The sequence below is a fragment of the Enterobacter sp. V87_3 genome, from assembly GCF_029967835.1.
GTDB classification, from domain to species: domain Bacteria; phylum Pseudomonadota; class Gammaproteobacteria; order Enterobacterales; family Enterobacteriaceae; genus Enterobacter; species Enterobacter cancerogenus.
Genome location: NZ_JASCAM010000022.1, coordinates 1 through 111,771, shown reverse-complemented (window position 1 = coordinate 111,771; position 111,771 = coordinate 1). Strand labels below are relative to the sequence as shown.

Genomic DNA, 111,771 nt, shown 5'->3' with positions numbered 1-111,771 from the left:
CACACCCGGCACGTTGGTATTGAAAACCGCCTCACCGTTCCAGGTGATGCTGGCTTTCGCGCCCGTGTTTTTGATACCGGCAACGATGGCGTATTGCGGGGTACCATCATAATTACAGTCCTGATAGGCCACACCTTCGTTGGACATCAGCCAGTCGCTGATGGGTTGCCCCACCGTCGCATCCCGCTGGACAATCACCGTGCCGGGGCTGATTGAAAAACTTCCTGTAGCCGTACAAAACGCCCACGATGTCTGGCAGGAAGCGATACCCACCAGCAGAATAATTACACGCCATACCCTCATTTTACTGTCTCCTGGCATTCCTGAGTCACCGTGATCACCGGTGGCTGATTTTCCTGTTCCGGCAGTCGGTAATGCACCGCGCACTGCTGTACCCCGTTCCAGTTCACCGCAATTTCGCCTTCCTGCGGTACACCGGTGAGGTACACCTGGCCGTCATCACCGACGATCCCGCTGCCGCCCTCTTTCAGCTTCGCCTGCGCGCCAAACGGCACCGGCAGCCCGCGGTAATACAGCGTCATCAGCACGCGTCGTCCGAGGCGGGTGTTGAAGTCAGCCATCACCACCGCGCCCTGTGTTGGCGTCACGGTCTGCACGGCGGTGTCGATATCCACCTCGTCGCAGAGCGTGCTGGTATCCAGCGCGATACGGTTTTTCTTGTACGGGTTGACGTACGGCACCACCGCATAGCCACGCCAGTCGGTATAGACCCCGGTGTTGTTCTGCACCTTCGCATCATCCGCGCCGGGCGCGTTGACAATCGCCAGCGACTGGCCGAGCGGCTGGGACAGCGTGATGCCGTGCGGATGGGCGACAATGCCGCCTCTCAGGCCGTAGTTGACCTGCTGCGTGTCGTCGTCGTAGTTGTAGCCGCCGGTGATTTCGCCCTGTCCGCCTTTGTAGTCGGCGCTGATATTGCCGGAGCCGCCCACGCCGTGGTTGGTGTAGCTCTGCTGGAGGCTGTAGCTCAGGTTGTTGTCGGCAAGCGCCGTGCCGTTCAGCCCCACCTGCTGGCGGGTGTCGCCATGTTTCGCGGTGTTGACGCTGTAGCTCGCCCAGGCATTCGGCATAAAGCGGCTGAGCGGCAACTGGACGTTGAACGCCAGCTGCTGGTCGGCGGGCTGGGTGCTCTCCGGGTAGTCGCTGTAGCTGTACGTCACGCTGTAGCTGATGCCGTCGATGTTGCCGTTCCAGCCGGTGCTCAGGGTGCGTTCATAGCCGTCCTCCTGCCAGTAATCCTGCTGATAGCCGGAAACAAAAAACGAGCCGTAGCTACCGATACTCTGGCTGAGGTCAAGCTGAAGGCGCTGACGTTTGTTGTACGTCATCCGCCAGCCGTCATCGCTGTCTGCCCGCAGGTCGTTCGCCTCCTGGAAGGTGTAAAACCCGGCGATGGAGTAGCGGTACGCCGCCAGCGTAAAGCTGGTGTCGGTGGTCTGAAAATCCTTCGAGTACTGCACCCGGTACGACTGGCCGTTGTGGCTGTCGTTGTTATTCAGCGTGGTATGCGCGGCGGTGATATCGGCGGAAAGCGAGCCGAGTTCACCAAGGCCAAAACCGAGCCCCGCCGCCCCGGACTGGTAATCCTCCGCATACAGCGTGCCGCCATAAAGGGTGATGGCGTACGGCAGGCCGTAAATCGCCGTGACCTGGCCGAACTCCGGTTCATCGCTGTCGTCGTTGCCGCTGCGGTATTTCCCGGCGGTGAGGGCGTATTTCAGGCGGCCTTCGCGCTGCATAATCGGCACCGCCGAGAACGGCTGGACGAAGGTGCGCTCGCTGCCGTCAGCCTCTTTGATGGTCACTTCCAGGTCACCGCTGCCCGAGGTCGGATACAGATCGGTGATGGTAAATGCACCCGGCGCAACGTAGCTCTGGTAGATGATGTAGCCGTTCTGTTTGATGGTCACCTGGGCATTGGACTGGGCAATGCCGCGGATGACCGGGGCGAACCCGCGCAGGCTGTCCGGCAGCATATTCTCATCCGACGCCAGCTGCGCGCCACGAAACTGGACACTGTCGAAGATATCCGACGGCGTGTAGCTGTCGCCGAGCGTCAGCTGTCCCTTCAGGCGCTGAATATCCCGCTGAAGGTACGTGTTCACTGAATCCCAGTGGCTGCCGCTGTCCTCGTCGTAATTCCAGGTCGAATAGTTACGCAGCCGCCACGCGCCGAGGTTGATACCGCTTTGCAGGTTGGCGTAGTAGTTATCGTCCGAACCGTTTTCCCCGTCGCGCCAGGTGTTGCTGCCGCTGAGGTTGTAGTTCAGCAACGCGGCGGGCACGCCTTCGTCCCACTCGGACGGGTCAACCCAGCCACGCGCGCTGGCGTTCATCGCTGCCTGCGGAATGCTGACGTTAAGCTGGAGTTTGCTGAAACGCAGGTCGGTGGCGGCCATCGGAATGTAGCGGCCAATGTCGTCGAGCGGCTTATCTGGCGGAAGTGCCGCCAGCGCCGGGAAGACGTCCGTTTTCACGCCCCAGGCTTTCAGCATGGCGGGCGTTATCTGCGCGGTGAGTTTTTTATCCGGCCCGGCGACAAAGGCAATGTCCTGCGCTTCTCCCTGTTTTTCGCTGTTCACATACACCGTCACCCGGTAGGTGCCGGGAAGCTGACCGTCGGATTCGGCAAAGGCCGACAAATCCGCGACCGGCTGGCCGGGGTTATCAATTTCCAGTGCGTGGGTGTTGAAGACCTCGCGGGCCTCGGCACTGCGCAAACAGTGTGCCTGAAGCAGCGTCAGCAGGATAATCATCAGACGTGGCGTCGTGTTGTTCATCACGTCCTCCTTCACAGCGTACGACTTTCGGTCTGGCTGATGCCGCCGTAGTCGCTGATGGCCTGCCAGGTCACATTGGATGCGCGCGCAGACGGTAGCGTGAAGCTGGCACTGCCTTTGGGCGGCACCATATCGGCCTCTTTGATCTCCTGCCCGTCGACTTTGAGGGTGAACAGCGTGACGTAATACGGCGTGGGGTTAGTGACGGTAAGACGGTTGCCGCTGCGGGCGACGCTCAACTGGTGATACGCGCTCTCGGGTTGCCCTTCCAGCCCGGCCGGGCGGTAAAACAGCTTCATGCGCGACTTGACCACCACCTGCAGCACGTTGGTGCGCGGCGTGCTGTCGTCGGTGGCGGGGATCGATTTCACGTTCAGCCAGAACACCGATTCCCGGTCCTGCGGCAGGTTGCCCCCGGTGCGCACAATGCGCAGCATGTTCTCTTCATCGGGATTGATGCGAAACAGCGGTGGGGTGACGATGAACGGCGTGTTGCCGCCCTCTTCGCCGCTGTCCACCCAGCTTTGCACCAGATAGACGCCCGATTTCTCCGGGTTACGCACCGAAGCGGCCGACTCTTTTTTATCCCCGTTATAAATCACGCGCGTCCCGCCAATTACAATCCCGGCCTGCGCCTGCACGCTCAGGAGAGCGAGCACCAGCGCCAGCATCACGTCTGCATACCTGTTCATCTTCTTATTCTCCGGACAAAAAATACGCATCCCTGCGAAACGTTCCCTGTTATGCGGCGGCGCATGGGTAGGAGTGGATGCGCCCCGCGACGTCACAGCCTTATTTGTAATTAATGGTGAACTGCGAGGTACCGTTGGCTGTCCCGGTGGTCACCGCGGTGCCGGTGGAAACATAGCGGGCGACGAAGTCCAGGGAATTGGTGCCCTCTGCGAGGGTGTAGTCCGCTGATGCCGAGTGCAGGGGAATGGCGGTCCCGTTTTTATCAGCGATTTCAATCCCGACGCCGGTCGCGATCCCGGTACCGCTGTCCAGCGCCAGCAGGTTCTGATTAACGCCATCTGACGTCCCGTCAAACTTCACGTTCGCCCCGGTAACGGTGTCCGGGCAGTCGCTCAGGCTGAGGGTAAAGCGCGTCGGGGAGGCTTTCATGCCGGCCGCACCGTTCAGTGCGGTTTGCGCCACATTGCCCAAATCGACGTTCATATTTTGCGAACTGCTGTCCACGGTACAGGTCTGGTCAGTGATGCTGCCGGTAAAGTGGATGGTGCCATCGGCAGCGACCGCACCTGCGGCCACCAGTAATAAACACGCGCTTAACATCGTTTTTTTCATATATTTCTCCTTGGTGAACGATCACGCAGGTCTCGATCCTGCTTCACTCCGGCGGCGAAAAAATCACCATAAGACTTTCCCGTTAGTGCCAGAGTGGTGAGTTCAGGAGAAAATGTGGGGAAGGATGAAAAGGGGAAATAAAATATCAGCAGGCGGGCGTTCTGACTTTTGTCACGGCATAAAACCGTAAGGCGGTGAGCATGTGAAAACTGGCAACGTGAATAACGCAAGCACGTTGCCAGCGGTAACCAGAGGAAGCAACATAGGCTTTACATTTAATGTTGGTTTAAAATCAGCAAGATAGTCCGTTATCGAAAGGGGCCTCAGAAAAATTTTGACACTGCGCTAAATTTTTCTGATACTACTTTACATTCTGGCACTAATTGTGGGGTTTTCTCTCAGCGTCCCCCAGACATTCATAAATCTTTGTGTATTCGTCGCCGTATAAATCACCGTATGCCGGATGTTCCGGTGCCCCAGATAATCCTGTATCAATCGGGTATCCCGCCCCAAATCTGCCAGCGCATAGCCACAACCGTGTCTTAGCATATGCGGATAGGCGGCAATACTGACACCCGCCAGTTCGCCATAACGTTTAAGTAACAATCTCACCTGATGACGTGACAACGCGCCGCCCTTTTGCGACAGGAACAGCCAGTCTGAATCCGCATCCCGCCAGCGGTTACGGACCGCCAGCCAGCGCATAAGCGCAGGCAGTTCGGCATCAAACAGCGGGTGCTGCGTCGAGAGGCTGTTTTTCAGTCGCCGGACATAGACCGAACGCCCAACCAGATCGAGATCGGACAGGCGCATTCCGCACAGCTCGCTGACCCGCAGGCCGTGTAAGTAGCACATCTGTATAAGGCAATAATCACGCTCAAAATGGATCCCTCTGTCTGCTGCAAGCAGTATCTGTCCCACTTCATGGCGAGTGAGATGCTTTCGTTTTTCAGGCATTCGCCTTTGCTCCTTATTAAAATAATAATGAAAAAACACAGGCCAGAACTGCCTTCACAGTCCAGGCCTGAGCCAGAGAATACCATCACAATCGCTAATCGGGTGATGACGCAGAACTCAACATTTTTTACGAGCAGCTGACTGTTTATGCAGTGAGCGTAATGACAAAACGCGGTATCCGGCAGACGAAATCTCTGTCGCCGAACGGGGTGAAACAGGCGTGGTCGGGGATATCCGCAGCGCCGGAGAAGGCGCCGGGTTTGGTACGTCGGATGCTGAAAAGAACAACGGGCCGTTAAGCCCGTTGCCGTCAAAGTTACCGCAGTTCTTTTATCCTCGCCCGCTCGGCCTGCATTCGATAGAGTTCGTATCGCTCCCGGAACCATGCTTGTTGCTCATCACTCATATTGCCGGTCACGGCAGCAACATCAATCTGCTGGCCCAGGGCGTGCATACGGGCAAAACTGCGCGCCAGAAAATCAAAATTCTTCAGTGCGTGTATTTCTTGTCGGTTCATCGCATATCCCTCCAGTCATTGAATTTGCTGTTCAAGGTCATATGCTTTTCTGATTTCAGTATCCGCCTGGAAAAGATCGTTTTTTGAGCAATACGTGCGCCTTTGCTTGTCCGCCCTCTCATTTCCAGAATGTTTTACAAAGGCTATCGACACGCATGCTGTTCGGAATAATACGTCTCTCTCATTTTTCTCCCTTTCTCCTGCTACGCTTTTCCTATAACAAAAAAACGCAGGAAGGATGTCGATGAAGAAGATCGCGATTATAGGCGCGGGGCCTACCGGTATTTACACCTTTTATTCACTTCTCAAGAGTCAAACCCCTCTCGCTGTCACCGTGTTTGAAAAAGCAGACCAGGCCGGTGTGGGCATGCCCTACAGCGACGAGGACAATTCGCGGCTGATGCTGGCTAATATCGCCAGTATTGAGATCCCGCCGCTCTTTATAACCTACCTGGACTGGCTCAGGACGCAAAGCCAGACGCACCTCGCACGCTACGGCGTGGACAAATCGACGCTGCACGAACGGCAGTTCTTGCCGCGCATTCTGCTGGGCGAGTATTTTCGCGACCGCTTTTTAGCCATTGTGCAAGAAGCGCAGCGCCGCGGATTCGCCGTTCAGGTGCATGAATCCGCCCCGGTTACCGACCTTGATGCCCGGGAAGACGGCGTGACCCTCTGCGTCAATGACGCCCCCTTTGAGGAAAAATTTGATCTCGCGGTTATCGCCACCGGCCACGTCTGGCCCGAAGACGATGAAGCATCAAAAACATTCTTCCCGAGCCCGTGGTCGGGCCTGATGGACGCCAAAATTCCGCCCTGCCGTGTCGGGATTATGGGCACCTCGCTCAGCGGGCTGGACGCGGCCATGGCGGTGGTGATCCAGCATGGACGCTTCGTTGACGACAGGTTTGAGCTGGACGACAAAAGCCAGGATCTGAAAATTGTGCTGATGTCGCGCACGGGCATTCTGCCAGAGGCCGATTTTTACTGCCCTATCCCCTATGAACCGCTGTCGATCCTGACCGACGCGGCTGCCGAAGCCGAAATCGCAAAAGGCCCGGAGGGATTACTCGACCGAATTTTTGCGCTGATGGTCAGGGAACTTGAACAGGCCGACCCGCAGTGGAGCGAGGCGATTGCCCTCAATACGCTGGATCCCGATACTGTTTTTGATGCCTGGTTCGCCGATCGCAAACGTCACGATCCCTTCTCGTGGGCGGAGGATAACTTACGCGAGGTGGAGCGAAACAAACGCGATAAACGCACCGTTGCCTGGCGCTACACCGTCCTGCGGCTGCATGAGGTGGTTCAGGAAGTTGTGCATCATCTGGACGACCGGGACGCAGAACGATTCAAGCAGGGGCTGGCGAGGGTGTTTATTGATAATTATGCGGCCATCCCCTCTCAGTCGATTCGCAGGCTGCTGGCCCTTCGGGAAGCGGGGATCATCAGCGTACTGGCGCTTGGCGAGGATTACGACCTGGATATCGGGAGCGATCAAACCGCCATCAGAACCGGCGAGACCGCCTACCGCTTCGACGTGTTCATTGATGCTCGCGGGCAAAAGCCACTCAAAACGAAGGATCTGCCCTTCCCTTCGCTGCGCAAACAGCTGCTGGCAACGGGAGATGAGATACCGGACGTCGGAGAGGACTATACCCTGCGCGCGCCCGAGGCACTTCGCGGGCGGATTGCGTTTGGAGCGATACCCTGGCTCATGCACGACCATCCCTTTGTTCAGGGGCTGGCAGAAAGCGCAGAGATGGGTGAAGCGATGGCAAAAGCGGTGTCGCAACCGGCAGTGCGATCGCGCAAGAAACTGCAGTTTGTAGAGAACTAACAGGGCTTCCGTGCCCTTTGATGGCTGATTACTCGAAGAACACGCTCGGGTTTTCAGACAATGACACGAAGGTTTTGGTGTCTTTATCAAGGGCACGAATGTCGCCGCTCTCGATATCATACACCCAGCCGTGCAGGCGAATGGCGTTGTTGCGCAGACCGACCGCCACCGACGGGTGGGTTTTGATGTTGCTCAGCTGGGCAAAGACGTTTTCCTGCACCATCGCGTTCACTTTATCGATCGGATGCTCCCAGCTTTTCTTCTCGACGACCGCTTTGGCGGCATCGGAATAGCGCAGCCAGTGCGAAACGGCAGGCATTGGCTCCAGATTGGCGTTATCGGCAATCGCCTTCATTGCACCACAGTTGGAATGACCGCAGATCACGATGTCGGTTACGCCCAGCGCCACAACCGCATACTCAATCGTAGCAGACACGCCGCCAGGCTCTGGCCCGAACGGCGGCACGATGTTGCCAGCATTACGAATGACAAAAAGCTGTCCCGGCTCTTGCTGCGTAACCAGTTCCGGGACCAGACGGCTGTCGGAGCAAGAGATGAACAGCGCTTTGGGATTCTGACTGGACGCTAAACTGCGGAAGAGCTCTTTACGTTGCGGGAAAATCTCTTTTTGAAAGCTGAGAAAACCTTCAATGATATGTTGCATAGCCATTTCTCTTTTATCTGTTTTAATTTAGGTATGATCGCGATCACACTCGTAAAGTTAACCACCGCGCTTTAGTTCAGACAAGCAATATATTTCTGGCCCGACCGCTGCACAATCTCATCCGCTTTCGCCAGTACGTTCTGCCCTTCAAACGCGCCATAAAGACGCTGATAACGTTTGTCCTTCAGCCGGTCCGTCACCTGCGCTACGGTTGCGGCAGGCAGTGGAAGCATGTTGGGGTAGCTCCACATAAACGAGACGGCGGTTTGACCCGGGGTGACCTGAAGAATATCCCCGGCCAGTAAAACCCCGTCGCCGTCCTGCCAGTGCAGTACCGTGCCCCCGGCAAAGTGACCGCCAAGGCGCAGAAGCGTGACCGACGGCGCGATCTCCAGCGCGTCGCCTTCCCAGAAGTGGAGCGCCGGGCTGTCGCGCATTACCCATTCGCGGTCGCTGGCATGGAGATAAACCGGGGCATCAAAGGCCTCGGCCCAGTCCTGCATCGTCGTGTAGTAATGAGGATGCGAGATCGCGATGGCGCTGATGCCACCGAGTGCCGCGACCAGCGACCGGGTAGCCGGATCAAGGTTCGCGATGCAATCCCAGAGAATATTGCCGTGGGCGGTCCGCAACAGGAATGCCCGCTGGCTGATGGCAAATGCCGGAACGGTTTTCAGGGCCAGCAGTTGCGGCTCCAACTGCTGCCATTTGTTAGTGTGCGTTGCGGTTACGCTGTCAAAATCCATCCACGCCTGCCCGGTAGCCGGAACGTACTGGCGTTCATCTTCGCAAATCGGGCATCTGTCAGGCTGGCGATCGTAAGAGGTGCCGCAGGTTTTACAGAGCGTAATCATCAGGTTTCCTCAGCGATAAACCACTGAGTATGGCAGGGATTATCCTTATGTGCTGCACGGTACATTGCTGGCGCATTTTGCCCTATACTCTGCCAGTATCAAAAACTGAACCAGGCAGGTGTCCTATGGAAATTGATCTCGATAACTTAGTGTTTAACGGGCTGGATGAAGCAGAAGAGCGTAACGCGGAACGTCTTGATGACGCGGACAAAAAGGCCCAGGCGATTGTCGCCGACGATGACTGCGGCGACGCCTGCAAGATCTGATGAGAAAGCACCGGTTACCCGGTGCTTTTTTTATTATCGTTTCATCCCTTAATTTTCAGGGACATGTTTGAATCCGCTCAGCATTAACATGATGCTCTCGTCCGACGAGGCCGGCTGGAACTGATAGTGATTCCCCTGCCGATCGCCCCCGATATACCATGAAATTTCCGTTTTGCCTTCGGCCAGCGCCTTGCGTACGGCTTTGTCCACATCGACCATGCGATACTCGCGCGAATGGTTTAGATAGAGCACGGCGTCAGACCGGTAGTTACACGCCGGGCGCGAGGTCCAGCGCACGGTGGCCGGATCCCAGTCGTTGCTGGCCGGGTAGAAGAAGATCTGATCGGCACCGTTGGTCTCAACCTTCCCGCCGAAGATCCGCACGCGGTACTTGAACTGCGAGGCGTCCTGGCCCGCTGGCAGCGGTGGGATTTTAAATTTCACCAGCGACAAGGTCTCGGCGTTGCGGGTGCGCCCGCCGTTCTGCCAGTTATCCTGAACCAGAAGCACCTGCGGCGCAGGCTGGGACGCGTCAGGCTCCTGACTGCTAAGCCAGACGTTCGCTTTCGGTATGGAATAGCCGTAAGGCACGGTGGTACCGCAGTCCATTCCCCGGTTCATACACCGGTCAGTCATAAAACGCGCCCCCTCTTCGGTCCAGCCGTTCATAAAGTCGGCATGGGCCGTGTACAGGCTGCCCCAGCGCTCCTCACGCTCGTTACCATGCATGATCGGGTCCATAGACAGTTGCACTTTTGTGGTGTCCAGGGAGGTGATGGTCGGGAGCACCCAGGCCACGTTCATATTTACGGTGGGGATCCTCACCGGAAACCCGCTCGGGCAGGCGCCTTTGATGTCGTAGGTGGCATTCGCAAGACCGTGAACCGGCTTCAGGTTGACGCCATCCCAGCAGTTCGGGAACTGAATGCCAATATTAAACTGTACCGCATCCTTCGCTTTACGCAGGCCGCACGTTTCCCCCACCTTGTTGCTATAGCCTTTGCCGTTCGCGCAAAGGAACGTGATGTGTGGATTGGGCGCCGCGCCGTGGTGGTCTCCCGCCAGCAGCGACAGCCCCGCCGGGAAAGGTGATAGCGGCCAGGTATCGACGTGTGAGGCCTGATAGTAGGTTTTCTGGTAGGCCGGTTTCACCACCGTGCCGTCCGGCAGGCGCAGCGACGGCACCCAGTAGGCCGAGCTGTCGGCTTTGTTATCGCAGGTTGTCTCTTCGTGCTCGCGCAGCGTTTCACGGCTAGAGGCCGCGTCGGTTTGCCTGTTGCCAAAGAAGTCGTGCAGCATGGCCTGGTTGGGCATGCCGTACATCATGATCGCATCGTCGCCGAGCGTGTGGGAATAACTGCACACCACGTGCGCCTGGGGGGCAGCATGAGCGGCGTGCATGGCAAACAGTAAAGCGGGGGCAGAAAGGGCTGTAGTGAGCGTGGTCCGTTTCATCATTTTCTCCATGAAATGAAAGGACCTATTGGTAACAAAAGCCGCCTGATTCACCGAGCGATTCACCGCCCGTTTTTCCGCGCCAAAATGCTTTACACGGGCGTTTTAGCCCAGTTCAGGGCCAGGTTGCGCGCGGCGCTGTTCAGCGTGCGGGAACCACGCCGGGACAAACCTCAGCCGGCCAGGGCTTTCACCACTGTTTCCATCGCCTGGGTGGTCAGTTCGCTGCGTTTCACGCGCTGGTTTGCGAGTGCGGTACGCAGCACGCCGGCAATCACAATATGCTTCGGCTCCTGGCCCAGATCGCGCATCTCAAGAACGACCTTCCCCACCACCCGGCACATCTCCTGATACAGCGCTTCGTCTTTGGTCACATTGCCCATCGTCATCACTCCGTAGCCCTAAACGGCCAGCTTAAATGATTCATCGGCTGGATACAAAAAAAGCCCGGCGAGACGTTCACCGGGCTTCATCTGTTTAATCAACGCATCAGTTATTAACGGGGATCACCGCGCCTTTATATTTGGTGCGGATCCAGTCCTGAATCTCTTTGGAGTGCAGCACGTCCACCAGCGCAACGATATCTTTTTTCTTCTCGTCACCGCGATGCACGGTGATGATATTGGCGTACGGGTTGTTCTCACCGCTCTCGACTGCAATCGGGTCGTGAACCGGATCAAGGCCAGCGTCGATGGCGTAGTTGGCGTTAATCACCACCGCCGCACCTTCGTCGTTGTTGTACATCTGCGGCAGCAGAGAAGCTTCTACGTTAGGCGTAAACTGCAGCTTTTTCGGGTTCTCCACAATATCGCTGATGCGCGCCGTGACTTTGTCGATGCCCGGCTTGAGCTTAATCACGCCCTCTTTTTCAAAGATAGAGAGAATACGCCCCTCTTCGGACACCGCATCACGCATGATGATTTTGCCGCCTTCCGGCAGATCCTTCAGCGATTTGTATTTTTTCGAGTAGATGCCGATCGGCTCAATGTGGATTGCGCCCGCGCTGACAAAATCGTAATCCTTGTCGCCCGCGTGATCTTTCAGCACGCTGTTAAGATAGGGAATGTGCTGGAAGTAGTTGGCATCGATGTCGCGCCCCGCCAGCGCGGTGTTAGGCAGAATGTAGTCCTGGAACGGCTTGATCTCCAGATCGATACCCTGCTTCGCCAGGATCGGCTTCGCCTGCTCCAGAATTTCAGCGTGCGGCGTGTTGGATGCGCCCACGGTCAGCGTATCTGCCCATGAGGCGAAGCTCAGGGCGCTCAGGGTGGCGGCGGCGATCAGCGTCAGCGTTTTTTTCATGATGATGGTTCCTGTGTGTTATTAGAGATTATCTTTTGTCTAACAGTGAAGTAATGACATCGCCGCAGAACTGGATAATGAAAACGATGATCAGAATGGTCACCGTTGCCACCAGCGTGACGTCACCGTGGTTGCGCTGGAATCCTTCCAGATAGGCCAGATTTCCCAGCCCGCCGGCACCAATCACCCCTGCCATCGCGCTGTAGCTCACCAGCGCGATGAGCGTCACCGTGATACCTGAAACCAGTGCGGGTGATGATTCCGGGAGTAGAACCCGAAACACTAACGTGCTCAGCCGGGCGCCCATGGAACGAGTGGCTTCGATTACCCCTTTGTCCACTTCACGCAGGGCAATCTCAACCAGACGCGCATAGAAAGGTGCCGCGCCAACAATCAGAGCAGGCAGCGCCGCGTTGGCCCCGAGAATGGTGCCGACAATCGTTTTCGTGAACGGGATCAGCAGTACGATCAGAATGATGAACGGGATAGAGCGGAACACGTTCACCACAATCGAGATCACGCTGTAGACCGTACGGTTCTGAAACAGCCCGCCGCGCGCGGTTAAAAACAGCGCCAGGCCGAGCACGATGCCCAGCACAAACGTCGCCACCCCGGACAGCGCCGTCATGTACAGGGTCTCCTGGGTTGCAGACCAGAGCTGGTCCCACTTCAGATGCGGAAAGAGATTCTCAGCCATGCTTTACGACCTCGCCTTCAATATCGCTGTGCTGCAAATCGGCGAGGATATTGTTCAGTTGTTCATCGGATGCCACCACGTGCACCCACAGTTGTCCAAACACCCCGTGGGCGGTTTGGGTCATTTTTCCGTGCAGAATATTAAACGGCAGGCCGTAGCGCAGGGTCAGTTCGCCCACAACCGGACGGTGCGTGCTGTGCCCGGTGAAGGTCAGCCTGATCACCGTGCCCTCCAGCGCGTTCGCCAGTTCGGCATTAAAGCTTTCATCCTCGGCGTACTGGCTCACCTGACGGACAAACTGTTGAGTAATCGGCTGCTGCGGATGCGTAAAGACGCTCAGGACCTCTCCCTCCTCCACCACTTTGCCGTTTTCCATCACCGCCACGCGGTCGCAAATTTTGCGCACCACGTGCATTTCGTGGGTGATCAGCACGATGGTCAGCTTAAAGCGACGGTTAATGTCCGAAAGCAGATCGAGGATCTGATCGGTGGTCTGCGGATCAAGCGCAGACGTGGCCTCATCGCACAAGAGCACGTCAGGGTTATTCGCCAGCGCACGGGCGATGCCGACACGCTGTTTTTGACCGCCGCTCAGCTGAGACGGATAGGCATTTTCGCGCCCCTTCAACCCCACCAGCTCCACCAGTTCGGCCACGCGAGCCTTGATCCGGGCTTTAGGGACGCCCGCAATTTGCATCGAAAAGGCGATATTCTCATTCACCGTGCGCGACCACAGCAGGTTGAAGTGCTGGAAAACCATGCTGATTTTCAGGCGTGCCTGGCGCAGCGCTTCGCCTTTTGCGGCGGAAATATCCTGCCCGTTGATGGTCACGCTACCAACGCTTGGCTTTTCAAGTCCATTGAGCAGGCGGATCAGGGTACTTTTCCCCGCGCCGCTGTAGCCGATAATGCCGTAAATTTGGCCCTGCTCCACCGTCAGATTGACGTTATCAACCGCCGTGAGCGCCACCTTTCCGTTGTCAAAAATTTTCGAAATGTTCCTGAGTACTATCATTCTTATTCTGATCCGTTCCGCGATTAGCGGTTTAGCAGTATGGATGTCCAAAAGAGAGTAAACAGCCGTTATCAACTTTGAAATGACCAAAATGGAATGTCTTATAACCTTGTGAAATAAGAGGTACTACTACGGGCTGCGAGCCTGTTAGATGAATTTCAGAAATTGATTTCTGGCGAATGCATACCCCGCCGCGCTCAGCCGGCAAAATCGGCTATTTTTAGCGCAATACAGGGCCATTTAGCCGTCCTCACTTCCAGAGCACTTTACGTCTTGCTGTCTTTCCCTCCCGAAACGGTATGAATATTCCTTTCTGTTATAAACGGCAGTGAAAGGTTCTTTATTGAGAAAATTTCAGGGTCCTATCATCCGGTCATGAAATCCTGAAAGGACATGACCATGACGATTTACCATTCCGTTACCGACCTGATTGGCCAGACGCCCGTCATCCAGCTGCACAAACTCGATACCGGCCCCTGCTCGCTGTTTCTCAAGCTGGAAAACCAGAACCCCGGCGGCTCGATTAAAGATCGCGTGGCGCTGTCGATGATCGCGGAAGCCGAGCGCAGCGGCCTGTTGCAGCCCGGCGGCACGATTATTGAGGCCACTGCCGGGAATACGGGGCTGGGCCTGGCGCTGATTGCGGCGCAAAAAGGCTATGCGCTGATTCTGGTTGTGCCGGACAAAATGAGTCGTGAAAAGATATTCCACCTGCGTGCGCTGGGCGCACAGGTGGTGCTCACCCGTTCAGACGTGAATAAAGGCCACCCGGCCTACTATCAGGATTACGCCCAACGTCTGGCGGACGAATTGCCCGGTGCGTTTTATATCGACCAGTTTAATAATCCAGCCAACCCGCTGGCGCACCGCACCACGACCGCACCGGAGCTGTTTGAGCAGCTTAATGGCAACATCGACGCCATTGTCGTTGGCGTTGGCTCCGGCGGAACGCTGGGTGGCCTGCAGGCATGGTTTGCCGAACACTCTCCTCACACTGAGTTCGTGCTGGCGGATCCCGCCGGGTCGGTTCTGGCCGATCAGGTTGAGACCGGGCGCTATCAGGATGCCGGCGCCTGGCTGGTCGAGGGGATTGGCGAAGACTTTATTCCCCCGCTGGCCCACATTGAGGGGGTGAACCGCGCCTGGCGCATCAGCGATCGCGAGGCTTTTGCCACCGCGCGCGAGCTACTGAAAACAGAGGGCATTCTGGCCGGCTCCTCCAGCGGCACGCTGCTCGCCGCCGCGCTGAAATATTGTCAGGCACAGTCCTCGCCCAAACGCGTGGTGACCTTCGCCTGCGACAGCGGCAATAAATATCTCTCAAAAATGTTTAACGACGACTGGCTGCGCCAGCAGGGGTTAATCTCTCGCCCTGCGGCTGGCGACCTGTCCGACTACATTGCCCTGCGGCACGACGAGGGTGCAACGGTGACTGCCGCACCGGATGACACGCTCTCCACCGTGCTGGCGCGAATGCGTCTGTATGACATTTCCCAGCTTCCGGTTATGGAGAACGGCCGGGTCGTTGGCATCATTGATGAGTGGGATCTGCTGCGCCATATCGGAGGGGATGGCGATCGTTTCGCGCTACCCGTCACCCGGGCCATGACGCGACAGGTTGAGTTTCTCGATAAACACGCCCCTGACAGCGCCCTGTTCAACATCTTCGACCGCGGTCTGGTCGCTGTCGTTACCGACAACGACCGTTTTTTAGGGCTGATCACGCGCAGCGACGTTCTGACCACCTGGCGCAACCGCCTGTCACAATAAAGGAATAAACGATGAAAAATCTGGCCACCCTCAGCGTTCACAGCGGCGAGTTCCGCGACGAGCACGGCGCGGTCATGCCGCCGATTTACGCCACGTCCACGTTTGCGCAACCGTCGCCGGGCGAGCACACCGGCTATGAATATTCCCGCAGCGGTAACCCGACCCGCCACGCGCTGGAAACCGCGATTGCCGGGCTTGAAGGCGGTTCGCGGGGCTACGCGTTTGCGTCCGGCCTCGCGGCGATTTCGACCGTGCTTGAGCTTCTGGATAAAGACAGCCATATCGTCGCCATTGATGACGTTTACGGCGGCACCTGGCGTCTGATAGAAAACGTGCGCAAGCGCAGCGCCGGGCTGCAGGTGAGCTGGGTAAAACCCGGCGACCTGGCGGCTATCGAAGCCGCGATCCGGCCCCAGACGCGCATGGTCTGGGTAGAAACACCGACCAATCCGCTGTTAAAGCTGGCCGATCTGGCAGCGATAGCGGACATTGCGCGTCGTCATGACGTTATCAGCGTGGCGGATAACACCTTTGCCTCACCGGTGATCCATCGTCCGCTGGCGTCCGGATTTGATATCGTGGTGCACTCCGCCACCAAATATCTTAACGGCCATTCGGACGTGGTGGCCGGGCTGGCGGTGGTGGGCGATAACCCGGCGCTGGCCGAACAGCTGGGCTACCTGCAAAATGCCGTTGGCGGCGTTCTGGATCCGTTCAGCAGTTTCCTGACCCTGCGCGGCATCCGCACCCTTTCGCTGCGCGTCGAGCGCCACTCAACCAACGCGTTGGCCGTGGCCCAATGGCTTGAGCAGCACTCGCAGGTTGAGAGCGTATTTTACCCGGGGCTGGCGTCACACCCGCAGTATGAACTTGCCCGTCGCCAGATGGCGCTGCCCGGCGGCATGATTTCGCTGGTGGTTAAAGGCGATGCGCAACGCGCGACAGAGGTCATCCGCAAACTGAAACTGTTTACGCTTGCCGAAAGTTTGGGCGGCGTGGAGAGTCTGGTCAGCCAGCCCTACAGCATGACGCACGCCTCTATCCCTCTTGAGCAGCGTCTGGCTAACGGTATCGTGCCGCAGCTTATCCGCCTGTCGGTGGGGATAGAGGACGCGCAGGATTTAATCGCCGACCTCGACCAGGCGCTGACTCTTTAAGCAATACGCGGCAGGTGTTGCACCTGCCGCCATAAGATGTCATTTCACCTTAACGCATTGATAACAATCTTATGTGAAACTGCACAGATTGTTTTTGAAACGCTGTTTCCATTTTCCTTTTACCTCCCTTTCAGCGTATAATGCGCGCCAAATCCCTGGTGAATGGTTTCAGCGCTTGGAAGACAAAAAACCACGTACAACTTTTCCTCTCTCCCGTTGGGCTGTCACACAGGCACACTTTCTTCTGCACGCTCATTTGATGTCTCCTATCCTTAGTGCGTGTCATATACTCTTTTGCAACACAGGTTTGACTCTGCGGCGGTGCGCCCCCGGAGCGAGATTTCCATATCCTTCCCAACTTAAAGACTAAGACTGTCATGAAAAAGACGAAAATTGTTTGCACCATCGGCCCAAAAACCGAATCTGAAGAGATGCTGAGCAAAATGCTGGACGCCGGCATGAACGTTATGCGTCTGAACTTCTCTCACGGTGACTATGCTGAGCACGGTCAGCGTATCCAGAACTTGCGCAACGTGATGAGCAAGACTGGCAAAAAAGCCGCGATCCTGCTGGACACCAAAGGTCCTGAAATCCGTACTATCAAGCTGGAGGGCGGTAACGACGTTTCCCTGAAAGCGGGTCAGACCTTCACCTTTACCACCGACAAGTCTGTTGTCGGCAACAGCGAAACCGTTGCGGTGACCTATGAAGGCTTCACCAGCGATCTGTCCGTTGGCAACACCGTCCTGGTGGATGACGGCCTGATCGGCATGGAAGTGACCGCTATCGAAGGCAACAAAGTTATCTGTAAAGTGCTGAACAATGGCGACCTGGGCGAAAACAAAGGCGTTAACCTGCCGGGCGTTTCCATCGCGCTGCCAGCACTGGCTGAAAAAGACAAGCAAGACCTGATCTTCGGCTGCGAGCAAGGCGTTGACTTTGTGGCAGCGTCCTTTATCCGTAAGCGTTCCGACGTGGTGGAAATCCGTGAGCACCTGAAAGCGCACGGCGGCGAGAAGATCCAAATCATCTCCAAAATTGAAAACCAGGAAGGCCTGAACAACTTCGACGAAATCCTCGAAGCGTCTGACGGCATCATGGTTGCACGTGGTGACCTGGGCGTTGAAATCCCGGTTGAAGAAGTTATCTTCGCGCAGAAGATGATGATCGAGAAATGCGTTCGCGCGCGTAAAGTGGTTATCACCGCGACGCAGATGCTGGACTCCATGATCAAAAACCCACGCCCTACCCGCGCAGAAGCAGGCGACGTGGCGAACGCCATCCTCGACGGTACCGACGCAGTCATGCTGTCCGGTGAGTCTGCAAAAGGGAAATACCCGCTGGAAGCCGTTAGCATCATGGCGACCATCTGCGAGCGTACTGACCGCGTGATGACCAGCCGTCTGGACTTCAACAACGACAGCCGTAAACTGCGCATCACCGAAGCAGTGTGCCGCGGTGCGGTAGAAACCGCCGAAAAACTGGACGCGCCGCTGATCGTTGTGGCAACCCAGGGCGGTAAATCCGCTCGTGCAGTGCGTAAATACTTCCCGGACGCCACCATCCTGGCGCTGACCACTAACGAAACGACTGCGCGTCAGCTGGTGCTGAGCAAAGGCGTTGTGGCGCATCTGGTAGAAGAAATTGCATCAACTGACGATTTCTACATCCAGGGTAAAGAACTGGCGCTGGAAAGCGGTCTGGCACAGAAAGGCGACGTTGTGGTAATGGTTTCTGGTGCGCTGGTTCCAGCTGGCACCACTAACACCGCATCTGTTCACGTGCTGTAATAATTCCCGAACGAATTAATTTTGATTAAAGCGCCCCACGGGGCGCTTTTTTTATTCCTGTCTTTAGCCCTGTCCAATCAAAAAGCAAATCGGGTTTTTCTATTTAATCGCCAATTATCTAAGATGAATCCGATGAAAAATGCCTTTTTTAACATAGCTTTTTCGACAAAAATGCCAAATACGATGCTTCTTTGAGCGAACGATCAAAAATAGGCGCATTCCCAACAAAAAAATATTCTCAACCTAAAAAAGTTTGTGTAATACTTGTAACGCTACATGGAGATTAACTCAATCTAGAGGGTATTAATAATGAATCGTACTAAACTGGTACTGGGCGCGGTAATCCTGGGTTCTACTCTGCTGGCAGGTTGCTCCAGCAACGCTAAAATCGATCAGCTGTCTTCTGACGTTCAGACTCTGAACGCTAAAGTTGACCAGCTGAGCAACGACGTGAACGCAATGCGTTCTGACGTTCAGGCTGCTAAAGACGACGCAGCTCGCGCTAACCAGCGTCTGGACAACCAGGCTACTAAATACCGTAAGTAATAGTACCTGTTAATAAAATGGCGCACATTCATTGTGCGCCATTTTTTTTGCCTGTTCCAGACTACTGCGTCACCTTCTCTCCCTCGCTCTCTGCAACCGCATCTGCCCCCCGGCTATTTTGCACCGATAACACGTTTGTGCTCGCGGACGTGCCGCTCGCCGTTGACACGGCAACCGGTATCCCGGCCCGGCGCGACAACGCTTTATCAATAAGCGCTTTATCATTGCCCGCCTGCGCCACAAAGGTCGCAAAATCCGCTGAGTGGCTTATCGCCACGGTTTGCGGGTTCTCCCCTTCCTGCTGCGCCAGCGGACGGTGAACCTCTATGTAGCGCCTGCCGTCTGGCTCCACGGCGAATTTGACCGGCTCGTTGATAATCTGGACCCGCGTACCGACGCGCACCTGTTCGAACAGCGCTTTAATATCCGGGGCATTCATGCGCATACAGCCGGAACTGACGCGCAGACCGACGCTATTTGGCGCGCTGGTACCGTGGATGAGATATTCACCGTTACCGATGCCTAAACGCAGTGCAAAGCGTCCTAGCGGGTTATTCGGCCCTGCGGGTACGACAGGCGGCAGTTTAATGCCCTGCGCCAGTGAGCGTGCTCTGATGCCCGCCGTTGGCGTCCAGGTAGGATTGGGGATTTTCTGGCTCACGCGCGTGGTACTGACCGGCGTTTCCAGTCCCAGCTGGCCGATGCCAAGCGGATAGACCTCAACCCTGTTTTCACCCGGCGGGAAGTAATAGAGTCGCAGCTCTGCCAGGTTCACCACAATCCCCTCGCGCGGGGTGTCCGGTAGCAGCATTTGAGACGGGATAGTGATGACCGTGCCCGGTGCGGGGTTCACCGGTGCAATGGTGTTATTGGTCTCGAGGATCAGCTGTGCGGCGGTGTTAAACCGTCGCGCAATGTCCTGCAGTTTATTATCGCCCTCCTGAATGGTGTACGTCTGATTTTGGCCAATAAGCCTGCTGCCGACGGGCGGCAAAGGGTAATCCACCGCACGGGCCGTATTAAGGGCACCGAGCGAACCTAAAAGTATAAGAGTAATGAAAGACGCGCGCTTCATGCTGAGATTCCTTATTCACTGACAGAACGCCAGAAAGCTGAAAAACCAGCGAGGCGGGAACCACCTCGCGAAACAGAATGAATGCTGTCCTGTAAGTCTAGCTAATGATTGCGGCTTTAGCGCGGATGGCGCGGATCATCGCTTCCAGACCCTGGGAGCGTGACGGGGTGAGATGCTGCGTGAGCGCCATTTTTTCAAACCACGGGCGCACGTCAAAGGCGACGATATCCTGAGGAGACATCTGGTGATAGAGAATAAACACGACGGCGATAAGCCCTTTTACAATGGCGGCATCGCTGTCACCCTGTAGCTCAATAACGCCGTCGCTATTCTGGTGCATCACAATCCACACCTGGCTCTGACAGCCCTGAATAATATTATCCGGGTTATGGGCCTCTTCACCGAGCGGCGGCAAACGCTGTCCCAGCTCAATAATATAGAGATACTTCTCTTCCCAGTTTGCGCAACGCCCGAAGTTACGCAGCAGTTTTTCTTTGTCCGGCAGTTCTGCCATGTTTCGCCTCTTTGTTAACCCAGCAGCTGATGAATGCGCTTCAGCCCAGCCACCAGTCTGTCGACCTCTTCCATGGTGTTATACATTACCAGCGATGCCCGGCACATTGCCGGCACCTGGTACCACTCCATCAGCGGCATGGCGCAGTGATGTCCGGTACGTACCGCCACGCCGTAATTATCAAGGAAGCTCCCCACATCATAGGCGTGGTGTTTCCCCAGATTAAAGGCGATAACGCCCTGGCGGTTGGCTGGGCCGTATAACGTCAGGTCCGGCACGCTGGCAAGCTCCTGTAACGCATAATGCATCAGCAGCTGTTCATATTCATGAATTGCCTCAAGGCCGATGGCCGAGACGTAAGATAACGCCGCCCCCAGGCCGATAATCCCGCCGGTGTTGGGCGTCCCCGCCTCAAAGCGCCACGGCGCACGGGCGTAGGTGGTGCCCTGCGTCAGGCTGACGGTGGCGATCATCGACCCGCCCCCTTCCCACGGCGGCATAGCTTGCAAAATATCTTCTTTAACGTACAGCACGCCAATACCGGTAGGCCCGTAAAGCTTATGGGCGGAGAAGACGTAGAAATCGCAATCCAGCGCCTGCACATCCACCGCGTGGTGCATCACCGCCTGGGCACCATCTATCAGCACCTTCGCGCCCACCTGATGCGCCTTCGCAACGATCTCCGCTACCGGGTTCTCGGTGCCCAGCACGTTAGAGACCTGCGTCACCGCCACCAGCCGCGTGCGCTCGTCCAGCAGCGCGTCGAGCTGCGCCAGCTGGAGCGTGCCATCGTCATGCAGCGGGACCACGCGCAGCTCTGCACCGACGCGCTCGCAGAGCATCTGCCACGGCACGATATTGGCATGGTGCTCCATCCGGGTGATGATGATGTTATCACCCGCGTGCACCTGCGCGCTGCCCCAGCTATTAGCCACCAGGTTGATCCCTTCGGTGGTGCCGCGCACAAATACCAGCTCTTCCGGCGAGCGGGCGTTGAGGAACGCAGCGGCCTGAGTACGCACGTTTTCCATGCTTTGAGTGGCTTCGGCGCTGAGCGTGTGAATGCCACGATGCACGGCGGCATAGCCGTGGCGGTAGAACCCGGCTTCAGCGTCAATGACCTGATTGGGCTTCTGGGCGCTGGCCGCGCTGTCGAGATAGGCCAGCGGCAGACCGTTGACTTCACGGGTCAGGACCGGGAAATCAGCCCGGATTTTTTCTACGGGAAAACTCATGCCTCGCCTCCAGGCAGACGCTGGCCAATACGAGTCAGGACCTGCTGTTTGAGTATGCCGTCGCGCAGGGCTTCCGTCAGCTCCGCGGCAAAGGCATAGATAATCATCTTCTGCGCGGCCTGCTGGTCAATGCCGCGCGAGCGCAGATAGAACATCTGCTCGTCGTCAATCCGCCCGACCGTTGCGCCGTGGCTGCATTTGACGTCATCGGCGTAGATCTCCAGTTGCGGCTTGGTATCCACCTCCGCCAGACGGCCCATCAGCAGGTTGTTGTTGGTCATCTGCCCGTCGGTCTTGATCGCGTGTTGTGCCACGTTGATCAGGCCGTTAAACACCGCACGCCCTTTATCGCTGACGATGGTTTTATGCAGCTGGCAGCTGTTACAGTAGCCTTTGTTGTGCTCAAGCCAGGTGCGCGTGTCGCACACTTCTGATTTCACCGGCATCGCCAGGCTGTTGATGCGCAGGGTGGTGTTTTCACCGTTAAGCTGCGTGCTGGTGTTGTGTCTTAGCACCGCGCCGCCGAGCAGGAAGCTGTGGCTGTCGGCCGCGCCGTCTGGCCCCAGCGCAATGTCGTTATGAGCAAAGTGATGGCTCACCGGGTTTTCAAACGCCAGCTTGATGTGGTGAAGCTGGGCGTTCGCGGCCACGTTCATGGTCAGGCGCGCCCCGGTGAAATGGCGGGTATCGTTCAGGCTGACATAATGCTCGATGACCGTCGCCTCCGCCCCTTCCGCCAGCTCAACGTGGTGACGATAGTGCGCCGTGTTGATCTCATCGCCGTCCAGCCCCTGGGTGATGTGCATCAGCAGTAGCGGTTTGTCAGGGCGCTGGTTACGCCTGACGGAAATATGCGTCACGCTCTGCGCCAGGCTTTCGGTCAGGTGCAGGAAAACCTCAGGCTGCACGGGCGCATGCAGGTTCTGCCTATCGTTATTGATCGCCACCTCAAATCCGCTCTCCTGGGTGCTGTCGCTCAGTTCTGGCCGGAACTGCCCGTCAACAAAAACCAGACGCACTGCATCCAGGGTGAGCGCCAGCGCGTCGCGCTGCGCCGGGTTAACGTCCGCCAGGCGCGTGACAAATTCGCCCTTCAGCAGGCCATCGAGCGGGGTGTATTTCCAGTTCTCCTGCTTACGCGTCGGCAGGCCGAGGCGCAGCAGCTGCTGCAAATGGTGCTCAGCCTGTTCAGACCGGGTGTTGCCCTGCGCTTCAAACAGGCGGTGCCACTGCTGGAGAACATTACTGCTGTTCGGTAAGCCAGCCATAACCTTGCTCCTCCAGTTGTTTGACCAGCGTAAAATCGCCGGATTTCACAATACGTCCCTGATAGAGCACGTGCACAAAATCCGGTTTGATGTAGTCAAGAATGCGCTGGTAGTGGGTCACGATGATGAACGAGCGGTTGCCATCGCGCAGGGAGTTAACCCCGTCCGCCACAATTTTCAGGGCATCGATATCCAGGCCGGAGTCGGTCTCATCCAGAATGCAAAGTTCCGGTTCGAGCACCGCCATCTGCAGGATATCGTTACGCTTTTTCTCACCGCCGGAGAAACCAACGTTGACCGAACGGGTCAGCAGGTCTTCCGGCATCTTTAGCAGCTTGATCTTCTCTTCCATCAGATCCTGGAAGTCAAAGCGGTCCAGCGCGTCGAGGCCGCGATACTTGCGTACCGCGTTGAGCGCGGTTTGCAGGAAGAACTGGTTGCTGACGCCGGGGATTTCCACCGGATACTGGAAGGCCATAAAAATGCCCTCGCCCGCCCGCTCTTCCGGCGACATCTCCAGAAGATCTTTGCCGTTAAACTCAACCGCGCCGTGGGTGACTTCGTAATCCTCTCGTCCTGCCAGCGTCGCAGAAAGCGTACTTTTCCCGGAGCCGTTTGGCCCCATGATGGCGTGGACTTCGCCCGGTTTGACGTTAAAGTTGAGACCGCGAAGGATCTCTTTATCTTCCACACTGACCTGTAAATCTTTAATGCTTAACATGTGCTTTCCTTAACCGACGCTGTGTTCAAGACTAATGGCGAGGAGTTTCTGGGCTTCAACGGCAAATTCCAGCGGCAGTTCAGAGAACACATCCTTGCAGAAGCCGTTCACAATCATCGAAATGGCATCTTCTTCGCTTATCCCGCGCTGCAGGCAGTAGAAGAGCTGATCTTCCCCGATGCGCGAGGTTGTCGCCTCGTGCTCAAGCTGCGCGCTGTTGTTCCGGCACTCGACGTACGGGAAGGTGTGCGCCCCGCAGTCAGCACCGATCAGCATGGAGTCACACTGGGTAAAATTACGGGCGTTGGTCGCCGTCGGCATGATTTTCACCAGCCCGCGATAGCTGTTCTGGCTGTGCCCGGCAGAGATGCCTTTCGAGATGATCGTCGATTTGGTATTTTTGCCGATATGGATCATCTTGGTGCCAGTATCCGCCTGCTGATGACCGCTGGTGAGCGCCACCGAGTAGAACTCGCCGATGGAGTTGTCCCCGCGCAAAATGCAGCTTGGGTATTTCCAGGTGATGGCCGAGCCGGTTTCCGACTGGGTCCAGGACATTTTGCTGTTCTCACCTTCGCACAGCGCACGCTTGGTGACGAAGTTCAGAATGCCGCCGGTATTGCCGTCCCCCGGGAACCAGTTTTGCACCGTGGAGTATTTCACTTCCGCGTCTTTGTGGATGATCACTTCCACGACGGCGGCATGTAGCTGATAGCTGTCACGCACTGGCGCTGAGCACCCTTCGATATAGCTGACGTAACTGCCTTCATCGGCGACCAGGATAGTTCGTTCGAACTGACCGGTTTTCTCCGCGTTGATACGGAAATAGGTCGACAGCTCCATCGGGCAGCGCACCCCTTTCGGCACGTAAATAAAGGTGCCGTCGGAAGCTACTGCGGCGTTCAGGGCCGCAAAGAAGTTGTCGTTACTCGGCACCACGGTACCGATGTACTTTTTCACCAGCTCGGGGTGATCGTGGATCGCCTCGCCAAACGAGCAGAAGATAATCCCCTGTTCGCCCAGTTTTTCACGGTAGGTCGTCGCGACGGAGACGGAGTCAAAGATGGCGTCCACCGCTACCTCTTTGCCTTCGCGTACCGGTACGCCGAGCTGGTTAAAGGCGTCTTCTACCTCTTTACTGAGGAAGCCATTGTCAGCGCCGGTTTGCTGGACCGCGCCGGGCTGAGAAGCACAGGTGTCATCACAGCTGCCGCAGGATGGCGCAGAGTAGTAGCTGTAATCCTGATAGTTCAGCTTATCGTAGTGCGCTTTCAGCCAGTGCGGCTCCTCCATCTCCAGCCAGGCGCGAAACGCGCTCAGGCGGAATTCGAGCATCCACTCCGGCTCATTACGCTTGGCCGAAATGGCACGCACAACCTCTTCGTTGATGCCTTTCGCCAGCTCATCGGTCTGCAACTGCGTGAAGAACCCCTCTTTATAGTTGAGGTGCCCGCCACTCCAGGTGTTAACATCACTCGTTGCTTCAGTATTACGAGACATAGTACCGCCTATACCCCAAAGCTTTCGCCGCAGCCACATTCGTTCTGGGCTTTCGGGTTATGAAATTTAAACAGCTGATTTAAACCTTCACGAACGTAGTCAACCTCGGTGCCGTCGATAAAGGGCATCGCCTGCAGCGCGACGTACAGCTTCGCGCCGTCAGTTTCAAACACCAGATCATCTTTCGCAGGTTCTGTGACGGTATCCAGCACATAGCCGAAGCCAGCGCAGCCGGTCTGTTTTACGCCTAAGCGCACGCCGAGAATCTCGGGCTTTTTCGCCACCAGCTCATGGATATGCGCTGCAGCGGCGGGCGTAAGCGTTAGCCCACGCCAGGCAAAATCGGCAGGATTGAAGGTTTCTGAATGCAGTTCCATAGGTCCACCTCATCTAATAAGCCACCAAGACATAACACCATGTTAGTGATAACGATTATCACTTCAACCCCTTGCGAGCAGGGGCTTTCGGCTTAATCGCCCTTTTTGGCGACTTTCCTTAAGCATAGACCCTGTAGCAGGTTGCAGGAGGGAGGGTTTGAATTGTTCAATGCATTGATAAATGGCGCATTTTTCAATAAGAGAGAATTAAAATCGGCAAAAGTAAAATATGCATCGGAAATGCCTATTATTAAGATAGATTTTCTGGATTCTGCGGTTTTCAGCAATTTAAGCTAAATCAACGGGTTGCCGCTAAAGGGTTTCTGCAGGAACCTGCCGCTGGGTTATGCCCTGATTGCCTGACGGAGTTTGAACGGCAAGGTTTGTGAAGCATCACCCCTATTTCTCAACGCCTGGGTCTGGAAGGCTTTTATCCCCTTAAAGAACAAGCTTAATCGCGAAAGGTATTGAGTGAGGTTATTTACCCTTGTTTAAGTATGGATGCGATCTATTTTGGTTAATATCGCTTCGTCATTATTTACATCTTGCTCAATATATTCGGCGTAATGTTTCCCCTGTTAATTGTTCATACAAAGGGAAAATTTATGTCATGGAATAAATCAGAAGCCGTTTCTTATGCCCGCACCCACGCTCAGGCTCATACCGGCCATTATTGCGCGCGTGCCGTCGCTGCCGCCATTCGCGCGGGCGGAGTCAAAATCGAAGGCGCTAATGCTAAAGACTTCTGGCGGTCGCTCGAAAACGCGGGCTTTGTTAAAGTGTACGGAACCCCCGTTGCTGGAGATGTTGCAGTCATTGATGCACTGCCGGGCCCAGGTGAATATGGTCATGCATGCATATACGACGGCGCAGGAACGTGGTATTCCGATTTCAGACAAAACAGCTTATATCCAGGACCACGGTACAGAAAGTTACAGCCTGCCGTGACGCTTTACAGGCATTATTAATATGAAAAAAGTAGCCGTTCTTCTCATCCTCAGCGCCACCGCATCAGCAGCGGATGATATGCAAATTCCCATGCAGCGAGCGCTTGAATTTAATCGCTGGTACGTGAACCAGATTAATGCCGACCATTTTCCCATTAGTGATAGCGGACGAATTGATACCTACGTCACCGCAAGCACTATGCAGAAATTGCGTCATGCGCAGGATCCGCGCTACGCCGATGAAGAATATTATGACGCAGATTTTTTCACCAAATCGCAATATATCGGTGACGACTGGGCGCAAAATGTGTCGATAGCTTCTTATGATACCGATCCGGTTTGCGTTAACGTGAGCATCACTTACGGCAAAAAAAATCCCCACACTGTTATCGACTGTATGGTTAAGGAGAATGGTGTATGGAAAATTCAATCCGTCGCTGCACGAGATAATAACTGAACCACGTTACAACGGATCATGAATGGAATTCATCCGTGAAAACATCGTCTCACCAGAAACCATAAACCCCGCATCGGCGGGGTTCTCATCGTCAATCACATTATCAGCGCGTGGCCGCGTTATACCAACTATTCTGCCCCGTGGAATGACACGGCAAAACCCTGTTCCCGCCAGTGATCCAGCTGTTCCTGCTGACGTGCGGTAGGTGTTTTTCCCGTCCAGACGAAGATTTTTTGTCCCGGGAAAAGCTCAGGGCGCGGGGAATCAATTGGTTCAGACAGGACGTCAATATGCCATCCCTTCCACGCCAGGCGTGCAGCTTCGAGCCAGAGATGGGTTCGGTCATCACACTCCCAGCCAATCAGCAGCGCGTCTTTGCCGACTTTCTTGCGCGATTCAACCAGGCTTGTGATGGCAAGTTCAATCAGTACGCCGTCGAGCAGGCTCGCCATGTGACGCACCGTATTCTGGTCCTGATTCATTTTTTGACGTACGGGAGTGATAATCATGTCGATCAGCACATCCATCGCGTAGTCGCGACGAAACTCGCCGATCTTGGCGCGCAGCTTTGTTGGGTTCGCATAGCGCAGAACGGTTAACATCTCTTCCTGAAGCACCACCCAACTGCTTTGGGTCAATACTTCTTTATTTTCAAGTAATGCTTTAACTTTACCGACCGACACGCCGCTTTTCATCAGGCGCTTGATCTCTTCGATACGCAGGATATCTTCATCGTCAAACTGCCGATGACCCCCTTCGCTGCGCTGTGGCTTTAACAATCCATAACGGCGCTGCCAGGCACGCAGCGTAACGGGGTTAATACCGCATCGTTCGGCGACTTCGCCGATACTGTAATAGGCCATAAACTCCCTCACGCTCAATACTTCCATACCTAACTCGTCTTACCTTATCAGATTGTACAACGCATTTGTATAACTAACTCCTCATCCTGGAACAAGTGGATGGTGTACAAACCATCCACTCGTTAATGTATTGTTGTATAAATTTGACCGTTCGTACAGTTATGCGTGAGTCATAGTGTACAACCTGATTAAATTTCGAACTTTTTTTCAGGCCAGGCGATGGCCGGAACGCCGCCCAACCGTGGGCTGGCAAAAAGATGCCCCTGGAACTGAGAAATGCCAGCCGATTCCAGCCACATCCACTCTTCAGCCAGCTCCACGCCGACGGCACAAAACTGGATTTCGAGTGAGGCGCAGCACTTAATGATCGCCTGGATAATCGCCTGACGCGGCCCGCTTTTGTGAACGTTCGCCACCAGATCGCGGTTTATCTTGATTCTGTCCGGCTGAAACTGAGCCAGAAGCTGCAGCCCGGCAAATCCGGCACCAAAGTGATCGATTGTCACGCTGATACCGGCGCTTTTAAGCTGTCTCACGGCGTGATTAAATTCCTCAAAGCGTGAAATGGCTTCGCTTTCAGTGAATTCCACCACGATTTGCTCCGGTACAAAGCCGTTCGCTTCGATTGCCGTGAGCAAAAAGTCCACCGCATTCGGCGCATTAACCAGCGTCATTGGCAGCAGATTGAGGGACAGCGTCTGGCTCTGAAGCCCCAGCGCGCAGGCCATGGAAAGCGCGACCTGCTTACTTTTCAGGTCGGCTTCATAGATGGCATTGCCCGTGAGTGATGAAAAATAGTCCGCTGGCGATCCGCCATCCACCGTACGGACAAGCGCTTCCCAGGAGACCACCTGCTGCATAAACGGGTCAACGATAGGCTGAAACGCGAAGCTACAGTCTGCGCCCTTCGGCACCACAGCAGGCTGTGCGGATAACGCGGTTTCTTCCTGAACAAAATCCCAGGCATCCGCAGAGGGAAGTTCAAAGTAGTTGGCTTTTTCCGTAGCCTCAACGAACGTGCGGAAGAACTGCAGCGCGCGGTCGTTGTATGTCATCTGGTACTTGGTGGTGCCTTTGTCCAGCACCTGCTGAAGAACCTCGTCCCTGTCATATTTACGCAGGTCGAAAAGCTCCATCCCGACGTTACCAAACCGGCGTGAAGGCCCATGGTCGCAAAGCAGCTCCACCAGATTGTGATGTCGCGGATCGCGACAAATATTCTGATAGATTGCCAAAACGCTCGCTTCGGGTCCCTCGAGTAACTGGAAAAAATGCGTTCCATTGAACAGCAAAATTCCGGTTACGTCCGCGTGTTGGTTCTTCCTGTTTGCAACCCCTACCATGTCTTCCAGTGCTTTCACTGGAACGTCCTCGCAGATGTGACTGCGGTAAATGATGGTTGTTAGCATGCTTGTTCCGGGGTTAATAGGGTCGGCCACAAATCATTGTGGGTAGGGTTCTGTTATAGCACATTAATTCGCTAACAAATAATCTACATCTCAATAAGTTACATGCGATCGCACACCCCGCAAGCATCCTGTACAACACAGCATTCTGAACGCGCATTGTACAATATATCCTGACACAGTCGCATAAAATTAATTTCAAACAACCTGTTGTAAAATAAAGATATTTGTTATAAACGCTACAAAATATTTAAAAATCTGTACATTTTTCATGTACAGATTTAAAAAATGTGTATACCTTATTTGTAACGTTACTGATTACGGATTTTTACAGGAGCGAAACATGCAACAGAACGGTTACGTCGCTGACTCAGCAGCCGCGATTGCGCAGTACTTCGAAAAAGCCGCGCTTCCCACTCAGCAAGAGACGCTGGGCCAGGTGGTTGTTGAGATCCTGAGCGACGGGCGGAATTTGAATCGCAAATCGCTCTGCACCAAATTATTAAGTCGCCTTGAAAGGGCCTCCGGCCCGGAAGAGGAACAGCACTATCACATGCTGCTTGGACTGCTCTTTGAACGATAATGAACAGTAGTGATGTAGACAAACTGATCGACCAGCTTATCGGTGAAGCCGTTCTTTCTCTTCTGAAAGAGCGGGGGCCAGTTACAACCGAAGCGCTGCTTCAGCGTCTGCAAAGTATGAAAGCACATGAAAAGAATCCCCAGCGGCGGGAGACACTCGCGAAGGTGATTGCCGAAATGGGTGAAACCACAATCCCGTTTATGCGTCGCAGAGCCGCTCAAGGACGATCCAACAGAGAGGGATCTCTGAAATATAACAGAGACAATGTAGTGCCTTTATTTGGTAATGGAAAACCGTCCGATCCAAAGAAAATACATTGACTACAACTTAACAGCTACGGTGAGAACAAATGAGACAAAATATTCAGCTTCAACCCGAATACCATTCCGCCTTTTTAGATAGCGCATTATCGGAGTATTTCCGTCACGCAGGCGAGCGTTTTGCTGAAGAGTCCGCTGTTTTTTCTACTGCAGTCCGTTGTGTTTTGGCCTCGGAAGGCCATCTGACCAATAAAGCCATTATTCTGTGGCTCATCCAGACGCTGGAAACCACGCACGATGTGGTTCAGGCAGACGTAATCCGCAAAACGCTGGAAATTGTGGTGGGCTACACCATGGACGATCTTTAACATCTTTCCCTCATTTATGCCGGCGTGTCATTTTATCCAGAATGACACGCCCTTTTCCTCTTCTGCTTTTTACGATTAATGACTCAGTTCGTCGCGAAATACGGCAGGCCAGTTATTTTTTTCTGCCAGCCGGTTCATCCACAGCACTAACTCATAATCGCTGCGCAAATTGAATTTCTGCATCGCCATATATTTGTGCGTAAACACGGTTTTGCCGCTAATACGTAATTTATTGGCTATCTGCAGCACCGTCATACCTTTATGCAAGCCAATCATAATGCGGATTTGCTGGGGTGAGAGGTATTTCTGCTGGCAATCAAAACATGATACGGCCTGCTGATGATATTCCGGGCGCTGGAGGTTATGCCACAGACGGCAGAGTTCCTGGCGCATTCTGGCAAGCGATGCGCGTCGGGAGATAAAAATAATATCCTCAAAACAGGAGGGCAATGCGCAGGCGCGCCGGTCATCATCGACAAAGCCAATGATTATCCCCTTCTGTCGCGCATGCAGTTCCGGTAAACAGGTAAAGCACTCCCCTGGGCATAACGACAGCACGATAATATCGGCGTTTTTTACGCTTTCAGGTGTAAAGGTAAAATTAAAGCCGATAGTTTGCCCGCGTTCGCGCCAAAAGAAATCGCTAAAAAACGCGGTGAGTCCACAGCGGAATAAGGCATTAGATTCTTTTATTACGATATTGATCATTTTTCTCTCTTTACGCTCATACCGTTCAGTTGTACTGCATGGTGAGGACCACCACCGCGCTCAGCGATCCGGGCGTTGCCCTGCCGTCGACCGATGTAACCATGGCCTGCATTGGCAGCGTGACCGTTCTGTCTGCGCCGATAGCCCGCGTAAGGGTTGACCCGTTCCCCTTTAACGTCCCGCTGCTCGCCTCGGACATGGCAATAGCCACATGCGTCGCCGTGCCGCTGTTCTTGTAATACTCCGGCCCAGCGTCGGGATCTGGCGTGCCGGTGAAGAGCACCGTTACGCTCCGCGTGCCCGCCGGGCACTGGGTAAAGGCCAGGTTAAACGAAACCGGATCGGTAGACGCGCCCGGGGTAGCCATGTTTGTGGCCTGATGATCGCCAAGGTTGATATCAAGGTTGTCATTGCCTGCGTTAAACACGCAGGGTGATGCGACAATATTTCCCGTGACGCTCAGGTTCACACCGTCCGCGGCCCCTGCACTGGTGCTCAGCAGGCTCGCCAACAGCAGCATTTTGATATTCATCTTCACAGGCCCCCGCTACTGGTAGGTGAGATTAAGCGTGGCGGATGCGTTCGCGGAGCCCGCTTCCACAACCGGCAGCGTCTGGTAATAGCGCGCGGTTAACGGAAACGTCTCCTGCCCACCCGCTGCGGACTTCATCACCAGACGGTTATTCAACGTCAGCGGCGTGCCGTTATATAACAGCTGTACGCCGACGCCTTTTGCCGTGCCGGTATTGCCCTGTCCGGTCAAGGCCAGCACGCTGTTATTTGCCACATCGGGGTTCTGAATGCCGCTTAAGGTCGCCGTTACGTTGGCGCCCGCGTCGCAATTCAGCCCAAGATTCTGGGTGTTTTGCGCGCCTGAAGGCGTAGTGCCCACCGTTGAGCCAAACGTCGCGGCGGAGATATCGCCTATCGGAAAGGTCAGTTGCGGCGTGAGGATCGTGCAGGCCACGACATTGATCGTTCCGTCGGTAATACGCGTGGTCAGGCCGTCGCGAAAAACGCCGTCAGCGTCTTGCAAGGCGACGACGCCGACAACGCCCGGCGTCAGCGAGCCAGAGGTCACTGGCCCGGTGACAATCAGTTCAATTTTCCCGCCCCACCATTCCACGTAAGATGTCTGCGCGTTATACGAAAAGGTGTTCATCGGGTTGTCGAAATGCGCGCCCGAAGAGAAGCGGATACCAATTCCCGGGATATTGGTGTCGTAGATATGATTGCCCAGGGTGCTCGGCACGGCATTCAGATAGCGCAGGCTGAACCCCAGCATCAACGGGTTGCTGCAGCCACTTAAATACGATTTCGTCGTGGTGGCCGCGCGGGAAAAGATAACCGCCCCCACCGCGACATCGCGCTGCACTGACAACGTCCCTACCGAGAGCGTCGACTCCAGGGGCGTGATCGTCGTGCAGGTGCCAGCGACCGCGACAGGTGCGCTTAACGCGAGACAAAGCATAAAAATGAAGATCGGTAATCGCATCGGTTAAACCCTAAAGGCAGTTAATTGTCAGTTCGGTCATGCCCGCCGGAGAAGGCGGGTCCGCAAGCGTGAACGCGGCGCGGCACTGCTGCTCCGGGCCAGGCCCCCACTTCACGTCGAGCGTTCCCCGATCCTCCAGGCCGGAGAGGTACGCCTGCCCTCTGTCGCCCACAATCACGCTGTCGCTCTCCGTGCGCGCCAGGGTGACGATGGCACCAAAAGGCACGGCGCGCCCCCGGTAAAGCAAGGTTATCAGGGCGCGGCGGCCAATTTTCGCCCTGTAGTCCGATCGCACTACCGCACCACGGGTTGGCGTCACCGTCTGGGTGGTCAGTTCCAGCTCGACGTCATCAGGCAGGCTTTCGGGCGCGAGGGTTATCTCGTTTTGTCGGTATACCGACAGATTGCTGACCACCGTATATCCGCGAAAGTCAGTTTTGACGCCCGGCTGGTTGCGGATAGCAACATCATGCGCGCCCGGCGCTTTGACCAGTGAGTTGGTCTCGCCAAGCGGTTGCGAGAGCGTCAGGCCATTCTCATGCAGGAGGATCCCACCCTGCAGGCCATAGTTGAGGCGGGCGCTCTGTTTGTCGTAGCCGTATCCCAGGCTCGCATCGCCGTAAGCGCCTTTATAATCGCCGCTCAGGGTGCCGGAGTTGCCTGCGCCACGGGAGCCATAGCCCTGCTGCAGGTTCCAGCTCAAGGCCTGGTTGTCCAGCGCCACACCGTTCAGGCCGACGTTGTGCGTTGTGCCATTGTGTTTACTGACGTTCATCCCTTCACTGGCCCACGTCTGCGGCAGGAACGCATCAAGCGGGACGCTGATGTTCAGGGCCAGAAGCTGATCTTTTTCATACCGTTTTTGGCTGCCACTGGCGTCGGGGGTGCCGTTTCTGCTGTACGTCCACGTCAACCCGAAGCTGACATGCCGCCAGTAGTTGTTATACCCAAGGCTGTAGGACGCCATGGTTCGTCCGGAATTCCAGTAATCTTCCCGCGCCGCGCTCAGCATCAGAGACCCACGGTTTCCGCCGAGCGACTGACTCATCGTCAACTCCGCCCGGTTGCGACGCCGCTCCTGAACGATGCGGTTATCGCCATACGTATCCAGAGTCTCCTGCATGCCGTAATAGCCGCGGGTGGCATAGCGGTAACCCGCAATTGAAAAATGGGTGCCAGTGCTGACCATGTTTTTAGCGTATCGCGCCCGCAGGGACTCACCATGAGTCTGGCCCTCGCCCTGAGGCGATGATTCGCTCCGCGTCACGTCCACAGACACGGCACCGAGGCCGCCCATATTTTTTCCGACGCCCAGCGACAGGGCCTGATACTTAGCGGATGCCTGCAGGCCGCCGTAAAGGGTGTATCCCTGCGGCAAACCATATATGGCCGTCACTACGCCAAACAGCGTGTTTTCTACGCTGCGGTCATACGAGCGGTACTGTCCGGCGGTGAGCGCGTATTTCAGTCGCCCTTCCCGCTGCAAAACCGGCAGAGAAGCAAACGGCAGCGTAAAGTGCTGCTCGCTCCCGTCACTTTCCACTATGGTGACGTCAAGATCGCCCGCGCCGCCGGTGGGGTACATATCGATAATCGCAAAGGCCCCGGGCGCCACGTAGGTCTGGTAAATCTGATAGCCGTTCTGGCGCACAACTACCTGGGCATTGGTGCGGGCAATCCCTCTGATCACCGGGGCGTACCCTTTCTGCGAATCCGGCAGCATATCGTCATCCGAGGCCAACTGGCCGCCGCGAAACGGCAGACTGTCAAACACATCCGAGGGGGACGCGCTGTCGCCTAACGTGAGCTGCGCTTTCAGGGGGATAATGGCGCGCTGAACATAGGTATAAACCGTATCCGTGCTGCTCTGCCCTGACGCGTCTCGCGACCAGGTGCTGTAATTTCGCAGACGCCACGGTCCGACGTTAAGCCCCGGACGCAGGTTAATGTACTGGCTGCTGGCGTCCGTTCCGGTATGTTGCCTGGCCCAGCCTTTTGCCCCGCTAAGGCTGTAATTCAGCATGGCGGCGGTGATCCCGTCGTCCCAGCGGTCGGGCGAGACATAGCCGCGTGCGGGCATAGCGATCGCGGCCTGCGGAATACTGATGATGAGCCGCTGCGCCGCAAACTCAAACCGTGCGCTGGCCTGCGGGATCGCCTCCAGGTTGACGCAGTCCGCGCTGTCTTGCGACAACGCGGGGAACAGCGCGGTTTTTACACCCCACGCTTTTAGCCGCTCGAGGCTCAGACAGGGCTGCAAGGGCGCGTCCGCGGTTTTCCCGGCAATAAACTGCACGTCTTTGGTCTCTACAAGCTGGCCGTCGAGAATAATGTCAACGCGGTACTGGCCCGGCGCCTGGCCGCCCGTTTCAAACGCGGACAAATCCGCTTTGCCCATACCCGGGTTATCCAGCTCCACCAGCTCGGGGTTGAATGTTTCACGGGCGTAAACTGACTGCGCGACGTTGAAAAACGCAACGACAAAATATAACGCCTGACGCGCGGGCCACATTTTATTCTTTTTCGTTGCCATTTCTTTTCCCTGATCTTTTCAGGAGAGACCTTTACTTTATAATGACGCGTTAACCTGATGGGTTATTCCAGGGCTGCCGTAGTCATTGATGATTTTAAATGTCATTGCACTGCCATTAGCCCCCTGCGGAATAGCAAAGCGGGTGACCGAGCCTGGCAGAACAAACGTCACGTCTTCCACTTTCTTTCCACCCAGGCTTATTTCATTAAAATTGATGACGTATTGCGTCGGGTTCGATACTTCCAGAGTATTGCCCCTGCGCTGCCATTTTAACTGGTTCGCCTGTTCTTCCGGGTTTGAGCCTTTTAAATTAGCCGGACGATAAATCAGCTTTATGCGTGTTTTCACGGCAATTTGCAGGGCATTGGTTTGGGCTGCCGATGAGGGAATGGCTTTTATATTGAGCCAGAACAAACTCTCTTTATTCTGGGGCAGTGCGCCGGTCAGCACGATGCGTTCAACGTTTTGCTGCCCACCCTCCAGACGATAAAGCGGAGGCGTAATCACAAACGGCGCTTTACTTGCCTCCTCTTGTGGCATATCCACCCAGGACTGAATCAGATAAGGCGAGCTGTCAGGGTTATTAACGTTAATGGAGGCCTCTTTTTTAGCCCCGTCAAAAATAACGCGCGTTCCGCCGATAATCACACCGGCGTACGCGTCCGTTATACCCAGAGCAGCGGCCGATATCAGAAACATTTTGCCAATAACTTTCATTTTTCTACCTGTTTGAAACAAGGGGGGCAATATGCCCCCCATCGAGACGTAAGCGTAATAACGCTGTGCTCGTATATCAGTTGTAAACCACAGAGAAGTTAGCCACAGAGTTAGCCGGACCCGCGACCACCGTCGCTGCAGTTGAGATATACTGAGCATAGAAATCCAACGTATTATCCGCAGTGCTGCTCAGCATATAGGTATAACCGTTGGTACCGTGCAGAGGCAGGTCTGCTTTATCTGCTGTCATCAGGTTAATTGCAATCCCGGTGGCTGCACCCGCTACTGAGGAATCAATAGCCAGCAGGTTTGAATTGCTGATATCCGGCGTACCGTCAAAACGTACTTTTGCGCTGGTCACCGTGACCGGGCAATTTTTCAGTACGATATTAAATTTCGTTGCGGCCGTTCTTGCGCCGGTGGCGGTAAACTCTGTTTTATAATAATCGCCCAGTACGACAACCTGGTTTTGTGATGCAACATCCACGTCACAGGCTGAATCCAGAATATTACCCGCGAAATTTACGGTCCCTGCTGCAGCGAATACCGTTGTTGCCGTCAGGGCAGAACTTGCTGCGAGGGCAGCCATTACCATTATTTTTTTCATCATCATCATCCCGTGTAACTTTATTTATTATCGACATTCACGCAGCAGGAAGCCGTAAAAAGAATCGACAGCAATTCTTTTTATCTGGCGATATGCAATGTGCATTTTCTGACCGCTGTATAAAATTTAGAGAAACTTAATGCTGAATACAATCGATTTGAGGTCTAGCTGTAGACTCTATTTTAACCGTTAATTAACACTGCCTATGTCGCGGATATTACTCAAAATTTTGTCAGTCTACTTTTAGACTCTTTCCCCGTTAGTAATACTTTCAGTACGTTATTCCCGATACATCCTCCGGTCTACTTTTGGACTCGGGTAACATATTCACTCCTGTCTCATTTTTTAAGATAATTCGCAGGTGATCAAAAAATCATCACGCTTCTCAGTTGAGGTCTTAAATGAATACGCGTCTGTCCGCCGCCCATGACAGCGGAATATCAACGGTACTTGAATTAAAACCTTACAGGCACATTGAAACGCTCATTAAACATGTTCTGCCTGCTGCACAACGCATGGTTCTCGCCCGGGGTGAAGTCGTTCAGTATTATGATAAAGAGATCCGCCAGTGCTTCCTGCTGCTGCAAGGCGGCGTGGCCCTGTACCGTCGGGGTGACGGGATTGTTTTAAATTCTGAATCCGCGCCGTTTATTCTCGGCGTGAGCAGCCAGTTCTCTTCTGAGCATTTATATGTCAGGGCGAACGAGACATCCGAAATTGCGCGCGTTCCGCTTGAGGTTTTTAATAACGTCGTTGCCCGTGAGGATCTGTGGGAGCATTTCTCAAAACTGCTGATCTACACCGCCTCCCGCGTCTATGAGCACTGCGCGCAAATTTCGCAGATGTCGGCCTATGACATCATCCGCTTCCAGCTTGTCGAACTGATGCAGGAGCCGGAAGCCATCCGGTTGAATACCACCGCAGCGGCGTATATTAAAAGCCGGACCTATTTATCGCGCAGCGGCATCATGCGTATTCTTGCCGAACTGCGTACCGGAAAGTACATCACCATGGAGCGTGGGATACTGCTTGAGCTTCATCATTTACCGCGAAAATATTGATCGGTAACCCTTTAAACCGGGTAATGATCCTGCGGTTCGCACTATAATGAGATAATCCATGTATAAGGTTATCCGTTATGTCCTCGTCTGAAAAACCTCCCAGAGGTTCGCCCTACGCTAAAGAGCTGATTGCCTTCTTACGTCCCTCGTGCGTCACGCGCACAACAGGCCGCGGCGAACAGCTAGACCTGCAGGTCAACGGTGAAGGGATGTGTTATTTGATCCTTGAAGGGACGGTCGCAATCTACCGCCGAAGCGACACGCTGATGCTCTCAACGGCCAGCAGCCCTGCCCTGTTTGGCGTCGCTAACCTGACGGACATTTTTTTTGATGACTACCTTAAAACCGTCACGCCCTGCCTGATCGGGGTGCTGACTACGGCTCAGGTCAACCACATCATCGAAGAGAATGCGCTCTGGGGGCTGCTCTCCAGCCACCTGATGTTTATGTATAACCGGCTGTATAACGCCGTCATGCCTCAGGGAGCCCCAACGGCGTATGAGATGATCCGCCAGCAGCTGCTCCGGCTGATGGAAGAAGATGAGAGCTACCGTTCCGCAGTCACGGCAGAACGCTACATCCGCGACAAAACCCAGCTTTCGCGAAGCGGCGTGATGCGTATTCTGGCGGATCTTAAAACAGGCGGGTTTATCGAAATGGAGGAAGGCAGGCTGATTACCATCAACAAACTGCCGGCCAAATACTGAATGACAGGCACAAAAAAGGCCGCAAGCGCGACCTTTTTTCAGTGCTTAGTGGACATGAACGCCCAACCGCCAGGCAAAATAGATCTCTTCTTTGAGTTCATTTGAAGAGAGTGCAAGCAGGTCAGCAAATTCGAGTTCAAGCTGTTTCAGCTTTTTCAGGTACTGCGCCGGAGACAGGTTGCTCGAATCGCGACGTAAATATTCAATTGCCAGCTGGGTTGGGGTTATTTCAGAATCCATGATGTCCTCGCTTATGTACAAAACGTGACCAGTATATCACAACATGCTGACCAGTTTTTGACCAAAAGCAAAGCATCTGGAAACTTTACACCACCGCCGTCGTCAGCCTCGACGAGCAACACAGGCGATCTTCTTCGTCCAGAATATCAATCTGCCACACCTGATGACGGCTCCCGGCGTGCAGTGCGCGGCACACGCCACGCACCCGACCGCTGCGCACGGCGCGGATGTGATTGGCATTCACCTCCAGCCCGACAACCTTCTGCTCGCCGGAAGTACACAGGTACCCAGCCACCGAACCCAGCGTTTCGGCCAGCACAACGGATGCGCCGCCGTGCAGCAGGCCAAACGGCTGATGGGTACGATGATCCACGGGCATCGTCGCCTCGAGTTCATTCTCACCAATGCGGATAAACTGGATATCCAGCAGCCCCACCATATTCCCGTTACCCATGGCGTTGAGCGCCTCAAGCGTCACTTCACGTTTCCAGATCATCCAATAATCTCCAGTAAGGCCTGTAGCGGATGGCGAACACCGTTACCCTCAATACGTTTTACCTGGCTGCGGCACGAATAGCCCGTTGCCAGACAGCGGTTGCGCGGCAGACGCTGCATCGCCTGGTGCCACGACAGCTCATAGATGCCGAGCGAATTCGCGTGGTTTTTGATTTCATGGCCGTACGTGCCTGCCATCCCGCAGCAGCCCACGCTGACGCTCTCAAGCTTCGCGCCAAAACGCGCAAAAATGGAGGCCCACTGCGCCGGCGCGCCGGGCAGTGCGGTCACTTCAGTACAGTGGCCAAACAGGTACCACGACTCGCCGCTGACGTCGGTTTGCGCGGTCTTATCCAGCGCGGCGGGCAGCCACTCGTGGACCAGCATCACGTGAAAATCACCGCGTTTATCGCCGAGGATCTGCTTGTATTCATCGCGATAGCAGAGCACCAGGGCAGGATCGACGCCGACCATCGGGATACCCAACTGCGCAACGCGATTTAAAAAATCAGACGTTTTCTGTGCGGTTTTCGCAAAGCGCGTCAGGAAACCTTTGATGTGCTGCGCCTTACCGTTCGGTGAGAACGGCAGCACCACCGGCTGATAGCCAATTTTTTCAGCCAGCCGCACGAAGTCGGCTACAACCTCGGCGTCGTAATAGCTGGTGAACGGATCCTGAACCACCAGCACCATGCCGGTTTTTTGCTCCGGGCCGAGCGCCTCAAGCTGTTCCAGCGTCATGTTCGCCGAACGGTGCCCCACCAGCTGGCGCTGCAGCGACGGCGTGGACAGCAGCGGCAGATCCACCATCCCGATATGTTTTTCGGAAAGTTTGCGCACCAGCGGCTGGTTAATAAAGAAGTTGAAGGTTTTAGGCGCGCGCGCCATCAGCGGGGCGTAGCTTTCGACCGTTGCCACCAGGTGATCGCGCATCGGGCGCAGATACCGCGTGTGGTAAAGCTGCAGGAAGCGCGAGCGGAAATCCGGCACGTCAATTTTAATCGGGCACTGGGTGGAACAGGCTTTACAGGCCAGACAGCCGGACATCGCCTCTTTGACTTCGTGCGAGAAATCGTACTCGCCCCGGTCCGCATGCCAGCTGTTGCGGGTGCGTTCGATAAGCGAGCGCAGGCTGGCCCTTTTTTCCGGCAGCTCCTGCTCCAGCTTCAGCGGATCCACTCCGCGATCGGCCAGCAGGCGCAGCCATTCACGCACCAGCGTCGCACGCCCTTTCGGAGAGTGGATCCGGTTGCTGGTGATTTTCATCGACGGGCACATTGGGCTGTTGACGTCAAAGTTAAAGCACAGCCCGTTGCCGTTACACTCCATCGCCCCGCGCCAGGACGAGCGCACCGCAATCGGGATCTGCCTGTCATAGGTGCCGCGCTTAACCGCATCCACCTGCAGCATCGGCGCATCCACGCCCTCAGGCGGGCATATCTTGCCGGGGTTAAGCCGGTTATCCGGGTCGAAGGCGGCTTTGATCTTGCGTAGCTCGCCGAACAGTTGCTCGCCGAAGAACGCCGGGCTGTACTGGGCGCGAAAGCCCTTGCCGTGCTCGCCCCACAGCAATCCACCGTATTTCGCCGTTAAGGCCACCACGTCATCAGAGATCTCTTTCATCAGGATCTCCTGCTGCGGGTCGCACATGTCCAGCGCCGGGCGAACGTGCAGAACCCCGGCATCGACATGCCCAAACATGCCGTAGCTCAGGCCGTGGCTGTCCAGCAGCGCGCGGAACTCAACGATATAATCGGCCAGATGCTCCGGCGGAACGCAGGTATCTTCCGCAAACGGGATCGGCTTGGCGGCCCCTTTGGCATTGCCCAGCAGCCCCACGGCTTTTTTGCGCATCGCATAGATACGCTCAATGCCAGAGAGATCCTGACAGAGCTGCCAGCCAATGATCCCGCCTTCGCCACGCGCCATCAGTTCATCCAGACGCTGACATAATGCCGCCACCTGGCCGTCAATCTGCTCTGCATCGTCTCCGGCAAACTCCACAATGTTCAGGCCAAGCATCTCTTTGTCCGGCACGTCGGTGATAAGCTCGCTGACGGAGTGCCAGACGATATCTTCTCGGGCCAGATTTAAGACTTTGGAATCGACGGTTTCCACCGACAGCGCCCGCGCCTCAACCATAAATGGCGCATTGCGCAGCGCGGAATCAAAGGAGTTGTATTTGACGTTCACCAGCCGCCGCACCTTCGGCAGCCGGGTAATATCAAGGCGCGCCTCGGTGATAAAGGCCAGCGTCCCTTCCGAACCGGTCAGGATGCGGGTCAGGTCGAACTGCGTCATGTCGTCGTTGAAAACGTGGCGCAGGTCGTAGCCCGTCAGGAAGCGGTTCAGTTTCGGGAATTTATCAAGAATAAGCGGGCGATTGTCCCGGCAGCGTTCCAGCACGGTACGGTAGATGCGCCCGGTGACGGTGTTCTCTTTGCCCAGCGTCTCGGCCAGTTCAACCGGCAGCGGCTGCGTATCCAGGATATCGCCACCGAGCAACACGGCGCGCACGCCCATAACGTGATCGGACGTTTTGCCGTACACCAGCGACCCCTGCCCCGACGCATCGGTATTGATCATCCCGCCAAGGGTCGCGCGGTTACTGGTGGAGAGCTCAGGGGCAAAGAAGTAGCCGAAAGGTTTAAGGTACTGGTTGAGCTGATCCTTAATGACGCCCGCCTCGACACGCACCCACCCCTCTTCCGGGTTAATTTCGATGATGCGGTTCATATAGCGCGACATATCAATGATAATGCCCTGGTTCAGCGCCTGCCCGTTGGTGCCCGTCCCGCCGCCGCGCGGGGTGAAGACCAGAGAGTGAAACCGCTCCTGCGACGCCAGCCGTGCAATCAGCGCGACATCGGCGGTAGAACGCGGAAAGACGACCGCATCGGGAAGAAGCTGGTAGATACTGTTATCCGTCGCCATCGTCAGCCTGTCGGCATAATTCGTGGCGGTATCACCTGTAAAACCCTGTTGCTCCAGTGCCTGCAAAAAATTAAGCACCAGCTGAACGACGCCGGGTGCCTGAGAAATCTGTGGGATCATTACTGTCGACCCTAATAAGAGATGTGAAATCGTTTGCGTTGTGTCTGGAAAGTTTTATCACATTTTTTTCTTATGTGCTCTGGTGAATTACAGGCAGAATCCGCCTGTCAAAAATCGCTGAAATCACTAATGATTAGTGATACGCGGTTTATGTTCCCGCCAGCCGTTCTGGCGTTCTAAAAAGGAAAGTTTCGTTTATGGTCAATCTTCGTCAGCCCAGGGATGTTGCGCAAATATTGCTGTCGGTGCTGTTTCTGGCACTTATGATCATTGCGTGTCTGTGGATTGTTCAGCCGTTTATTCTCGGGTTTGCATGGGCCGGGACCGTCGTTGTCGCTACCTGGCCGCTGCTGTTGCGTTTGCAGAAGATGCTGTTTGGTCGCCGCGCTTTAGCCGTTCTGGTGATGACCCTGCTGTTGTTCCTGCTCTTTATTATTCCGATTGCCCTGCTGGTGAACAGCCTCGTTGATTCCAGCGGCCCGGTGATCCGCGCCGTGAGCAGCGGCGACATGACGCTGCCGGACCTCGCGTGGCTCAACAGCATTCCGATGATTGGCGCAAAGCTCTACAGCGGCTGGCACGGTCTGCTGGAGATGGGCGGCAGCGCCCTGATGGCAAAAGTCCGCCCGTACATCGGCACCACGACCACCTGGTTTGTCGGCCAGGCGGCGCATATCGGTCGCTTTATGATGCACTGTGCGCTGATGCTGGTGTTCAGCGCCCTGCTGTACTGGCGCGGTGAGCAGGTTGCGCTCGGCGTACGCCACTTCGCGACCCGCCTCGCCGGTAAACGCGGCGACGCCGCCGTTCTGCTGGCCGCTCAGGCCGTTCGCGCCGTCGCGCTTGGTGTAGTGGTTACCGCGCTGGTGCAGGCGATCCTCGGCGGCATCGGCCTTGCTGTCTCCGGCGTGCCGTATGCTACCGTCTTTACCGTGGTGATGTTGATGACCTGCCTTGCGCAACTGGGCCCTTTGCTGGTGCTGGTGCCGAGCATCATCTGGCTTTACTGGACGGGCGATACCACCTGGGGCACCGTCCTGCTGGTGTGGAGCTGCGTGGTCGGGACCATGGATAACGTCATCCGCCCGATACTGATCCGCATGGGTGCCGATTTACCGCTGATTTTGATTTTGTCCGGCGTGATCGGCGGGCTGATTGCCTTCGGGATGATCGGCCTGTTTATTGGCCCGGTTCTGCTGGCCGTGACCTGGCGTCTGTTCTCCGCCTGGGTGCATGAAATCCCACCGCCGGGCACCGACCCGGACGCGATCCTGAGCGAACTGGAAGCGCTGGAAGATAAGAATACGCAGTAAACCTGTTGCCGGGTGGCGCCTTCGCTTACCCGGCCTGCTCTTCGAATAGTTAAACAACGCTAAACTATTTATTCTCTGCCCACTGGTCAGACCCGCCGTATATCCCGCCCATCTGCAATTAAACATGCGAAATCTTTACTTCTCTTTAACTATTGAGAGGAATCTGATCGACGCTAAAAGTTGAGATGCCTACTATTAGGACACGGTTATAAATCAACACCTTGATTTATAAGCATGGAAATCCCCTGAGTGAAACAACGAATTGCTGTGTGTAGTCTTTGCCCATCTCCCACGATGGGCTTTTTTTTGTCCTGCGTACGCGCAAGGCATAAAAAAAGCCGGGGAGTGGTTAGCTCCCCGGCTTGATGACACAAGCAATATTACTTATTCAGTTCCGCCAGGCTCAGCCAGGTCTGTACCACGGTGTCCGGGTTCAGGGAGAGGCTGTCAATGCCCTCCTCCATCAGCCAGGCGGCAAAATCTTCGTGGTCAGAAGGCCCTTGCCCGCAAATCCCGACATATTTCCCCTGCTTCTTCGCCGCGCGAATGGACATCGACAGCAGCGCTTTCACCGCCTCGTTACGTTCATCGAACAGCTCGGAAACCACGCCCGAGTCACGGTCAAGACCCAGCGCCAGCTGCGTCATGTCGTTTGAACCGATAGAGAAGCCGTCGAAATGCTCGAGGAACTGCTCGGCCAGCAGGGCGTTGGACGGGATCTCACACATCATGATGATCTTCAGCCCGTTCTCGCCGCGCTTCAGCCCCTGGCGCGCCAGCTCGTCCACCACCGCCTTCGCCTGATCCACGGTACGCACGAACGGAACCATGATCTCGACGTTGGTCAGCCCCATGTCGTTGCGCACGCGTTTCACCGCGTCACACTCCAGCGCAAAGCAGTCGCGGAAGCTCTCGGACACGTAGCGTCCGGCGCCACGGAAGCCCAGCATCGGGTTCTCTTCCTCTGGCTCGTAGCGCTCGCCGCCCACCAGGTTGGCGTATTCGTTGGACTTAAAGTCAGACAGACGCACGATGACGCGTTTCGGATAGAACGCCGCGCCCAGCGTCGCGATCCCTTCGGTCAGACGACCCACGTAGAACTCTTTCGGCGAGTCATAGCCTTTCATCATCTCGCGGATTTCGTTCTGCAGTTTCGCGTCCTGCTCGTCAAACTCCAGCAACGCGCGCGGGTGCACGCCAATCATCCGGTTGATGATAAATTCCAGACGCGCCAGGCCAACCCCTTCGTTCGGCAGGCAGGCGAAGTCGAACGCGCGGTCAGGGTTACCGACGTTCATCATGATCTTCAGCGGCAGGTCCGGCATGGTATCGACGCTGGAACTTTTCACGCTGAAGTCGAGAATATCGGCGTACACATAGCCGGTATCCCCTTCCGCACAGGAGACGGTCACGCTCTCGCCGTCCTTCATGCGCTCGGTGGCATCACCACAGCCCACTACCGCCGGGATCCCCAACTCACGGGCGATGATCGCCGCGTGGCAGGTGCGCCCGCCGCGGTTAGTGACGATGGCGGCCGCCTTCTTCATGATCGGTTCCCAGTCCGGGTCAGTCATGTCGGTGACCAGTACGTCACCCGGTTCAATACGGTTCATCTCGCTGATGTCGTGGATCACCTTCACCGGGCCGGCACCGATACGGTGGCCGATGGCGCGGCCTTCGGCCACGATTTTGCCCTGGGCGTGCAGCGTGTAACGCTCCATCACCTGGCCGCGGGAACGCACGGTTTCCGGGCGCGCCTGCACGATAAACAGCTTGCCGGTATGGCCGTCTTTCGCCCATTCAATATCCATCGGGCGACCGTAGTGTTTTTCAATCTGTACGGCCTGTTTCGCCAGCTCTTCCACTTCGGCATCGGTCAGGGAGAAACGGTCGCGCTGCTCCTGCGGCACATCCTCAATTTTTACCTGCTTGCCATGCTCCTGGGTCGGGGCATAGATCATGCGAATTTTTTTCGACCCCATGGTGCGGCGCACCACCGCCGGACGGTTGGCGGCCAGGGTAGGTTTGTGAACGTAGAATTCATCAGGGTTCACGGCACCCTGCACCACCATCTCACCCAGCCCCCACGCGGAGGTGATAAACACCACCTGGTCAAAACCGGATTCAGTATCGATAGAGAACATCACGCCGGAAGAACCCACATCGGAGCGCACCATACGCTGTACGCCAGCGGAAAGCGCCACGCCGCGGTGGTCATAGCCCTGATGCACGCGGTAGGAGATTGCGCGGTCGTTGAACAGGGAAGCAAATACGTGCTTCACCGCCACCAGCACCGCGTCGTAGCCCTGGACGTTCAGGAAGGTCTCCTGCTGTCCGGCGAACGAGGCATCCGGCATATCTTCCGCAGTAGCAGAAGAACGCACGGCAAACGAGGCCTGCGCATCATCCGCGGAGAGCTGGTTATAGGCATCGTGAATGGCTTTTTCCAGTTCCGGCTGGAAAGGTGTGTCGATAATCCACTGGCGGATTTGAGACCCGGCTTTGGCAAGCTCAGTAACATCATCAATATCCGTTTTATCCAGCAGGTCGTAAATGCGCTGGTTCACGCCGCTCTGGTCTAAAAACAGGTTAAACGCATCGGCCGTTGTGGCAAACCCGTTTGGCACTGAGACACCCATGCCGGACAGGTTTGTAATCATTTCACCCAGGGAGGCATTTTTGCCTCCAACTCTGTCTACATCATTCATGCCGAGTTGGTTATACCAAAGCACCAGCGGTGACGAGCCATTGTTGGACATCGAAACAATCCTTTTGTGATATTTGATCGGAGTAAGAAACGCCTGACTACGTATTTATACTGGCATAATTGTTTGCGCTAAAAAAACGGTGAATCGTGTAAGCAATTTAAATTTTCAACTTTTAGGACAGTTTCCACCCGGCTACTAACCCGATGATTCCTATAGATTCACTGAAAAACCATAGAAATAAAGCCGCTATTTGAAAAATGAAATCCACTTTTCAGGAAAATTAAAAACACCATTTCATTTATATTTAGGACAAGTTCTTTGCTGTGCAATTAACTTTTTTAATTTATGCTTTCAGGCAATTACGTACGCACTTCAGGGTGAATAAAATGGATAATGCTGTTGATCGCCACGTTTTTTATATTTCTGATGGTACGGCGATCACCGCCGAGGTGTTAGGCCATGCGGTGATGTCGCAATTCCCCGTATCGATTAACAGCATCACGCTGCCGTTCGTGGAAAATGAGAGCCGGGCCAAAGCGGTGAAGGACCAGATTGACGCCATTTTCCAGCAAACCGGCATTCGCCCGCTGGTCTTCTATTCGATTGTCATCCCCGAGATCCGCGCCATCATTCTGCAAAGTGAAGGCTTCTGCCAGGATATTGTGCAGGCGCTGGTTGCCCCGCTTCAGAGTGAACTGCAGCTGGACCCGACGCCTGTCGCGCATCGCACCCACGGGCTGAACCCCGGGAACCTGATCAAATACGACGCGCGCATCGCGGCTATCGATTACACCCTCGCCCACGACGATGGGATTTCAATGCGCAACCTCGATCAGGCGCAGGTGATCCTGCTTGGCGTGTCGCGCTGCGGCAAAACGCCGACCAGCCTCTATCTGGCGATGCAGTTTGGCATCCGGGCGGCGAACTACCCCTTTATTGCCGACGATATGGATAACCTGGTGCTACCCGCCGCGCTCAAGCCGCTCCAGCATAAGCTTTTTGGCCTGACCATTAACCCGGAACGGCTGGCGGCCATTCGCGAGGAGCGCCGCGAAAACAGCCGCTACGCGTCGATGCGTCAGTGCCGGATGGAAGTCTCCGAGGTTGAAGCCCTGTACCGCAAAAACCAGATCCCGTGGCTGAACAGCACTAACTATTCGGTGGAAGAGATTGCCACCAAAATCCTCGATATCATGGGGCTGAATCGCCGCATGTACTAATATGCTAGTACATTATCACGGATTCGGGTATCATCAGCCGCATCGTCGGGGCGGCCTCGCCCCGAACTTGAAATCAGCGGGGATTGGTTTAAGGTGATGCCCATCACTTCCCGGTAGTCTGCCGATGAAGCAAAAATTTCTGAGATATTCCATGAATAAAACCGACGAACTCCGTACGGCGCGCATTGATAGCCTGGTCACACCGGCTGAACTGGCACAGCGCCATCCCGTTTCCGCAGGCGTGGCTGACCATGTCACCGCCTCGCGCCGACGCATTGAAAAAATCCTCAACGGTGAAGACAAGCGCCTTCTGGTGGTAATTGGCCCGTGCTCTATCCACGACCTTGATGCCGCCATGGACTACGCAAAACGTCTGCAGGGGCTGCGTGAGAAGTATCAGCATCGCCTCGAGATTGTGATGCGTACCTACTTTGAAAAGCCGCGCACCGTGGTGGGCTGGAAGGGGCTGATTTCCGACCCTGACCTTAACGGGAGCTACCGCGTTAATCACGGCATTGAGCTGGCGCGCAAACTGCTGCTGCAGGTGAACGAGCTGGGCGTACCGACCGCCACCGAGTTTCTGGATATGGTGACCGGGCAGTTTATCGCCGATCTCATCAGCTGGGGCGCGATTGGCGCGCGTACCACCGAAAGCCAGATCCACCGCGAGATGGCCTCCGCGCTCTCCTGCCCGGTGGGCTTTAAAAATGGGACCGACGGTAACACCCGTATCGCGGTTGACGCCATTCGCGCATCGCGTGCCAGCCACATGTTCCTCTCCCCGGATAAGAACGGGCACATGACCATCTACCAGACCAGCGGCAACCCATACGGCCATATCATCATGCGCGGCGGTAAAAAACCGAACTACCACGCGGAGGATATTGCCGCCGCCTGCGAGACGCTGGCAGAATTTGACCTGCCTGAGCACCTGGTGGTGGATTTCAGCCACGGCAACTGCCAGAAACAGCACCGCCGCCAGCTCGACGTCTGCGATGAGATCTGCCAGCAGATCCGCAGCGGTTCGACCGCCGTGGCGGGCATTATGGCTGAAAGCTTCATCAAAGAAGGCACCCAGAAAATCCTTGCCGGTCAGCAGATGGTTTACGGCCAGTCGATTACCGATCCGTGCCTGAGCTGGGAAGACAGCGAGCTGCTGGTGGAGAAACTGGCGGCGGCAGTGGACAGCCGCTTCTGAGGCTATGCCGGGTAGCAAGTTAAAAGCAAAAAGGCAACGTAGTTGCCTTTTTTAATGTTTTCTCCCTCTCCCCATGGGAGAGGGCCGGGGTGAGGGCACCAGACCGCACCATCCCTCTTCCCACCCCAAATTTGATCCCGTCACAATATTTTCACAAAAACGCTTGCCGTAAATTTGCAGTTTATTGATAATGATTATCATTGTTACATTGATTGTTATTTATAAACACTATGTCACGTACGGATAATAGCGCGGCAACGCCAGTAAAAAACCACACAGCACCGTCCCCCGCCACCGCCGATCGCCGCATTGACAGCAAAATGCTGCTCGGCGATGAAGGGCGGGTGATTATCGAGCATGACGGCCAGCTCTACCTGCTGCGCCAGACGAATGCCGGAAAACTGATCCTCACGAAATAAAGTAAACAAAAATACGCCAGCCACCCAGGTGATCCCCAGGCAGCCAGCGCTTTCGATTCTTAATGGAGAGTTGCTATGCCACACCCGCGTTCCGCGTCTTTATGCCCTTCCCTCCTGGCGCTGGCGATTGCCAGTGCGCTTCCGGGCACCGCGTTTGCTGCCGCAGCAGAAGACATTACCGTTACCGCTACGGGCAACGCCCGAAGCACCTTTGAAGCCCCGATGATGGTCAGCGTGATTGACGCCTCAGCGCCGGAAAACCAGACCGCCAGCTCAGCCGCCGACCTGCTGCGCAAAGTGCCTGGCCTGACGCTGGATGGCAGCGGGCGCACAAACGGCCAGGATGTAAACCTGCGCGGCTACGACCGCCGCGGCGTGCTGGTACTGGTAGACGGCGTCCGTCAGGGGACCGACACCGGCCACCTGAACAGCACCTTCCTGGACCCGGCGCTGATTAAGCGTATCGAAGTGGTTCGCGGTCCGTCGGCCCTGCTGTACGGCAGCGGCGCGTTGGGCGGCGTGATCTCCTATGACACCGTTGATGCTAAAGACCTGCTGGAGCCGGGCAAAAACAGCGGCTATCGCGTGTTTGGTACCGGTGCGACGGGCGATCACAGCCTCGGTATGGGGGCGAGCGCCTTTGGCCGCACCGATACCCTGGACGGCGTAGTCTCATGGTCCAGCCGCGACCGCGGCGACATTCGTCAGAGCGACGGCGCAACGGCCCCCAATGATGAGTCGATCAACAACATGCTGGCGAAAGGCAGCTGGAAAATAGATCCGGCCCAGACGCTGAGCGGCTCCCTGCGCTACTACAACAACAATGCGCAGGAGCCGAAAAACCCGCAGACCACCGACGCGAGCGACAGCAGTAACCCGATGACCAACCGCTCCACCATCCAGCGCGATGCCCAGCTCGGGTATAACATTGCGCCGCCGGGCAACGACTGGCTGAACGCCGATGCGAAGCTCTACTGGTCCGAAGCGCGCATCAACGCCCAGAACATCGACGGAACCGGTGAGTTCCGCAAGCAGACGACCAAAGGCGGAAAAGTCGAAAACCGTACCCGCCTGTTCAGCGACTCCTTTGCCTCTCACCTGCTGACCTATGGCGGTGAATATTACCGTCAGGAGCAGACTCCGGGCGGCGCGACCACCGGCTTCCCGGAGGCGAAAATTGACTTCAGCTCCGGCTGGCTGCAGGACGAAATCACCCTGCGCGACCTGCCCGTTACCCTGCTCGGCGGTACCCGTTACGATAACTATCGCGGCAGCAGCAACGGCTACGACGATGTGGATGCCGATAAGTGGTCCTCCCGTGCCGGGTTAACCGTCAGCCCTGCCGACTGGCTGATGCTGTTTGGCTCCTGGGCGCAGGCCTTCCGCGCGCCGACGATGGGCGAGATGTACAACGACTCCAAACATTTCTCCATCGGCAGCTTCTACACTAACTACTGGGTGCCAAACCCCAACCTGCGCCCGGAAACTAACGAAACCCAGGAGTATGGTTTTGGCCTGCGCTTTGACGATCTGATGCTCGCCAACGATGCGCTGGAGTTCAAAGCCAGCTACTTCGATACCAAAGCCAAAGACTACATCTCTACCACCGTCGATTTTGCGGCGGCCACCACCATGTCCTATAACGTACCTAACGCCAAAATCTGGGGCTGGGACGTGATGGCGAAGTACTCGGCCAATCTCTTCAACCTTGACGTCGCCTACAACCGCACGCGGGGTAAAGACACCGATACGGGCGAGTATATCTCCAGCATTAACCCGGACACCGTCACCAGCAAGCTCGACATTCCGGTGGCACAAAGCGGCTTCTCCGTGGGCTGGATCGGCACCTTTGTCGATCGCTCAACCCACATCAGCAGCAGCTACAGCAAGCAGCCGGGCTATGCGGTTAACGATTTCTACGTCAGCTATCAGGGCCAGGAACAGTTCAAAGGCGTGACCACCACACTGGTGCTGGGCAACGCCTTCGATAAAGAGTACTGGTCACCGCAGGGCATCCCGCAGGACGGCCGTAACGGCAAGATTTTTGTAAGCTATCAGTGGTAATCCCCGCCCCGGTTCACCGGGGCAAGAATCTGGAAGGAAAAGATAATGAATCACTACACACGCTGGCTTGAGCTAAAAGAACAAAACCCGGGTAAGTACGCACGTGACATCGCAGGCTTGATGAACATCAGCGAAGCGGAGCTGACCTTTGCCCGCGTGGGCCACGACGCCTGGCGATTGCGCGGTGAAACCCGCGAGATTTTAGGCGCGCTGGAAGCCGTGGGTGAAACCAAGTGTATCTGCCGCAACGAATACGCTGTGCACGAGCAGGTGGGCGCGTTTACTAACCAGCATCTCAACGGCCACGCCGGGCTGGTGCTGAACCCGCGCGCGCTGGATCTCCGCCTGTTCCTCAATCAGTGGGCAAGCGTGTTTCACGTTAGCGAAGCCACGGCACGCGGCGAGCGCCAGAGCATTCAGTTCTTTGACCATCAGGGCGACGCCCTGCTCAAGGTGTACACCACCGACAATACCGATGTCAGCGCCTGGGGCGACGTGCTGACGCGCTTCATCATTGCCGATAACCCGCCGCTGGCGTTAAAACCGGCCGAAACACCTGCGCACGCTGAACATGCCGACGCAGACACGGTAGACAAAGAGTGGCGCGCCATGACCGACGTGCATCAGTTCTTCAGCCTGCTTAAGCGTCACAGCCTCAGCCGCCAGCAGGCCTTCCGCCTGGTGGGCGACGACCTCGCCTGTAAGGTGGACAACGGTGCGCTGGCGAAGCTGCTGGAAACCGCGCGTCAGGACGGCAATGAAATCATGGTGTTCGTGGGCAACCGCGGCTGCGTGCAGATCTTCACCGGCGTGGTAGAAAAGCTGGTGCCGATGAAAGGCTGGCTGAACATTTTCAATAAGGCCTTTACCCTGCATCTGCTGGAAGAGACCGTCGCCGAAACCTGGGTGACGCGTAAACCAACCGCAGACGGCCACGTCACCAGCCTGGAGCTGTTCGCCGCCGACGGCACGCAAATCGCCCAACTGTATGGCCAACGCACCGAAGGTGAGCCGGAGCAGAGCCAGTGGCGCAGCCAGATTGACGCCCTGACGCCGAAAGGACTGGCCGCATGAAAAAATGGTTTGCCCTGCTTGGCATCCTGCCGTGGGTGACCTTTGCCGCCACGCCGGAGAAAATCGTCACGCTCGGTGGCGACGTCACGGAGATTGTTTACGCCCTTGACGCAGGATCTTCGCTGGTGGCACGCGACAGCACCAGCCGCTGGCCGCAGGCGGCGACGCGTCTGCCCGACGTGGGGTATTTGCGCCAGCTTAACGCCGAAGGCATTTTATCCGTGCGCCCGACGCTGGTTCTGGCGAGCACGCAGGCGCAGCCTTCTCTGGCGCTCGAACAGGTTGCGCAGAGTCACGTCAGGGTCGTCAACGTGCCCGCCCGAAATACGCTTGATGTCATCGACGAAAAGATTCGCGTCGTTGCCGAAGCCACCCACCGTGAGGCGCAGGGGGAAACCTTGCGCAACACGCTGCGCGCGGAACTGGCGGCGCTGCCCGCTTCACCGCTCAACAAACGGGTGCTGTTTATTCTCAACCACGGCGGGATGACCGCCATGGCAGCCGGACAGCAGACCGGCGCGGATGCGGCTATCCGGGCGGCGGGGCTGCAGAATGCGATGCAGGGCTTCACCCGCTACCAGCCGCTCTCGCAGGAGGGTACCATCGCCAGCCAGCCCGACCTGGTGGTCATCTCCCAGGACGGCATAAAAGCGCTGGGCGGGGAAGAGAATCTCTGGAAGCTGCCGGGTCTGGCACAGACCCCGGCGGGACGCGGCAGGCAGGTGCTGGCCATTGATGATATGGCGCTGCTGGGCTTTAGCGTGCGCACGCCACAGGCCATCCAGCAGCTGCGCGCCAAAGCGGAGCAATTGCCCTGATGACCCGCCGGATAACCCTGTCGCTGTGGGGAATGGCCCTCTTTCTCGCCGTGATGACCCTCATGGCAACAGGCTTTGGCGCGTTGCGTCTGCCGGTAAGCCTGCTGTGGAACAGCAGCGATGAGGCGCTGCGTCAGATCTGGCTGACCATTCGACTGCCGCGCGTGCTGCTGGCCCTGACGATCGGCGGCTCTCTGGCGCTGGCGGGCTGCGTGATGCAGGGGCTGTTTCGTAATCCGCTGGCGGACCCCGGCCTGCTCGGGATCAGCAGCGGCGCGGCGCTGGCCGTTGCCCTGTGGGTGGTCATCCCGCTTTCGCTGCCCGCGCTGGTCATGCTGTATGCCCCCATGCTGGCGGCCTTTCTTGGCGCGCTGGCGGCGACGGTGGTGATCTTTGTGCTCAGCCAGCAGCGTGACAGTTCGCTGTCGCGTCTGCTGCTGGTGGGAATTGCGATAAATGCCTTATGCGGTGCCGCGGTGGGCGTCCTCTCATGGCTTAGCAACGACGCGCAGCTTCGCCAGCTGTCACTCTGGGGCATGGGCAGCCTCGGTCAGGCGCAGTGGTCAACGCTGCTGGCCGTCACCTCGCTGATGGTGCCGACGGTGCTGATTATCTGGCGTCTCGCCAGCGCGCTCAACCTGCTCCAGTTGGGTGAGGAAGAGGCGCACTATCTGGGGGTGGATGTCGTGGTGGTGCAGCGGATTTTACTTCTGTGCAGCGCGCTGCTGGTGGCTGCGGCCGTTGCCGTCAGCGGCGTTATTGGCTTTGTCGGGCTGGTCGTCCCGCACCTGATGCGCATGTGGCTGGGCGCGGATCATCGGGCGACCCTTCCCGGCTCGGTGCTGGCTGGCGCGCTGTTGCTGCTGGTGGCGGATACGGTGGCACGCACGCTGGTCGCGCCCGCGGAAATGCCGGTCGGGTTGCTGACCAGCCTTATCGGTGCCCCCTGGTTCCTGTGGCTAATCTTTCGTCGGGGAGGCCGACATGGCTGAACGGTATTGCGCTGAAAATGTGAGCTGTACGCTCGCGGGGCGCACGCTTATCAAAGACGTTTCGCTCACGCTGTCAAAGGGCGAACTGGTGGCCCTGATTGGCCCGAATGGCGCGGGGAAATCCACGTTACTGCGGCTGCTAACGGGTTACCTGAAACCCGTTAGTGGCAGCTGTTTTCTGGCGGGAAAAGCGTTGAGCGAATGGGCGCCGGACACCTTGTCGCGCTATCGCGCGGTGATGCGCCAGCATACTCAGCTCGGCTTCGACTGGCCCGTTGAGGCCGTTATCGGGATGGGACGCGCGCCGTGGAGTCGCCAGCCGGAACCGGCAATTATTCATCAGGTGATGGCGTTGACCGGCTGTCTGCCACTGGCCGGAAGACAGTACAACGCTCTCTCCGGCGGCGAGCAGCAGCGCGTCCAGCTTGCGCGCGCGCTGGCGCAACTCTGGCAAGACGGTGCGCCTCGCGGCTGGCTTTTTCTTGATGAACCAACCTCGGCGCTCGATCTCTACCACCAGCAGCATCTACTCAGGCTGCTGAAGTCGCTGACCGACAAGGGCCATCTCCACGTTTGCGTGGTGCTGCACGATCTCAATCTGGCGGCACTCTGGGCGGACAGGATTTTGCTTTTGCACAACGGGCACATTGTGGCCAACGGCACGCCGGAGCAGGTTCTGCAGGCCGATGCGCTGGCCCACTGGTATGGCGCGCAGGTTCACGTCGGCCAGCACCCGGCTCACGCCGCGCCGCAGGTTTTTCTTGCCCCTTAGCTTGAGCAGCTCACTTCCAGCCGCTTGCCCCAGTCCGGCGGGCGGCTGACGTAATCATCCTCCCTGTCGGCAAACGGCGTGCGTAGCGCAGCATGCAAGCGGTGCAGTTCGTCATACTGCCCCTGTTCTGCCTGCTCAATCGCCCGCTGAGCCAGCCAGTTGCGCAGCACCATCGCCGGGTTAACCGCGTTCATCTTTTCCTGACGGGTGGCGTCATCAATCTGCTCACGCTGCAGGCGCGTGCGGTAAGCGGTGAACCAGTCATCAAAGGCCTGTCGGTCAATGAACTCATCGCGTAGCGGTGAGGCGGCGCTCTGCTGCTCGGTCTGGCCCAGCATTCTGAAGGTGCGGGTGTAGTCGCTCCCCTCGCGGGCCATCAGGGAGAACAGGGTATTGAGAAGCGCGTTATCCCCTTTCTCCTGCGTCAGCAGCCCCAGCTTGCTGCGCATCAGGGAACCATACTCCCGCAACAGTACTTCCTGGTAACTATCGAGCGCATCGTTCAGGCCTTCCACGTCGATAAACGGCGACAGCGACTGCGCCAGACGCTGGAGATTCCACAGCCCGACGGCAGGCTGATTATCAAAGCTGTAGCGACCCTGGTAATCCGAATGGTTACAGATGTAGCCCGGCTGATAATCATCGAGGAAACCAAAAGGCCCGTAATCAAAGGTCAGCCCCAGCAGGGACATATTGTCGGTGTTCATTACGCCATGCGCGAAACCGACGGTCTGCCAGCGCGCAATCATCGACGCGGTGCGGGCGACAATATCGCGGAACCATAAAAGGTATTTGTCCGCCTCGTCCTGCAGATGCGGCCAGTGGTGGCGAAGGGCGAAATCGGCAAGCTGGCGAACCTTTTCCGGCTCGCGGCGATAGTAAAAATGTTCGAAATGGCCGAAACGCAGATGGCTTTGGGCAACGCGGATGAGCATCGCCCCCTGCTCAATCGTTTCTCGTGAAACGGGCGTATCGCTGGTGACAATCGACAGCGCCCGCGACGTCGGAATACCCAGGGCATGCATCGCTTCTGAGGCCAGGCTTTCGCGAATGGTTGAACGCAGCACGGCGCGCCCATCGCCCATACGCGAATAAGGCGTCAGGCCAGCCCCTTTGAGGTGCCAGTCTACGGTTTCGCCGTTGGGGAGCTGTTGTTCGCCGAGCAGGATCCCACGGCCATCGCCGAGTTGCCCTGCCCAGACGCCAAACTGATGTCCACTATAGACTTGCGCAAGCGGTCGCATACCCGGCAAAAGCGTTTCGCCGCCCCACACGCCTGCCCCTTCGGACGGCTCGAATAATGCCGGGGGGATCGCAAGCGAATCCGCCAGCGTCTCGTTATGCCAGATCAGACGGGCGTTATCTAACGGAGTGGGATTGAGAGCGGTATAGAAGCCGGGCAATTCATCGTGCCAGTGTGCGGTAAAAGACAGGGTCATAGGTCCTCCTGCTTTTAGTGTAGAGGTTTTACCGGGAATTAAACACGGGCGAAGAAAAGGGTTATCACTGAACGAGCGTCGTGACGTGCTCTGCCGTTACGGCTGGCCACAGGCTGCCCTGCATGGCACCGAAATTAAATGAAAGAACGCGTTGTAACAGACCGTGATCGTCAATTCCGGCAACCATTACCGACTGGCAGTGCGGCGTTATTTGCCAGAGGATCGCGCGCATAAATGGCTCGAAGGAGAGTTCAAACGCACGCTGCTGAATAAAGCCTTTATCAAGGGTGACCCGTTTAAACAATCCATCGTAAATCGCTTTGAGGGTGGCAGCCCCCGCGCCGAAGTTCGACAGCACCAGCGGGAAACGAATCGCCATTCTCGCCAGATTGAGATTGTCCTTTCCGTTATTTAAACCGGGATAGTTCTCATTAACGGTAAACTCCAGAAAGGGGTAGCGCTCAAGTAATGAAACACTGTTTCCGTCAGTTAATAAAAACTCAACAATTGCAGGTGTAATATTGATCCATGCAATTAACTGATGCTGAATAAAAAACAGTTTACAGGTATCGAGCAATTGCAGTTTTTCATGAAAAAGCGCCAGTTCATCGGCCGCTGAAAGGCGCGGGATAACCAGTTCAGTAGGGATACGCACGTCTGAGCCCACGCCAACGAAGTTAACCAACACCTCTAAACCTTTAAGTTCCCCTGCACTATTCCGGGCAGGCAAAAGTAAAAGTTCAGACTGGTAGGCATTATCTAGCGTGATTATCATTGCGCTCGCCCCGCGTTAAAGATGAAAGAGGACATCCTGGAGCAATTGCCGACACAATTCCACTGTATTGATTTTAATAAGTTTAATTTCATTCGATCCGTATTAATTTTCAGATTTATCCCTGAATCTTAAATAATCTTATCCTGGTTGTTGGTTAATAGCCAGTTTTAGATAAAACAGACACATACGGACATAATTCACACGGTGTAAATTTAACTTTAATCATCTTTTTTCAGTAAAAACGGCATGGCTTATTAGTTACCATGCCGTCTTAACGTCGTTGCCTGGCGTGACTAAATACGTCGCGCCTGCCAAAAGTTTTTACGCCAGTAAACATTATCCAGCGAGGAGCGCATTACGCCGCGGCTGGTCGAGGCGTGAATAAACTGGTTATCGGTATCATAGATACCAACGTGGAGACCACTTTCCCCCGATCCGGTTTTGAAAAAGACCAAATCGCCCGGAAGCAGATCGTCTTTATCAATTTCCGTTCCGATTTCAGCCTGCTTGCGCGTTTCGCGCGGCAGCCGCAAATCAAACTTATCGCGATACGTCATCAGGACAAACCCCGAGCAATCCACCCCGCCCCGGCTCATGCCACCGTAACGATACGGCGTACCACGCCAGTTGCTTAGCTGGTCGTTCAGGCTTGCAATCACCGTGATGGAATCCGACAGCCGCGGATTCGGCGGAGGCGCGCGGTGGCTGCTGCATCCCGCAAGAATTAACGTCGCCACAAGGAGAAACCACACTCGCATTTTCAGACGATTCCTCTGCTTTTATTGTTGTTTCCGTAATTTAGCGTGCAATCGCGCCGCGACGCAAGAAACGCTTACGCCTGCGCGGTCGAAATGAGCATCTTATGCCCTTCGATATCCAGGCGTCGAAACGACATATTATAGGCTTTTGCCAGGTTAGGCGGCGTTAACACGCTGTCGCGAGCGCCGCAGGCGATGGTTTTGCCCTGCGATAATAACCACACCCGATGCGCATGACGCAGGGTATGGTTCAGATCATGGCTGCTCATCACGATGGCGATACCTTGACGGGAGAGCGCGCTTAGCAAACTGTCCAGCGCAGACTGCTGGGCCACATCCAGACCGCTCATCGGCTCATCCAGAAGCAGTAGACGCCCGTGCGGGTTCCCTTCGGGATGGATCTGCACGATCACCGCGGCCAGGCGTACGCGCTGCCACTCTCCGCCCGAGAGCTGGCTGGCATGGCGGCTGAGTTTATCCTCTAACCCAAGCGCCGCGGCGACAGCCTCGACCAGCGCCGCGTGCTGTTTATCATGCAGATGCAGCATCAGATAGTGCCATACGGGCATCGCAAACGGCGGCACCTGCTGCTGAACCAGATAGCTCCGCCGGTACGCCAGCGCAGCCGGCGACCATTCAGACAGCGCACAGTCCAGCAGCGAGAGCGTCCCGCTGCCCGAGGTCAGCCCCGCCATCCGCGCCAGCAACGTGCTTTTGCCCGCGCCATTCGGCCCGACAAGATGCAGGATTTCGCCTGCGTTGACGGATGCGGTAATGGGCGCCAGGCGTCCCTTCTCGGCGACGTCTGTGAGCTGCATCAGCACGGTCATTATTTTGCCAGCGCCAGCTTAATTGACTCCATGACGATCGGATCTTCAGGGGTCATATCCGGTGAAAAGCGCTGGACAACCTGCCCGTCACGCCCTACCAGGAACTTCTCAAAGTTCCACAGAATGTCATCCGGATACAGCGGCGCACGCCCTTTGCTGGCCATGCGTTCGTAGAAACCACTCTCTTCAGGGGCGACTGCCGTCGGCGCGGCGGCGATCAGTTTGGCATACAGCGGATGACGATTTTCGCCATTTACGTCAATCTTGCTGAACATCGGGAAGGTCACACCGTAGGTGGTGCTGCAAAACGTTTTGATCTCTTCTTCGCTACCCGGCTCCTGGCCCAGGAACTGGTTGCACGGGAAGCCCAGCACGACAAAGCCGTCTTTCTCCCAGGCTTTCTGAATGTTCTCCAGCTGCTCGTACTGCGGAGTGAGGCCGCATTTTGACGCCACATTTACCAGCAGCAAAACCTTGCCTTTATAACGTTCCAGCGTGGTTTTCTCGCCATCAATGGTGGTCACTTCGGTGTTCAGAATATCAGACTGCATAGCATTCCCTCAGGTTGTCTTACGGGTAGTGTTTTAACGTCCGGCTTTTAATAGTAGCCAGATAAAGACCGGCGCGCCCAGCGTTGCGGTGACGACACCAATCGGCAGTTCGGCTGCCGTCAGGGCAAGACGGGCGATGATATCGGCCACCAGCAGCGTGGTCGCCCCGGCAAGGGCCGAGGCAGGAAGCAGCGTTCGATGGTCCGTTATGCCGCACAGACGCAGCATGTGCGGGATAACCAGCCCGATAAAGCCAATTGCCCCGGCCAGCGCGACGCTCACGCCCACCATCCAGCCAATAGCCACCACCAGCACGTTGCGCCAGAGTCCAAGCGACATTCCAAGCTGGCGGGCTGAGGTTTCGCCCAGCGCCAGCATATTCAGCGGCTGCGACTGGACGCACGCCCAGAGCATGACCGGGATAAGCAGGAGCATCAACCAGCCCTGACGCCAGTCAACGCCGCCGAAACCGCCCATCATCCAGTACATCAGCTGGCGTAAATCAAAGGAGGTGGAAAAGTAGACCGCCCAGGTCATCAGCGCGCTACAGATGATCCCCAGCGCGACCCCGGCAAGCAGTAATCGGCTGGTCGAAAGGTGCCGCCGCGCGAAGCGCAGCAGAATGACGGTGATCAGCAAGGCACCGAGAATGGCGCTCAGGCTAATTCCCCAGCCAGACAGTTCGCCCCCGCCCAACATGACGGCTGCAATCAGCCCCACGCCCGCGCCATTAGAGACGCCCAGAAGCCCCGGCTCAGCTAACGGGTTTTCGAACAGCGCCTGCATCATAGTGCCGCATAACGCCAGCGCGCCGCCGACGAGGATCACCGCCAGCGTTCGCGGCAGGCGGATTTGCCAGACGAAGAGCTGCCCGTCCGGGCTAAACCAGCTTTGTGGTGCCAGCCAGCGGTCTCCTGCGCACAGGCTGACGACCGTAGCGGCAATCAGCAGCAGCACCAGCAGAAGCAGACGGCGGATATCGGAGCGGTGCTGTTGGCGGGCGAAATCAAGCATAGGCATGTGTTATCAACGTGTAATGATATTGATTTTACGGCGGATTTAATCAATTGCACAAAGAAAAAAGGCCGCAGAAGCGGCCTTTTTAGTTAGTTCATATTACTCTGCTTTGGGCGTTGCGTTTTCGACACGGCTTTTTAACTTCTGTCCGGGTCTGAAGGTCACCACGCGGCGGGCTGTAATGGGAATATCTTCCCCCGTCTTCGGGTTTCGGCCCGGACGTTGGTTTTTGTCTCGCAAATCAAAATTGCCAAAGCCGGAGAGTTTTACCTGCTCACCATTTTCCAGAGCACGACGGATCTCTTCGAAAAACAGCTCTACCAGCTCTTTAGCATCCCGTTTGCTAAGCCCAAGCTTATCAAACAGATATTCTGACATTTCAGCTTTTGTAAGCGCCATAGGTTCAATCCCTCAATGATGCCTGGAATCGCTCTTTTAATGCCTCTACACATTTGGCGACGGTAGCGGCAATCTCCTCTTCTTCGAGTGTACGGCTGGTATCCTGAAGGATAAGGCTAATAGCGAGGCTCTTGAAACCTTCTGCTACGCCCTTGCCGCGGTACACGTCAAATAAGTTTACGCCAACTACCTGATTTACGCCAACTTTCTTACATTCGGCCAAAATATCTGCTGCGGGAACGTTTTCCGCGACCACAACAGCGATGTCACGGCGGTTCGCCGGGAAGCGAGAAATGTCCTGAGCCTGAGGAATCACGCGGTCTGCGACCGGGTTCCACTCCAGCTCGAACACGATAGTACGGCCATTGAGGTCGAATTTACGTTCCAGCTCAGGATGCACAACGCCAATGAAACCAACGCGTTTGCCGTCTAAATAAATCGCTGCACTCTGGCCCGGATGCAGGGCGGGAATGGCTTCAGCGCGGAATTCAATTTCGGATAATTTACCGGTCAGATCGAGAATTGCTTCCAGATCGCCCTTCATATCGTAGAAATCAACCGTGCTTTTTGCCAGGTCCCAGTGCTCTTCAACACGGTTTCCGGTAATGGCACCTGCCAGCATGAGATCCTGACGGATGCCTAAATTTGCCTGCGTATCCGGCACAAAGCGCAAGCCGCTTTCGAAAATGCGCACGCGGTTTTGCTGGCGGTTCTGGTTGTACACGATGGTACCAAGCAGACCGGTCCACAGCGACAGGCGCATCGCCGACATCTCGCTGGAGATTGGGCTTGGCAGGATCAGCGCTTCCTCACCCGGGTGGATCAGCTGCTGCAGCTTAGGATCGACGAAGCTGTAGGTGATCACTTCCTGATAGCCTTTGTCGTTCAGCATGGTTTTCACACGCTTCAGGGACAGGTCGGCTTCACGGTGGCTCCCCATGATCAGGCCAGCCTGGACCGGCTCGTCAGGGATGTTGTTGTAGCCGTAAACGCGGGCCACTTCTTCCACCAGGTCTTCTTCAATTTCCATGTCGAAACGCCAGGATGGCGCAACGGCGTGCCACTCGTCCTGGCCTTCGGTGACGTCGCAGCCCAGACGGCGCAGAATATCGCTCACCTGCGCATCGGCAACGTGGTGACCAATCAGACGATCCAGCTTGCTGCGACGCAGCGTGATGGTGGCACGCTTCGGCAGCGTTGCGTCGTTGGTTACGTCGATAACCGGGCCTGCTTCACCGCCGCAGATGTCGATCAGCAGGCGTGTAGCACGCTCCATCGCTTTATACTGCAGCGCAGGATCCACGCCGCGCTCATAGCGGTGAGACGCATCGGTATGCAGGCCGTGACGGCGCGCGCGGCCGGTGATGGACAGCGGACTGAAGAACGCACACTCCAGCAGCACGTTCTGCGTTTCATCATTCACACCGGAGTGTTCGCCGCCGAAGATACCGCCCATGGCCAACGCTTTGTTGTGGTCAGCAATAACCAGCGTATCCGCGTTCAGCTTCGCTTCGCTACCGTCCAGCAGAACCAGGGTTTCGCCCTCTTTCGCCATACGCACCACGATGCCGCCTTCGATACGATCTTTATCGAACGCGTGCATTGGCTGGCCCAGTTCCAACAGAACGTAGTTGGTCACGTCAACCACCGCGTCGATGGAACGAATACCGCAGCGGCGCAGTTTTTCTTTCATCCACAGCGGGGTTGCGGCTTTAACGTTGATGCCTTTTACCACACGGCCCAGGTAGCGCGGGCACGCATCAGCGGCCTCCACCTGAATGGGCAGCGTATCGCTGATGGTGGCTTCCACCGGCACGATCTCCGGTGCGTTCAGCTCGGTCTGATTGAGCACGGCAACGTCGCGCGCCACGCCGATGATGCCCAGGCAGTCAGCACGGTTCGGCGTTACGCTGATTTCGATGGTGTTGTCATCGAGTTTCAGGTATTCACGAATATCGGTACCAATTGGCGCATCCAGTGGCAGCTCGATGATGCCGTTATGATCGTCGGAAATACCCAGCTCGGAGAACGAGCAGAGCATGCCTTCAGACGGTTCACCGCGCAGCTTCGCGGCTTTAATTTTGAAATCCCCCGGCAGCACGGCACCCACAGTCGCCACGGCCACTTTCAGACCCTGACGGCAGTTCGGCGCACCGCAGACGATATCCAGCAGGCGATCGCCGCCCACGTTCACTTTTGTTACGCGCAGCTTGTCGGCGTTAGGGTGCTGTCCGCACTCCATCACCTCACCGACTACCACGCCGGTGAACGCGCCGGAGACCGGCTCTACGCCGTCCACTTCCAGGCCTGCCATGGTGATTTGGTTAGAAAGCGCTTCGCTATCAAGCGTGGTGTTCACCCATTCGCGTAACCACAGTTCACTGAATTTCATTGTTCTGTCCTGCCCTTATTTAAACTGTTTGAGGAAACGCAGATCGTTTTCGAAGAAAGCGCGTAAGTCGGTTACGCCGTAACGCAGCATGGTCAGACGCTCCATGCCCATACCGAAAGCAAAGCCGGAGTAAACTTCCGGGTCGATGCCTACGTTGCGCAGCACGTTCGGGTGGACCATACCGCAGCCCAGCACTTCCAGCCATTTGCCGTTTTTACCCATTACGTCAACTTCAGCAGACGGCTCGGTGAACGGGAAATAGGACGGACGGAAACGCACCTGGAGATCTTCCTCAAAGAAGTTGTTCAGGAAATCGTGCAGCGTACCTTTCAGGTTGGTGAAGCTGATGTTTTTATCAACAATCAGGCCTTCCATCTGATGGAACATCGGGGTATGCGTCTGGTCGTAGTCATTACGATAAACGCGGCCCGGCGCGATGATACGGATAGGGGGTGCCTGATCCTTCATGGTGCGGATCTGAACGCCAGAGGTCTGTGTACGTAACAGACGCGTTGCGTCAAACCAGAAAGTGTCGTGGTCAGCACGTGCCGGATGATGGCCAGGAATGTTCAGGGCATCGAAGTTGTGATAGTCATCTTCAATTTCCGGGCCAGTCGCCACGGTAAAGCCGAGCTCACCGAAGAAACTTTCAATACGATCGATGGTACGGGTAACCGGGTGCAATCCGCCGTTTTCAATCCGACGGCCTGGCAGTGAAACGTCGATGGTTTCGGCTGCCAGACGGGCGTTCAGCACTGCGCTTTCCAGCGCGGATTTACGCGCGTTCAGCGCCTGCTGTACCTGCTCTTTCGCTTCGTTGATGACCGCACCCGCTGCCGGGCGCTCTTCAGCAGGCAACTCACGCAGGGTAGTCATTTGAAGGGTCAAATGCCCTTTCTTGCCCAGATATTCGACGCGGACGTTGTCTAACGCGGCAACATCTGAGGCCTGGTTAATGGCGGCCGTTGCACTGGCAACCAGCTCTGCGAGATGTGACATGGTTTTCCTCATTATGTCGGTGCAGACACCGATTTGGTGGACTTAATCTCTCGAATTTAGACACAAAAAAAGCCTCCATCAGGAGGCTTATCTGGCGCTGTTTTTCGTTTCATCTTTCACGCGCTAGCCTCCTGAATTCAGGTGCTAAAGTAAAAGAAGAAGCGGAAAATAGCAGCATTCATGCTTGCGTTACCTTGTGTGGTAAAAACCGTTAAGACCTTATTGAAAAGCCTGCGCGGATAAATGTCAATCTTCTGATGGTGTTAAATGAAAAGAGGGAGCAAAGCCCCCTCTTTCAACTGGCTTATGCCAGTGCTGCTTTCGCTTTTTCGACCAGAGCGGTGAACGCTACTTTGTCGAATACTGCGATGTCAGCCAGGATCTTACGGTCGATTTCAACAGAGGCTTTTTTCAGGCCGTTGATGAATTTGCTGTAAGAAATACCGTTCTGACGTGCTGCTGCGTTGATACGCGCAATCCACAGTTGACGGAACTGACGCTTACGCTGACGACGGTCACGGTAAGCGTACTGACCTGCTTTGATAACAGCCTGGAAGGCAACGCGGTAAACGCGTGAACGCGCACCGTAGTAGCCTTTAGCTTGTTTCAAAATTTTCTTGTGACGTGCACGTGCAATTACACCACGTTTTACGCGAGCCATATGTGCTCTCCTGTATCTATATTCTTAGTAAAAAATTAAACGTTAACGGCTTATGCGTACGGCAGGCACGCGATAACCAGACCCAGATCGCCTTTAGAAACCAGGCCTTTTGGACGCAGGTGACGTTTACGCTTAGTAGATTTTTTGGTCAGAATATGACGCAGGTTTGCGTGCTTACGCTTAAATCCACCACCACCGGTTTTTTTGAAGCGCTTAGCAGCACCGCGTACGGTCTTAATTTTTGGCATCTTAATAACTTCCACTTCGCATTGTTAAATAAACGAAACATAGGCGAACAAAACCTATGAAACCCGAAGGCTCCACAGATTTTGCTGCTTGAAGGCCTTACTGTTTCTTCTTAGGAGCGAGCACCATGATCATCTGGCGGCCTTCGATCTTCGTAGGGAAGGATTCGACTACTGCCAGTTCACTCAGATCTTCACGGACGCGGTTAAGCACTTCCATACCGATCTGTTGGTGGGCCATCTCACGACCGCGGAAACGCAGTGTGATCTTGGCCTTATCGCCATCTTCCAGAAAGCGTATCAGGCTGCGGAGTTTTACCTGATAATCGCCATCGTCGGTACCAGGACGGAATTTGATTTCCTTAACCTGGATAACTTTTTGCTTCTTCTTCTGTTCCTTAGAAGACTTACTCTTTTCATAAAGGAACTTGCCGTAGTCCATAATACGACAAACTGGCGGTTCGGCGTTAGGGCTGATTTCAACTAAATCTACTCCAGCTTCTTCAGCTTTTTCGATCGCTTCTCTCAGACTCACAATCCCCAGTGGTTCACCTTCAAGATCTGTTAAGCGAACTTCCTGGGCGCGAATCTCGCCATTGATACGATTCGGACGTGCCGTTTGAACTCGTTTTCCGCCTTTAATACCTTATTCCTCCAGTTGTTGAAGACTGCGGCTGCGAATCTCTTGTTGCAGCTTCTCAATCACTTCACTTACGTCCAGGCTTCCCAGGTCTTTACCACGGCGGGTGCGAACGGCCACTTTGCCTGCTTCCACCTCTTTATCACCACAGACCAACATATACGGGACACGACGTAAAGTGTGCTCGCGGATTTTAAAGCCAATCTTCTCATTTCTCAAGTCTGCTTTTACGCGAATGCCCGCATTTTGTAGTTTCTGCGTCAATTCTTTAACGTAATCAGCCTGAGAATCGGTAATGTTCATCACCACCACCTGCACTGGCGCAAGCCAGGTTGGGAAGAAGCCAGCGAACTCTTCGGTCAGGATGCCGATGAAGCGCTCCAGAGAACCGAGGATTGCACGGTGAATCATTACCGGTACCTGACGCTCGTTGTCTTCGCCAACATAAGAGGCGCTTAAACGCTGCGGCAGGGAGAAGTCCAGCTGTACCGTTCCGCACTGCCATGCGCGATCGAGGCAGTCATACAGGGTAAATTCAATTTTCGGACCGTAGAATGCGCCCTCGCCCAGTTGGTATTCGAACGGGATACCGTTCTCTTCCAGCGCCACGGCGAGATCCGCTTCCGCGCGATCCCATGTCTCATCGCTACCGATACGTTTTTCCGGACGCGTTGAGAGCTTGACAACGATTTTCTCGAAGCCAAAGGTGCTATACATATCGTAGACCATACGAATGCAGGCGTTAACTTCGTCACGTACCTGGTCTTCCGTACAGAAGATATGTGCATCATCCTGAGTAAAGCCACGAACGCGCATCAGACCGTGCAGCGCACCTGATGGTTCGTTACGGTGGCAGCTACCGAATTCCGCCATACGCAGCGGTAAATCGCGGTAGGATTTCAGACCCTGGTTAAAGATCTGAACGTGGCCCGGGCAGTTCATTGGCTTGATGCAGTATTCACGGTTCTCGGAAGAGGTGGTGAACATCGCATCTTTGTAGTTGTCCCAGTGGCCTGTTTTTTCCCACAGAACACGGTCCATCATGAACGGGCCTTTCACTTCCTGGTACTGGTACTCTTTCAGCTTAGAGCGCACGAAAGTTTCCAGTTCGCGGAAGATAGTCCAGCCGTCGTTATGCCAGAAGACCATACCCGGCGCTTCTTCCTGCATATGGTACAGGTCAAGCTGCTTACCGATTTTACGGTGGTCACGCTTAGCCGCCTCTTCCAGGCGCTGCAGGTAGGCGTTCAGGGCTTTTTTATCCGCCCACGCGGTACCATAAATACGCTGCAACATCTTGTTGTTGCTATCGCCACGCCAGTAGGCGCCCGCGATTTTCATCAGTTTGAAGTGATGGCAGAAGCGCATGTTCGGCACGTGCGGACCACGGCACATGTCGATATATTCTTCGTGATGATACAAGCCAGGCTTATCATCATGAGAAATGTTCTCGTCAAGAATAGAGACTTTATAGCTCTCGCCACGCTTCACGAACGTTTCACGCGCTTCGTGCCAGCTGACTTTCTTCTTGATGACGTCATAGTTGGATTCGGCGAGCTCGTGCATACGTTTTTCGAGCGCGTCGATATCTTCCTGAGTCAGGGTGTGGTCAAGGTCAACGTCATAATAGAAACCGTTGTCAATAACCGGGCCGATCGCCATCTTGGTGTTGGGCCACAATTGTTTGATTGCGTGACCTAACAGGTGCGCACAGGAGTGACGAATGATCTCCAGACCTTCTTCGTCTTTCGCTGTGATGATAGACAGCTTCGCATCGTTTTCGATCAGATCGGACGCATCAACCAGTTCGCCATCAACGCGGCCGGCAATGGTCGCTTTCGCAAGGCCAGGACCAATATCCAGGGCAACATCCATTGGGCTTACAGCGTGGTCGTAGTGGCGTTGGCTGCCATCAGGAAGAGTAATTACAGGCATTTTATATCCTTATTTGCAGTGATGCCCCACACATAAGAGCATATACAAAGAAAATAATCGTTAGTAAACAATAGATTACGAACCATCTAACCAACAATCGTCAAATTGGCTCGCCATCCTGGACCGGCCGAATTCAGATTAATGCGGATTTACGGCAGGCGACGTAATGGTAACACTAATGCAAGGGCGAATGCACCCTCTGCAACTTTTTTGCGACTCATCCATTTGTATGAGTTTGTTAAGTTTTACCGCCCACAGCTCGCAATCCAGTATTGCTAAGCTATCCTTGAACTGGTCTTAATCTCTCTAAGGAGCATCCAATGAATGTTTCCAGCAGAACCGTCGTGATTTTAAATGTCCTCTCAGCCGCCGTTTTGGTGCTGATTCTTGCCGACCGATTCCACTGGTTTTAATTTTGACCGGTAACCAGGCATAGCCTTCTGGCCTTCGCATTGCACACCCTGGCGCATAGTTTGATAGACTAAGGGAATCAACTGACAAGGATTAGGTTATGCCAACGAAACGTTTTGCCGTTAAGCACTGGAAAATGGTGGTAGTACTTATTGCTATCTGCGGCGCGATGCTGCTGCTGCGCTGGGCCGCCATGATTTGGGGTTAACCCCGTGGGGAAAACGACTTAAGAAAGAACTGACCGGGTAATACATTCCGGTGACACGAGCAGAGTCAATAAAAAATAGAAGACGTGACTTAGCCTTTAATACCCTGCGCCGCAAAAACCGGTACATCAACATCCGGTTTTTGACGGGTTAGGTAATTGATATCTGATTCAATACCTACGCGACAATAACGCGATCAGGACCACTCACCTGCGACCAGTTTATGCACATCAAAGGCATCATTCATGGATTGCCCGGTAGACTGCGTGCCTGGTGCGATGTTGGAGCCTGCTTCGACGTCAGAGGCGCGGGTAATACCTGTGGCAACGTTAGCATCTGCGGCAGGTGAAGCCAGGTTATCGGCAGCGAATACGCCAAACGAAAGTGCGGAAAGCGCCATTGCTGTGGCAGCGTTTTTAATTTTGTTCATCATCATAATTCTCTATTTTCATTAATACTGAACAGCCTGAGGCAACATTTTGCCTGTGCCCTAAGTGTAGATCTGGATCACACTTTTTCCTAGTCAATTAATTTATCAAAACGTGTCAAATAAATTGAATATACGCGCCGGGAGTAATTATGGAGAAATTAAGGAGTTTTGAAGGACCACTTATTTTAAAACGGCGTTCAATATAAAACAGCACAGTTTCAAAAAATGAAAAATAAAAAACGGGCCGAGTATTCGGCCCGCGACTATTACATTTTATAGCCCAGAGAAATGGTGGTTCTGCGGTCGGTATGATCCGGTGCAGAGTCCGGCGGGGAAGAGTTCCAGGTCACGTTGTACGCCAGTTTCAGGCCAAAGTGTTCGTTGATGGCCACGTTCAGCGCCGTCTCGGAGTTCAGCGTGGTATCGTCGGCACCGAAAACGGAAACGCCCTGAGTGAACTTAGTGGTGTCGGTCATCTGCCAGGCGTAGGTGCCGGAAGCATAACCTAACGGCTGAGTTTTGGTTTCGCCGTCGGTGAACTCGTCATAGCGAACACCTGGACCGAATTCGAAGCGGAAGCTGTGCACCGGTCCGTTGAGGAACTGGCGACCATAACCTGCCGTGAACACGTCACGCTGGCGGTAGCCGTTATAGCGGTCGGTTAACCAACTGGCCTGACCGAACAGATAATCGGCGTCGGTCATGTTATAGCGGCTACGTCCCCCTACGGCATATTTCTCTGAGGAGCGTTCATCATTCGCGGATGTGTTGCTGGCGTTCCCCCACAGCGACCACGCCGTGGTGTTGCCGTACCAGGTCAGGGTGCTGTCTGCCGTCAGGGAGGAGCTTTTCGTGTTACCCGATTGCGCCAGATAACCCGCGTTCAGGTTACCTTCAAACGGTTTTTGCGCGGAGCTTGGATCGTCCATGACAGTAAAAACGGAATCATCGGCGGCTGCGTTCAACGACGCAAACACACCACCCGCCAGCATCAGTGCAGCAGGAACTGTCTTCAAAAGCTTCATTTTATTAGGGAGTCCATACAACAAAAAAAGAGACCATCACGGTCTCGGAAACTTTCTTGAGGATCAATGACAAGGCGTCCAGAGAAAGGTAACAAATTATAAAAAGCCGCAAATAACATAGCAATGATTTCTTATTTCATTTTTTGAATAAGAACGATCCCAAATCGACATTTAATTTATATGTCGGGTTTTCAGTTTTTGTCAGTATTCATATTTAAAATCATATTGTTATTTACATTGCCTTCCTGGTAATTGGTGCCAGACTTAAAGAAGCCCATACTAAAAGGAGGTAAACATGGTTTCCATATACACCCTGACACTCTCCCCTTCCCTCGACTCCGCGACCCTGACACCCCAAATTTACCCTGAGGGGAAACTGCGCTGTAGCGCCCCCGTCTTTGAACCGGGTGGCGGCGGCATCAACGTGGCCCGCGCGATTACGCACCTCGGCGGCAAAGCCACCGCGATATTCCCGTCAGGCGGCGCCACCGGCGAACACCTTGAGTCGCTGCTGGCGGATGAACAGGTCGCCACTCAGACCGTGAATGCTAAAGACTGGACGCGGCAAAACCTGCACGTCCATGTTGAGTCCAGCGGCGAGCAGTACCGCTTCGTCATGCCAGGCGCCAGACTCAGCGACGACGAGTTTCGCCAGCTCGAAGAGAAAGTGCTGGCGATTGAACCCGGCGCGCTGCTGGTCATCAGCGGCAGCCTGCCGCCTGGCATCAGTACGCAAAAGCTGACGGCGCTGATCGCATCCGTCCAGCAGCGCGGTATTCGCTGCATTGTCGACAGCTCAGGAGAAGCGCTCCAGGCAGCCCTTGAACCTGGTCAGCTTGAACTCGTTAAACCCAACCAAAAAGAGCTAAGCGCGCTGGTTAATCGCGAGTTGACCCAGCCTGACGACGTGCGGACCGCCGCCGAGGAGCTGGTTCGCAGCGGTAAAGCGCTGCGCGTGGTCGTTTCCCTGGGGCCACAGGGGGCGCTGGCGGTCGACAAAACCGGTTTTGCTCAGGTGGTTCCGCCGCCCATGAAAAGCCAGAGCACCGTGGGTGCGGGTGACAGCATGGTCGGTGCTATGGTGTTAAAGCTGGCAGAAGGTGCGTCTCTGCTTGAGATGACACGCTACGGCGTGGCCGCCGGTAGTGCTGCAACCATCAATCAGGGAACACGCCTGTGTTCGCTGGAGGATACTCAGAAGATTGTCAATTATCTGTCGAAAGCCTGATAACGCCGTCCCCTCCGCCCGAGGGGGCAACCGTGCCAGAGTCGCCAAAACCACACTATCGACTATGCTAAAAAAGTTTCGTGATAACAATGAGGTGAATTATGAGCAGTGGAGATATCACCCGCTACGTCGTAACGGTAAGAATTCATGAAGCGTCGCTAACCGAAATCAATGAGCTAAACAATGCGTTCACGCGCGCCAATTTCCTGTTCACCCTGACTGACGAAGACGGCAATATTCATGACTTAGGAACGATGACGTTTGGCCTGATCAGCGCGCTTAGCCAGGAAGAGGTCAATGCCCTGGCAAGCAGCCTGGCAGAAAGCGTGACCGATAAAGCCACGGAAATAGACGTGGACACCTGGGAGAGCTGGGTAAAAAAAGAACAATAAGTGCCTTGTAGTGCAGTAAACCGCTCATGTGTGCGTTAGTTCCTGTTTTTTAACAGCCGTTTTGCGCTAACGTTATGATCTGGCAGACAACATGGGAGAGAGATCATGTGGCAGGCTATCAGTCATCTTTTAAGTGAGCAGCTGGGAGAAGGCGAAATTGAACTGCGTAACGAACTGCCAGGCGGAGAGATCCACGCCGCGTGGCATTTGCGCTACGCTGGACGCGATCTTTTCGTAAAATGCGATGAGCGGGAATTACTTCCTATCTTTACCGCCGAAGCCGATCAGCTGGAACTGTTATCGCGCAGTAAAACGGTCACGGTTCCGCAGGTCTGGGCCGTGGGAAGCGACAGAGATTACAGTTTTCTGGTGATGGAGTATCTGCCGGCGCGCCCGTTGGATGCCCACAGCGCCTTCATCCTTGGACAGCAAATTGCCCGCCTGCACCAGTGGAGCGATCAGCCGCAGTTTGGCCTCGACTTTGACAACGATCTCTCCACCACGCCACAGCCCAACGCCTGGCAGCGCCGCTGGTCGACGTTCTTTGCCGAGCAGCGCATCGGCTGGCAGCTTGAGCTTGCCGCAGAGAGAGGGCTGGAATTTGGAAATATCGATGCCATCGTCGAACATGTCCAGCAACGGCTCGCTTCGCACCAGCCACAGCCATCATTACTGCACGGTGATTTGTGGTCCGGGAACTGTGCGCTGGGGCCAAACGGCCCTTATATCTTTGACCCCGCCTGCTACTGGGGTGACCGGGAGTGCGATCTCGCCATGCTGCCGCTCCATCCTGAGCAGCCGCCGCAGATCTACGATGGGTATCAGTCCGTCTCCCCGCTCCCGGGCGATTTCCTCGACAGACAGCCGGTTTACCAGCTCTATACCCTGCTCAACCGGGCGATCCTGTTTGGCGGCGAGCATCTGGTTAACGCGCAGCGCGCGCTGGATCGCGTGCTCGCGGCCTGATCTCACAGGGTGGCTAATGTGCCACCCTGCGTTTTCTTACAGGAAGCCGAGCAGCGAGAAGAAGAAATAACCCGCGACAATGATGATCACCGGCAAGACGTAGAGCGGAAATATCTGCAAGAAAATGGTGTGACGCGGAACCACTATCCGCGATTCAATCTGCTCGCGCGTCAGCCCCGAGTCCCCTTTGGCCTGCTCCAGAATCAGCTGGTCCTCCACCCCTTCACGCAAAAAACGCGTCTGACGGCTCATGCGTGCGCCCGAGGCCTGTAGCGCCATCGCAATAAAAATCAGCGCATAGATTACCCAAAACCCAACGTTAAGCTTCTGGTGGAAATCCGGCGTCGGTGAGTTGTACCAGAAAAAGTTCAGGAATGGCGTGTTGAAGCGCATCATCTCAATCATCACATGTGCGAAATCCAGCATAACCGCATTGATGCCCGGCTGCTTTTCGCTGTGATCGAACATGAATTTAAAGATGGAAATCAGCGTTGAAATCACCGCCGGAATGAAAATGACCCACCCGGCAATACGTTTTAAGACAGCGATGCGTCCAGCTTGTTGATACGTCATCAGTTCCCCTTCAAAAAAGACGCGTTATTTGTGCCTAAGTCTACCTGCTGACCGTGATTTTCGCCCGTTCTTTGAAGGCAATATGCTAAATTGCAGACTGGACTTAGCATTTATCGTTTGTCGGACACCTGAGAGAAGGAGACGTAATAATGACGGCACCGCGCCAGATTCTTGCCGCTATTTTTGACATGGATGGACTGCTGATCGATTCCGAACCGCTGTGGGATCGCGCTGAACTGGACGTTATGGCCAGCCTTGGCGTAGATATCTCTCGCCGGAACGAGTTGCCCGACACGCTTGGGCTGCGCATCGATATGGTCGTTGAGCTGTGGTATGCCCACCAGCCGTGGGTTGGCCCTGACCGTAACGAAGTGACCAACCGGATTATCAGTCGCGCGATTTCCCTGGTTGAGGAAAACAAGCCTCTGCTGCCCGGCGTGCGTGAAGCCGTTGCGCTCTGTAAGGCACAAGGCTTAAAAGTGGGGCTGGCGTCTGCCTCACCGCTGCATATGCTGGAAAAAGTGCTGACGATGTTTGAGCTGCGCGACAGCTTCGACGCGCTGGCCTCGGCGGAAAAGCTGCCCTATAGCAAACCCCACCCGCAGGTTTATATGGATTGTGCCGCGAAGCTGGGCCTTGACCCGCTGTCCTGCGTGGCGCTGGAAGATTCGGTCAACGGCATGGTGGCATCGAAAGCGGCGCGTATGCGCTCGATTGTTGTCCCGGCCGAAGAGGGTCAGCACGATCCCCGCTTTGCGCTGGCCGATGTCAAACTGTCATCGCTAACCCAACTTACCCCGCAGCACCTGCGCGGCGAGTAACCCTATTCAGGCAGCCTCGCTGCCTGAAAGCGTATGACCGGTCATGAAAGCGCATGAATAGTGCCCGTTTGTGACAAAGGGTTACACCGTCACCTCTTCCGTACACTGTATAAAAAACCTATACTGTATGAATTGACAGTTTGTTGGGTTTTATCATGACGGCGGAAGGCCACCTGCTTTTTTCAATTGCCTGCGCGGTGTTTTCTAAAAACGCTGAACTTACCCCTGTGCTGGCGCAGGGGGACTGGTGGCATATTGTCCCTTCCGCAGTATTGACCTGCCTGTTGCCGGATATCGATCATCCGAAGTCTTTCCTTGGCCAGCGATTGAAGTGGATATCCAAACCTATTGCCAGGGCCTTTGGTCATCGCGGGTTTACCCACAGTCTGTTGGCTGTTTTTGGCCTGCTGACGCTTTTCTATCTTAAGGTCCCTGATAGCTGGATAGTGCCTGCCGATGCCATTCAGGGCATGGTGTTGGGCTATTTAAGCCATATTCTTGCCGACATGCTCACCCCGGCGGGCGTGCCGCTTCTCTGGCCCTGCCGGTGGCGCTTCCGCCTCCCGATCCTCGCCCCCCAGAAAGGCAACCAGCTTGAGCGCGTGTTGTGCATGGCGCTTTTTGCCTGGGCGGTCTGGATGCCGCAAACGCTGCCCGAAAACAGTGCAGTCCGCTGGTCATCGCAAATGATTAACTCCCTGCAATTCCAGTTTGATCGTTTTATTAATCACCAGATTGAACATTAAACCGACAAAATAATCACATTTGTCATAAACCATTCCATTTGGATATAAGCGCCACATCACACTTCTGCTAACCTTGCGCCAACAGGCTCGGTAAAAACCGACCGGATAATAAATCAGGAGAAAGGGGATGAATTTTCCACTCATCGCGAACATTATTGTGTTCGTTGTATTGCTATTGCTTCTCGCACAGACGCGCCACAAACAGTGGAGCCTGGCGAAGAAAGTACTCGTCGGTCTGGGTATGGGTGTCGTATTTGGTCTGGCATTACACGCCATTTACGGTTCCGATAGCCCGGTAATGAAAGAGTCTATCCAGTGGTTCAACATTGTCGGTAACGGCTATGTGCAGTTGCTGCAGATGATCGTCATGCCGCTGGTGTTTGCCTCTATTCTGAGCGCGGTTGCGCGTCTGCACAACGCCACCCAGCTGGGTAAAATCAGTTTTCTGACCATCGGGACCCTGCTGTTCACTACGCTTATCGCCGCGCTGGTCGGTGTACTGGTGACTAACCTGTTTGGTCTGACCGCCGAAGGTCTGGTACAAGGCTCAGCCGAAACCGCGCGCCTGACGGCAATCCAGACCAACTATGTTGGTAAACTTGCCGATCTGACCGTTCCGCAAATGGTGCTTTCCTTTGTTCCGAAGAACCCGTTTGCTGACCTGACCGGTGCAAGCCCGACGTCCATTATCAGCGTAGTGATCTTCGCTGCGTTCCTGGGCGTAGCGGCACTGAAGCTGTTGAAAGACGATGCGCCGAAAGGTGAACGCGTGCTGGTCGCCATCGATACCCTGCAAAGCTGGGTCATGAAGCTGGTTCGCCTGGTCATGCAGCTGACGCCTTACGGCGTGCTGGCCCTGATGACCAAAGTGGTGGCAGGCTCCAACCTGCAGGACATCATCAAGCTCGGTAGCTTCGTGATTGCCTCTTACCTGGGTCTCGCCATCATGTTTGTGGTGCACGGTATCCTGCTGGGCGTTAACGGCGTGAGCCCGCTGAAATACTTCCGTAAAGTATGGCCGGTGCTGACCTTCGCCTTTACCAGTCGCTCCAGCGCCGCCTCTATTCCGCTGAACGTTGAAGCGCAAACGCGTCGCCTGGGCGTACCAGAATCCATCGCCAGCTTCTCTGCTTCCTTTGGTGCCACCATTGGTCAGAACGGTTGCGCGGGGCTTTACCCGGCGATGCTGGCGGTAATGGTTGCGCCAACCGTGGGGATCAACCCGCTGGATCCGGTCTGGATTGCGACTCTGGTGGGTATTGTCACCATCAGCTCCGCCGGTGTGGCGGGTGTTGGCGGTGGGGCAACCTTCGCTGCGTTGATCGTACTGCCTGCGCTGGGCCTGCCGGTAACGCTGGTTGCACTGCTGATTTCCGTTGAACCGCTGATCGACATGGGTCGTACCGCTCTGAACGTCAGCGGCTCCATGACTGCAGGGACGCTGACCAGCCAGTGGCTGAAGCAGACGGACAAAACTATCCTTGAAAGTGAAGATGACGCCGAGCTGGCGCACCGTTAATCACTGCACAATAAAAAAAACCGCCTGATGGCGGTTTTTTTATGTCTGTTAATCTTCAACCTCTTCTTCCTGGCGGATTTGCACCGCCCAGCGCTGCGCCGACTCGGGGACCGTAAACACGGGGGAGCGGCGGAAGTGTTCACCAATCAGCACAAATGCCACGTACTTCCCACGCAGCTGCCAGACATCGCGAAAGCCCTCAACCTTCAGGGCATGGTCAGGCGGCGCAGGTTCGACGCGGGGTACATAGCTAATAACCTGGCGATTTTGTTGGCGAAGAGGTTTCATAAGCGACGGGTTCACTAATACAGATTCTGAATACAGGAAATTTCTATCATAGCCGATTCTCCCCCCACCCGTCGCGCCTCGGGGGCCGATGATGACAGCTTTCGTTAAGAAAAATGTCCTAAAACGCCTGGTTCGTTAGCCTGTTCATGACATTGTTCTATCCTTAATAGGGTTTTTAGGAACGTATACAGGAGAAGCGTGCAATGTCGAACAATGATAAAACACATCAATCACCCATTCATGGCACTGAAGAATCTCAACCGGGAATGGATTCACTTGCTCCAGCGGACGGATCGCATAAGCCTTCACCGGGCCCTTCCGCACCGGGCGAACAACCTACTGCGCCGGGAAGTTTCAAATCCCCGGGCAACGCAAATGAAAAACTGAATGCTCTCGAGCCTCACCGCAAAGGCGGCGAAGGCCATGCGCTGACAACTAATCAGGGCGTACGTATTGCCGATGACCAGAACTCCCTGCGCGCAGGCTCTCGCGGGCCAACCCTGCTGGAAGATTTTATCCTGCGGGAAAAAATTACCCATTTCGACCACGAGCGCATCCCGGAACGCATCGTTCACGCGCGTGGCTCTGCGGCGCACGGCTATTTCCAGCCCTATAAGAGCCTGAAAGATATCACTAAAGCGGACTTCCTCTCCGATCCCGACAAAAAAACGCCGGTGTTTGTGCGCTTCTCTACCGTCCAGGGCGGCGCAGGCTCTGCCGACACGGTGCGTGATATCCGCGGCTTTGCAACCAAGTTTTACACCGACGAAGGTATTTTCGATCTGGTAGGGAACAATACGCCGATCTTCTTTATTCAGGATGCGCATAAGTTTCCTGACTTTGTCCATGCGGTAAAACCAGAGCCACACTGGGCGATACCGCAGGGACAAAGTGCGCATGACACCTTCTGGGACTATGTTTCCCTGCAGCCAGAAACCTTACACAACGTGATGTGGGCGATGTCCGACCGTGGGATCCCGCGCAGCTATCGCACCATGGAAGGGTTCGGGATCCACACCTTCCGACTGATCAACGCCGAAGGTAAAGCCACGTTTGTGCGATTCCACTGGAAACCGGTCGCCGGTAAAGCGTCGCTGGTGTGGGATGAAGCTCAGAAGTTGACCGGTCGTGACCCGGACTTCCACCGTCGCGAGCTATGGGAATCCATCGAAGCCGGTGATTTCCCGGAATACGAACTGGGGCTACAGTTAATCCCGGAAGTGGACGAGTTCAAGTTTGATTTCGACCTGCTCGACCCGACCAAGCTGATCCCCGAGGAGTTGGTTCCCGTGCAGCTAGTGGGCAAAATGGTGCTCAACCGTAACCCGGATAACTTCTTCGCCGAGAACGAACAGGCCGCGTTCCACCCAGGGCACATCGTCCCCGGCCTGGACTTCACCAACGATCCTCTGCTGCAGGGGCGTTTATTCTCGTATACCGATACGCAAATCAGCCGCCTTGGCGGGCCAAACTTCCACGAAATCCCGATCAACCGCCCGACCTGCCCTTACCACAACTTCCAGCGCGACGGGATGCACCGCCAGGATATCGACACCAACCCGGCCAACTACGAACCTAACTCGATCAACGATAACTGGCCGCGTGAAACGCCGCCGGGGCCGAAGCGCGGCGGGTTTGAGTCTTATCAGGAACGCGTGGACGGGGCAAAAATCCGCGAACGCAGCCCCTCTTTTGGGGAGTATTACGCCCATCCTCGCCTGTTCTGGAACAGCCAGACGCCAATTGAGCAACAGCATATTATCGGCGGCTTCAGCTTCGAACTGAGTAAAGTGGTGCGCACCTACATCCGCGAGCGCGTAGTTGATCAGCTTGCGCATATTGATATCCAGCTTGCCCAGAGCGTTGCTGATAATCTCGGCATTACGCTCACCGACGAACAGCGTCATGCCGCCCCGCCGAAAGACGTCAACGGCATCAAAAAAGATCCGTCCCTGAGCCTCTATGCGGTACCGGGCGGGTCAATTAAGGGCCGCGTCGTGGGGATCCTGCTTAACGACAAAACCCGCGCCAGCGATCTGCTGGCGATCATGACAGCGCTGAAAGCCAAAGGGGTGCACGCCAAGCTGCTCTACTCGCGCATGGGCGAAGTGACGGCTGATGACGGCTCGGTACTGCCGATAGCGGCCACCTTTGCCGGGGCGCCGTCGCTGACGGTGGATGCGGTGATTGTGCCGTGCGGCGAAATCGCCAGCCTGCTTGGCAACGGTGATGCCAACTACTACCTGCTGGAAGCCTACAAGCACCTGAAGCCGATTGCGTTTGCTGGCGACGCACGCCAGTTTAAACCGTTGCTGAAGGTAGCGGATCAGGGCGAAGAAGGGATTGTCGAGGGTGACAGCGTTGACGATGCGTTTATGACCCAGCTGTTCGACCTGCTCGCCGCCCACCGCGTGTGGTCGCGCAGCAGTAAAACTGCGCAGATCCCGGCATAAAAAAAGCCGGGTGGCCGTGCGGGCTGATGCCCTCATCCCAACCCTCTCCCATGGGAGAGGGAGCAAACATAAAAAAAGGCAACGTTCGTTGCCTTTTTACTTTTACCTCGCCACCGGGCTTTTTACTTACAGATCGTTAAACGTCCCTAAACGATACCCGCGCTCGGCAATCGCATACTTCAGCGAGGATGAGGTCAGGATATCCAGCTCTGCCAGCCGCGGCCAGCAGTAGGCACTTTTGCGTACTGTATTATCAACAAAGGCCGGGTGCGCCATAACCTCCAGCGAATGCTCGCCTCGTGCGGCAGACTCATCCAGTACCTTCAGGAACAGTGCTTCGTCGATTTCATCACCGTAAAATGCGCTGCTGAACCCGTCGGTGGTGGACACAGACGGACTGCTCAGGCCGTGAAGCGCCAGTTCAGTGCGATCCACGCGCATCGCCACCCCTCTACGCCGGGCAAACTCCGCGACAATCGGGAGAATCGCCGGGATCATATGCACGTGATGATGGCTGTCGATATGCGTCGGCTCACGGCCAAACACGTCAACAAAGCGGTTAAACTGGCAGTCCAGCTCGCGGGTGATTTCGTCGAGCGGCAACGTCCCCTGCTCGGCCATTTCCCAAATCCATTTGCCCAGTGCGCCGTCGCGCGTCAGGCCCGGCATGGGGGAAAGAGGCATGCCCAGCGTCAACACAAAGTGCATACCGACACCGAGCTCAGGTACGTCCCGGCTGAGCTGCGCCGCGTGCCCGGCCGCTTCACCATTGATCATGGCGGTGGTCGAGGTCACGATGCCCCGACGACAGGCTTCAATGATGCCGTAGTTCTGCCCTTTCGACAGGCCAAAATCATCGGCATTCACAATCAGCAGGTTTTCCATTGCGCCCCCTCTTAACGGTGTTTCAGCTTCTCAACCGTAGCAGCAAAGTTTGGCAGCCATTTCTCATGCGCCAGGATCATCTCACTCGCCAGCTGTTCCGCGTCGCGGTCGGAATGCACCAGTGGGCTAAGGTTCAGCGCCAGGAGCACATCGTTCAGCTCGCCGCTTAACGCAGCGTGGCTCGCCGCCACTTCAAACCCTTTGATGGTGTGGATCAGGCCCATCACTTTGTCATCAAAATGGGTGATGCGTGGGTGCGGTTTTGCGCCGTCGCGGCCCAGGATACAGGTCATCTCAACGGCCCAGTCTGCCGGAATGTTATCGATGTGTCCGTGATGCGGCACGTTCACATAGTGTTCCGCCTGCTTGTCGTTATAGATGGCGTTAATCACTTCACACGCCGCGTCCGAATAGTACGCCCCGCCGCGCTGCTCAAGCTCTTTTGGCTTCACGTTCAGGTTCGGATCTTTATACAAATCAAACAGCTGCTTTTCAACTTTCTGCACAACCTGTGCACGCGCGCCGCCCTTGTAGTATTCACCCATCTCAATCGCCAGCATCTCTTTCTGCTTGAAGTAGTAAAGCAGATAGGAGCACGGCAGCAGATTCAGCGAGCGAATAAGCCCTTCGCTGAACGGCAGGTCAAAGATATTTTTCACCGATGCGGCAGTCAGACGGCCGGAGGCCACGCCGTCGAGCAGCTCGGCAAAGCGTGATTTCCCGTTAACGATCACATCTTTGATGAATACCATGTGGTTCAGGCCGAACAGGTCGATGGACAGCTCGTCGCTGTCGCTCAATGCAAGTACGTCGCGAATAAACATCTTCATGCCAATCGGAATATTACAAACGCCGATAAAACGCTTAAAGCCGGTATGGCGGTACACCGCCTCGGTGACCATGCCCGCCGGGTTAGTAAAGTTGATCACCCAGGCATTCGGGCAGATCTCTTCCACATCTTTGATAATGTCGAAAATCACCGGGATGGTACGCAACCCTTTGAACAGGCCGCCTGCGCCGTTAGTCTCCTGACCGAGGTAGCCGTGGCTGAGCGGGATACGTTCGTCCAGTTCGCGGGCTTTCAGCTGGCCTACGCGCAGCTGGGTCGTCACAAAATCAGCATCTTTAAGCGCCAGACGGCGGTCGAGGGTTTTATGCACGGTGAGCGGAACGCCCGCTTTTTTAACCATACGCTGGCAGAGGTCGAAAATAATATTCAGCTTCTCCTGACCTTCCTCAACGTCCACCAGCCATAATTCGCTCACCGGCAGTTCATGATAACGTTTCAGGAAACCTTCCAGTAATTCCGGGGTATAGCTGCTGCCGCCACCAATGGTTACGACTTTTAATTTCTGTTGCATAAATATCTCCCTTCGCATATCAGGTTAACCGCCTGCAACTTATAGCGTGCTGTTCCCGCTATTTTGGGCAAGCAATCAAGACAGTATTCGTGGCGGATATAACCGCCAAAAGTTAATTCATTACCGTTAAACTCTTTCGGTAACTGTTCGGTGTGAATGAGGTAAATTTCTTAAAGGTCTTAATAAACAGACTGGGACTGCTGTAGCCCGACTCATAGGCAATATCGGTGACAGAGTAGTTCGTAATTTCCAGCTGTTTTTTGGCAAAATTAATGCGGATTTCATTAATTATTTGCACGGGCGTTTTGCGATAATAGCGCTGGGTCGCGCGGGTTAAATATTCCTGCGACTTACCCGATAACGCCACCATATTCTCCAGCGCATTGTCACTGAATTGACATTTATCGTGCATCATTTCAACGGTGCCGCGCAGCCACTGGGGAATATCATCAATCACCTGCTGTTCTTCACGGTGATGACGAAGACGGTTCATCACGTAGAAGGTGACGGTTTCAATAAACTCATCAAATTCGTTATCGCGGAAGTTAAGCGATGCAATCACCGTTTCAATCCAGGTCATGAACTCGTTTTTGACGCGATAGACCTGCGAGGCCACGAAGCAGAACGGCACCAGCGGCAGGTAGTGTTTCTCAAAGAAACGTCTGCTCACCCCGACGTTGAGAATGCGCGTTGCACCGAATTCATAAAAGCTCTGGTGATAGGAGCCCATCGGCAGGAAGACGAAATCACCGCGTTCCAGCAGGACACGCTTGCCGTTGATCTCCTGATAGTAGCGGCCGGTCAGAACAATCGTGAACTCGTAGTAGTCGTGCTGGTGCAGACCGCTCGCGCTCTCCGTCTTGTTGTAAATAACCACATGAAAATTTTTGCCATTAAACAGCTGTTGCTCAAAAGCGGTTTTAATTTCCATCGTGCTGACCTCCTGCTACCTGACTTACTGCATCTTCTCGTGAAGCTCAATCAACTCAGCCACCAGCTCGCGGGCCAGCATGGACGTCATCAGATGGTCCTGAGCATGAACCAGCACCAGGCTCACTTTCATCTTTCCTTCGCCCTGATCGCCTTCGATAAGTTTCGTCTGCACGAGGTGAGCTTCATTCAGCGCGGTGCGCGACTGATCCATCATCGTTTTGGCGGCGGCAAAATCGCCCTGCTTGGCCTGCTTCAGCGCGGCGTAGGCCAGGCTACGGGCCTGTCCTGAGTTGATGATGAGACCCATCACCACTTCTTCCAGATCGTTCTCTGCGGCTTCTTCGGCTACGATACTGTCCAAATCTAACATCTTTTCGCTCCTTGTGGCTGGCGCGGGCTGCCCCGCGCCGTGCAATTTTAGAATTTCAGTGCGAGGGCGATATCCTCTTCGCTCTCTTCTTCGTCGATGACCGTTGCGGCTTTGTTCGCAATCGCCACGAACGGCATGTACAGCAGGGTGGCAATTCCGAGGTTAAATATCGCCAGCAGGAAGGCGGCCACGCTACCGTTGGTATTGAAGAACGCGCCCAGACCGGCCGGCATCGTCCATGGTGCAATGTTGGTCACCGGCGGGATAATGCCAAGGTAGTACGCAATCAGCGTAATCGCCGCCAGCAGAGGCTGAATCAGCACGAAAGGAATGAACATCACCGGGTTCATGATGATTGGCAGACCAAACAGGATCGGCTCGTTAATCTGGAAGATGCCGGAAGGCAGGGCCAGTTTCGCCACCTGACGATGGTCAGCGCGGCGAGACACAATAAAGACCGCGATGATCAGACCCAGCGTCGCCCCGGTACCCCCCAGGAAGATATAGGAGTCCAGCATCGGCTTCGCCCACACATGGAAGGTTTTACCTGCTGCCAGTGCCGCATCAACGGAACCGTACTGCTGGTAAAGCGCAACGTTTTCCAGTGCCCACGGGGTCATGATGCCGCTGTCCAGCGCCGCCAGTGCCAGTGAACCATGCACGCCGAAGAACCACAGCAGGGAGGTGAAAATCACATACGCCCAACCGACCACGCCACCCATCGACGCCAGCGGCGTGGAGATAGAGTCCATGATGATCTGGTGGAAGTTTGTACCCCAGTGAGAAAGCGCCCAGGCAATAATCCCCATAATAGAGAGGATAATAAAACCTGGAATCAACGCGGAAAATGAACGAGAAACAGAGGCCGGTACGCTATCCGGTAAGCGAATAACCCAGTTACGACGGATAATAAAGGTGAACATTTCCGCCACGACCAGGCCGATAATGATACCGGAAATAATATTTGCGCCACCCAGCCAGTTTGCGCCAACGGCATAGGCTTCACCCACGCTGTATGGTGTTACCGTCATAAAGGCGGCAATCGATAATAAACCGGCCGCCAGCGGATCCACTTTACGTTCTTCCGCCAGCGCCATGCCAATAAAGAAAGGGGCCATCAGCGACATAATACCCAACGTACCGTTGTATACGTTGCCGCCGATGGCTTTAAGGCCATTGAGGGTTTCAATAGTGGAAGCGTCTAACCTAATTCCTAATGAATAAAAGAAGGAACCTTCCCCGAAGCTCAGAAAAACGTTGTTAATTAAAACGAACATTGCCCCGGCCAGCGTTAACGGCATTAATTTAATAAAGCCGTTTTTAATGGCATTAACGTGAGGCTGCTTTCCTATTTTAACAGCAAAAGGAAGGAGTACCTTTTCAAGTGAAGCGATGACTTTACTCATAGGAAAATACCCTTAAATGCCGCAACTGACGTTACGGCGTATTGTGTGTGAAATTACTCTTTGACGGGAAAAATAAAAAAATTAATTAGCAGCTTTTTTAATGGCTGCAACAGCAGCTTTCAGTACACCTAACCCATCGATTTTGCCATACAGCGCAGAATCGATAACTTCGACAGGCTTATTCGGTAACAGACGTTGAATTTCAGGCAGCATGTAAGCGATTTGTGGCCCCAGCAACACGACGTCTGCCGTCTGGCCTTTCTCGCCCGCCAGCGTCTCTGGAAACGCTTCGATTACGACGGGAACTTCATACTTTTCGGCCTGCGCGCGCATCTTGGAGACCAGGAGTGAGGTTGACATGCCCGCTGAGCAGAACAGATAGATATGTTTCTTTTCCATAATAATTTCCCTCTTGTATCACTACCCACCGTCGCACTCTCACTCGACTTGCTATCCTAGCTGACGGGCAGATGGCTTACTGTTGTTTATCGTTGAAGTGAGTATACGCAATGGTACAAGGCGGGGATAATTCTGAACAGGCTGAAATTGTCTCTCATTGACCTGGCTTGTTGACTACCTTCACATTTCGGGCAAATAATTCGCGCAAAGAAATAAGATTCACGCGGGCGAAAAAAAACCGGCCTGCTGGCCGGTTCTTTATCATCCTCTGGCAAGCGCGGTTACTGCGCCTTAGGTGCCTGCGGATCGGTGTCGTATTCAGCACAGGTCTGGTAACCTGAGTTCATCACGCGTCCTGCTTCATCCAGCGCGACGAAGTAGGTTTCTGCCTTACCATCACGTTGACCCAGGATGTAGGTCTGGCAGGTACCTTTCGCATGAATCATGGTGACTTCAGAAGATGGCTTACCGGCAATCGCGGCAACCTGGGAACGCGTCATCCCTTTTTTGACATCTTTAACGACTGGCTGTGTGAACTGATCTTTCGTGCGATCGTAAGCTGTACACCCTGCCAGCATAGTCAGTACCGCCGCTGCGCTTAAAATTCCTGCTACGTTCTTGTTCATATTCCGTCCTCTTGTTTATCAGCGTGTTATCTAAGCATGGAATAAAAAACACTATTGTTCAACTTTGCGAGTTACGCCAGGCGAATTTCAGAAAAATCTAATAAAACAATATTAACTCGCGAAATCGGCGTAATTCAGCGCACTCAAAACCGCGAACCTTGTCGTTTTACGCCCAAAGGGTTAGTTTTAACAGATGACCAATTCTGTTCGATTCTGCAAAGGGGGGCGTAATGGCTCTGCAACAAGAGATTATTCAGGCGCTGGGCGCGAAACCTGCGATTGACGCAAACGAAGAGATCCGCCGAAGCGTCGATTTTTTAAAATCGTATCTTAAAACCAATAGCTTCCTGAAATCCCTGGTGCTGGGCATCAGCGGCGGCCAGGACTCCACGCTTGCGGGTAAGCTGAGCCAGATGGCTATCTCTGAGCTGCGTGAAGAGACCGGGGATAACGCGCTGCAGTTCATTGCCGTTCGTCTGCCCTACGGCGTGCAGGCTGATGAGCAGGATTGTCAGGATGCCATCGCCTTCATCCAGCCCGATCGGGTTCTCACGGTGAACATTAAAGGCTCGGTCCTTGCGAGCGAGCAGGCGCTGCGTGAAGCGGGCATTGAGCTGAGTGATTTCGTTCGCGGCAATGAAAAAGCGCGTGAACGAATGAAAGCCCAGTACAGCATTGCGGGAATGACCAGGGGGATTGTGGTCGGCACCGATCACGCCGCAGAAGCCATCACCGGTTTCTTCACCAAATATGGCGATGGCGGCACCGACATCAACCCGCTCTTCCGCCTGAACAAACGCCAGGGCAAGCAACTGCTTGCAGCGCTTGGCTGCCCTGAACACCTTTATAAGAAAGCGCCTACCGCCGATCTGGAAGACGATCGCCCTTCCCTGCCGGATGAAGCCGCGCTGGGCGTCACCTACGACAATATCGACGACTATCTGGAAGGTAAAACGCTGGACGAAGGCACCGCAAAAATTATTGAAGGCTGGTATCTCAAAACCGAGCACAAGCGTCGTCCGCCGATCACGGTGTTTGACGATTTCTGGAAGAAATAACCCGGCGTCGCTACGCCTGCACGGGCCTGTGATCCTTCCAGGCCCGGTCATCGCTCCTTGCCCCCTAGCTCATCCGCCTCTTTTTTAACCACTAAACACCTGCTACACTGTATGCCTGAACAGTATATGGAGCAGTATGTGAGCAGGCGTCAATCAGCCCCGCGCCTTGAATTTGAAGCGGCGGCTATCTATGAATATCCGGAACATCTTCGCCCCTGGCTTGAGGCCCTGCCAAAACAGCCTGGTGTCTATTTTTTCCATGGCGAAAGCGACACCATGCCGCTTTACATCGGCAAAAGCGTCAATATTCGCAGCCGCGTGTTATCCCATTTGCGCACCCCGGACGAGGCGGCGATGCTGCGTCAGTCCCGGCGCATCACCTGGATCCAGACGGCCGGTGAGCTGGGGGCGTTACTGCTGGAAGCCCGGCTGATCAAAGAACAGCAGCCGCTGTTCAACAAACGGTTGCGCCGTAACCGCCAGCTCTGCTCTATCCAGGTCCTGGCCGGTAAACCACAGGTGGTTTACGCGCGTGAAGTCGATTTTTCGCAAGAACCTAATCTCTATGGCCTGTTTGCCAACAAACGCGCGGCGCTGCAAACCGTACAAACGCTGGCGGACGAACTCCAGCTTTGCTATGGCCTGCTGGGCCTGGAGGCCACCACGCGCGGGCGCGCCTGCTTCCGCTCGGCGCTCAAGCGCTGCGCAGGAGCCTGCTGTGGAAAGGAGAGCGTGGAAGCGCACCATGCACGTTTTCTCGACGGGCTGGCCTCGATTCGCGTCAACTGTTGGCCCTGGGAAGGTGCCGTGGCGCTGAAAGAGACCGGGGACGGGATGACCCACTACCACATCATTCATAACTGGCTATGGCTGGGCGCCGTGGATAGCCTGAACGATGCCGTTTCGCTGCTCCGCACGCCCGCCGGGTTCGATCAGGACGGCTACAAAATTCTCTGTAAGCCGTTGTTGACCGGGCAGTACGAGGTCATTTTGCTCAATGACCTGGAAGCCAGGTAATTTCGCTGAACAGCAACGTCCCTTTCGTTTCCAGTAACCGCAGGGTGTGCGAGCCGTTTTCCCAGCTGGCCCCCTGATCGGCCCTCAGCAGTTTTTCACCCAGCTGCCACGCGCCGCTCAGCACGAAGATCACGCCCCCGCGTGAGCCAAAGGTGGTGAAGGTTCTGTCCGCAACGCGAACCTTTGCCCGACACTGCTCCCGACGCGTCATGATGTTGAAGTCCATCGACATCTGCCCGTCGGTGAGCAGCGCCTTTACCGGCAGATCGCCGGCAAAGCTGTAAGGCTGATGGTGCTTAAGGGTATGGCAGAACGCCTTCCCGGCATCCAGCGTCACCTCTCCCCCCTCCAGCAGCGTAATGACCCGGTCAACGCCCGGAAAAGAGGAGAACTCGCCGTTGCTGGCGATGGATGCAATGCTGGCGCGCCAGGAAAAATCACGCGTCGCGGAAGGAAAGCAGCAAATTTCGCGGGTCTCACCGGCCCCATTACGCCAGAGGCTGACCGGCATCTTGCGGATATCAAAGAACTCCATCACCACTCCTGAAAGGCGCTCATACGCCAGCCCAGCGGCATTACGCCCGCTGCAGTCTTGATTGTTATCGTTAGGTACTCCCGGAAACAGTATCGGCAGCAGAGCAGACATGCCTTAGGCGGACGTTGATAAAAAATATAACGCCATGACTCTTTTACATTTTCTCTGGAGCGACAACAGGAGAATACCGCGCTTCTGGCGGCAGGCAAGAGGAGGATGAAAGAAAAAACCGCCGGTCCTGTCCACAGCAATTGTGCTTTGTGGACAGGATCCCGGCGGTCTTAAGTGTGTGAGCCTGTTATTCGGCTGGTGTTGGCATTTTAGCGTCCGGCGCGTGACGTTCTGTCAGACGCTTCTCAAAATTGGCATTAAATTGTTTTTTCTGTTCCGGCGTCAGAATGTTGTAGATCTTATTCTGGGTTTCCATACGGGACAGCATCATGGCTTTATGCTGTTCGGCCATCTTGTCGATTTGCGCTTCAGCTTTCGCTTTATCGAAGCTGTCGCTGGCAATGATGTCATGCATTGCGCGGCGTTCTTCCAGCGGCGGACGCTTCATCTGGTCGCGCTGGCTTTTCATGATGTCGCGAACCTGCTGCTTCTGCGCATCGGTCAGGTTCAGATCTTTAAACATCATATCGTGGTGCATACCCGGCTTGCCTTTATGATGCATCATCATTTTGCCTTCGGTTGGCGCAGCAGCGGTAGTGGTCGCGGTATCTGCGGCGAAGGCCATGCTGGTAGCGCCCAGAGCCAGGGTAGAAGCAACAAACAGTGCAGTGAATTTACGCATAATTTATTTCCTTTCTTTCAGTTATTCTTCGGCGCTATGCCGTGTTGACGAGATTAACTTTACGGGGTTTATCGTCAATTAGTCAGAGCAACGGTAAAACAATGAAAGTGTAAAAAACACTTTATCGCCAATTGTGGAGGAATTAAGGAAAAAGCGTGGAGAGATGAAACAAAAATATTCAACAGAATGATTTTAAAGAGATTATGAAGAAGTATATCGAAGTCGTGATTATTTTGAAAGCAGTTCACCAGGAATAATCTGCAAAATAATGGCAATCACGTGAATCGCTAAGAAAATAATGTTCAGCGCCCCTCTCCGCAAAGAGAGGGGGATACTGTCAGGTCATTTTTTCCAGCATCAGTCCGGCTCTCAGGCCCAATGCAACGGCGGGATTGGGGAATAACACATACTCCGTGCGTTGGCGCACCTCATAACGCTCCTCGCCGTCCTCGGCCAGCAATACTCCCTGGCGAAACGGCGTGAAATTCAGGGTATGCGCTGGCATGTGCAGCCGGAACGCCTCGCTACGCCGGGTGATCTGCTGCACCACCCGATAGCGCTCCACCGGCCCGGGCGCATGTGCCAGCGGCGTGCCGCCGAGCAGCGCCCGCAGCGCCTGATGGGTGGCGGCAAAATGCGTCAGATCGTTGTGACCAAACGGCAACGCTTTTCCCAGCTCCAGCGTGCAGGCCAGCGCGCCAAAACGTTCACAGGTGAAATGGGTGAAGGTGCCGCCCGGCGTCTGATGGAAAACTAACGCCTCAAGGCCAGCATCGCCGAGCCAGGTGAGGAAGGCTTCATCCCACGGCTGGCTGCGCTGCGGCAGTACGCCAAAACGCATGTGCCAGGAGGCGCGGATCGCCGTATGCAGATCCAGATGCCAGCGTTCTTCTCCCTGCGTGGCAAAAAACGCGGCCACAACGCCTTCCAGCCAGGCTGCGCGCGCCGTTTCCCCGCACTCAGTGAACTGCGACCAGCGCTCGCCAAACATGCGGTTGATGTCGCTTGTCAGGTAGCGTTTGTTTTCTGCCAGCGCGGGCGGGTTGCCAAGCACCACCAGCAGACGGTTTTGCAGAGCGATCTCACCGCGAAAGAGCGCGTGCAGCAGCAGGTCGACAATCTCGACCGGCGCGGTTTCATTGCCGTGAATGCCAGCCGAGAGCAAAAGCGAACGTTTGCTGTCGGCATGCGGCATCAGTTCGAGTACGCCTTCCCCGTGCCACTGCCAGTTAAACGACGGGCCTTCTCCCTTCTTCTGCGCGGGTGTTTCCCCGGCCAGCGTCAGCGCCAGTAATGTTTCCATTTCCTCTCCTTTAGCGCTGGAACGGATAAACAGAGCCGAGGCGCAGGATCGTCGTCAGATCGTCCAGCGCCTCGCGACCTTCGCGCAACAGCTGCGGGTCAACCAGATCGGCATGCGTCAGCCGGTCACGGTAGTAACGATCCACCCAGTTGTTGAGCGCTTCAAACAGCGCGTCATTCATCATGACCGCCGGGTTCACGGCCTGCATTTCCGTTGGGGTTAACACCACCCGCAGGCGTAAACAGGCCGGCCCGCCGCCGTTGGCCATGCTTTCGCGCAGGTCAAACACGCGCAGTTCATCGATCGGGTTGTCGGCCTTCACCAGCTGGTTAAGGTAGCGCCACACGCCGTCGTGGTTATGCGACTCCTGCGGCAGCACCAGCATCATGCTGCCGTCGTCACGGCTCAGGAGCTGGCTATTAAAGAGGTACGTTTCGACCGCATCCTTCACGCTCACCGCCTGCGCGGGAACCTGAATCGCCATAAATCCTGGCACTTTCTCGCGCAGCGTGGAGAGCAGTCTGTCCTGATGGGCAAACGCCTCTTCGTGACAAAAGAGTACCTGACGGTTGGATACGGCAATCACGTCGTTGTGGAATACACCCTGGTCAATCACGCGGGGATTCTGCTGGGCAAACAGCACCTGTGAGGGATTCACCTGGTTCAGACGCGCGACCGCCTGGCTCGCTGCCAGCGTCTGTCGCGCAGGGTAGCGCGAAGGCGCTGCATGTCCACCCTCTTCCCGGCCATAGACAAAGAGCTGCAGGCCAGGCTCGCCGTAATCACCGCCCAGACGGTTATGGTTGGCCGCCCCTTCGTCACCGAACATCGCCACCTGCGGCAGCGCCTGATGCACGCTGAAATGGCCATCATGGTTGAAGATGGCGCGCAGCACGCGCTCGGTGGTGTCGGCTTCGGTGGCCCGGTGAAATTTGTTGTTAAGGTTCGCCACCGTAAAATGCACTTTGCCATCCAGCGTATCCGCCGACGGCGCAACGGTAGCCGCATTTGCTACCCACATCGAGGAGGCCGAGCTGGCGGCAGAGAGCAGGTGCGGCGTTTGCGTTCCCGCTTTCTCGACCACCTGCTCGTCGCTGCCGCTGAACCCGAGCTGGCGCAGAACCGTGACGTTCGGTCGCTCCTGCGGCGGGATCACCGCCTGTGGAAACCCGGCGTCCGACAGGGCTTTCATTTTCAGCAAGCCCTGCTTTGCCGCCAGTTTAGGATTCGACACCTGAAAGCGGTGCTTCGTCGAGGCTTCATTCCCAAACGACAGCCCGGCATAGTGGTGCGTCAGCCCCACCAGTCCGTCAAAGTTAACTTCACGCGCTTTCATGGCGGTCTCCCTGAGTGAAGTCCAGCCCTGGATTAAGGGTCTCCGGCAGCGTTAGCGTCGGCGTTTCGAGGCTTGCCATCGGCCACGCGCAGTAATCTGCCGCATACCATGCGCTGGCGCGATGGTTGCCCGATGCCCCGACACCGCCAAACGGCGCGGTGCTGGCGGCCCCGGTGAGCGGTTTGTTCCAGTTGACGATGCCTGCACGCGCCTCTAACAGCAGCTGTTCAAATTTCTCGCGCTGGGGTGAGATCAGCCCGCTCGACAGTCCATAGCGGGTGTTGTTCGCCATCTCAATGGCGTCGTCAAACGCGTCGTAACGCCAGACGCACAGCAGTGGCCCAAAGACCTCTTCGTCCGGCACGCTGCTAACACCGCTCATCTCAATAATGCCCGGCGACAGCAACGACGTCCCCGGCTCGATCAGGCGCGGCTCCAGCAGCGTTTTGCCGCCGCGGGCCTTCTGCTCCTGCCAGGCGTTAAGCACATTTTGTGCCGCCTGCACGGAGATCAGCCCGCCCATAAACGGCTGCGGTTCGGCATCCCAGCGCCCGGGAACCAGACGCGCGGACACCTCTACCAGCCGCGTTAGAAACGCATCGCCCTGCGCCCCGCGTTTCACCAGCAGACGGCGCGCGCAGGTGCAGCGCTGCCCGGCGGTAATAAAGGCGGACTGGATCGTCAGATGTACCGCGGCGTCAATATCATCCGGATCGTCGACGATCAGCGGATTATTGCCGCCCATCTCCAGGGCCAGGATCTTCTCCGGCTGACCGGCGAGCTGGCGATGCAGTTGATAGCCCGTTCCGGCGCTGCCGGTAAACAGCAGGCCGTCAATATCGTTCAGCGCGCTCAGCGCCTGACCGGTTTCACGACCCCCCTGCACCAGGTTAAGCACGCCCGGCGGCAGCCCGGCCTGCTCCCAGAGTTTTACCACCGCTTCGCCGGTTAAGGGCGTTAACTCACTCGGTTTGAAGATAACGGTATTCCCCGCCAGCAGCGCGGGCACGATATGACCGTTCGGCAGATGGCCGGGGAAATTATACGGGCCAAAAACCGCCAGCACGCCGTGCGGACGATGGCGCAGCGTAGCGGCACCGTCGGGCATCCCGGTGTGCTGCTCGCCGGTGCGCGTATGGTAGGCCTTCACCGAGATGCCGATTTTGTTGATCATCGCCGTCACTTCGGTGGCGGCTTCCCAGCGCGGTTTACTGGTTTCGGCGGCAATGATCCGCGTCAGCTCGGCTTTGTTGGCATCCAGCAGCGCGGCAAATTTTTCAACGAGGGACTGGCGTGCCGAAAACGGCTGCTTCGCCCAGGCCGGAAAGGCACGGCGTGCCGCGTGGCACGCCTGTTCCACCTGCGCCGAGCTGGCATCGTTACCCTGCCAGAGCACCTCTTTTCCCACCGGGTTAGTTTTAACGCGCGGTTCGCCTTCGCCCGTGATCCAGTCGCCGTTAATCCATAAAGTCATGCTGTTTTCTCCTCAGGGCAAAGTCGCACCAGGCGAACCTTGTCGCCAGGGTTACATTTCAGGGCATCAAGTTGCGCCGCCGTCAATATCAGGCGCTCGCATTTCGGGTTGGTGCGCACCAGCATGGCGCGGAAATTTTCATCCTGCTCGTTCGAGACCATACAGGCAGGCCATTCGCCGGGTGCGGGCTGGCCTTCGGCCACCGTCACCAGGCGGCTTTTACGGATCGCGCGCACGCGATCGATATCGCATTCCAGCGTCGGCCCGCCGTCAAAGATGTCGACGTAGTTACGATAGCGGAAACCTTCTTTCTCCAGCACCGCGCGGGCAGGCGCGGTTTGCGGATGAACTTCGCCAATCACCGCCTGCGCCTGCGGGCTGAGGAAATGGGTATAAATAGGATGCTTTGGCATCAGCTCGGCGATAAACGCTTTCTGCCCGGTGCCGCAAAGGTAATCCGCCCGGCTGAACTCCATCGAGAAGAAGCGCTCGCCCAGGCTTTCCCAGAACGGCGAGTAGCCTTTCTCGTCGATCACGCCGCGCATCTCGGCGACCACTTTTTCATTGAAGCGGTCGCGAAACGCGGCCATAAACATAAAGCGCGATTTGGACAGCAGATAACCGTTGCCCTCTTTGCGCCACTGCGGATCGAGGAACAGCGTGCACAGCTCGCTGCTACCGGTGTGGTCGTTACAAAGAAACAGCGTCGGCAGCGCGTTATAGACATTCAGCTCTTTTGAGGCGTGAACCATGGTGCCAACGCGGTAGTTGTACCACGGGCCGTTTAGCCCGACGGCCACTTCGATGGCGCAAATCCCGGCCACGGTGCCGGTGTCAGTATCTTCCAGCACGAACACGTAACCCTGTTCGCTTTTTGGCAACGTCCCCTGCCAGGTTTGCAGGGCGCGCTCGATGCGCGCCGACAGCGTAGTTTCATCGGCAGGCAGCGAGGTCAGCCCGCCCCCTGTCTTACCGGCAAGCTGCATGAGCCCGGCGAGATCGCCGTGCTCAACGGGACGGATAACCATCATGATGACACCCCGGATTTCACCTGTTCGCAGGCCAGTGCGAAGCGATCCAGCCCGGTGCGGATCTCCTCTTCGGTCACGATCAGCGCGGGCGCGAATCGCACCACGTTGGCACCGGCAATCAGTACCATCACGCCCAGTTTTGCCGCTTCCTGCGAGATGAGCTTCGCTTTCCCGGCAAACTCAGGCGCGAGTTCGCAGCCAATCAACAGCCCCAGGCCGCGGATCTCTTTAAACAGGCCGGTCTTAGCGTTAATGGCGGTAAGACGTTCTACAAACCAGTCGTGGCGCTGCTTGACGCCGTTCAGCACCTCCGGCGTATTAATGATGTCCAGCACCTGCCCGGCGACGGCTGAGGCGAGCGGGTTACCGCCGTACGTCGTCCCGTGGGTGCCGACGGTCATCACGCTGGCGAATTTATCGGTCGTCAGAATCGCCCCCACCGGGAACCCGCCGCCCAGCGCTTTGGCCGTGGAGAGCACGTCCGGCGTCACGCCGTAGTGCATGTAGGCATACAGCTCGCCGGTGCGGCCAACGCCTGTCTGCACTTCGTCGAAAATCAGCACCGCGTTATGGCGGTCACACAGCTCGCGCAGCCCCTGTAAAAACGCCTGTTGCGCCGGGAGCACACCGCCTTCGCCCTGCATCGGTTCGACAATCACCGCGCAGGTGGAATCGTTAATCAGTTCGCTGGCCGACTGCAAATCGTTATAGCTGGCGTGACGGATGTCCGGCGGCAGCGGCGCGAAATCCTGCGAGTAAGAGGGCTGGCCGCCCGCGCTGACGGTGAACAGCGTGCGTCCGTGGAAAGCATTTTTAAACGCCACGATGCCGCTCTTGTGCGCCCCAAACTTATCGTGGGCGTATTTGCGCGCCAGCTTCAGCGCTGCCTCATTCGCTTCTGCTCCCGAGTTGCAGAAAAACACTTTTTCAGCAAAGGTCGCGTCGATCAGCTTTTTCGCCAGCCGCAGCGCCGGCTCGTTGGTGTAGCCATTGCCGGTATGCCAGAACTTTGCCGCCTGGTCATTCAGCGCCTGGCGCAGCGCCGGGTGAGCATGGCCCAGCGCATTTACCGCAATGCCACCGGCAAAATCGATATACTCTTTGCCCTGCTGATCCCACAGGCGCGAACCTTCCCCACGTACCGGAATAAAAGCCGCCGGAGCGTAAACCGGCATCATCCATTCATTAAAATTTTCACGCGTAATTGACAGAGACATAGCGACCTCATCCGGTAAATAAAAGGTTGTTTAAATGTTAAATAATTGAGTGTTTGCACTGTGAATGTAGATTGCAGAGTTCGTGCCAGCCAGCGATAAAAATGCATAAACGGGTCTGGAGGACACAATATCAAGGAGTTGCGATAGGGAGTTATTCACTGTTAATGCATAAAAAGTGAATATTTTTACGCAAAGCGGCATCCGGCGGTATGAAAACCAGAAAGAGTATGCATAGGCCAAATATAATTCTGGAATTGTGATCGCTCGCGAAATTTCCTGACCGTTTTCGCCCTGCATCAGGGCAACGCGCCTCAGAATGGTGCAAAAATTGCACCGTCGGGAGCCTCTGTCGCAGTTATTGGTCAAACCCGCTAACAGCGGGCCAAAATTCTGCTACCATCCCTGCACTATTCACCTTGCACTGGCAGCGACTATGAAATTTGTCTCTTTTAATATCAACGGCCTGCGCGCCCGCCCACACCAGCTTGAAGCGATTGTTGAGCAACATCAGCCTGATGTTATTGGCCTGCAGGAGACAAAAGTTCACGACGATATGTTCCCCCTCGAAGAGGTGGCGAAACTGGGCTACAACGTCTTTTATCACGGCCAGAAAGGTCACTACGGCGTGGCGCTGCTGACCAAAGAGACACCGGTTTCCGTGCGCCGCGGCTTCCCGGGCGATGACGGTGAAGCGCAGCGTCGCATCATCATGGCGGAGATCCCCTCCCCGCTTGGCAATATCACGGTGATCAACGGCTACTTCCCGCAGGGCGAAAGCCGCGACCATCCGACCAAGTTCCCGGCTAAAGCGAAGTTCTATCAGGATCTGCAGGACTACCTGACAACTGAACTGAACAAAGAGAACCCGGTGCTGATCATGGGCGATGTCAACATCAGCCCGACCGATCTGGATATCGGCATTGGTGAAGAGAGCCGTAAGCGCTGGCTGCGCACCGGCAAATGTTCATTCCTGCCGGAAGAACGCGAGTGGATGGATCGCCTGATGGGCTGGGGCCTGGTGGATACCTTCCGCGCCGCCAACCCGGACACGCAGGATCGTTTCTCGTGGTTTGACTACCGCTCAAAAGGCTTTGATGACAACCGTGGCCTGCGCATTGACCTGCTGCTGGCAAGCGCGCCGCTGGCCGAGCGCTGCATCGAAACCGGGATCGACTACGACATCCGCGGTATGGAAAAGCCGTCTGACCACGCGCCGGTGTGGGCGAAATTTAAGCTGTAATTCTGTGTGAACATTCGTAAAACGCTTTTCCTGTGCGCCCTTCTGGGCGCATTTGCGCTGGCGTGGGCCTGGCTTCCACCGGGCGTGCTCTCCCTGAACGCCATACAAACCCACCACCAGTCGCTGCTCGCGGCGAAAGCACAGGCACCGCTGCAAAGTGCTGCGCTCTTTTTTGCGATCTATACGCTGGTGTCGGCGCTCTCGATCCCCGGCGCGGCGATCCTGACGCTGCTCGGCGGGGCGCTGTTCAGCCTGGGGGAAGGCCTGGTGCTGGTCTCGTTTGCCTCGACGCTCGGGGCTACGCTGGCGATGCTTGCCAGCCGCTACGTGTTACGTGAGTGGGTCCAGCAGCGCTTTGCCCGGCAGATGTCCACGATTAATGCGGGTATGGACCGCGATGGCGCGCGCTATCTTTTCGCCCTGCGCCTGATGCCGCTGTTCCCGTTTTTCCTGGTTAATCTGCTGATGGGGCTGACGCATCTCAGCGTGCGGCGCTACTGGTGGATAAGCCAGCTTGCGATGCTGCCCGCCACGGCTATCTTTCTTAATGCCGGGCGCGAGCTGGGAAAACTGACCAGGCCTGGCGATATTCTGTCGCCAGGCCTGGTATTCGCCCTTACACTACTGGGGTTATTGCCGCTGGTTACCCGCTGGCTGTTTTCTCGTTATCCCCTTTCATCAAAAAAGTGAGGCATTATGCGCCGTGTGCGTTTTTGCGCGTTTCTTACCGGCCTGCTGATGGCGGCCCCCGTCTTTGCCACCGACGACTGGCAAACCCTCCAGCACGAGGCCCAGGGCCAGACCGTCTGGTTTAATGCCTGGGGCGGCGACCCCGCGGTGAATCGCTACCTTGACTGGGTGAGCGACGAAATGAAAACGCATTACGCCATCACCCTTAAGATCGTGCATCTGGCGGATGCCGCCGATGCGGTGAAACGCATTCAGACCGAGCATGCCGCCGGACGCACCACCCGCGGCTCGGTTGATCTGCTGTGGGTGAACGGCGAAAACTTCCGCACGCTGAAAGAGGCTAACCTGCTGCAAACCGGGTGGGCGCAGGCGCTGCCAAACTGGCGCTATGTCGATACCCGCAAACCGGTGACCGAAGATTTTGCCATCCCGACCGAGGGCGCAGAATCGCCGTGGGGCGGCGCGCAGCTGACCTTTATCGCCCGCAAAGCCAGCATGCCCGTGCCGCCGGAAGATCCTCAGGCCCTGCTGGATTACGCCCGGCAGCATCCGGGTAAAATCAGCTATCCGCGTCCGCCGGATTTTACCGGTACTGCGTTTCTGGAGCAGTTGCTCCTGACGCTCACCCCACGGCCTGAGGCACTGCGCAACGCCCCCGATGATACCTTTGCCGAGGTCACCGCCCCGCTGTGGCGCTATCTCGACCAGCTGCATCCGCTGCTGTGGCGCGAAGGGAAAGATTTCCCGCCGTCGCCCGCGCGCATGGACGCGCTGCTCGCCAGCGGCAGCCTGAACCTCTCGCTGACCTTCAACCCGGCGCACGCCCGGCAAAAGGTTGCCAGCGGCGAACTGCCTGACGATAGCTACAGCTTCGGTTTTCGCGACGGCACGATCGGCAACGTTCATTTTGTCGCCATACCGGCCAACGCCCGCTCGGGCGCAGGCGCGAAAGTGGTCGCCAATTTCCTGCTCTCTCCAGAGGCGCAGATCCGCAAGGCCGATCCGGCAATCTGGGGCGATCCGAGCGTCCTCGATGCCCGTACCCTTCCCGCAAAAGCAGCGCAGAGGCTTGCCGCACACACGCCTGCGGGCCTGCCCGCAATGCTTGCCGAGCCGCATGCCGCCTGGGTTAACGCACTGGAGCAGGAATGGCTGCGCCGCTACGGCACGCGTTAAGCGCCCTGGTCTGGCTGGCGATGGCGGTCATCTATCTGCCGATGCTCCCGGCGGCGGGCTTACTGCTGGCGCCGGCGTTCAGCCCCGACAACTGGCTGTCGCTGATGAGCGATCCCCAGTTGCCGCAGGCACTGGCCGCCACGCTGGTCTCGGCATTGATTGCCACGCTCGGCGCGTTGTTTATCGCCCTGAGCCTGGTGACACTTCTCTGGCCCGGCGAGCGCTGGCGGCAGTTGAGCAGCCGCCTGCCGTGGCTTTTAGCCATTCCTCACGTGGCCTTCGCCACCAGCGTGCTGCTGACCTTTGCTGAAGGCGGCCTCTTCTATCAAATTTGCGCGCTGTGTACCGCGCAGATGGACCGGTACGGGATCGGCCTTGGGCTGACGCTTGCCGTCAAGGAGAGCGCGTTTGTGCTGTGGATGCTGTACGCCGTACTGTCTGAGCACCCGCTTGCGCAGCAAAAACTGGTGTTACAGACCCTCGGCTATGGCCGCCTGCAGACGCTGCGTCTGCTGATCCTGCCGACCATTGCCCCTGCGCTGGGCGCCGTAATGCTGGCCGTGCTCGCCTGGTCGCTCTCCGTGGTCGATGTCGCCATCGTTCTGGGGCCAGGCAACCCGCCGACACTGGCGGTGCTGGCGTGGCACTGGCTGAGCCAGGGCGATGCCCAGCAGCAGGTGAAAGGAACGCTGCTGTGCGTGATCCTGCTGGTGCTGCTGGCCGTACTGGCCGCGATGGGCTATGGCATCTGGAATACCTGGCGGCGCACGCTGCCGGATTTGTCCGGCATACGGCGGGCATCACACGCCCGACTCCCCCTCAGCGCGGGGGCCGGGTTTCTGCCCGGCTGCGGCGTGCTTTGCGCCGCGGTGCTGGTGATGCTGGCGCGCTATCGCGAGGTCGACCTTGCCCTCTACACCACCAGCCTGTCGCTTGGCCTGCTATCCAGCCTGCTGGCGCTGGTCATCATTTTTTTCTGGCTCGAATGGGGGCCGCAACGCCGCGCGTTGTGGGTGTGGCTTCCGCTGGCGCTTCCCGCACTGCCGCTGGTTTCCGGCCAGTATGACCTTGCGCTACGACTGGGGATGGACGGACAGTATACCGCCGTCCTGTGGGGCCACCTTTTGTGGGTGGTGCCGTGGATGTTGCTGATTCTGCAACCCGCGTGGCGCAGGCTTGACCCGAGGCTGATCCTGACGGCCAAAACGCTCGGCTGGCGTCGGACTAAAATTTTTGTTCTGCTGAAATGCCCCCTGCTGATCCGGCCTGCCCTGCTGGCGTTTGCCACGGGCTTTTCGGTGAGCATGGCGCAATACATGCCGACGCTCTGGCTGGGTGCGGGGCGCTACGCCACGCTGACCACCGAGGCCGTCGCACTCGGCAGCGGCGGCAGTGTCCCGGTGCTGGCAAACCTGGCGCTGGGCCTGCTGCTGGTCACCGGCAGTATATTTGCTGCCGCCGCGCTGTTATCCCGGCTCGCAGGCCGCTACCGCAAAGGACTACGCTAGTGCTGAAAATAGACAACCTCACCATTGAGCCGCTTTTTCGGCAGGTCAGTTTCTGCGTCCCGCCAGGGCACATCGTCACGCTGATGGGCCCCTCCGGCTGCGGGAAATCGACGCTGTTTTCCTGGATGGTGGGCGCGCTGTCAGCCGATTTTCAGGCGCGCGGCGAACTGTGGCTGAATGGCCGCCGCTGCGATACCCTGCCCGTGGAACAGCGTGGGCTGGGCATTCTGTTTCAGGATGCCCTGCTGTTCGATCACTTTAGCGTCGGGCAAAATCTGATGCTGGCCCTCCCGGCCCGGATCGCCGGACGCGCCCGGCGCGAGGCCGTCCAGCAGGCGCTGGCGTCTGCCGGTATGGCGCACCGCTACGCCAGCGATCCGGCTACGCTTTCTGGCGGGGAGCGCGCCAGAGTAAGCCTGCTGCGCGCCCTGCTCGCCGAACCGCAGGCCCTGCTGCTTGATGAGCCGTTCAGCCGCCTCGACAAGGCGCTGAGGGAATCTTTTCGGGAATGGGTCTTTGATGCCGTTCGCACCCGCAATATTCCGGTGGTGCTGGTTACCCACGATGAAGAGGACATCCCGCCTGACGGTGAGGTGATTGCGCTTTCCCGCTGGCAATAATGTGCTAACGCAATGTTTTTTGTAACCGGAGAGAGGACAATGGCGCACTCTTTTACTGACGTCAGGTTTTACGATGAAACGTGTTTCTCAACTGACCGCGCTGGCCCTGCTTTGCGGCCTCGCCTCTTTCTCCTCCGTTGCGGCTGATATGGCCACTTCACTGACCCTCGCCCAGCTTCAGCAACAGCATGGCGCGGCGATCGATACCCGCCCGAGTGCATTTTATAACGGCTGGCCGCAGACGCCGGGTGCATCCTCCGGGCATGAGCCTGCCGCCCTGAACCTTTCGGCATCCTGGCTTGGGGCGATGAGCGATGACCAGCTCAGCGCCTGGGCGAAACAGCACCATCTGACACCCGCCACGGCGATTGCCCTCTACGGCAGCGACAGTGACAATCAGGCCGTACAAGCGCGCCTGGAAAAAGCGGGCTTTACCCACGTGTCATTGCTGAGCGATGCCCTGACGCACGCCGATCGTCTGCAACGTTTGCCGCATTTTGAGCAACTGGTCTATCCCGAGTGGATCCATAATTTGCAGCAGGGTAAGCCCGTCACTGCCGCCCCGGCGGGCGACTGGAAAATAGTTGAAGCCGCCTGGGGCGCGCCGAAGCTCTACCTGCTGAGCCACATTCCCGGCGCGGGCTACATTGACACCAACGATGTGGAAAGCGAGCCGCTGTGGAACAAAGTGTCGGACGACAAGCTGAAAGCGCTGCTGGCCAAAAACGGTATCCGTCATGACACCACCGTGATTCTGTATGGTCGCGACGTGTACGCCGCCGCGCGCGTGGCGCAAATCATGCTGTACGCCGGCGTGAAGGATGTGCGCATTCTCGATGGCGGCTGGAAAACATGGTCCGATGCGGGGCTGCCCGTAGAGCGTGGTATGCCTGCGAAGGTCAAACCCGCGCCTGACTTTGGCGCACCGATCCCCGGCCAGCCTCAGCTGATGGTGGATATGGAACAGGCCAGAGGGATGCTGCATCGCCAGGACGCTTCGCTGGTGAGTATTCGTTCATGGCCGGAGTTTATCGGCGAAACCAGCGGCTACAGCTACATCAAGCCAAAAGGTGAAATCGCCGGGGCACGCTGGGGCCATGCGGGCAGCGACGCTACGCACATGGAAGACTTCCATAACCCGGACGGCACCATGCGCAGCGCCGATGACATTGCCGCCATGTGGAAAACGTGGAACATCCTGCCGGATCAGCACGTGGCGTTCTACTGCGGTACCGGCTGGCGCGCGTCAGAAACCTTCATGTACGCGCGCGCAATGGGCTGGAAAAACGTCGCCGTATACGACGGCGGCTGGTACGAATGGAGTGCCGATCCGAAAAACCCGATCGTCACCGGTGAGCGCGGGCCTGAAAGCGTTCGCTAGCGGATAAGTGACTTCAGCGTCACGTAGCCGCTCCAGATGCGCGTTGTGGTGGTCAGCCAGCACAACGCGCCGAATACCCACGCAAACAGCGTGAAGTGTGCCGGGAACAGGCAGCACAGCACGAACAGCGCGATAGTCTCCGTTCCTTCCGTTAACCCGCCAATATAGTAAAACGACTTGTGCGCATAGCCCGGGTTATCAATGTTGTGCTTCGCCGCCAGCGCGGCAAACGCCAGAAAGCTGCTGCCGGTACCGATAAAGGCGAACAGCAGCCAGGCGGCGGCCAGCGCATTTTCTGCAGGCGCGGCAAGGGCAAAGCCAAACGGCACCAGCGCGTAGAACAGAAAATCGAGCGCGATATCAAGAAATCCTCCAGCATCACTCAGCCCTCTGCGGCGCGCCAGCGCACCGTCCAGTCCATCCATAAGCCGGTTTACCAGAATGGCAAACAGTGCCGCCGGGTACCAGCCCAGCGCCAGAAACGGCAGCGCCAGTACCCCCACCGCAAACCCGACCAGGGTTACGCCATCTGGCGTAATAAAAGGCTTGTCTAGTGCGGCGACGAGCGTGTTCAACATCGGTTTGATGCGCGGGTGCAGGTGGCGATCAAGCATGGGGGGTCTCTTTAACGATGGCGCACAGCCCCTGGGACGGAATCTCCAGGGCGGCATTGAAGCGGGCTGACAGATTCTGGAAGGCGATCAGCGCCGTCATCTCGGTGATGGCCGCATCGGAAAAGTGGCGATGCAGACGCTGTTTGAGCTCATCATCCACCCGAGGCGGCGTAGCCGTTACCGCCTCGGCATACGCCAGCGCGGCGCGCTCCTCCTCGCTGAACAGCGCAGAATGGTACCAGTCGCTGACAGCCTGTGCTTTATCCAGCGCTCCCGCACGCTCGGCCAGGCGCAGGCTGTTGGCATCAATACAGAATGCGCAGTGGCAAAGCTGGGAGACGCGGGTCATCAGCAGAGAACGGAGCACCGGGCTGAGGCGCGCCTTGCGCCGTTCAAGAAAACCGACAAACAGCGCCACCAGCCAAAACAGAGGCGGCATGCGCGCCCACCAGCGCGTGGGGTTCAGCACCGCGCCGAAGTGTTTCTTCTGCATGGCGGCAATCGGTTTTAGGCTGACGGGAAGGTTTTTGACGGGTGCAACCCAGGTGGTTGTCTCTTTCACCTGCTTCTCCTGATGACTGGACTCTTTCAAAGGGCACGATAATATGTCGTTTTTCTTTACCAATCATTGATGACCATGCTGAAAATAGTCGATGTCGTTGCGGCAATTATCGAAAAAGACGACAAAATTTTACTGGCCCAGCGACCGCCACATGCCGATCAGCCCGGGATGTGGGAATTCGCGGGCGGCAAAGTCGAGGCCGGTGAAACCCAGCCTCAGGCGTTGATCCGCGAGCTGCGCGAAGAGTTGGGTATCGACGCCGAACCGGGGGTATATGTCGCCAGCCACCAGCGTGAAGTGTCGCAGCGGATTATCCATCTGCATGCCTGGCATGTTCCCGCCTGGCGCGGAGAACTCACCGCACACTATCACAGCGCGCTGGCGTGGTGCTCTCCCGAGGAGGCCTTGCGCTACGCCCTTGCACCTGCGGATATCCCTCTGCTTGAGGCCTTTATGCTTTTACGCGCCGCCAGACCAGCGGGTTCGTGCTGATAGTGCGTTCATCGCGCTGGCACTGCAACAGCACGCCGTCCGCTTTAACGACCGCGCCTTCCGAGTAGTTTTGATCCTGATAGATGCAGCACTGGTTACAGGGCTGCGCACGCTGCCCCCCGGAGCTGAACACCTCTGGCGGGACGTTTACCTCCACGTCCGGGCGAATACGGTCGGCCTGCGCCGTTGCGGACAGAAGCGCGAGTAAGGCAGTGGCGATATAACGGTTCATAGACGGTTCTTCCTGTTGTGTCCTGATAATGACTATAACGGTAAACCCGGGCCGAACCTTTAATTTATCTCATCATCGTTTTTTATTATGACCCGAGGCGGATAATGAATTTCCCTTTCGCGACAAATTTCCGCTTGCCTCGGCGGGCCGTGCGGGTGGTATAGTCGAAAAAACAACACAAATCGCATAAGCCATTATACAAACGATTATAAGAGGTTCTTATATCTATGGATCAGACACGCTCTCTGGACAGTTTCCTTACCCATGTTCAACAGCGCGACCCGCATCAGAGCGAGTTCGCGCAGGCCGTTCGTGAAGTCATGACCACCCTGTGGCCTTTCCTTGAAGCGAATCCGCGCTATCGTCAACTGTCCCTGCTGGAACGTCTGGTAGAGCCAGAGCGCGTGATCCAGTTTCGCGTGACGTGGGTAGACGATCGCAATCAGGTGCAGGTTAACCGCGCATGGCGCGTGCAGTTTAACTCCGCCATCGGGCCGTTTAAGGGCGGGATGCGCTTCCACCCTTCCGTCAACCTTTCCATTCTGAAGTTCCTTGGCTTTGAGCAGACCTTCAAAAACGCCCTGACCACCCTGCCGATGGGCGGGGGTAAAGGCGGCAGCGATTTCGATCCAAAAGGCAAAAGCGAAGGTGAAGTCATGCGCTTCTGCCAGGCGCTGATGACCGAGCTGTATCGTCATCTTGGTCCGGACACCGACGTGCCAGCCGGTGATATCGGCGTGGGCGGTCGCGAGGTCGGCTTTATGGCCGGCATGATGAAAAAGCTCTCCAACAACAGCGCCTGCGTCTTTACCGGTAAAGGCCTGTCGTTTGGCGGCAGCCTGATCCGCCCGGAAGCGACCGGCTACGGCCTGGTCTACTTCACCGAAGCGATGCTCAAACGCCACGGTTTAGGGTTTGAAGGTATGCGCGTGGCCGTCTCCGGCTCCGGCAACGTGGCGCAGTATGCGATTGAAAAAGCGATGCAGTTTGGCGCACGCGTTATTACGGCCTCTGACTCCAGCGGTACCGTGGTGGACGAAGCAGGCTTTACGGCTGAGAAGCTGGCTCGCCTGTGCGAAATCAAAGCCAGCCGCGACGGGCGCGTGGCCGATTATGCCCGCGAGTTTGGCCTGACCTATCTCGAAGGCAAACAGCCGTGGTCAGTGCCGGTGGATATCGCGCTGCCGTGTGCCACGCAGAACGAACTGGACGTGGACGCTGCGCGTACCCTGATTGGCAACGGCGTGAAGGCGGTGGCAGAAGGCGCAAACATGCCAACCACCATTGAGGCAACGGACCTGTTCCTGGACGCGGGCGTGCTGTTTGCGCCAGGAAAAGCCGCGAACGCGGGCGGGGTTGCCACCTCCGGCCTGGAGATGGCGCAAAACGCCGCGCGTATGGGCTGGAAAGCGGAGAAAGTCGACGCGCGCCTGCATCACATCATGCTGGATATCCATCACGCCTGCGTGGAGTACGGCGGTGAGGCATCCCAGACCAACTACGTGCGCGGTGCCAATATCGCCGGTTTCGTGAAGGTGGCGGATGCGATGATTGGGCAGGGTGTGATTTAAGATTTCAGGCCGAATCGCCGTAGAGGCCCGGTAAGCGTTAGCGCCACCGGGCTTTTTTTGGCAGGCGGCTGCGCCTTACCCGGCCTACGGTTTAAGAGGCTGCCGCGCTCTTTTTCTTTTTAAACGGCTTCTTCGCGCCGCCGCCTGGCGCAACCATTCCCCGGAAGCGCTTCACCGGCGTGCTGCGCGCCTGGTCGATCAACTGATACAGCGTCCCGACCAGTGGCTGCATAAAGTCCTGATAGCGGCACTGCTTTTCACTGATTTGCGTCAGCACCGATTCCCAGTGCGCGGTCATGTCCGGCCTCGCAGCCAGCTCCGGCAGGGAGTGGATCAACGCCCTGCCCGGTTCCGTTGAATGAATGTAGCGCCCTTTTTTCTCGAGGAAGCCGCGTTTAAACAGCAGCTCGATGATCCCCGCGCGGGTCGCTTCCGTCCCCAGTCCGTCGGTGGCCCGCAGGATCTTCTTCAGATCTTTGTCCTGCACAAAACGCGCGATACCGGTCATCGCCGACAGCAGCGTCGCATCGGTGAAATGACGCGGCGGCTGGGTCTGACGCTCCACCACTTCGCCTTTCTCACACAACAGTTCATCGTCTTTTGCCACCACCGGCAGCGGCGTGCCGTCGTTTTCTTCGTCACGCTCTTTGTTGCCCAGCAGCGTGCGCCAGCCCGCTTCCGCCAGGAAACGCGCTTTAGCGACAAATTTGCCTTTGGCGATGTCGAGTTCAATCACACATTTGCGGAATACCGCATCCGGGCAGAACTGCATCAGGTACTGACGGGCCACCAGGTTATAGACCTTTGACTCGTTTTCCGTGAGATTGACGTTGCTGGTGCGCGCCGTCGGGATGATGGCGTGGTGGGCATCCACCTTTTTATCGTCCCAGCAGCGGTTACGGGTATCCGGGTTCACAGCAGGCTGCGGCAGCAGGTCCGGCGCGTGGACGCCAATCGCGTTCATCACCGCGTGACGCCCGGCAAAATGTTCTTCCGGCAGATAACGGCTGTCCGAACGCGGATAGGTGATAAGTTTATGGGTTTCGTAGAGTTTCTGGCAGATGTCCAGCACGTTCTGCGCGCTCAGGCCAAAGCGTTTGGCGGCCTCAATCTGCAGGGCAGAGAGCGAAAACGGCAGCGGCGCGGGTTCTGATTCCCGTTTATCGTTATAGCTGGTGACGATAGCGGGCTGACCGGTAATGCGGTTAACGACGTGCTCCGCCAGCGGACGGTGCAGCAGTCGCCCCTCTTCGTCCTGATAAGATTCGCACGCATCACTCGGCTGCCAGACGGCGGTAAACCGTTCGTCCTTCGGGGTAACGATGTGCGCTTTCACTTCGAAGAAATCTTTGGCGACGAAGTTTTCGATCTCTTCATCACGCCGTACCACCAGCCCCAGTACCGGCGTCTGAACGCGCCCGACGGAGAGCACGCCCTGATAACCCGCGTTGCGCCCGAGAATGGTGTAGGCGCGGGTCATATTGATGCCATAGAGCCAGTCCGCACGCGCACGCGCCAGCGCCGAGACGCACAGCGGGATAAATTCGCTGTTGGCGCGCAGACGCGTAATTGCACGCTCCACCGCCTGCGGGTTGAGGTCGTTGATCAGGCAGCGCTGCACCTGCTGGCGTTTTTCCGGGGCCAGCTCAAGATAATCCAGCACCTCGTCCACCAGCAGTTGCCCTTCCCTGTCAGGGTCACCCGCGTGGATGACTTCAGACGCCTCATGCAGGAAGCGCTTGATGACGTTGAGCTGTTTGGTCACCGAGGGACGGGGCTGCAACCGCCATTTTTCCGGCACGATGGGCAGGTCATTGAGGTTCCAGCGGGCATAGCGGCTGTCATAGACGTCCGGCTGCGCCTGCTCGAGCAGGTGACCGATACACCAGGTCACCACCTGCCCGTTTCCGCATTCGATAAAGCCGTCGCCTTTGCGATGCGGTTTAGGCAGCACATCGGCAATGGCTCGGGCCAGACTTGGCTTTTCGGCAATAAACAACCGCATCGAATTAACGGATCTCAATCATCGGACGGCCACCGCGGGCGGTAACCAGCTCGCCGATCGCCGTCAGGGTGATGCCAAACTCAGCGGCGGTCGCCTGTACATCCGCTTCTGCTTCCGGCGTGACCGCCAGCAGCAGGCCGCCGGAGGTTTGCGGATCGCACAGCAGGTCGCGCCACGCCTCAGGCATCTCACCCATCAGATGACCGTAGCTGGCGAAGTTACGCTGCGTACCGCCCGGTACCGCGCCCTGCGCAATGTACTCTTCCACGCCCGGCAGCTTCGGCACGTCCTGATACCAGACCTGCGCCTGCACGCCTGCGCCCTGACACACTTCGCTCAGGTGACCGAGCAGGCCAAAGCCGGTGACGTCGGTCATGGCTTTCACCCCGTCGATGTTGGCAAACGCCGCACCGGCCAGGTTCATCTGACACATCACTTCCGTTGCCAGACCGATATGCTCCGGCTTGAGCAGCGATTTCTTTTCGGCGGTGGTCAGCACGCCAATGCCCAGCGGCTTGGTGAGGAACAGTTTGCAGCCCGCCTGCGCGGTGCTGTTGCGCTTCACGCGCTCGGTCGGCACCACGCCCGTCACGGCCAGACCAAAAATCGGCTCCGGCGCATCGATAGAGTGCCCTCCCGCCAGCGCAATACCCGCCTGCTGACAGGCAAAACGTCCGCCTTCGATTACGTCGCGGGCAATTTCCGGCGCAAGGGTGTTGATCGGCCAGCCCAGGATCGCAATCGCCATGATCGGCTTGCCGCCCATCGCGAAGATATCGCTGATGGCGTTGGTGGCCGCAATGCGCCCGAAATCAAACGGGTTATCGACAATCGGCATAAAGAAATCGGTGGTGCTGATAATGCTGGTGCCGTTCCCCAGGTCATATACCGCTGCATCGTCACGCGTTTCGTTGCCGACAAGCAGGTTCGGGTCGACAAACTTCGCCTGCTCACTGTGCAGGATGGTTTCCAGCACCTTCGGGGAAATTTTACAACCGCAACCGGCTCCGTGGCTGTATTGCGTTAAACGAATGGTTTGCTCGCTCATGGACATCTCCTGTCATTGCAATCGCGCTATGGTAGCGCTCATTCCATAAAGAGGTAAGTATGACTGTCTGAATTCTGCGGCGGATGCTCAGAATCCAGACAGTTTAGCGCGGGGAATTAAAAACGGCTGACGAAAGGCGAGGTATCCGGCACGTTTATGCTGCTGGAGGCTTTAAGCTGCGGCGTGCCGAGATAGAGTAAACCGACAATTTTATCATGCTCACCGCAGGATAACCCCTCGCGGACGGCGGCACTTTCGGTCAGCGGACCGGTACGCCAGATGCCGTTAAAGCCCTGGGCAAGCGCGGCCATTTGCATCGCCATGACCGCGCAGCCCGCGGACATCTCCTGCTCCCAGACGGGCACTTTATGGTCAGGCTGGCATTTCGCCACTACGGCGATAATCATTGGTGCGCGGAATGGCCCGCTGCGCGCTTTCTCGATGCCCTTCTCATCCTGACCTGCTGCCACGGCCCCTTTTTCCAGCAGGGCGCTGAAGCGCTCGCGTCCTTCACCTTCAATAATAAAGAAGTGCCACGGCTGAAGGGTGCCATGATCCGGCGCACGCAGGCCGGCACGCAAAATATTTTCCAGCTGCTCCCCCACAGGGGCCGGTTCGGCCAGGCGGGAAGCGCTACGACGGTTAACGAGCAGTTCAAGTGCGTCCATTGGTTAACTCCTGTCTTGAAATTTGCTCACAAAATTAACACGGCAGCAGATTTTGTTACAGCGCGGCAGGCGATTCCTGCTGACAAGAGGCGGTTGGGTCATTACGATAACCCCACATTGCCGTCTCGTGTCGACGGAAACAGTCATTTTCTGGTTAGGGAGAATACATGCGAACCCTTTGGCGAATCTTTGCCGGTTTCTTTAAATGGACGTGGCGACTGCTCAACTTCGTCCGCAACCTGGTGATGAACATTTTCTTCATCTTCCTGGTGCTGGTTTGCGTAGGCATCTGGATGCACATCAGCAGCACAAGCCAGGCACAGCATGCAACGCGCGGTGCGCTGCTGCTTGATATCACCGGGGTGATCGTGGATAAACCATCCACCAGCAACCGCCTGGGCGTGATTGGCCGCCAGCTGTTTGGCGCAACCTCCGACCGCCTGCAGGAAAACTCCCTGTTCGATATTGTGGACACCATCCGTCAGGCAAAAGACGACCGCAACATCACCGGTATCGTGCTCGACCTGAAAGATTTTGCCGGGGCCGATCAGCCGTCGATGCAGTACATCGGCAAAGCGCTGCGCGAATTCCGTGACGCCGGTAAGCCGGTGATTGCCGTCGGCGACAGCTACAGCCAGGGGCAATACTATCTGGCAAGCTTCGCCAATAAAATCTGGCTCTCGCCGCAGGGCACGGTTGACCTGCACGGCTTCGCGACCAACGGCCTATACTACAAATCGCTGCTCGACAAGCTGAAAGTCACAACCCACGTCTTCCGCGTCGGCACCTATAAATCTGCCGTTGAACCGTTCATCCGTGACGATATGTCGCCTGCGGCTCGTGAAGCGGACAGCCGCTGGATTGGCGAGCTGTGGCAAAACTATCTGGGAACCATCGCCGCGAACCGTCAAATCACCAAAGAACAAGTCTTCCCTGGCGCGCAGGGCGTGCTGGACGGCTTGCGTAAGGCCGACGGTGATACCGCCAAATATGCTCTCGACAACAAACTGGTCGATGCGCTCGGCTCAAGCGCTGACGTTGAAAAAGCGCTGACCAAACAGTTTGGCTGGAGTAAAGAGGACAAAAACTACAGCGCCATCAGCATGTACGATTACGCGGCGAAAAAACCGGATGACAGCGGTGACAGCATCGCGGTGGTCTTTGCTAACGGCGCGATTATGGACGGCCAGGAAACGCCGGGGAACGTGGGCGGCGATACGACCGCATCACAAATCCGCGATGCGCGCCTCGATCCGAAGGTAAAAGCGATTGTTCTGCGCGTAAACAGCCCAGGCGGCAGCGTCAGCGCCTCTGAGGTGATCCGCGCCGAGCTGGCCGCCGCGCGTGCCGCAGGCAAGCCGGTGGTGGTCTCGATGGGCGGAATGGCAGCATCCGGCGGCTACTGGATCTCCACGCCTGCGAACTACATCGTGGCGAACCCCAGCACGCTGACTGGCTCAATTGGTATCTTCGGGGTCATTAACACCGTTGAAAACAGCCTGGATTATCTCGGCGTGCATACCGATGGCGTCGCCACTTCACCGCTGGCCGATGTTTCGGTGACCAAGTCCCTGCCACCGGAAGTTTCGGAAATGATGCAGCTCAGCATTGAGAACGGGTACAAGCGCTTTATCACCCTGGTTGCAGACTCCCGTAAAAAAACGCCAGAGCAGATTGACCAGATTGCGCAAGGCCACGTCTGGACCGGTCAGGATGCGAAAAGCAACGGTCTGGTAGACAGCCTGGGTGATTTCGATGACGCCGTGAAAAAAGCGGCAGAGCTGGCAAAACTCAAGCAGTGGCATGTGGACTATTATCAGGACGAGCCATCGTTCTTCGATATGGTGATGAACAGCATGTCCGTTTCCGTGCGCGCGATGCTGCCTGAAGCGATGCAGGCTTATCTGCCTGCGCCTGTCGCCACTGCGGCAAAAGCGATGAAGGCGGAGAGCGACAAACTCGCGGCCTTTAACGACCCGCAAAGCCGTTACGCGTTTTGTCTGACCTGTGCTAACGTCCGTTAAATTCGTCCCCTCTTCCATGAAGAGGGGATTTTTCGTTTAAGCAACAGAATTCAACCTCATGCAGAAGAAATCGATTTACGTCGCCTATACCGGCGGTACCATTGGTATGCAGCGTTCCGAAAACGGCTATATTCCGGTCTCCGGCCATCTCCAGCGTCAGCTTGCCCTGATGCCGGAGTTCCACCGCCCGGAAATGCCTGACTTTACCATTCACGAGTATGCGCCGTTGATGGACTCCTCCGACATGACGCCGGAAGACTGGCAGCATATTGCGGAAGACATCAAAGCCCATTACGACGACTACGATGGGTTTGTGATCCTGCACGGCACCGATACGATGGCCTTCACCGCCTCGGCGCTCTCGTTTATGCTCGAGAATTTGAGTAAACCGGTTATCGTCACCGGCTCACAAATTCCGCTGGCGGAACTGCGCTCGGACGGGCAGATCAACCTGCTTAACTCCCTGTACGTTGCGGCCAACTACCCGATTAACGAAGTGTCCCTGTTCTTCAATAACCGTCTCTATCGCGGCAACCGCACGACGAAAGCGCACGCGGATGGCTTCGACGCGTTTGCGTCCCCCAACCTGCCGCCGCTGCTTGAAGCGGGCATTCATATTCGTCGTCTTGGCACCCCACCGGCACCCAATACCGCAGGCGAGCTGATCGTCCACCCGATCACGCCGCAGCCGATTGGCGTGGTCACCATCTATCCGGGGATCTCGGCCGATGTGGTGCGCAACTTCCTGCGCCAGCCGGTGAAGGCGCTGATCCTGCGCTCCTACGGCGTGGGTAATGCCCCGCAAAACGGTGAGTTCCTGAAAGAGCTTCAGGAGGCAAGCGATCGCGGGATCGTGGTAGTCAACCTGACCCAGTGCATGTCCGGTAAGGTGAATATGGGCGGCTACGCCACCGGCAACGCGCTGGCCCATGCGGGCGTTATTAGCGGTTTTGATATGACCGTCGAGGCCACGCTGACTAAACTTCACTATTTACTGAGTCAGGATCTGGACATAGCGTCCATTCGCCGCGCAATGATGCAAAACCTGCGCGGCGAACTGACCCCGGACGAATAAGGAGGCTTTATGAAGCAACGCGCTCTGTTACTGGTCGATTTGCAAAATGATTTTTGTGCGGGCGGCGCGCTCGCCGTCGCGGAAGGCGACAGCACCGTTGACGTGGCGAATACGCTGATCGACTGGTGTAAAGCACGCGGCGAAGCGGTAGTGGCAAGCCAGGACTGGCATCCGGCCAAACACGGTAGCTTTGCCAGCCAGCACAACGCTGAGCCTTACAGCCAGGGTGAACTGGACGGACTGGCGCAAACCTTCTGGCCCGATCACTGCGTACAGCAGACCGAGGGCGCGGAGCTCCACCCGCTGCTCAATCAGAAAGCCATTGATGCGGTGTTCCAAAAAGGGGAAAACCCGGCCATCGACAGCCACAGCGCCTTTTTCGACAACGGTCATCGTCAGAAAACGGCGCTGTACGCGTGGCTGCGGCACCATGAAATCACCGAGCTGATCGTTATGGGGCTGGCAACGGATTATTGCGTGAAGTTCACCGTGCTGGATGCGTTGCAGCTTGGCTACACCGTCAGCGTGATTACCGACGGCTGTCGCGGCGTGAACATTCAGCCGCAGGACAGCGCTCAGGCGTTTATGGATATGGCGGCGGAAGGTGCCACGCTGTATACGCTGGCTGACTGGCAGGAAACACAGGCGTAGGTTTTAAGCCGGGTGGCGGCTGCGCCTTACCCGGCCTACGATTCTGTTTAGTAGGCCGGGTAAGGC

Annotated in this window: 114 protein-coding genes, 1 other RNA gene and 1 other annotated feature (1 of these 116 only partly in view); of the genes, 45 read left to right on the top strand and 70 right to left on the bottom strand. The window is 56.3% G+C overall.

Annotated elements, in window-relative coordinates:
- The 6 genes from QLG21_RS09815 to glgS form a co-directional block, all read right to left on the bottom strand.
- Nucleotides 1-303, bottom strand: partial view of a fimbrial protein gene (locus tag QLG21_RS09815; protein WP_282484299.1) — the 5' portion only. Its footprint begins 702 nt before the window's first position; the window shows 303 of its 1,005 coding nt (coding positions 1-303); the start codon lies at nucleotides 301-303; the stop codon falls past the left edge of the window.
- Nucleotides 300-2,801 carry a fimbria/pilus outer membrane usher protein gene (locus tag QLG21_RS09810; RefSeq protein ID WP_282484298.1) on the bottom strand — a complete coding sequence of 834 codons (2,502 nt, stop codon included), beginning with the start codon at nucleotides 2,799-2,801 and terminating at the stop codon, nucleotides 300-302. The genes QLG21_RS09815 and QLG21_RS09810 overlap by 4 nt, the downstream gene beginning before the upstream one ends.
- Before the next feature lie 11 nt (nucleotides 2,802-2,812).
- Nucleotides 2,813-3,493 carry a molecular chaperone gene (locus tag QLG21_RS09805; protein ID WP_282484297.1) on the bottom strand — a complete coding sequence of 227 codons (681 nt, stop codon included), beginning with the start codon at nucleotides 3,491-3,493 and terminating at the stop codon, nucleotides 2,813-2,815.
- 100 nt (nucleotides 3,494-3,593) lie between these two features.
- Nucleotides 3,594-4,106, bottom strand: a complete 513-nt coding sequence (locus QLG21_RS09800; RefSeq protein ID WP_137848464.1) for a fimbrial protein — start codon at nucleotides 4,104-4,106, stop codon at nucleotides 3,594-3,596.
- A gap of 366 nt (nucleotides 4,107-4,472) precedes the next feature.
- A complete protein-coding gene (locus QLG21_RS09795; RefSeq protein WP_282484296.1) occupies nucleotides 4,473-5,063 on the bottom strand; it encodes a tyrosine-type DNA invertase in 591 nt (196 codons plus the stop codon).
- 316 nt (nucleotides 5,064-5,379) lie between these two features.
- Complete coding sequence (gene glgS, locus QLG21_RS09790) at nucleotides 5,380-5,580, bottom strand: cell surface composition regulator GlgS (protein ID WP_102891021.1); 201 nt, start codon at nucleotides 5,578-5,580, stop codon at nucleotides 5,380-5,382.
- Between the two features lie 244 nt (nucleotides 5,581-5,824).
- On the opposite strand from glgS, the gene QLG21_RS09785 reads away from it, so the two are divergent.
- Nucleotides 5,825-7,420, top strand: a complete 1,596-nt coding sequence (locus QLG21_RS09785) for an FAD-NAD(P)-binding protein (RefSeq protein WP_282484295.1) — start codon at nucleotides 5,825-5,827, stop codon at nucleotides 7,418-7,420.
- Nucleotides 7,421-7,448: 28 nt separating this feature from the next.
- Here the strand turns inward: QLG21_RS09785 and QLG21_RS09780 are convergent, their stop codons facing one another.
- On the bottom strand, nucleotides 7,449-8,084 hold the full coding sequence (locus QLG21_RS09780) for a carbonic anhydrase (RefSeq protein WP_042319655.1): 636 nt from the start codon (nucleotides 8,082-8,084) through the stop codon (nucleotides 7,449-7,451).
- A gap of 71 nt (nucleotides 8,085-8,155) precedes the next feature.
- Nucleotides 8,156-8,938: an MBL fold metallo-hydrolase gene (locus tag QLG21_RS09775; protein ID WP_282484294.1), complete on the bottom strand. Its 783-nt coding sequence runs from the start codon at nucleotides 8,936-8,938 to the stop codon at nucleotides 8,156-8,158.
- Between the two features lie 125 nt (nucleotides 8,939-9,063).
- Between QLG21_RS09775 and QLG21_RS09770 the strand changes: the two genes are divergently transcribed.
- On the top strand, nucleotides 9,064-9,204 hold the full coding sequence (locus QLG21_RS09770) for a hypothetical protein (protein ID WP_003857665.1): 141 nt from the start codon (nucleotides 9,064-9,066) through the stop codon (nucleotides 9,202-9,204).
- Between the two features lie 48 nt (nucleotides 9,205-9,252).
- On the opposite strand, the gene QLG21_RS09765 is transcribed toward QLG21_RS09770, so the two are convergent.
- The 5 genes from QLG21_RS09765 to QLG21_RS09745 all read right to left on the bottom strand — a co-directional run bounded on the left by QLG21_RS09765 (nucleotide 9,253) and on the right by QLG21_RS09745 (nucleotide 13,673).
- Nucleotides 9,253-10,659: a DUF1996 domain-containing protein gene (locus QLG21_RS09765; RefSeq protein ID WP_282484383.1), complete on the bottom strand. Its 1,407-nt coding sequence runs from the start codon at nucleotides 10,657-10,659 to the stop codon at nucleotides 9,253-9,255.
- A 173-nt stretch (nucleotides 10,660-10,832) separates the two neighbouring features.
- Nucleotides 10,833-11,042: a fumarate hydratase FumD gene (fumD, locus tag QLG21_RS09760; protein ID WP_014831602.1), complete on the bottom strand. Its 210-nt coding sequence runs from the start codon at nucleotides 11,040-11,042 to the stop codon at nucleotides 10,833-10,835.
- A gap of 106 nt (nucleotides 11,043-11,148) precedes the next feature.
- Nucleotides 11,149-11,961, bottom strand: a complete 813-nt coding sequence (locus tag QLG21_RS09755) for a MetQ/NlpA family ABC transporter substrate-binding protein (RefSeq protein WP_006174916.1) — start codon at nucleotides 11,959-11,961, stop codon at nucleotides 11,149-11,151.
- A 28-nt stretch (nucleotides 11,962-11,989) separates the two neighbouring features.
- A complete protein-coding gene (locus QLG21_RS09750) occupies nucleotides 11,990-12,658 on the bottom strand; it encodes a methionine ABC transporter permease (protein WP_058608951.1) in 669 nt (222 codons plus the stop codon).
- Nucleotides 12,651-13,673: an ATP-binding cassette domain-containing protein gene (locus QLG21_RS09745; RefSeq protein ID WP_058608952.1), complete on the bottom strand. Its 1,023-nt coding sequence runs from the start codon at nucleotides 13,671-13,673 to the stop codon at nucleotides 12,651-12,653. The genes QLG21_RS09750 and QLG21_RS09745 overlap by 8 nt, the downstream gene beginning before the upstream one ends.
- A gap of 399 nt (nucleotides 13,674-14,072) precedes the next feature.
- Here QLG21_RS09745 and QLG21_RS09740 point away from each other — a divergent pair, with 399 nt between their 5' ends.
- The 4 genes from QLG21_RS09740 to lpp all read left to right on the top strand — a co-directional run bounded on the left by QLG21_RS09740 (nucleotide 14,073) and on the right by lpp (nucleotide 18,936).
- Complete coding sequence (locus QLG21_RS09740) at nucleotides 14,073-15,443, top strand: cystathionine beta-synthase (protein ID WP_137848460.1); 1,371 nt, start codon at nucleotides 14,073-14,075, stop codon at nucleotides 15,441-15,443.
- A gap of 11 nt (nucleotides 15,444-15,454) precedes the next feature.
- On the top strand, nucleotides 15,455-16,600 hold the full coding sequence (locus QLG21_RS09735) for a PLP-dependent aspartate aminotransferase family protein (RefSeq protein ID WP_137848459.1): 1,146 nt from the start codon (nucleotides 15,455-15,457) through the stop codon (nucleotides 16,598-16,600).
- A gap of 377 nt (nucleotides 16,601-16,977) precedes the next feature.
- The gene (gene pykF, locus QLG21_RS09730) at nucleotides 16,978-18,390 is read left to right on the top strand and encodes a pyruvate kinase PykF (protein ID WP_137848458.1); all 1,413 of its coding nucleotides are present in this window, start codon (nucleotides 16,978-16,980) and stop codon (nucleotides 18,388-18,390) included.
- Between the two features lie 309 nt (nucleotides 18,391-18,699).
- Nucleotides 18,700-18,936 carry a murein lipoprotein Lpp gene (gene lpp / locus QLG21_RS09725; protein ID WP_001082307.1) on the top strand — a complete coding sequence of 79 codons (237 nt, stop codon included), beginning with the start codon at nucleotides 18,700-18,702 and terminating at the stop codon, nucleotides 18,934-18,936.
- A gap of 61 nt (nucleotides 18,937-18,997) precedes the next feature.
- On the opposite strand, the gene QLG21_RS09720 is transcribed toward lpp, so the two are convergent.
- From QLG21_RS09720 to sufA, 7 genes are all read right to left on the bottom strand, one after another.
- Nucleotides 18,998-20,011, bottom strand: a complete 1,014-nt coding sequence (locus QLG21_RS09720; RefSeq protein ID WP_058608955.1) for a L,D-transpeptidase family protein — start codon at nucleotides 20,009-20,011, stop codon at nucleotides 18,998-19,000.
- A 97-nt stretch (nucleotides 20,012-20,108) separates the two neighbouring features.
- Nucleotides 20,109-20,525, bottom strand: a complete 417-nt coding sequence (gene sufE / locus QLG21_RS09715; RefSeq protein WP_006174908.1) for a cysteine desulfuration protein SufE — start codon at nucleotides 20,523-20,525, stop codon at nucleotides 20,109-20,111.
- Between the two features lie 14 nt (nucleotides 20,526-20,539).
- A complete protein-coding gene (gene sufS / locus QLG21_RS09710; protein WP_006174907.1) occupies nucleotides 20,540-21,760 on the bottom strand; it encodes a cysteine desulfurase SufS in 1,221 nt (406 codons plus the stop codon).
- Nucleotides 21,757-23,028, bottom strand: coding sequence for a Fe-S cluster assembly protein SufD (sufD, locus tag QLG21_RS09705; RefSeq protein WP_282484293.1), 1,272 nt, complete (start codon nucleotides 23,026-23,028; stop codon nucleotides 21,757-21,759). Before sufD ends, sufS begins: the two co-directional genes overlap by 4 nt.
- Nucleotides 23,003-23,749, bottom strand: a complete 747-nt coding sequence (sufC, locus tag QLG21_RS09700) for a Fe-S cluster assembly ATPase SufC (RefSeq protein WP_006174905.1) — start codon at nucleotides 23,747-23,749, stop codon at nucleotides 23,003-23,005. Before sufC ends, sufD begins: the two co-directional genes overlap by 26 nt.
- Nucleotides 23,750-23,758: 9 nt before the next feature.
- On the bottom strand, nucleotides 23,759-25,249 hold the full coding sequence (sufB, locus tag QLG21_RS09695) for a Fe-S cluster assembly protein SufB (RefSeq protein WP_137848454.1): 1,491 nt from the start codon (nucleotides 25,247-25,249) through the stop codon (nucleotides 23,759-23,761).
- An 8-nt stretch (nucleotides 25,250-25,257) separates the two neighbouring features.
- Complete coding sequence (gene sufA, locus QLG21_RS09690) at nucleotides 25,258-25,626, bottom strand: Fe-S cluster assembly scaffold SufA (protein WP_006174903.1); 369 nt, start codon at nucleotides 25,624-25,626, stop codon at nucleotides 25,258-25,260.
- Between the two features lie 605 nt (nucleotides 25,627-26,231).
- On the opposite strand from sufA, the gene QLG21_RS09685 reads away from it, so the two are divergent.
- Both QLG21_RS09685 and QLG21_RS09680 read left to right on the top strand, forming a co-directional pair.
- On the top strand, nucleotides 26,232-26,594 hold the full coding sequence (locus QLG21_RS09685) for a CHAP domain-containing protein (protein WP_088207435.1): 363 nt from the start codon (nucleotides 26,232-26,234) through the stop codon (nucleotides 26,592-26,594).
- 1 nt (nucleotide 26,595) lies between these two features.
- Nucleotides 26,596-27,030, top strand: a complete 435-nt coding sequence (locus tag QLG21_RS09680) for a DUF3828 domain-containing protein (RefSeq protein ID WP_282484292.1) — start codon at nucleotides 26,596-26,598, stop codon at nucleotides 27,028-27,030.
- Between the two features lie 128 nt (nucleotides 27,031-27,158).
- On the opposite strand, the gene QLG21_RS09675 is transcribed toward QLG21_RS09680, so the two are convergent.
- Both QLG21_RS09675 and QLG21_RS09670 read right to left on the bottom strand, forming a co-directional pair.
- Nucleotides 27,159-27,893 (bottom strand): MerR family transcriptional regulator, encoded by a 735-nt coding sequence (locus tag QLG21_RS09675; protein ID WP_282484382.1) that lies wholly within the window; start codon nucleotides 27,891-27,893, stop codon nucleotides 27,159-27,161.
- Nucleotides 27,894-28,081: 188 nt separating this feature from the next.
- Nucleotides 28,082-29,302: a diguanylate phosphodiesterase gene (locus QLG21_RS09670; protein WP_282484291.1), complete on the bottom strand. Its 1,221-nt coding sequence runs from the start codon at nucleotides 29,300-29,302 to the stop codon at nucleotides 28,082-28,084.
- Between the two features lie 340 nt (nucleotides 29,303-29,642).
- On the opposite strand from QLG21_RS09670, the gene ycgZ reads away from it, so the two are divergent.
- Genes ycgZ through QLG21_RS09655 form a run of 3 tightly spaced genes read left to right on the top strand, consistent with a single transcriptional unit; the run spans nucleotide 29,643 to nucleotide 30,510 of the window.
- Nucleotides 29,643-29,882, top strand: a complete 240-nt coding sequence (gene ycgZ / locus QLG21_RS09665) for a regulatory protein YcgZ (protein ID WP_042319640.1) — start codon at nucleotides 29,643-29,645, stop codon at nucleotides 29,880-29,882.
- The gene (locus QLG21_RS09660; RefSeq protein WP_006174896.1) at nucleotides 29,882-30,202 is read left to right on the top strand and encodes a hypothetical protein; all 321 of its coding nucleotides are present in this window, start codon (nucleotides 29,882-29,884) and stop codon (nucleotides 30,200-30,202) included. Before ycgZ ends, QLG21_RS09660 begins: the two co-directional genes overlap by 1 nt.
- 29 nt (nucleotides 30,203-30,231) lie before the next feature.
- Nucleotides 30,232-30,510, top strand: a complete 279-nt coding sequence (locus QLG21_RS09655; protein ID WP_006174895.1) for a biofilm/acid-resistance regulator YmgB/AriR — start codon at nucleotides 30,232-30,234, stop codon at nucleotides 30,508-30,510.
- A gap of 75 nt (nucleotides 30,511-30,585) precedes the next feature.
- Here QLG21_RS09655 and QLG21_RS09650 read toward each other — a convergent pair whose 3' ends face one another.
- From QLG21_RS09650 to QLG21_RS09625, 6 genes are all read right to left on the bottom strand, one after another.
- On the bottom strand, nucleotides 30,586-31,218 hold the full coding sequence (locus tag QLG21_RS09650; RefSeq protein ID WP_058608961.1) for a LuxR C-terminal-related transcriptional regulator: 633 nt from the start codon (nucleotides 31,216-31,218) through the stop codon (nucleotides 30,586-30,588).
- Between the two features lie 25 nt (nucleotides 31,219-31,243).
- Entirely contained in the window at nucleotides 31,244-31,756 is a 513-nt protein-coding gene (locus QLG21_RS09645) for a type 1 fimbrial protein (RefSeq protein WP_282484290.1), read from the bottom strand.
- Nucleotides 31,757-31,765: 9 nt separating this feature from the next.
- Nucleotides 31,766-32,713, bottom strand: a complete 948-nt coding sequence (locus QLG21_RS09640) for a fimbrial protein (RefSeq protein WP_282484289.1) — start codon at nucleotides 32,711-32,713, stop codon at nucleotides 31,766-31,768.
- Between the two features lie 10 nt (nucleotides 32,714-32,723).
- Nucleotides 32,724-35,246 (bottom strand): fimbria/pilus outer membrane usher protein, encoded by a 2,523-nt coding sequence (locus QLG21_RS09635; protein ID WP_282484288.1) that lies wholly within the window; start codon nucleotides 35,244-35,246, stop codon nucleotides 32,724-32,726.
- Between the two features lie 36 nt (nucleotides 35,247-35,282).
- On the bottom strand, nucleotides 35,283-35,945 hold the full coding sequence (locus QLG21_RS09630) for a molecular chaperone (RefSeq protein WP_282484381.1): 663 nt from the start codon (nucleotides 35,943-35,945) through the stop codon (nucleotides 35,283-35,285).
- Nucleotides 35,946-36,039: 94 nt separating this feature from the next.
- A complete protein-coding gene (locus QLG21_RS09625) occupies nucleotides 36,040-36,570 on the bottom strand; it encodes a fimbrial protein (protein WP_282484380.1) in 531 nt (176 codons plus the stop codon).
- 401 nt (nucleotides 36,571-36,971) lie between these two features.
- Here QLG21_RS09625 and QLG21_RS09620 point away from each other — a divergent pair, with 401 nt between their 5' ends.
- On the top strand, nucleotides 36,972-37,631 hold the full coding sequence (locus tag QLG21_RS09620; protein WP_006174887.1) for a helix-turn-helix domain-containing protein: 660 nt from the start codon (nucleotides 36,972-36,974) through the stop codon (nucleotides 37,629-37,631).
- A 77-nt stretch (nucleotides 37,632-37,708) separates the two neighbouring features.
- Nucleotides 37,709-38,338 carry a helix-turn-helix domain-containing protein gene (locus QLG21_RS09615; protein ID WP_006174886.1) on the top strand — a complete coding sequence of 210 codons (630 nt, stop codon included), beginning with the start codon at nucleotides 37,709-37,711 and terminating at the stop codon, nucleotides 38,336-38,338.
- 45 nt (nucleotides 38,339-38,383) lie between these two features.
- Here the strand turns inward: QLG21_RS09615 and QLG21_RS09610 are convergent, their stop codons facing one another.
- The 3 genes from QLG21_RS09610 to QLG21_RS09600 all read right to left on the bottom strand — a co-directional run bounded on the left by QLG21_RS09610 (nucleotide 38,384) and on the right by QLG21_RS09600 (nucleotide 42,127).
- Nucleotides 38,384-38,578 (bottom strand): YdiH family protein, encoded by a 195-nt coding sequence (locus QLG21_RS09610; protein ID WP_042319632.1) that lies wholly within the window; start codon nucleotides 38,576-38,578, stop codon nucleotides 38,384-38,386.
- A gap of 85 nt (nucleotides 38,579-38,663) precedes the next feature.
- Nucleotides 38,664-39,074 (bottom strand): 1,4-dihydroxy-2-naphthoyl-CoA hydrolase, encoded by a 411-nt coding sequence (gene menI / locus QLG21_RS09605; RefSeq protein ID WP_006174884.1) that lies wholly within the window; start codon nucleotides 39,072-39,074, stop codon nucleotides 38,664-38,666.
- Nucleotides 39,071-42,127, bottom strand: a complete 3,057-nt coding sequence (locus QLG21_RS09600; protein ID WP_282484287.1) for an FAD-binding and (Fe-S)-binding domain-containing protein — start codon at nucleotides 42,125-42,127, stop codon at nucleotides 39,071-39,073. The genes menI and QLG21_RS09600 overlap by 4 nt, the downstream gene beginning before the upstream one ends.
- A 197-nt stretch (nucleotides 42,128-42,324) precedes the next feature.
- Between QLG21_RS09600 and ydiK the strand changes: the two genes are divergently transcribed.
- Both ydiK and rprA read left to right on the top strand, forming a co-directional pair.
- Nucleotides 42,325-43,440, top strand: coding sequence for an AI-2E family transporter YdiK (ydiK, locus tag QLG21_RS09595; RefSeq protein ID WP_137272055.1), 1,116 nt, complete (start codon nucleotides 42,325-42,327; stop codon nucleotides 43,438-43,440).
- Nucleotides 43,441-43,642: 202 nt separating this feature from the next.
- Nucleotides 43,643-43,750: antisense sRNA RprA (gene rprA, locus QLG21_RS09590), an RNA gene on the top strand.
- A 70-nt stretch (nucleotides 43,751-43,820) separates the two neighbouring features.
- Here rprA and ppsA read toward each other — a convergent pair.
- Entirely contained in the window at nucleotides 43,821-46,199 is a 2,379-nt protein-coding gene (gene ppsA, locus QLG21_RS09585) for a phosphoenolpyruvate synthase (RefSeq protein WP_006174880.1), read from the bottom strand.
- A gap of 335 nt (nucleotides 46,200-46,534) precedes the next feature.
- On the opposite strand from ppsA, the gene QLG21_RS09580 reads away from it, so the two are divergent.
- From QLG21_RS09580 to QLG21_RS09545, 8 genes are all read left to right on the top strand, one after another.
- The gene (locus QLG21_RS09580) at nucleotides 46,535-47,368 is read left to right on the top strand and encodes a pyruvate, water dikinase regulatory protein (protein WP_006174879.1); all 834 of its coding nucleotides are present in this window, start codon (nucleotides 46,535-46,537) and stop codon (nucleotides 47,366-47,368) included.
- Between the two features lie 151 nt (nucleotides 47,369-47,519).
- Nucleotides 47,520-48,566 (top strand): 3-deoxy-7-phosphoheptulonate synthase AroH, encoded by a 1,047-nt coding sequence (aroH, locus tag QLG21_RS09575; protein WP_137848440.1) that lies wholly within the window; start codon nucleotides 47,520-47,522, stop codon nucleotides 48,564-48,566.
- 230 nt (nucleotides 48,567-48,796) lie between these two features.
- Nucleotides 48,797-48,985: a hemin uptake protein HemP gene (hemP, locus tag QLG21_RS09570; protein ID WP_137848439.1), complete on the top strand. Its 189-nt coding sequence runs from the start codon at nucleotides 48,797-48,799 to the stop codon at nucleotides 48,983-48,985.
- A gap of 75 nt (nucleotides 48,986-49,060) precedes the next feature.
- Nucleotides 49,061-51,049 carry a TonB-dependent hemoglobin/transferrin/lactoferrin family receptor gene (locus QLG21_RS09565; protein WP_137848438.1) on the top strand — a complete coding sequence of 663 codons (1,989 nt, stop codon included), beginning with the start codon at nucleotides 49,061-49,063 and terminating at the stop codon, nucleotides 51,047-51,049.
- A 45-nt stretch (nucleotides 51,050-51,094) separates the two neighbouring features.
- A complete protein-coding gene (chuS, locus tag QLG21_RS09560; RefSeq protein ID WP_137848437.1) occupies nucleotides 51,095-52,123 on the top strand; it encodes a hematinate-forming heme oxygenase ChuS in 1,029 nt (342 codons plus the stop codon).
- Nucleotides 52,120-52,941 carry a hemin ABC transporter substrate-binding protein gene (locus tag QLG21_RS09555; RefSeq protein WP_137848436.1) on the top strand — a complete coding sequence of 274 codons (822 nt, stop codon included), beginning with the start codon at nucleotides 52,120-52,122 and terminating at the stop codon, nucleotides 52,939-52,941. The genes chuS and QLG21_RS09555 overlap by 4 nt, the downstream gene beginning before the upstream one ends.
- The gene (locus QLG21_RS09550; protein ID WP_058608974.1) at nucleotides 52,941-53,933 is read left to right on the top strand and encodes an iron ABC transporter permease; all 993 of its coding nucleotides are present in this window, start codon (nucleotides 52,941-52,943) and stop codon (nucleotides 53,931-53,933) included. The genes QLG21_RS09555 and QLG21_RS09550 overlap by 1 nt, the downstream gene beginning before the upstream one ends.
- Entirely contained in the window at nucleotides 53,926-54,705 is a 780-nt protein-coding gene (locus tag QLG21_RS09545; RefSeq protein ID WP_137848435.1) for a heme ABC transporter ATP-binding protein, read from the top strand. The genes QLG21_RS09550 and QLG21_RS09545 overlap by 8 nt, the downstream gene beginning before the upstream one ends.
- On the opposite strand, the gene selO is transcribed toward QLG21_RS09545, so the two are convergent.
- The 14 genes from selO to thrS all read right to left on the bottom strand — a co-directional run bounded on the left by selO (nucleotide 54,702) and on the right by thrS (nucleotide 67,346).
- Nucleotides 54,702-56,144, bottom strand: a complete 1,443-nt coding sequence (selO, locus tag QLG21_RS09540) for a protein adenylyltransferase SelO (RefSeq protein ID WP_137848434.1) — start codon at nucleotides 56,142-56,144, stop codon at nucleotides 54,702-54,704. The two genes, QLG21_RS09545 and selO, sit on opposite strands and share 4 nt — an antisense overlap.
- A gap of 64 nt (nucleotides 56,145-56,208) precedes the next feature.
- Nucleotides 56,209-56,919: an EAL domain-containing protein gene (locus QLG21_RS09535; protein WP_006174869.1), complete on the bottom strand. Its 711-nt coding sequence runs from the start codon at nucleotides 56,917-56,919 to the stop codon at nucleotides 56,209-56,211.
- A 293-nt stretch (nucleotides 56,920-57,212) separates the two neighbouring features.
- The gene (locus QLG21_RS09530) at nucleotides 57,213-57,677 is read right to left on the bottom strand and encodes an NlpC/P60 family protein (protein WP_058608977.1); all 465 of its coding nucleotides are present in this window, start codon (nucleotides 57,675-57,677) and stop codon (nucleotides 57,213-57,215) included.
- A 74-nt stretch (nucleotides 57,678-57,751) separates the two neighbouring features.
- The gene (btuD, locus tag QLG21_RS09525) at nucleotides 57,752-58,507 is read right to left on the bottom strand and encodes a vitamin B12 ABC transporter ATP-binding protein BtuD (RefSeq protein ID WP_137848433.1); all 756 of its coding nucleotides are present in this window, start codon (nucleotides 58,505-58,507) and stop codon (nucleotides 57,752-57,754) included.
- Nucleotides 58,507-59,058 (bottom strand): glutathione peroxidase, encoded by a 552-nt coding sequence (locus tag QLG21_RS09520; protein WP_137272046.1) that lies wholly within the window; start codon nucleotides 59,056-59,058, stop codon nucleotides 58,507-58,509. Before QLG21_RS09520 ends, btuD begins: the two co-directional genes overlap by 1 nt.
- Nucleotides 59,059-59,091: 33 nt before the next feature.
- Entirely contained in the window at nucleotides 59,092-60,072 is a 981-nt protein-coding gene (btuC, locus tag QLG21_RS09515; protein WP_282484379.1) for a vitamin B12 ABC transporter permease BtuC, read from the bottom strand.
- A 102-nt stretch (nucleotides 60,073-60,174) separates the two neighbouring features.
- Entirely contained in the window at nucleotides 60,175-60,474 is a 300-nt protein-coding gene (gene ihfA, locus QLG21_RS09510; RefSeq protein ID WP_003857805.1) for an integration host factor subunit alpha, read from the bottom strand.
- Nucleotides 60,475-60,478: 4 nt separating this feature from the next.
- Complete coding sequence (pheT, locus tag QLG21_RS09505; protein ID WP_137848432.1) at nucleotides 60,479-62,866, bottom strand: phenylalanine--tRNA ligase subunit beta; 2,388 nt, start codon at nucleotides 62,864-62,866, stop codon at nucleotides 60,479-60,481.
- Between the two features lie 15 nt (nucleotides 62,867-62,881).
- Nucleotides 62,882-63,865: a phenylalanine--tRNA ligase subunit alpha gene (pheS, locus tag QLG21_RS09500; RefSeq protein WP_042319620.1), complete on the bottom strand. Its 984-nt coding sequence runs from the start codon at nucleotides 63,863-63,865 to the stop codon at nucleotides 62,882-62,884.
- A gap of 62 nt (nucleotides 63,866-63,927) precedes the next feature.
- Nucleotides 63,928-64,052 (bottom strand) — a sequence feature (Phe leader region).
- Nucleotides 64,003-64,047: a pheST operon leader peptide PheM gene (gene pheM, locus QLG21_RS09495; RefSeq protein ID WP_001386830.1), complete on the bottom strand. Its 45-nt coding sequence runs from the start codon at nucleotides 64,045-64,047 to the stop codon at nucleotides 64,003-64,005. Its footprint overlaps the feature before it by 45 nt.
- Before the next feature lie 117 nt (nucleotides 64,053-64,169).
- The gene (gene rplT, locus QLG21_RS09490) at nucleotides 64,170-64,526 is read right to left on the bottom strand and encodes a 50S ribosomal protein L20 (RefSeq protein WP_000124850.1); all 357 of its coding nucleotides are present in this window, start codon (nucleotides 64,524-64,526) and stop codon (nucleotides 64,170-64,172) included.
- A 50-nt stretch (nucleotides 64,527-64,576) separates the two neighbouring features.
- On the bottom strand, nucleotides 64,577-64,774 hold the full coding sequence (rpmI, locus tag QLG21_RS09485; RefSeq protein WP_003030583.1) for a 50S ribosomal protein L35: 198 nt from the start codon (nucleotides 64,772-64,774) through the stop codon (nucleotides 64,577-64,579).
- A gap of 97 nt (nucleotides 64,775-64,871) precedes the next feature.
- Nucleotides 64,872-65,414: a translation initiation factor IF-3 gene (gene infC, locus QLG21_RS09480; RefSeq protein WP_059443439.1), complete on the bottom strand. Its 543-nt coding sequence runs from the start codon at nucleotides 65,412-65,414 to the stop codon at nucleotides 64,872-64,874.
- A 3-nt stretch (nucleotides 65,415-65,417) separates the two neighbouring features.
- The gene (gene thrS, locus QLG21_RS09475) at nucleotides 65,418-67,346 is read right to left on the bottom strand and encodes a threonine--tRNA ligase (RefSeq protein ID WP_042319611.1); all 1,929 of its coding nucleotides are present in this window, start codon (nucleotides 67,344-67,346) and stop codon (nucleotides 65,418-65,420) included.
- Nucleotides 67,347-67,666: 320 nt separating this feature from the next.
- Here thrS and yncL point away from each other — a divergent pair, with 320 nt between their 5' ends.
- Nucleotides 67,667-67,759 (top strand): stress response membrane protein YncL, encoded by a 93-nt coding sequence (gene yncL / locus QLG21_RS09470; RefSeq protein ID WP_071599699.1) that lies wholly within the window; start codon nucleotides 67,667-67,669, stop codon nucleotides 67,757-67,759.
- Nucleotides 67,760-67,857: 98 nt separating this feature from the next.
- The gene (gene yniD, locus QLG21_RS09465) at nucleotides 67,858-67,965 is read left to right on the top strand and encodes a small membrane protein YniD (protein ID WP_003857815.1); all 108 of its coding nucleotides are present in this window, start codon (nucleotides 67,858-67,860) and stop codon (nucleotides 67,963-67,965) included.
- Between the two features lie 194 nt (nucleotides 67,966-68,159).
- On the opposite strand, the gene QLG21_RS09460 is transcribed toward yniD, so the two are convergent.
- Together QLG21_RS09460 and QLG21_RS09455 are read right to left on the bottom strand one after the other, a co-directional pair.
- On the bottom strand, nucleotides 68,160-68,393 hold the full coding sequence (locus QLG21_RS09460) for a hypothetical protein (protein ID WP_282484378.1): 234 nt from the start codon (nucleotides 68,391-68,393) through the stop codon (nucleotides 68,160-68,162).
- A 266-nt stretch (nucleotides 68,394-68,659) separates the two neighbouring features.
- Entirely contained in the window at nucleotides 68,660-69,418 is a 759-nt protein-coding gene (locus QLG21_RS09455; protein ID WP_006174858.1) for a YdiY family protein, read from the bottom strand.
- Nucleotides 69,419-69,713: 295 nt separating this feature from the next.
- Between QLG21_RS09455 and pfkB the strand changes: the two genes are divergently transcribed.
- The 3 genes from pfkB (at nucleotide 69,714) to QLG21_RS09440 (ending at nucleotide 72,004) form a co-directional block, all read left to right on the top strand.
- On the top strand, nucleotides 69,714-70,646 hold the full coding sequence (gene pfkB, locus QLG21_RS09450; protein ID WP_282484286.1) for a 6-phosphofructokinase II: 933 nt from the start codon (nucleotides 69,714-69,716) through the stop codon (nucleotides 70,644-70,646).
- A 101-nt stretch (nucleotides 70,647-70,747) separates the two neighbouring features.
- The gene (gene ghoS, locus QLG21_RS09445; RefSeq protein ID WP_137848428.1) at nucleotides 70,748-71,038 is read left to right on the top strand and encodes a type V toxin-antitoxin system endoribonuclease antitoxin GhoS; all 291 of its coding nucleotides are present in this window, start codon (nucleotides 70,748-70,750) and stop codon (nucleotides 71,036-71,038) included.
- Nucleotides 71,039-71,143: 105 nt separating this feature from the next.
- Nucleotides 71,144-72,004 (top strand): fructosamine kinase family protein, encoded by an 861-nt coding sequence (locus QLG21_RS09440; RefSeq protein WP_282484285.1) that lies wholly within the window; start codon nucleotides 71,144-71,146, stop codon nucleotides 72,002-72,004.
- Between the two features lie 36 nt (nucleotides 72,005-72,040).
- On the opposite strand, the gene QLG21_RS09435 is transcribed toward QLG21_RS09440, so the two are convergent.
- Nucleotides 72,041-72,577 (bottom strand): YniB family protein, encoded by a 537-nt coding sequence (locus tag QLG21_RS09435; RefSeq protein WP_137848427.1) that lies wholly within the window; start codon nucleotides 72,575-72,577, stop codon nucleotides 72,041-72,043.
- A 149-nt stretch (nucleotides 72,578-72,726) separates the two neighbouring features.
- Here QLG21_RS09435 and hxpB point away from each other — a divergent pair, with 149 nt between their 5' ends.
- The 3 genes from hxpB (at nucleotide 72,727) to QLG21_RS09420 (ending at nucleotide 75,663) form a co-directional block, all read left to right on the top strand.
- Complete coding sequence (hxpB, locus tag QLG21_RS09430) at nucleotides 72,727-73,398, top strand: hexitol phosphatase HxpB (protein WP_282484284.1); 672 nt, start codon at nucleotides 72,727-72,729, stop codon at nucleotides 73,396-73,398.
- A gap of 155 nt (nucleotides 73,399-73,553) precedes the next feature.
- Nucleotides 73,554-74,144, top strand: coding sequence for a metal-dependent hydrolase (locus tag QLG21_RS09425; RefSeq protein WP_137848885.1), 591 nt, complete (start codon nucleotides 73,554-73,556; stop codon nucleotides 74,142-74,144).
- 127 nt (nucleotides 74,145-74,271) lie between these two features.
- Nucleotides 74,272-75,663: an L-cystine transporter gene (locus QLG21_RS09420; RefSeq protein WP_006174851.1), complete on the top strand. Its 1,392-nt coding sequence runs from the start codon at nucleotides 74,272-74,274 to the stop codon at nucleotides 75,661-75,663.
- A gap of 48 nt (nucleotides 75,664-75,711) precedes the next feature.
- Here QLG21_RS09420 and cedA read toward each other — a convergent pair whose 3' ends face one another.
- Nucleotides 75,712-75,987 (bottom strand): cell division activator CedA, encoded by a 276-nt coding sequence (gene cedA, locus QLG21_RS09415; protein ID WP_153681542.1) that lies wholly within the window; start codon nucleotides 75,985-75,987, stop codon nucleotides 75,712-75,714.
- Nucleotides 75,988-76,154: 167 nt separating this feature from the next.
- Here cedA and katE point away from each other — a divergent pair, with 167 nt between their 5' ends.
- The gene (gene katE / locus QLG21_RS09410) at nucleotides 76,155-78,404 is read left to right on the top strand and encodes a catalase HPII (RefSeq protein ID WP_282484283.1); all 2,250 of its coding nucleotides are present in this window, start codon (nucleotides 76,155-76,157) and stop codon (nucleotides 78,402-78,404) included.
- A gap of 126 nt (nucleotides 78,405-78,530) precedes the next feature.
- Here katE and chbG read toward each other — a convergent pair whose 3' ends face one another.
- From chbG to osmE, 7 genes are all read right to left on the bottom strand, one after another.
- Nucleotides 78,531-79,289 carry a chitin disaccharide deacetylase gene (chbG, locus tag QLG21_RS09405; RefSeq protein WP_282484282.1) on the bottom strand — a complete coding sequence of 253 codons (759 nt, stop codon included), beginning with the start codon at nucleotides 79,287-79,289 and terminating at the stop codon, nucleotides 78,531-78,533.
- 11 nt (nucleotides 79,290-79,300) lie between these two features.
- Nucleotides 79,301-80,650, bottom strand: coding sequence for a 6-phospho-beta-glucosidase (locus QLG21_RS09400; protein ID WP_282484281.1), 1,350 nt, complete (start codon nucleotides 80,648-80,650; stop codon nucleotides 79,301-79,303).
- A 112-nt stretch (nucleotides 80,651-80,762) separates the two neighbouring features.
- The gene (chbR, locus tag QLG21_RS09395) at nucleotides 80,763-81,581 is read right to left on the bottom strand and encodes a transcriptional regulator ChbR (protein WP_006174845.1); all 819 of its coding nucleotides are present in this window, start codon (nucleotides 81,579-81,581) and stop codon (nucleotides 80,763-80,765) included.
- A gap of 24 nt (nucleotides 81,582-81,605) precedes the next feature.
- Complete coding sequence (gene chbA / locus QLG21_RS09390; protein WP_006174844.1) at nucleotides 81,606-81,953, bottom strand: PTS N,N'-diacetylchitobiose transporter subunit IIA; 348 nt, start codon at nucleotides 81,951-81,953, stop codon at nucleotides 81,606-81,608.
- 47 nt (nucleotides 81,954-82,000) lie between these two features.
- Entirely contained in the window at nucleotides 82,001-83,359 is a 1,359-nt protein-coding gene (gene chbC / locus QLG21_RS09385) for a PTS N,N'-diacetylchitobiose transporter subunit IIC (protein ID WP_282484280.1), read from the bottom strand.
- An 81-nt stretch (nucleotides 83,360-83,440) separates the two neighbouring features.
- A complete protein-coding gene (gene chbB / locus QLG21_RS09380) occupies nucleotides 83,441-83,758 on the bottom strand; it encodes a PTS N,N'-diacetylchitobiose transporter subunit IIB (protein WP_032677965.1) in 318 nt (105 codons plus the stop codon).
- A gap of 281 nt (nucleotides 83,759-84,039) precedes the next feature.
- On the bottom strand, nucleotides 84,040-84,384 hold the full coding sequence (osmE, locus tag QLG21_RS09375) for an osmotically-inducible lipoprotein OsmE (RefSeq protein ID WP_006174841.1): 345 nt from the start codon (nucleotides 84,382-84,384) through the stop codon (nucleotides 84,040-84,042).
- Nucleotides 84,385-84,614: 230 nt separating this feature from the next.
- Here osmE and nadE point away from each other — a divergent pair, with 230 nt between their 5' ends.
- Both nadE and cho read left to right on the top strand, forming a co-directional pair.
- Nucleotides 84,615-85,442 (top strand): ammonia-dependent NAD(+) synthetase, encoded by an 828-nt coding sequence (gene nadE, locus QLG21_RS09370; RefSeq protein ID WP_058609041.1) that lies wholly within the window; start codon nucleotides 84,615-84,617, stop codon nucleotides 85,440-85,442.
- A gap of 138 nt (nucleotides 85,443-85,580) precedes the next feature.
- Entirely contained in the window at nucleotides 85,581-86,459 is an 879-nt protein-coding gene (gene cho, locus QLG21_RS09365; RefSeq protein WP_282484279.1) for an excinuclease Cho, read from the top strand.
- On the opposite strand, the gene ves is transcribed toward cho, so the two are convergent.
- The 7 genes from ves to QLG21_RS09330 form a co-directional block, all read right to left on the bottom strand.
- A complete protein-coding gene (ves, locus tag QLG21_RS09360; protein WP_042319602.1) occupies nucleotides 86,437-86,994 on the bottom strand; it encodes an environmental stress-induced protein Ves in 558 nt (185 codons plus the stop codon). The two genes, cho and ves, sit on opposite strands and share 23 nt — an antisense overlap.
- A gap of 298 nt (nucleotides 86,995-87,292) precedes the next feature.
- Entirely contained in the window at nucleotides 87,293-87,787 is a 495-nt protein-coding gene (gene spy / locus QLG21_RS09355; RefSeq protein ID WP_006174836.1) for an ATP-independent periplasmic protein-refolding chaperone Spy, read from the bottom strand.
- 337 nt (nucleotides 87,788-88,124) lie between these two features.
- Nucleotides 88,125-89,090, bottom strand: coding sequence for a succinylglutamate desuccinylase (gene astE, locus QLG21_RS09350; RefSeq protein WP_282484278.1), 966 nt, complete (start codon nucleotides 89,088-89,090; stop codon nucleotides 88,125-88,127).
- A gap of 10 nt (nucleotides 89,091-89,100) precedes the next feature.
- On the bottom strand, nucleotides 89,101-90,426 hold the full coding sequence (gene astB / locus QLG21_RS09345; RefSeq protein WP_088207460.1) for an N-succinylarginine dihydrolase: 1,326 nt from the start codon (nucleotides 90,424-90,426) through the stop codon (nucleotides 89,101-89,103).
- Nucleotides 90,413-91,900 (bottom strand): succinylglutamate-semialdehyde dehydrogenase, encoded by a 1,488-nt coding sequence (gene astD / locus QLG21_RS09340; protein ID WP_137848419.1) that lies wholly within the window; start codon nucleotides 91,898-91,900, stop codon nucleotides 90,413-90,415. Before astD ends, astB begins: the two co-directional genes overlap by 14 nt.
- Nucleotides 91,897-92,931 carry an arginine N-succinyltransferase gene (astA, locus tag QLG21_RS09335; protein WP_282484277.1) on the bottom strand — a complete coding sequence of 345 codons (1,035 nt, stop codon included), beginning with the start codon at nucleotides 92,929-92,931 and terminating at the stop codon, nucleotides 91,897-91,899. Before astA ends, astD begins: the two co-directional genes overlap by 4 nt.
- A complete protein-coding gene (locus QLG21_RS09330; protein WP_006174831.1) occupies nucleotides 92,928-94,148 on the bottom strand; it encodes an aspartate aminotransferase family protein in 1,221 nt (406 codons plus the stop codon). Before QLG21_RS09330 ends, astA begins: the two co-directional genes overlap by 4 nt.
- Before the next feature lie 433 nt (nucleotides 94,149-94,581).
- Between QLG21_RS09330 and xthA the strand changes: the two genes are divergently transcribed.
- The 6 genes from xthA (at nucleotide 94,582) to QLG21_RS09300 (ending at nucleotide 100,763) form a co-directional block, all read left to right on the top strand.
- Nucleotides 94,582-95,388 carry an exodeoxyribonuclease III gene (gene xthA / locus QLG21_RS09325; protein ID WP_088207463.1) on the top strand — a complete coding sequence of 269 codons (807 nt, stop codon included), beginning with the start codon at nucleotides 94,582-94,584 and terminating at the stop codon, nucleotides 95,386-95,388.
- Between the two features lie 6 nt (nucleotides 95,389-95,394).
- Nucleotides 95,395-96,078 carry a TVP38/TMEM64 family protein gene (locus tag QLG21_RS09320; RefSeq protein WP_137848416.1) on the top strand — a complete coding sequence of 228 codons (684 nt, stop codon included), beginning with the start codon at nucleotides 95,395-95,397 and terminating at the stop codon, nucleotides 96,076-96,078.
- 6 nt (nucleotides 96,079-96,084) lie between these two features.
- Nucleotides 96,085-97,254 carry an ABC transporter substrate-binding protein gene (locus tag QLG21_RS09315; RefSeq protein WP_137848415.1) on the top strand — a complete coding sequence of 390 codons (1,170 nt, stop codon included), beginning with the start codon at nucleotides 96,085-96,087 and terminating at the stop codon, nucleotides 97,252-97,254.
- Nucleotides 97,227-98,762 carry a thiamine ABC transporter permease gene (locus tag QLG21_RS09310; RefSeq protein WP_137848414.1) on the top strand — a complete coding sequence of 512 codons (1,536 nt, stop codon included), beginning with the start codon at nucleotides 97,227-97,229 and terminating at the stop codon, nucleotides 98,760-98,762. Before QLG21_RS09315 ends, QLG21_RS09310 begins: the two co-directional genes overlap by 28 nt.
- On the top strand, nucleotides 98,762-99,382 hold the full coding sequence (locus tag QLG21_RS09305; protein ID WP_137848413.1) for an ATP-binding cassette domain-containing protein: 621 nt from the start codon (nucleotides 98,762-98,764) through the stop codon (nucleotides 99,380-99,382). Before QLG21_RS09310 ends, QLG21_RS09305 begins: the two co-directional genes overlap by 1 nt.
- Before the next feature lie 73 nt (nucleotides 99,383-99,455).
- Nucleotides 99,456-100,763, top strand: a complete 1,308-nt coding sequence (locus QLG21_RS09300) for a rhodanese-like domain-containing protein (RefSeq protein ID WP_137848412.1) — start codon at nucleotides 99,456-99,458, stop codon at nucleotides 100,761-100,763.
- Here QLG21_RS09300 and QLG21_RS09295 read toward each other — a convergent pair.
- Nucleotides 100,760-101,377 (bottom strand): CDP-alcohol phosphatidyltransferase family protein, encoded by a 618-nt coding sequence (locus QLG21_RS09295; RefSeq protein WP_137848411.1) that lies wholly within the window; start codon nucleotides 101,375-101,377, stop codon nucleotides 100,760-100,762. The two genes, QLG21_RS09300 and QLG21_RS09295, sit on opposite strands and share 4 nt — an antisense overlap.
- A complete protein-coding gene (locus QLG21_RS09290; RefSeq protein WP_137848410.1) occupies nucleotides 101,370-101,939 on the bottom strand; it encodes a carboxymuconolactone decarboxylase family protein in 570 nt (189 codons plus the stop codon). The genes QLG21_RS09295 and QLG21_RS09290 overlap by 8 nt, the downstream gene beginning before the upstream one ends.
- Before the next feature lie 75 nt (nucleotides 101,940-102,014).
- On the opposite strand from QLG21_RS09290, the gene QLG21_RS09285 reads away from it, so the two are divergent.
- The gene (locus tag QLG21_RS09285; protein ID WP_280115135.1) at nucleotides 102,015-102,431 is read left to right on the top strand and encodes a pyrimidine (deoxy)nucleoside triphosphate diphosphatase; all 417 of its coding nucleotides are present in this window, start codon (nucleotides 102,015-102,017) and stop codon (nucleotides 102,429-102,431) included.
- On the opposite strand, the gene QLG21_RS09280 is transcribed toward QLG21_RS09285, so the two are convergent.
- Entirely contained in the window at nucleotides 102,391-102,663 is a 273-nt protein-coding gene (locus QLG21_RS09280; RefSeq protein ID WP_042319595.1) for a YnjH family protein, read from the bottom strand. The two genes, QLG21_RS09285 and QLG21_RS09280, sit on opposite strands and share 41 nt — an antisense overlap.
- A gap of 227 nt (nucleotides 102,664-102,890) precedes the next feature.
- Between QLG21_RS09280 and gdhA the strand changes: the two genes are divergently transcribed.
- Nucleotides 102,891-104,234, top strand: coding sequence for an NADP-specific glutamate dehydrogenase (gdhA, locus tag QLG21_RS09275; RefSeq protein ID WP_058609055.1), 1,344 nt, complete (start codon nucleotides 102,891-102,893; stop codon nucleotides 104,232-104,234).
- Between the two features lie 91 nt (nucleotides 104,235-104,325).
- Here gdhA and QLG21_RS09270 read toward each other — a convergent pair whose 3' ends face one another.
- From QLG21_RS09270 to QLG21_RS09260, 3 genes are all read right to left on the bottom strand, one after another.
- Nucleotides 104,326-106,239, bottom strand: a complete 1,914-nt coding sequence (locus QLG21_RS09270; protein ID WP_058609056.1) for a DNA topoisomerase III — start codon at nucleotides 106,237-106,239, stop codon at nucleotides 104,326-104,328.
- A 4-nt stretch (nucleotides 106,240-106,243) separates the two neighbouring features.
- Nucleotides 106,244-107,287 carry a selenide, water dikinase SelD gene (gene selD, locus QLG21_RS09265; protein WP_058609057.1) on the bottom strand — a complete coding sequence of 348 codons (1,044 nt, stop codon included), beginning with the start codon at nucleotides 107,285-107,287 and terminating at the stop codon, nucleotides 106,244-106,246.
- A gap of 116 nt (nucleotides 107,288-107,403) precedes the next feature.
- Nucleotides 107,404-107,955 (bottom strand): NAD(P)H nitroreductase, encoded by a 552-nt coding sequence (locus QLG21_RS09260; RefSeq protein WP_282484276.1) that lies wholly within the window; start codon nucleotides 107,953-107,955, stop codon nucleotides 107,404-107,406.
- A gap of 167 nt (nucleotides 107,956-108,122) precedes the next feature.
- Between QLG21_RS09260 and sppA the strand changes: the two genes are divergently transcribed.
- From sppA to pncA, 3 genes are read left to right on the top strand one after another with little or no spacing between them, the layout of a single operon-like run.
- Complete coding sequence (sppA, locus tag QLG21_RS09255) at nucleotides 108,123-109,979, top strand: signal peptide peptidase SppA (protein ID WP_282484275.1); 1,857 nt, start codon at nucleotides 108,123-108,125, stop codon at nucleotides 109,977-109,979.
- A gap of 58 nt (nucleotides 109,980-110,037) precedes the next feature.
- The gene (gene ansA / locus QLG21_RS09250) at nucleotides 110,038-111,054 is read left to right on the top strand and encodes an asparaginase (RefSeq protein ID WP_006174816.1); all 1,017 of its coding nucleotides are present in this window, start codon (nucleotides 110,038-110,040) and stop codon (nucleotides 111,052-111,054) included.
- Nucleotides 111,055-111,063: 9 nt separating this feature from the next.
- Nucleotides 111,064-111,705, top strand: coding sequence for a bifunctional nicotinamidase/pyrazinamidase (pncA, locus tag QLG21_RS09245; RefSeq protein WP_282484274.1), 642 nt, complete (start codon nucleotides 111,064-111,066; stop codon nucleotides 111,703-111,705).
- The last annotated feature ends 66 nt before the right edge of the window (nucleotides 111,706-111,771 follow it).

Bases quoted from the DNA above. Each gene is read 5' to 3' on its own strand.
- QLG21_RS09810 (WP_282484298.1), bottom strand. From the start codon at position 2,801: ATGAACAACACGACGCCACGTCTGATGATTATCCTGCTGACGCTGCTT.
- QLG21_RS09805 (WP_282484297.1), bottom strand. From the start codon at position 3,493: ATGAACAGGTATGCAGACGTGATGCTGGCGCTGGTGCTCGCTCTCCTG.
- QLG21_RS09800 (WP_137848464.1), bottom strand. From the start codon at position 4,106: ATGAAAAAAACGATGTTAAGCGCGTGTTTATTACTGGTGGCCGCAGGT.
- QLG21_RS09795 (WP_282484296.1), bottom strand. From the start codon at position 5,063: ATGCCTGAAAAACGAAAGCATCTCACTCGCCATGAAGTGGGACAGATA.
- glgS (WP_102891021.1), bottom strand. From the start codon at position 5,580: ATGAACCGACAAGAAATACACGCACTGAAGAATTTTGATTTTCTGGCG.
- QLG21_RS09785 (WP_282484295.1), top strand. From the start codon at position 5,825: ATGAAGAAGATCGCGATTATAGGCGCGGGGCCTACCGGTATTTACACC.
- QLG21_RS09780 (WP_042319655.1), bottom strand. From the start codon at position 8,084: ATGCAACATATCATTGAAGGTTTTCTCAGCTTTCAAAAAGAGATTTTC.
- QLG21_RS09775 (WP_282484294.1), bottom strand. From the start codon at position 8,938: ATGATTACGCTCTGTAAAACCTGCGGCACCTCTTACGATCGCCAGCCT.
- QLG21_RS09770 (WP_003857665.1), top strand. From the start codon at position 9,064: ATGGAAATTGATCTCGATAACTTAGTGTTTAACGGGCTGGATGAAGCA.
- QLG21_RS09765 (WP_282484383.1), bottom strand. From the start codon at position 10,659: ATGAAACGGACCACGCTCACTACAGCCCTTTCTGCCCCCGCTTTACTG.
- fumD (WP_014831602.1), bottom strand. From the start codon at position 11,042: ATGGGCAATGTGACCAAAGACGAAGCGCTGTATCAGGAGATGTGCCGG.
- QLG21_RS09755 (WP_006174916.1), bottom strand. From the start codon at position 11,961: ATGAAAAAAACGCTGACGCTGATCGCCGCCGCCACCCTGAGCGCCCTG.
- QLG21_RS09750 (WP_058608951.1), bottom strand. From the start codon at position 12,658: ATGGCTGAGAATCTCTTTCCGCATCTGAAGTGGGACCAGCTCTGGTCT.
- QLG21_RS09745 (WP_058608952.1), bottom strand. From the start codon at position 13,673: ATGATAGTACTCAGGAACATTTCGAAAATTTTTGACAACGGAAAGGTG.
- QLG21_RS09740 (WP_137848460.1), top strand. From the start codon at position 14,073: ATGACGATTTACCATTCCGTTACCGACCTGATTGGCCAGACGCCCGTC.
- QLG21_RS09735 (WP_137848459.1), top strand. From the start codon at position 15,455: ATGAAAAATCTGGCCACCCTCAGCGTTCACAGCGGCGAGTTCCGCGAC.
- pykF (WP_137848458.1), top strand. From the start codon at position 16,978: ATGAAAAAGACGAAAATTGTTTGCACCATCGGCCCAAAAACCGAATCT.
- lpp (WP_001082307.1), top strand. From the start codon at position 18,700: ATGAATCGTACTAAACTGGTACTGGGCGCGGTAATCCTGGGTTCTACT.
- QLG21_RS09720 (WP_058608955.1), bottom strand. From the start codon at position 20,011: ATGAAGCGCGCGTCTTTCATTACTCTTATACTTTTAGGTTCGCTCGGT.
- sufE (WP_006174908.1), bottom strand. From the start codon at position 20,525: ATGGCAGAACTGCCGGACAAAGAAAAACTGCTGCGTAACTTCGGGCGT.
- sufS (WP_006174907.1), bottom strand. From the start codon at position 21,760: ATGAGTTTTCCCGTAGAAAAAATCCGGGCTGATTTCCCGGTCCTGACC.
- sufD (WP_282484293.1), bottom strand. From the start codon at position 23,028: ATGGCTGGCTTACCGAACAGCAGTAATGTTCTCCAGCAGTGGCACCGC.
- sufC (WP_006174905.1), bottom strand. From the start codon at position 23,749: ATGTTAAGCATTAAAGATTTACAGGTCAGTGTGGAAGATAAAGAGATC.
- sufB (WP_137848454.1), bottom strand. From the start codon at position 25,249: ATGTCTCGTAATACTGAAGCAACGAGTGATGTTAACACCTGGAGTGGC.
- sufA (WP_006174903.1), bottom strand. From the start codon at position 25,626: ATGGAACTGCATTCAGAAACCTTCAATCCTGCCGATTTTGCCTGGCGT.
- QLG21_RS09685 (WP_088207435.1), top strand. From the start codon at position 26,232: ATGTCATGGAATAAATCAGAAGCCGTTTCTTATGCCCGCACCCACGCT.
- QLG21_RS09680 (WP_282484292.1), top strand. From the start codon at position 26,596: ATGAAAAAAGTAGCCGTTCTTCTCATCCTCAGCGCCACCGCATCAGCA.
- QLG21_RS09675 (WP_282484382.1), bottom strand. From the start codon at position 27,893: ATGGCCTATTACAGTATCGGCGAAGTCGCCGAACGATGCGGTATTAAC.
- QLG21_RS09670 (WP_282484291.1), bottom strand. From the start codon at position 29,302: ATGCTAACAACCATCATTTACCGCAGTCACATCTGCGAGGACGTTCCA.
- ycgZ (WP_042319640.1), top strand. From the start codon at position 29,643: ATGCAACAGAACGGTTACGTCGCTGACTCAGCAGCCGCGATTGCGCAG.
- QLG21_RS09660 (WP_006174896.1), top strand. From the start codon at position 29,882: ATGAACAGTAGTGATGTAGACAAACTGATCGACCAGCTTATCGGTGAA.
- QLG21_RS09655 (WP_006174895.1), top strand. From the start codon at position 30,232: ATGAGACAAAATATTCAGCTTCAACCCGAATACCATTCCGCCTTTTTA.
- QLG21_RS09650 (WP_058608961.1), bottom strand. From the start codon at position 31,218: ATGATCAATATCGTAATAAAAGAATCTAATGCCTTATTCCGCTGTGGA.
- QLG21_RS09640 (WP_282484289.1), bottom strand. From the start codon at position 32,713: ATGCGATTACCGATCTTCATTTTTATGCTTTGTCTCGCGTTAAGCGCA.
- QLG21_RS09635 (WP_282484288.1), bottom strand. From the start codon at position 35,246: ATGGCAACGAAAAAGAATAAAATGTGGCCCGCGCGTCAGGCGTTATAT.
- QLG21_RS09630 (WP_282484381.1), bottom strand. From the start codon at position 35,945: ATGTTTCTGATATCGGCCGCTGCTCTGGGTATAACGGACGCGTACGCC.
- QLG21_RS09625 (WP_282484380.1), bottom strand. From the start codon at position 36,570: ATGAAAAAAATAATGGTAATGGCTGCCCTCGCAGCAAGTTCTGCCCTG.
- QLG21_RS09620 (WP_006174887.1), top strand. From the start codon at position 36,972: ATGAATACGCGTCTGTCCGCCGCCCATGACAGCGGAATATCAACGGTA.
- QLG21_RS09615 (WP_006174886.1), top strand. From the start codon at position 37,709: ATGTCCTCGTCTGAAAAACCTCCCAGAGGTTCGCCCTACGCTAAAGAG.
- QLG21_RS09610 (WP_042319632.1), bottom strand. From the start codon at position 38,578: ATGGATTCTGAAATAACCCCAACCCAGCTGGCAATTGAATATTTACGT.
- menI (WP_006174884.1), bottom strand. From the start codon at position 39,074: ATGATCTGGAAACGTGAAGTGACGCTTGAGGCGCTCAACGCCATGGGT.
- QLG21_RS09600 (WP_282484287.1), bottom strand. From the start codon at position 42,127: ATGATCCCACAGATTTCTCAGGCACCCGGCGTCGTTCAGCTGGTGCTT.
- ydiK (WP_137272055.1), top strand. From the start codon at position 42,325: ATGGTCAATCTTCGTCAGCCCAGGGATGTTGCGCAAATATTGCTGTCG.
- ppsA (WP_006174880.1), bottom strand. From the start codon at position 46,199: ATGTCCAACAATGGCTCGTCACCGCTGGTGCTTTGGTATAACCAACTC.
- QLG21_RS09580 (WP_006174879.1), top strand. From the start codon at position 46,535: ATGGATAATGCTGTTGATCGCCACGTTTTTTATATTTCTGATGGTACG.
- aroH (WP_137848440.1), top strand. From the start codon at position 47,520: ATGAATAAAACCGACGAACTCCGTACGGCGCGCATTGATAGCCTGGTC.
- hemP (WP_137848439.1), top strand. From the start codon at position 48,797: ATGTCACGTACGGATAATAGCGCGGCAACGCCAGTAAAAAACCACACA.
- QLG21_RS09565 (WP_137848438.1), top strand. From the start codon at position 49,061: ATGCCACACCCGCGTTCCGCGTCTTTATGCCCTTCCCTCCTGGCGCTG.
- chuS (WP_137848437.1), top strand. From the start codon at position 51,095: ATGAATCACTACACACGCTGGCTTGAGCTAAAAGAACAAAACCCGGGT.
- QLG21_RS09555 (WP_137848436.1), top strand. From the start codon at position 52,120: ATGAAAAAATGGTTTGCCCTGCTTGGCATCCTGCCGTGGGTGACCTTT.
- QLG21_RS09550 (WP_058608974.1), top strand. From the start codon at position 52,941: ATGACCCGCCGGATAACCCTGTCGCTGTGGGGAATGGCCCTCTTTCTC.
- QLG21_RS09545 (WP_137848435.1), top strand. From the start codon at position 53,926: ATGGCTGAACGGTATTGCGCTGAAAATGTGAGCTGTACGCTCGCGGGG.
- selO (WP_137848434.1), bottom strand. From the start codon at position 56,144: ATGACCCTGTCTTTTACCGCACACTGGCACGATGAATTGCCCGGCTTC.
- QLG21_RS09535 (WP_006174869.1), bottom strand. From the start codon at position 56,919: ATGATAATCACGCTAGATAATGCCTACCAGTCTGAACTTTTACTTTTG.
- QLG21_RS09530 (WP_058608977.1), bottom strand. From the start codon at position 57,677: ATGCGAGTGTGGTTTCTCCTTGTGGCGACGTTAATTCTTGCGGGATGC.
- btuD (WP_137848433.1), bottom strand. From the start codon at position 58,507: ATGACCGTGCTGATGCAGCTCACAGACGTCGCCGAGAAGGGACGCCTG.
- QLG21_RS09520 (WP_137272046.1), bottom strand. From the start codon at position 59,058: ATGCAGTCTGATATTCTGAACACCGAAGTGACCACCATTGATGGCGAG.
- btuC (WP_282484379.1), bottom strand. From the start codon at position 60,072: ATGCTTGATTTCGCCCGCCAACAGCACCGCTCCGATATCCGCCGTCTG.
- ihfA (WP_003857805.1), bottom strand. From the start codon at position 60,474: ATGGCGCTTACAAAAGCTGAAATGTCAGAATATCTGTTTGATAAGCTT.
- pheT (WP_137848432.1), bottom strand. From the start codon at position 62,866: ATGAAATTCAGTGAACTGTGGTTACGCGAATGGGTGAACACCACGCTT.
- pheS (WP_042319620.1), bottom strand. From the start codon at position 63,865: ATGTCACATCTCGCAGAGCTGGTTGCCAGTGCAACGGCCGCCATTAAC.
- rplT (WP_000124850.1), bottom strand. From the start codon at position 64,526: ATGGCTCGCGTAAAACGTGGTGTAATTGCACGTGCACGTCACAAGAAA.
- rpmI (WP_003030583.1), bottom strand. From the start codon at position 64,774: ATGCCAAAAATTAAGACCGTACGCGGTGCTGCTAAGCGCTTCAAAAAA.
- thrS (WP_042319611.1), bottom strand. From the start codon at position 67,346: ATGCCTGTAATTACTCTTCCTGATGGCAGCCAACGCCACTACGACCAC.
- yncL (WP_071599699.1), top strand. From the start codon at position 67,667: ATGAATGTTTCCAGCAGAACCGTCGTGATTTTAAATGTCCTCTCAGCC.
- yniD (WP_003857815.1), top strand. From the start codon at position 67,858: ATGCCAACGAAACGTTTTGCCGTTAAGCACTGGAAAATGGTGGTAGTA.
- QLG21_RS09460 (WP_282484378.1), bottom strand. From the start codon at position 68,393: ATGAACAAAATTAAAAACGCTGCCACAGCAATGGCGCTTTCCGCACTT.
- QLG21_RS09455 (WP_006174858.1), bottom strand. From the start codon at position 69,418: ATGAAGCTTTTGAAGACAGTTCCTGCTGCACTGATGCTGGCGGGTGGT.
- pfkB (WP_282484286.1), top strand. From the start codon at position 69,714: ATGGTTTCCATATACACCCTGACACTCTCCCCTTCCCTCGACTCCGCG.
- ghoS (WP_137848428.1), top strand. From the start codon at position 70,748: ATGAGCAGTGGAGATATCACCCGCTACGTCGTAACGGTAAGAATTCAT.
- QLG21_RS09440 (WP_282484285.1), top strand. From the start codon at position 71,144: ATGTGGCAGGCTATCAGTCATCTTTTAAGTGAGCAGCTGGGAGAAGGC.
- QLG21_RS09435 (WP_137848427.1), bottom strand. From the start codon at position 72,577: ATGACGTATCAACAAGCTGGACGCATCGCTGTCTTAAAACGTATTGCC.
- hxpB (WP_282484284.1), top strand. From the start codon at position 72,727: ATGACGGCACCGCGCCAGATTCTTGCCGCTATTTTTGACATGGATGGA.
- QLG21_RS09425 (WP_137848885.1), top strand. From the start codon at position 73,554: ATGACGGCGGAAGGCCACCTGCTTTTTTCAATTGCCTGCGCGGTGTTT.
- QLG21_RS09420 (WP_006174851.1), top strand. From the start codon at position 74,272: ATGAATTTTCCACTCATCGCGAACATTATTGTGTTCGTTGTATTGCTA.
- katE (WP_282484283.1), top strand. From the start codon at position 76,155: ATGTCGAACAATGATAAAACACATCAATCACCCATTCATGGCACTGAA.
- chbG (WP_282484282.1), bottom strand. From the start codon at position 79,289: ATGGAAAACCTGCTGATTGTGAATGCCGATGATTTTGGCCTGTCGAAA.
- QLG21_RS09400 (WP_282484281.1), bottom strand. From the start codon at position 80,650: ATGCAACAGAAATTAAAAGTCGTAACCATTGGTGGCGGCAGCAGCTAT.
- chbR (WP_006174845.1), bottom strand. From the start codon at position 81,581: ATGGAAATTAAAACCGCTTTTGAGCAACAGCTGTTTAATGGCAAAAAT.
- chbA (WP_006174844.1), bottom strand. From the start codon at position 81,953: ATGTTAGATTTGGACAGTATCGTAGCCGAAGAAGCCGCAGAGAACGAT.
- chbC (WP_282484280.1), bottom strand. From the start codon at position 83,359: ATGAGTAAAGTCATCGCTTCACTTGAAAAGGTACTCCTTCCTTTTGCT.
- chbB (WP_032677965.1), bottom strand. From the start codon at position 83,758: ATGGAAAAGAAACATATCTATCTGTTCTGCTCAGCGGGCATGTCAACC.
- osmE (WP_006174841.1), bottom strand. From the start codon at position 84,384: ATGAACAAGAACGTAGCAGGAATTTTAAGCGCAGCGGCGGTACTGACT.
- nadE (WP_058609041.1), top strand. From the start codon at position 84,615: ATGGCTCTGCAACAAGAGATTATTCAGGCGCTGGGCGCGAAACCTGCG.
- ves (WP_042319602.1), bottom strand. From the start codon at position 86,994: ATGGAGTTCTTTGATATCCGCAAGATGCCGGTCAGCCTCTGGCGTAAT.
- spy (WP_006174836.1), bottom strand. From the start codon at position 87,787: ATGCGTAAATTCACTGCACTGTTTGTTGCTTCTACCCTGGCTCTGGGC.
- astE (WP_282484278.1), bottom strand. From the start codon at position 89,090: ATGGAAACATTACTGGCGCTGACGCTGGCCGGGGAAACACCCGCGCAG.
- astB (WP_088207460.1), bottom strand. From the start codon at position 90,426: ATGAAAGCGCGTGAAGTTAACTTTGACGGACTGGTGGGGCTGACGCAC.
- astD (WP_137848419.1), bottom strand. From the start codon at position 91,900: ATGACTTTATGGATTAACGGCGACTGGATCACGGGCGAAGGCGAACCG.
- astA (WP_282484277.1), bottom strand. From the start codon at position 92,931: ATGATGGTTATCCGTCCCGTTGAGCACGGCGATCTCGCCGGGCTCATG.
- QLG21_RS09330 (WP_006174831.1), bottom strand. From the start codon at position 94,148: ATGTCTCTGTCAATTACGCGTGAAAATTTTAATGAATGGATGATGCCG.
- xthA (WP_088207463.1), top strand. From the start codon at position 94,582: ATGAAATTTGTCTCTTTTAATATCAACGGCCTGCGCGCCCGCCCACAC.
- QLG21_RS09315 (WP_137848415.1), top strand. From the start codon at position 96,085: ATGCGCCGTGTGCGTTTTTGCGCGTTTCTTACCGGCCTGCTGATGGCG.
- QLG21_RS09310 (WP_137848414.1), top strand. From the start codon at position 97,227: ATGGCTGCGCCGCTACGGCACGCGTTAAGCGCCCTGGTCTGGCTGGCG.
- QLG21_RS09300 (WP_137848412.1), top strand. From the start codon at position 99,456: ATGAAACGTGTTTCTCAACTGACCGCGCTGGCCCTGCTTTGCGGCCTC.
- QLG21_RS09295 (WP_137848411.1), bottom strand. From the start codon at position 101,377: ATGCTTGATCGCCACCTGCACCCGCGCATCAAACCGATGTTGAACACG.
- QLG21_RS09285 (WP_280115135.1), top strand. From the start codon at position 102,015: ATGCTGAAAATAGTCGATGTCGTTGCGGCAATTATCGAAAAAGACGAC.
- QLG21_RS09280 (WP_042319595.1), bottom strand. From the start codon at position 102,663: ATGAACCGTTATATCGCCACTGCCTTACTCGCGCTTCTGTCCGCAACG.
- gdhA (WP_058609055.1), top strand. From the start codon at position 102,891: ATGGATCAGACACGCTCTCTGGACAGTTTCCTTACCCATGTTCAACAG.
- QLG21_RS09270 (WP_058609056.1), bottom strand. From the start codon at position 106,239: ATGCGGTTGTTTATTGCCGAAAAGCCAAGTCTGGCCCGAGCCATTGCC.
- selD (WP_058609057.1), bottom strand. From the start codon at position 107,287: ATGAGCGAGCAAACCATTCGTTTAACGCAATACAGCCACGGAGCCGGT.
- QLG21_RS09260 (WP_282484276.1), bottom strand. From the start codon at position 107,955: ATGGACGCACTTGAACTGCTCGTTAACCGTCGTAGCGCTTCCCGCCTG.
- sppA (WP_282484275.1), top strand. From the start codon at position 108,123: ATGCGAACCCTTTGGCGAATCTTTGCCGGTTTCTTTAAATGGACGTGG.
- ansA (WP_006174816.1), top strand. From the start codon at position 110,038: ATGCAGAAGAAATCGATTTACGTCGCCTATACCGGCGGTACCATTGGT.
- pncA (WP_282484274.1), top strand. From the start codon at position 111,064: ATGAAGCAACGCGCTCTGTTACTGGTCGATTTGCAAAATGATTTTTGT.